This window comes from Microbacterium sp. H37-C3 (genome assembly GCF_027157935.1).
Taxonomy (GTDB): Bacteria; Actinomycetota; Actinomycetes; order Actinomycetales; family Microbacteriaceae; genus Microbacterium; species Microbacterium plantarum.
The window spans coordinates 400,933-509,242 of record NZ_JAPVLR010000001.1 but is presented as its reverse complement, the minus strand read 5'-3'; the positions used below and the strand labels follow the sequence as shown (position 1 = coordinate 509,242).

Genomic DNA, 108,310 nt, shown 5'->3' with positions numbered 1-108,310 from the left:
CGACCGCACCAGCGAGGTGACGGAGTTCATCCTCCAGCAGCAGGAGGAGCTCGGAGAGGACATCGAGTCGTACCTCGTGGACATCTCGGGCGACGTCCACATGGACGTCATCCGGTCGCTGCAGCTGATCAGCATGACGATCCTGGCAGATGAGCACGGGGGATCGGACCCATTCGCGGTGCTCGAGTACGCGCTCGACCCCGATTCCACCGAAGAGGTGCTCCTGGTGAATCTCACGAGCGACGGCAGCATCCAGTCGGTCACCAGCGCCGACTGACGTGCAGACCTTTCTGCCGTATCCCTCGTTCGCCCAGTCGGCGGCGGCCCTCGACACGGCGCGGCTCGGCAAGCAGCGCGTGGAGACGCTGCAGCTGCTCCGGGCCAACACGGTCCCGGGATACGGATGGCGGAACCATCCGGCCGCCAAGATGTGGCGCGGCTATCTGCCCGCTCTCACGGCGTACGGCCTCGCGATGACGGACGCGTGGATCGCCGCCGGTCGCCCGGACACGGTCCGGCCGCAGCTGTTGCAGTTCGCGCCCGATGTCGACGGGATGCCCGAGAGCGAACTCGAGATGCCGCCGTGGCTGGGCGATGAGGCGTTCCACCTGTCTCACCGCTCGAACCTCGTGCGCAAGGATGCCGCGTTCTACCGGCCGCGCTTCGGTGACGTTCCCGACGACCTGCCGTATGTCTGGCCGCCGGACCCGACCGCGTCCTGAGACCTCGCGACCGGGCCGGCACGCCGTCAGACGGCCTGCGCGAATCCGGACTGGGCCGAGTCGGCGAGGTGCGCGAGATGGGGCGGGATCTCCCGGCCCTTGGCAGTCATGGACTGCGCCCACAGGCGCCCGGCCCGATAGGACGACCGCACGAGCGGTCCGGCGAGCACGCCGAGGAAGCCGATGCGTTCCGCTTCCTCACGGAAGCCGACGAACTCCTCCGGCTTGACCCAGCGGTCGACCGGCAGGTGACGAGGCGTGGGACGCAGGTACTGCGTGATCGTGATGATGTCGGTGCCCGCGTCGTGGAGGTCCTGGAGGGCCTGGACGACCTCCTCGGGCGTCTCGCCCATCCCGAGGATGAGGTTCGACTTGGTGATGAGTCCGGCGTCACGGGCGCGCGTGATCACGCCCAGGGAGCGCTCGTAACGGAAGGCTGGCCGGATCCGCTTGAAGATGCGGGGGACCGTCTCGACGTTGTGTGCGAAGACCTCGGGTCGTGACGCGAACACCTCGTCGAGCTGCGCCGCGTCGCCGTTGAAGTCCGTCGCGAGGATCTCCACGCCCGTGCCCGGGTTCTCCGCGTGGATCCGTCGCACCGTCTCCGCGTGGAGCCAGGCTCCGCCATCGGCGAGGTCGTCGCGCGCCACCCCGGTGACCGTCGCGTAGCGCAGCTGCATCCGGCTGACGCTCTCGGCGACGCGGCGCGGCTCGTCGGTGTCGTATTCGGCCGGCTTGCCCGTGTCGATCTGGCAGAAGTCGCACCGACGCGTGCACTGCGAGCCGCCGATGAGGAAGGTCGCCTCCCGGTCCTCCCAGCATTCGTAGATGTTCGGGCATCCCGCTTCCTGGCAGACCGTGTGGAGTCCCTCTTCTTTGACCAGATCATGCAGAGCGCGATACTCCTCGCCCATCCGCGCCTTCGTCTTGATCCACTCCGGCTTGCGTTCGATCGGCGTCTGCGCGTTGCGCACTTCCAGGCGCAGGAGCTTGCGCCCTTCCGGACCACCCGCGGCGGGAGCGGCGGGCACGGCGCAGCCGCCGCTCATGCTGCGGCCGCCGTCTCGAACTCGGCGCGGAACCGACACGCGACGGTGTCCACCACATCCGCGGGGGAGACGCTTCTGCCCAGCACTGTCGAGAGGGAAGCGACGCCGGCATCGGCGATGCCGCACGGGATGATCTGCTGGAACGGGGCGAGGTCGTTGTCGCAGTTGAGGGCGAAGCCGTGCATCGTCACGCCGCGCTGAACCCGCACACCGATGGCCGCGATCTTCGCGTCTCGGCCGTCCTGACTCACCCAGACGCCGCTTCGGCCCGTCACTTGACGGGCCGCGACGCCCAGGTCGGCGACGACGTCGATGAGCATCCGCTCGAGCCGCCGCACGTGCGAGACCACGTCCACCGGCTCCGGCAGAGCCAGAATCGGATACCCCACCAGCTGGCCCGGCCCGTGCCAGGTGATCTTCCCGCCGCGGTCGACGTCGACGACGGCGGTGCCGTCTGTCGGTCGCTCGCCGGGCTCGGTTCGCGCTCCCGCGGTGAACACCGGCTCATGCTCGAGCAGGAGCAGCGTGTCGGGGCCACCGGCGACGACGGCGTCGTGGACACGGCGCTGCAGCTCCCAGCCTTCTGCGTAGGGGACGACGGCGGGGGCGAGCCCCACGACGCGGACATCGAGCACGGTTCCTCCTCGAATACTGGACCGCGTCCAACAATACGACACGCCTAGGCTGTCCTGGTGACGTCCTCCACCCGCGCCGGCCGGCCTCGCGTATCCTCCCGCGAGACCCTCGCGGAGGCCGCCTGCGAGCTCTTCCTCGAGCGCGGTTATGAGGCGACGACGGTCGCCGACATCACCCGACGCGCCGGTGTCAGCCGTTCGAGCTTCTTCAACTACTTCTCGTCGAAGTCGGCCGTCCTGTGGTCCGGACTCGATGAGCGGATCGGCGAGCTCGAGCTCGGTCTGCGGCGCGCCGGCGGTGTCGACGACGTCGCGTCCGCGGTGGCGGAGCTCGCCCGCGGCTTCGCCCCCGACGCGTTGGCGCTCGCGCTCGTCAACGATGTCGCGATGGGGCTGTCCGACGAGCTCGCGCGAGATGCCGCACTGCGGGCCGCCCGCATCGCGAGAGCCGTCGCCGCGGCCCTGCACGGGTCGGGGACGGAACGGCTCGAAGCCGACATCCTCGGTGCCGCCTGGGGCGGTGCCGTGCTCGGAGCCGTCCGCTCCTGGGCGCGCGGGGGAGCGGGTCGGACGGATCTGGCGCACGAGATGGTCCGAGCGATCGCGATCGTCCGGGGGCGCTGACCGGGTCAGCTGCTCGCATAGAATCGAGGGATCATGGCAACTTTCGGCACGCTCTCCGACCGTCTTACCGAGACCTTCCGGAATCTCCGCACCAAGGGAAAGCTCTCGGCGGCTGACGTCGACCAGACCGTCCGTGAGATCCGCCGCGCGCTTCTCGACGCCGACGTCGCCCTCGCGGTGGTCAAAGAGTTCACCGCCAAGGTGCGTGAGCGCGCGCTCGGCGATGAGGTGAACCGTGCGCTGAACCCTGCGCAGCAGGTCGTTCAGATCGTCAACGAGGAGCTCGTGGGCATCCTCGGCGGCGAGCAGCGGCGACTGCAGTTCGCGAAGAACCCGCCCACCGTCATCATGCTCGCGGGCCTCCAGGGCTCGGGTAAGACCACGTTCGCCGGCAAACTCGCGAAGCAGCTCGAGAAGGACGGCCACACCCCCCTTCTCGTCGCGTGCGACCTCCAGCGGCCGAACGCCGTGAACCAGCTCCAGGTCGTGGCCGAGCGTGCCGGCGCCGCCATCTACGCGCCCGAGCCCGGCAACGGAGTCGGCGACCCCGTGCGAGTCGCGCGTGACGGTGTCGAGCACGCACGCCGCCAGCAGCACGATGTCGTCATCATCGACACCGCGGGACGCCTCGGCGTCGATGCGGAGCTCATGAAGCAGGCCGCCTCGATCCGCAAGGCCACCGATCCCGACGAGGTGCTCTTCGTCATCGATGCGATGATCGGGCAGGACGCGGTCAACACCGCGAAGGCGTTCCAGGAAGGCGTCGACTTCACCGGTGTCGTCCTCTCCAAGCTCGATGGCGACGCACGCGGTGGTGCTGCGCTCTCGGTCGCCTCGGTCACCCAACGGCCGATCATCTTCGCGTCCACGGGTGAGGGCCTCGATGACCTCGAGCCCTTCCACCCGGACCGCATGGCCAGCCGCATCCTCGACCTCGGCGACATCCTCACTCTGATCGAGCAGGCACAGCAGGCGTTCGACGAGCAGGAGGCCCTCGCGGTCGCCGAGAAGCTCGCGAAGGAGCAGTTCACGCTCGAGGACTTCCTCGACCAGCTTCAGCAGATGAAGAAGATGGGGTCGATGAAGAAGATGCTCGGCATGCTGCCGGGTATGGGGCAGATGAAGCAGCAGCTCGAGCAGTTCGACGAGCGCGAGATCGACCGCACCGAGGCGATCATCCGGTCGATGACGCCGGCCGAGCGTCGCAACCCGAAGGTCCTCAACGGCTCGCGCCGCCTGCGCATCGCCCGCGGTTCGGGGATGACGGTGACCGATGTCAACCAGCTCGTGCAGCGCTTCGAGCAGGCGGCGAAGATGATGAAGACGGTCGCTCGCGGTGGCGTTCCCAACATCCCCGGCATGGGGCCGATGGGCGGCAAGCCCGGCGCCTCGAGCAAGCGCGGCAAGCAGGCCAAGAACAAGGGCGGTTCACGTTCGGGCAACCCGGCGAAGCGGGCCGCAGAGAACGCCGGCCTCGCGACCGCGACGGCGCCGACCGGTTCGGGTTTCGGTCTCGGAGCCGGCGGTCAGGCTCAGCCGAGCGAGGCCGACCTCGCCGAGATCCAGAAGCTCTTCGGCAAGGGCTGAGTCAGCCGGTCCGAATCAGCGGCCGACTTCCGGCTGCGCCAGGTGCTGGCGCAGCGTGGGGCCGTCGCGGAACTCGCGGATCAGGTGCTGGACGACCTCGCGCAGGTCGCCGTCGGCCGCATCCGCGACGCGCGTCTGCCGGAGGTAGCTCGCCCCTTGATCGAGGATCGTGTTCAGCCCGCGGAACTCGCGTGCGCAGTGCAGCTCCTCGGCGATCGGCTCGAGCTCGGCCATCGTGTCGCGGAGGTGATCGGCGACGTGGCGCTGCGTGCCATCGGCGTCGACGATCAGACGCGCGTCCAACCCGTACCGGGCGGCGCGCCACTTGTTCTCGCGCACGAACCACGGCGGGATCGTGGGGAGCTCGCGCCCCTCGTCGAGCTGGCGTGAGAGGTGCTCGGTGAGCACCTGGACGAGGGATGCCACGGCCGCGAGCTCGGGAAGCGTCGACATCCCGTCGCAGGCGCGGATCTCGATCGTTCCCCACTTCGGCGCGGGGCGGATGTCCCAGCGCACCTCCGACGCGTCCTCCATGACGCCCGTGCGGACCATGCCGTCGAGGTAGTTCTCGAAGTCGCTCCACTGCGTGAAACTCCAGGGCAGGCCGGCGGTGGGCAGCTGCTGGAAGACGAGGGCGCGATTGGATGCGTACCCGGTGCGGTCGCCGGCCCAGAACGGGCTCGACGCCGACAGGGCTTGCAGGTGGGGGAGGTAGAGCGACAGCGCGTTGATGAGCGGGAACACCTTGTTCACGTCCTCGACACCCACATGGATGTGGATGCCCCAGATCATCATGTTCCGGCCCCACCACTGGGTGCGTTCGATGAGCTTGTGATAGCGGGTCTTGTCGGTGATCTGCTGCTCGTACCACCGGGCGAAGGGGTGGCTGCCGGCGCAGAGCATCTCGAGACCGCGCGGTGCGGCGAACTTGCGCACTCGCTGGATCGCGTCGTCGATGTCGTCGACCGCCGCGGCGACGGTGTCGCCGACACCGCTGGTGACCTCGATGGTGTTCGTCAGCAGCTCGCCCGTGATCGTGTAGCGCTCGAGCGCGGAGGATTCCTCGACTTCGGCGAGCACTTCCGGCGCTCGGGGCGCGAGATCCCCGGTGTCGCGGTCGGCGAGCATCAACTCCCACTCGAGCCCCACGGAGGAGCGGGCAGACGTGGCGAAGGGGACCGTCATGGGCTCAGTCTGACACGCGGTGCGGTGCGGTTCGCGACGACCGTCATCATCTGGCAAAATAGACGGTTGGACCGCTCGCTCGACCCTCTATCCGGCGGGAAGGTCCACCCTCAGAGCTCCCGCCGGGTGTGCACCCCACGCTCCAGGCGACGTTCACTTCACATCACACCACTCAGGAGAATTGTGGCTGTCAAGATCCGTCTCAAGCGCCTCGGCAAGATCCGCGCGCCCTACTACCGCATCGTCGTCGCCGACTCGCGCACCAAGCGCGACGGCCGCGTGATCGAGGAGATCGGTCAGTACCACCCGACCGAGGAGCCCTCGATCATCAAGGTCGACTCCGAGCGCGCCCAGTACTGGTTGTCCGTCGGCGCTCAGCCGACCGAGCAGGTCACCGCGCTGCTGAAGCTCACGGGCGACTGGGGCAAGTTCAAGGGCGACAAGAACGCCGTCTCGACCGTTCGCACGGCCGAGGCGAAGGGCGAGTTCGTCGCAGACGCGTCGAAGAAGTCGGTCATCAAGCCGCAGGCCGCCAAGAAGGCCGAGGAGCCCGCCGCTGAGGCTCCCGCCGACGAGGCTCCCGCCGCCGACGCGACCGACGCGGAGTAATCCGTTGCTGTCCGCCGCGCTCGAGCACGTCGTCAAGGGGATCGTCGATCACCCCGACGACGTCGTCATCCGTTCCTCCTCGTCGCCCCGCGGCGAGGTCCTCGAGGTGCGCGTGCACCCCGACGACCGGGGACGGGTGATCGGGCGCGGCGGCCGCACCGCCAAGGCGCTGCGCGCGCTGATCTCCGCGCTTGCCGACGGCACGCGCGTTCGCGTCGACGTCGCGGACGACTGACATGGCCGCCGACCCCGCTCGCACTCAGCTGCGCGTCGGGCGCCTCGTCAAGGCGCACGGCCTCAAGGGCGCACTCAAGCTCGAGCTGTACACCGATGATCCCGACGGCCGCTTCATGCCGGGCGCGACCTTCACGTTGCAGGTCCCCGAGGCGTCTCCCTGGCACGGCAAGTCCGTGACCGTCCGCGAGTTCCGGTGGATGAACTCGCACCCCGTCCTCTTCCTCGAGGACGTCAACGACCGCGATGCCGCCGAGAGCCTGGTCAAGGCCATCCTCTGGGTCGACCAGGACGGCGACGCCACGGTCGAGGACGACGCCTGGTTCGATCACCAGCTCGTCGGCCTCGACGTCGTGCGTGACGGTGAGCGGGTCGGACGCATCGCACGAGTCGATCATCTCCCGGCGCAGGACCTCCTCATCGTCCAGCGCGACGGCGACGACACCGAGATCCTCGTGCCGTTCGTCAAGGCGATCGTGCCCGAGGTGGATGTCGCAGGGGGTCGTGTCATCGTGACTCCGCCGGCGGGACTGTTCGAAGACCTGCCCGCTGAGGAGTCCGACGACTCCGCGGAAGCCGCTTCCGTGGAAGACGGCGACGGCGCCTCCTCCGAGGACTGACGTGCGCGTCGACGTCGTCACGATCTTCCCCGCGTTCTTCGACGTCCTCGAGGTCTCGCTCCTGGGCAAAGCGCGCGGCGCCGGCCTCCTCGATGTCCGCATCCACGATCTGCGGGACTACACCACCGATCGGCACCGCACCGTCGACGACACCCCCTACGGCGGCGGCGCCGGCATGGTGATGAAGCCCGAGCCGTGGGGGCTCGCGCTGGATGCCATCGTCGCGGACGCGGGCGACCGGCCGACGTTCATCTTTCCTTCGCCTGCCGGCGAGCGGTTCTCGCAGAGCACCGCTCGCGAGCTGAGCGAAGCGTCGCACCTCGTCTTCGGCTGTGGCCGCTACGAGGGGATCGACGAGCGCGTCTTCGCATACGCGGCGACGCTCGGCGACGTCCGGCTCATGAGCCTCGGCGACTATGTCCTCAATGGGGGAGAGGTCGCCTCGATGGCGATGATCGAAGCGATCGGCCGCCTCATTCCCGGCGTCGTCGGCAACCCCGAGAGCCTCGTCGAGGAGTCGCACGAAGACGGGCTGCTCGAGTACCCCTCGTACACCAAGCCCGCGTCCTGGCGCGGCCACGAAGTGCCGGACGTCCTGCTCAGCGGGCACCACGGCCGCGTCGCGGAGTGGCGGCACGCCCAGCGGGTCAAGCGGACGCGCGAGCGCCGTCCGGACCTGCTGCCCGGAGACCTCGAGGCCTGAGCCGGCCGCCGACGACGGACCGGCCCAGGGCACACGTCAGTCGACGCCGAGAAACGACCGGTCGGTGAGGATGACCGGACCGTCCGCGGTGATGGCCACGGTGTGTTCGGAGTGCGCACCGCGGGACCCGTCGGCGCTGCGGAGGGTCCATCCGTCGGCATCCGTGACCAGCTTGTCGGTGCTCTGCAGGAACCAGGGCTCGAGCGCGACGACGAGGCCGGCGCGCAGCGGGTAGCCGCGGCCGGGCTTGCCGTCGTTGGGGACGTGCGGGTCGCCGTGCATCTCCCGGCCGACGCCGTGGCCGCCGAAGTCGGTGTTGATCGACAGCCCGTCGGCGCGGGCGACCGTCGCGACGGCGTGCGAGATGTCGCCGATCTTGTTGCCGACCACGGCGGCTCCGATTGCTGCATCGAGAGCGCGCTCGGTGGTGTCGATGAGGGCGAGATCCTCGTCTCGCGGCGTTCCCACGACGAACGACACGGCCGAGTCGGCCACCCAGCCGTCGACCGAGACCGCGAAGTCGAGCGTGACGAGATCGCCGTCGCGCAAGGCGTAGTCGTGGGGGAGCCCGTGCAGGACCGCGTCGTTGATCGACGTGCAGATCACTTTGCCGAACGGGCTGGCTCCGAACGACGGGTGGTAGTCGATGTAGCAGGATTCAGCGCCGGCGCGGCGAATGAGCTCGTGCGCGCGCCGATCGATCGCGAGGAGGTTCGTGCCGACCTTCGTCTCGTCTCGAAGGGTCGCCAGCGTCTCGGCCACGAAGCGTCCCGCGGGACGCATCGCTTCGATCTCGGCAGGGGTGCGCAGCTCGATCATCGTGATCCTCTCTTCAGCTTCTATCCTGCCGGACCGGCGTAGCATCGGGAGCATGTGGCTGCGACGCGCGCTCTTCCATTGGCTCCTTCCCGCGGCCCTGGCGCTGCCGCTGTGGCTCGTCGTGGGCTGGGCGATCTCGGGTGCGAGCGGCTGGGTGTTCCTCTGGGTCCTGTTCATTGCGGTCCCGGCGGTGCTGATCGGTCAGCTCGTGACGACACTGCTGGTGCGGGCACGCGGCACCGTTCGGCACTCGCGGATGCTGTCGTGGTGGGACGTCCTCGTGTTCACGGTGTGGCACGCGCTCATCATCGTCATCGGGTTCTACCCCGAGGGTGCCTTCTGGCCGCTGCTCTTCGCCGCGGTCGCGGCGTTCCTCGCGGTCTTCTGGGTGTCGCTCTGGCAGCTCTTCCGCGAAGCGCGGCCCGTCTCGCTGTTCTCCGTCGCCACAGATCCGGTGTACCTGCGCGAAGCGATGCGACCGACGTCCGAACGACGTGCCGACGAGAAGGTCGTGATCATCGAAGAGGTCCGGCGCAGCGACGGCTGACGTTTTGGTCAGCAGGGCCCGGCATGGCAGAATGAACGCTTGTGCCCTGACAGATCTCTGCCTCAGGGGAGCGGCGCCCGGCGGGCGCCCGGGGCACCGCATCCTTATTCAACTCTCTCGTGGTCGACCTGAGGCGGTCGCAGGAAGAACAGATCATGCAGATCCTCGACTCCGTCGACGCAGCATCGCTGCGCAGCGACATCCCCGCATTCGCCCCCGGCGACACCGTCAAGGTGCACGTCAACATCACCGAGGGCAACCGCTCGCGTATCCAGGTCTTCCAGGGCGTCGTCATCGGCCGCTCGGGCGACGGCGTGCGCGAGACCTTCACCGTCCGGAAGATCAGCTTCCAGGTCGGCGTCGAGCGTACGTTCCCCGTCCACAGCCCCGTGATCGACCACATCGAGGTCGTCACGCGCGGTGACGTCCGTCGCGCGAAGCTGTACTACCTGCGCAACCTGCGCGGCAAGAAGGCGAAGATCAAGGAGAAGCGCGACCGCTGATCGCAGCGACGCATTCTCTGGATGCCCCGGGCTCAGGCTCGGGGCATCCGTCGTCTCCGCTGCGCGGTGACCGGCGATGGTCGCGGAATGTGCGACCCTGGGTAGGGCTCCCCGGCGGGCGAGTCGGATGAGAGGCGATGAATGACCACCGATGACCTTGCCGCGCAGGTGCCGAAGCCCGCGCGTTCACGATCACGTCGCCTCGGCCTGCTTCTTCGCGACATCCTCGTGATCGTCGCCATCGCTCTCACGGTGTCGTTCCTGGTCAAGACGTTCCTCGTCCGTTCGTTCTACATCCCGTCCGGATCCATGGAACGGACGCTGCTGAAGGACGACCGGATCCTCGTCGACCAGCTCACGCCCCGATTCGGCGGCTACGCGCGGGGTGACGTCGTCGTCTTCCGCGATCCCGGAGGGTGGCTGCCTCCCACCGTCCAGCAGGCCCGTCCGCCGCTCGTCGAGGGGATGGACTGGGTGCTCTCCGTCGTCGGACTGTCGGCTCCCGACAGCAAGGACCATCTCATCAAGCGGATCATCGGGATGCCGGGTGACCATGTCGTGTGCTGCAACGCCGTCGGTCAGATCACGGTGAACGACGTTCCCATCGACGAATCCTCGTACGTCTCGCTCGCGGACGGCCAGTCGACCCCGCAAGAGGTTCCGTTCGACGTGACGGTGCCCGAGAACTCGCTCTGGGTGCTCGGCGACAACCGTGATCACTCGCGGGACTCGCGCTACAACCGCGACCAGCCCTCGCAGGGCTTCGTCCCGCTCGACAACGTCGTGGGACGAGCCTTCCTCATCACCTGGCCCCTCGACCGCTTCGGCCTCATCGACTTCCACCACGACGTCTTCGCGGGGGTCCCCGCGCCCGAAGGACGATGACCGTCGTCGCGCCCCGGCTGACCGTCGAACGGCGGCTGCTGCGCGAGTACGAGTTCGTCATCGCTCTCGACGAGGTCGGGCGGGGCGCGTTGGCGGGGCCGGTGTCGGTCGGCGCCGCCGTGCTCGACGCACGCTGCGCGCGCCGTCGCGTTCCCGAAGGGCTTCGTGACTCGAAGCTCGTGACGGAGCTTCGCCGGCCAGAGCTGGCGCTGCGAGCAGCCGACTGGGTCGTGGCCTCGGCGGTGGGGTCGGCCACGCCGGGCGAGATCGACGAGATGGGGATCATGCGGGCGCTCGGCCTGGCCGCGGTTCGCGCGATCCAGGGTCTCGGCGTCGCGGATCCCTTCGCTGCTGAGACGGTCGTCATCCTGGACGGCAATCACGACTATGTCAGTCCGATGGCCGGACCGGGCATGACGGTGCGGACGATCATCAAGGCGGACCGTGACTGCGCCAGTGCCGCGGCGGCGTCGGTCATCGCGAAGGTGGCGCGCGATGCCCACATGACCGCGCTGCACGACGAGACGCCGATGTACGAGTGGGCGCGGAACAAGGGTTACGCCAGCGCTCTCCACCGGGCCGCGATCCGGGAGCACGGGCTGTCTCGTCATCACCGGGCGTCCTGGGCGATCGCCGACGCGCCGACGCTGTTCTGACTTCGGTGCCCGGGGTCGCCGGGACGAGAACGTCGTGCTGCCGCCACCTAGGATGGAAGCACCATGGATGACGAAGTCTTCGAAGACTATGACCGCGAGCTGGAGTTGGCGCTCTACAAGGAGTACCGCGACGTCGTGTCGCAGTTCCAGTACGTGATCGAGACCGAGCGTCGCTTCTACCTCGCGAATGACGTCAACGTCGTTCGGCGCGACACCGAGCACGACTTCTACTTCGAGCTGACGATGAACGACGTGTGGGTCTGGGACATCTATCGCGCCGACCGTTTCGTGAAGTCCGTGCGTGTACTCACGTTCAAGGACGTCAACGTCGAGGAGCTCCAGCGCCGCGACTTCGAGCTCCCCGACGAGCTCTCGCTCGACAGCTGACGTTCCTCCCCAGGACCGTCGTCGAGCCGGTTCTGCACGGCCGCGCAGCCGTGACCCCGGGGCCGCCGGCTGGCGCGCGAGAGTGCTCATATGGCAGCGAAAGACGACCGGGGCCGCGCCGGTGAAGAGCGGGCCGCGCGGCACCTGACCCGCCTCGGGTACGACATCCTGGACCGAAACTGGCGCGATCGGCAGGGCGAGATCGACATCGTCGCCGTATCGCGCGACGAACTCGTCATCGTCGAGGTTAAGACCCGGCGGACCGCGGCGTACGGGCATCCGTTCGAGGCGGTCGACGAACGCAAGAAGGACCGGTTGTGGCGGCTCGCCTGCGCCTGGATCGCCGCGCACCCGGGGGAGGTGCGCGGTCGCCGGATTCGTCTCGACGTCATCGGCATCACCGGCGACGACGTCGATACGGCGGTGCTCGAGCACGTCGAGGACCTGCGGTGAGCCTCGGGCGTACCTGGGCGGTCTCGCTCACGGGGCTGGCGGGCGATCTCGTCGAGGTCGAGGCCGACCTGTCGAACCAGACGCCCGCGTTCCGCATCGTCGGTCTCGCCGACCGGGCCCTCGCCGAGGCGCAGCAGCGCGTGCACAACGCCTGTCAGAACAGCGGGCTGCCGCTGTCACGACGTCGTGTGACGGTCAATCTCTCACCGGCGAGCCTTCCGAAGCAGGGAGCGGGCTTCGATGTCGCCATCGCCGTCGCGGCGCTCGCGACGGAGCTCCCGATGGACCCAACGTCGCTCGCCGACACCGTCCACATCGGCGAGCTGGGCCTCGACGGGCGGCTGCGGCCGGTACCGGGAGTTCTCCCCGCAGTCATCGCCGCAGCGCGCGCGGGGAAGCGGACGGTCATCGTCCCCGAGGCCTGCCGAGCAGAAGCCGCTCTCGTCGACGGGGTCCGCGTCGTCGGATGCCGCACCCTCGCGGGCGTCGCGCGCTGGCACGGGCTCGAGATCGACAGTGATGACGAGGCGGTACCCGAGGTGCCGGTTCCCGCCGATGACGGAGAGCATGACGGCGACGGGCTGCCTGTCGACGATCTCTCGGACATCCGAGGGCAGGAGGAGGCGATCGATGCGCTCGTCGTCGCGGCGGCCGGCGGCCACCATCTGCTCATGAGCGGTCCGCCCGGTGCCGGGAAGACCATGCTTGCACGTCGCCTGCCGGGGATCCTGCCCCCGCTCGACGACGAGACCGCGCTGCAAGTCGCATCGGTTCGCTCGCTGTCGGGCACCGTCGTCGACAGCCTGAGCAGAGTCCCTCCGTTCGAGGCGCCGCATCACAGCGTGAGCGTCGCGGCGCTGGTGGGCGGTGGTAGCAGGTCGCTGCGACCGGGGGCGATCGCTCGGGCGAGCGGGGGCGTCCTGTTTCTCGACGAGGCCGGTGAGTACAGCGCCCACGCGCTGGACTCTCTTCGTCAGCCACTCGAGGCGGGGTCGATCGACATCCACCGGGCGGGATTCCGGGCAACTCTGCCGGCGAGGTTCCAGCTGGTGCTGGCCACGAACCCCTGCCCGTGCGGACAATACGGCGTCCGTGGCGGCAATTGCTCGTGCCCATCCCTCGCGATCCGCCGCTATCTCGGCCGACTCTCGGGCCCGCTGCTGGATCGCATCGACATCGAGCTCTCGCTTTCGCGGGTGTCGCTCGCCGACCTGACGGCGCGCGGTCCTGCGCAGACGACGACGGCGACCGCGCGCGAGCACGTCGCGGCCGCGCGGTCGCGTGCCGCTCTGCGACTGGCTAAGACCCCGTGGCGAACGAATGCCGCTGTCTCAGGCGCGTGGCTGCGGGATGGACCGCTCGCTCCCGAACCGCGCGTTCGTGCTCCGCTCGACGCGGCGCTCCAGCGCGGAGCGCTCACCCTGCGTGGCTACGACCGGGTTTTGCGGGTGGCATGGTCGGTCGCCGACCTCGCGGGTCGCGAGCGGCTGACCGCGGGTGACGTCGGGCGCGCGCTGTTCCTGAAGAAGGGCCTCCAGCAGTGAGCGACGACGAGGTGCGCAGCGCGTTGGCGGGGCTCGTGCCCGCGGACGGCCTCGTAGATCCCGAGAGCGGTCGCGAGCGCTGGGGGCGAGCCCGATGGTCGGTGCTGGCCGAGCCCGGAGACGGTGTCGCCGGGCTCGCGATCCAGCGGCTGGGGGCGTTCCGCGCCCTCGAGTGCGCGCTGCGAGAGGACGCACCTCCGGCGGAGCTCGACCTCGACGTGCGGGACTGGCGCCGCGCCTGTGCCCGGTGGCGTCCGCGGCAGGACGACCACTCCTACGCGATCGAGCGGGCGAAGCGGGTCGGGGTACGGCTCATCGTGCCGGGTGATCCCGCCTGGCCGGAGAGGGTCGAGGAACTCGGCATCCATGCCCCGGTCGCGCTGTGGGCCAGAGGACGGGCAGACGCTCTCGCGGCGCCAGCTGCCGCGGTTGCGCTCGTCGGGGCGCGCGCGGCGACCGCGTACGGTGTGCAGGTCGCGGGAGAGATCGCGGGAGAACTGGGCGTCGCGGGGGTGACGATTGTGTCCGGGGCCGCTGTCGGGATCGACGCTGCGGCGCATCGAGCCTGCCTCGCGGTCGGCGGCAGCACGATCGCCGTGCTCGCGGGCGGCGTTGATAAGGCGTACCCGTCGGGCCATGCCGGCCTGCTGACGGAGGTGTCGCGCCGTGGTGTGGTCGTGAGCGAGGTGCCGTGCGGCACGGCGCCGACAAAGTGGCGTTTTCTGCAGCGCAATCGGGTCATCGCCGCGCTCTCCGATGCCACCGTGGTGGTCGAGGCGGGGTGGCGGTCGGGTTCGTTGAACACCGCGGGGCACGCAGCGGCGCTCGGGCGGGCGCTCGGTGCGGTACCGGGGCCGGTCACCTCTGCGGCGTCGGCGGGATGCCACCGCATTCTCCGCGAGTACGACGGTCGGTGCGTCACGAGCGCAAAAGACGTGCGCGAGTTGCTCGGATGGACGGACGAGCCCGGGCCTGCCGCGGTTATCGACGGCAACGGTCGCACCGACGATGCCACGAGGGTGCTCGACGCGCTGAGCACACGAGCGCCCCGGGATGTCGCAGAGATCGCTCGGCGCTCCGGCGTGGCCGGCGAGGAAGTGAGCGCCTGGCTGGGGCTCCTGGAGCTCGATGGTCGAGTCGTGTCCGACGAACGCGGGTGGCGTCGAGCGGGCAGTTGACGGCTGGCGTCCCGCGAGCCTGGCCCGGCGGCACCGGCGGATCGGTCATGCTGGCTGCATGCTGATCTCGGAGGCGGCGGAGGCGTACGCCGACCATCTGCTGCGCGTCCGGAGGCTTTCGGAGAACACCGTCCGCGCCTACCGCAATGACCTCGCCGATCTGGCTGAGGCGTCGGGCGACATCGAGCTCGCGGAGGTGGACATCGAGGTGCTCCGCGACTGGGTCTGGCGCGCGAGTGAACGGGGCGACGCGCGCTCCACCCTCGCCCGCCGTACCGCGACCGCCCGGGGCTTTTTCGCGTGGGCGGCCGAGCGCGGCGCGATCGCCAGCGACCCCGCCCTCCGCCTGGCGTCACCGAAGCGGGCGCGGACCCTGCCCAAAGTCGCGACCGCTCAGACGATGGCATCCGTCCTCGACGATCTGCGGGCGCGGGCGGCCGACGGGGATCCGGTTCTCCTCCGCGACCACGCGATCCTCGAAACGCTGTACGCGACCGGCATCCGCGTGTCCGAACTATGCGGACTGGACCTCGACGACATCGACAGCGAACGCCGCACGGCACGTGTCACGGGCAAGGGCGATAAGGACCGGGTCGTTCCCGTAGGCGGTCCGGCATTCGACGCCCTGCAGGCTTACCTGGTTCGCGGGCGTCCGGTGCTCGCGGCACGCGCCGCAGGCCGAGCAGAAGCCGCGCGTGCAGTGTTCCTCGGGTCGCGCGGTGGTCGGCTGACGGCGCGTGCCGTGTACGCGACGGTCTCGGAGAAACTCGGCCCCGCGCTGGGTGTCGAGACCGTCGGGCCGCACACCCTGCGGCATTCCGCCGCGACCCATCTGCTGGATGGCGGTGCCGACCTGCGGGCCGTTCAGGAGATCCTCGGGCACGCGAGCCTCGGCACGACGCAGATCTACACGCACGTGTCGGGGGAACGGCTCGCCGCCGTCTATCGACAAGCGCATCCGCGCGCATGATGGTGCGCTGGCCCTCCGCCGTCGTAGCGTTGGGAGAGCACACGGAGGAGCACGAAGAGGGGGCACGCATGAGAAGAGCTGCTGCAGCGATCGGCGCGACTGTGCTCGTCGGGATGCTCGCTTCGTGCGCGCCGGTGGCGTCGAACGAGCCCGACCGGATCGTCCGGCCTACGGCGCCGCAGGCCTCGGCGTCTCCCTCGGCCTCGCCCGCCGCGACGCCGGAAGCATCATCCGACGCGACGGTTCCTGCGATGCCGGGGCCGAACGACCCCGCGTGCATCGACGGCGTCGTCGCGATCCGCGGAACCGACCTCGACCTCGCCTTCGCCGGCGAGTGCGACGTGGTCCGCATCGAGGGTGCTTCGCTCGACGTCGACCTCGAGCGAGCGCGCGTCGGAAACGTCCTCGCGAGTGGTGATCGCATCGAGATCGACCTCGGCTCGGTCGACTCGCTCGAGATCACGGGGCAATCCGCCGATGTGGATGCCGCCAGGGTCGGCGCCCTCACCATCGCGGGAGACCGCAACTCCGTCGACGCCGACGAGGTCGGCACCGTAGCGGTATCGGGCAACGACAACCACGTCGACGCGGATCGCCTGGGAGCGGTCACCCAGAGCGGTGACCGCAACATGATCGGGAACGACTGACCCTCAGCAGCACGGCAACAGGATCGGCCTGGTGAGGCCGCCCATCATCAGGAGCGGGTTGATGTACTCACCGTTACGCCGGACTCCGAAGTGGATCGTGCCGTCGCCCGTATGGCCGCCGGACGCCACGGTTCCCACCAGCTCCCCTTGAACGACCGCCGTCCCGGTCTGCAGGGCCGTGTCGACCGGCTCGAGACTGGTCACCACCCCGTCGCCGTGGTCGATCGTCACGACGGGGCGGCCGGCGACGGGCCCCGCGAACGCGATGACACCGTTCGCCGGCGCGACGACCTCGACCGCGCCCCCGCTGGCGAGGTCGACCCCTCGATGCCCGGGAGCGTACTCATGTGCCGGAGCTTCGAAGCCTCGCGCGACCGCGGCTCCGCGCAGCGGCATGGTCCAGCCGGGTGAGGGACGCGGCTCACCACCTGGCGCGACGGCGTCGGGAAGAAACGTGCTCACGATGAGGAGCGCTGCTGCGAGCAGGGCGGCCGGGGAACGGGTCACGAGTCGAGTCTCGAGTCCCGTTCGTCCGCCGCAGCGACGTCGGCCGCGACACGTGGGCAAACCGTTCGCACGCAGCGTCGGGGAGGAGCGGCTCACTGCTACACTGATCACCGCGCCTCGCTCGTCGAGGTGACTACGCGTGCCCTGAGCGATCGGTTCCCGATCGTGGCGCATCTTCCCCAGGTCTCCCGCTCCGGCGGCGAGCGGAAGTGTGTCGGGCGCCAGGAGTACCGGGCCGTCGGCCCGGCGAATCAACCGAAACAGAAGGAGAACGGCCATGGCCGTCGTCACCATTCGCCAGCTGCTCGACAGCGGCGTCCACTTCGGGCACCAGACCCGCCGCTGGAACCCGAAAGTCAAGCGCTTCATCCTCACCGAGCGCTCGGGCATCCACATCATCGACCTGCAGCAGTCGCTGTCGTACATCGACCGCGCCTACGAGTACGTCAAGGAGACGGTCGCCCACGGTGGCACCATCCTCTTCGTCGGCACCAAGAAGCAGGCGCAGGAGGTCATCGCCGAGCAGGCGACCCGCGTGGGTCAGCCCTACGTGAACCAGCGCTGGCTCGGTGGTCTGCTGACCAACTTCCAGACGGTCTCGAAGCGCCTCGCCCGCATGAAGGAGCTCGAGGAGCTCGACTTCGAGAACCCCGCAGCCAGCGGCTTCACGAAGAAGGAGCTGCTGCTCAAGAAGCGCGAGCTCGACAAGCTGCACAAGTCGCTCGGCGGTATCCGCAACCTGCAGAAGACCCCGTCGGCCATCTGGGTCGTCGACGCCAAGCGCGAGCACCTCGCGATCGATGAGGCCAAGAAGCTCGGCATCCCCGTGATCGGCATCCTCGACACGAACGCCGACCCCGACGAGTTCCAGTACCCCATCCCCGGCAACGACGACGCGATCCGTTCGGTGAGCCTGCTCACGCGCATCGTCGCCGACGCTGCTGCGGAGGGCCTCATCCAGCGCCACCAGCCGTCCGACGAGTCGGCCGAGGCCGAGCCCCTCGCCGACTGGGAGCGCGAGCTGCTCGAGAGCGCTCCTGCAGAGACCGCTACCGCCGAGAACGCCCCGGTCGAGGGCGCTGACGCTGAGGTCGCCGCGACGGAGACGCCCGCCGACGAGGCCGGTGCTGAGGCGCAGGCCGAGGCCGTCGCCGCCGAGGCCACCGAGAAGTAATCAGCGCGTCTTCCTGACCCGCTACGATCGGCGCGGCCGCGGCTGAGCCCGGCCGCGCCGATCGGCATCCACGAGATTTCATACAGACAGAAGGAGCCGCCACTCATGGCAAACTTCACCATCGCCGACATCAAGGCTCTGCGCGAGCAGCTCGGCACCGGAATGGTCGACACCAAGAAGGCCCTCGAAGAGGCCGACGGCGACGTCGAGAAGGCCGTCGAGATCCTCCGCCTCAAGGGTGCGAAGGGCAACGCGAAGCGTGCCGACCGCTCCACGAGCGAGGGCCTCGTCGTCGCGCGTGAGCAGGACGGGAAGGTCACCCTCGTCGAGCTCGCATGCGAGACCGACTTCGTCGCGAAGAACGACCGTTTCATCGCTCTGGCCGACAAGGTCGCAGACGCGGCCGCCGCGGCATCCGCCGACTCGGTCGAGGCTGCCCTCGCCGCAGACGCGTCGGGCCAGACGATCGAGCAGCTCATCAACGATGAGGCCGCCATCATCGGCGAGAAGGTCGAGCTGCGTCGCGTGCGCACGCTGACCGGCGACGCGTTCGAGATCTACCTGCACAAGACGAGCAAGGACCTGCCCCCGCAGATCGGCGTCGTCGTGGCGTACTCGGGCTCGGACGCGGAGACCGCCCGCTCGATCGCGCAGCACATCTCGTTCGCGAACCCCAGCTACCTGTCGCGCGAGGACGTTCCCGAGGCCGACGTCGAGAAGGAGCGCGAGATCGTCACCGAGATCTCCCGCAACGAGGGCAAGCCCGAGGCCGCCCTTCCCAAGATCGTCGAGGGCCGCGTGGGTGCGTTCTTCAAGCAGGTCGCTCTCCTCGACCAGGACTACGCGAAGGACAACAAGCTGTCCGTCGCGCAGGTCGCGAAGGACGCCGGCATCACCATCACCGACTTCGCTCGGTTCAAGGTCGGCGCGTAACAGCCCGAAAGGCCCGCATCTTCGGATGCGGGCCTTTTCCATGCCCATCCGGGCGATACTCTGCAACACAGCGATGAGAGGGACACGATGAACGATGAGAAGACCGGGCGCCGTCGCGTCCTGCTGAAGCTGTCGGGCGAGGCATTCGGTGGCGGCCAGCTGGGCGTGAACCCGGATGTCGTCGGGCAGATCGCCCGCGAGATCGCTGAGGCCGCCGACCGGGTGGAGGTCGCCATCGTCGTCGGCGGCGGGAACTTCTTCCGAGGCGCAGAGCTGAGCCAGCGCGGGATGGACCGCGGTCGCGCCGACTACATGGGCATGCTCGGCACCGTGATGAACGCCCTCGCATTGCAGGACTTCCTCGAGCAGGCCGGCGCCGCAACGCGCGTGCAGTCGGCCATCTCGATGACGCAGGTCGCTGAGCCGTACATTCCCCGTCGCGCGGAGCGCCACATGGAGAAGGGTCGCGTCGTCATCTTCGGCGCCGGCGCCGGTCTGCCCTACTTCTCCACCGACACGGTGGCGGCGCAGCGCGCCCTCGAGATCAAGGCCGATGAGGTCCTGGTGGCCAAGAACGGTGTCGACGCGGTCTACACGGCCGACCCGAAGAAGGACCCCACGGCGGAGAGGATCGAGCAGATCACCTACGGCGAGGCGCTGCAACAGGGGCTCAAGGTCGTGGACTCCACCGCATTCAGCCTGTGCATGGACAATGGCATCGACATGCGCGTCTTCGGCATGGAGCCGGCGGGGAACGTCACGCGCGCACTGCTGGGCGAGCGCATCGGCACGCTCGTCACCGTCTGAGCCCCGCCCGCCTGCAGACTAGACTTGACCGGACGTACCGACGAATGGAGTGACGTGATCCCCGAGATCCTCGCTGACACGAAAGCCCGCATGGAACGCGCCGTCGAGGCGGCCAAGGAGGACTTCTCCACCGTGCGCACGGGGCGCGCCAACACGGCGCTGTTCCAGAAGATCCTCGTCGACTACTACGGGTCGCCGACTCCGCTCGCGCAGCTCGCGTCGCTCAACAACCCCGAGGCCCGCACGATCATCGTCACGCCGTACGACAAGTCGGCGCTCAAGGCGATCGAGCAGGCGATCCGCGACACCCCCAACCTCGGCGTGAACCCGACGAACGACGGCAACATCGTGCGCGTCACCATGCCCGAGCTCACGGAGGAGCGCCGCAAGGAGTACGTCAAGCTCGTCCGTTCGAAGGGCGAGGACCACAAGGTCCACCTGCGCGGCATCCGGCGGAAGTCCAAGGACGAGCTCGATGGTCTCAAGAGCGAGGTCGGCGAGGACGAGCTGGTGCGTGCGGAGAAGGAACTCGACGGTCTGACGCGTGCACACGTCGACCTCATCGACGACGCGCTCAAGCGCAAAGAGGCCGAACTTCTCGAGGTCTGAGACCGATGAGCGCACCCGGCGACGACGCCCCGTCTCGATCCGAGCGGGAGCGGTCCCGTTCGCGCGAGCACGGTGATTCGGCGTTTCAGAATCAGGTGCGTGCCGCGCGAACGGAGTTCGAACAGCACATCGGCCGAGCTCGGGCCGACTTCGAGCAGGCGAACGAGCGCATCAACGCGCGGACCGGACGCAATCTTTTCGTCGCGATCCTGATCGGGGTCGCCATCGGCGTCGTCGTGATCGGGTCGCTCATCTTCGTGAAATGGGTGTTCGTCCTCTTCGCGATCCCCGTCGCGCTGCTCGGCGTCTTCGAGTTCGTCCGAGCCCTGCAGGCCGCGGGACGACGCGTGGACGTCGCTCCACAGCTGGTCGCCGGCGCCGCGGTGCTGGCGGCGGGCTTCCTCCTCGATGCCGGCACGCACTGGGTCGTTGTCTTCGCCGCCGTCGTCACGGTGATCGTCTGGCGGTTGATGGCGCAGATGGTGAGCGGCGAGAGCCGTCGCTACGGCCAGGTGCTCAGCGACGTGCTCATCAGCGGGTTCGTTCAGCTCTACGTCCCGTTCCTCGGAAGCCTGCTGCTCATCCTCCTGCGCGAGGACGGCGGAGAGTTCTGGGTCCTCGCGATGATCGCCGTCGTGGTGGGCGCGGACACCGGCGCCTATGCCGCGGGGCTCGCCTTCGGCAAGCATCCAATGGCCCCGCGAATCAGCCCGAAGAAGACCTGGGAGGGTTTCGCAGGCGCGGGCGTGGTCGCGATGCTCGTCGCTGTCGGGTTCGCCTGGCTGCTTCTCGGACTCCCGGCGTGGACCGGCGTCATCATCGGTATCGTCATCCTCGGTTCCGCCACGGTCGGCGATCTGGCTGAGTCGATGATCAAGCGTGATCTCGGCATCAAAGACATGAGCTCGTGGCTGCCGGGCCACGGGGGAGTGCTCGACCGACTCGACTCGATCCTGCCGTCCACCGTCGTCGCGCTCGTCCTCTTCCACGCTCTGTCCCCTCTGGTGATGTCATGACCTCGACCGATACCTCCCTGTCCGCGAGCCCGTTCCCCGAGGTGCCGGGACGAGCCAAGGGATACGACCAAGCCGCTGTGGATGCCTTCCTGCGGCGCGCTCGCGAAGCGTTCGAGGCGTCCGAGGAGGACGACCTCGACTCCGCCGCGATTCGCGCGACCGCCTTCCCGCTCGTGCGCGGCGGGTATTCCGTCGCCCCCGTCGACGCCGCGATCGGACGGATCGAGGACGCATTCGCGGCGCGCGAGCGGGAACGTGCCCTGTCACGTGCGGGCGCACGCGCCTGGGTCGGCCGCTCACGCAATCTCGCCCAGGAGATCCTCGACCGGCTGTCACGTCCCGAGCGGCGGAGGTTCGATCGCGTGGGTGTGCTGTCGTACGGCTATCGCATGGACGAGGTCGATCTCGTGGCCGACCGCATCGCCCGCTACCTCGAATCGGGTGAACCGCTGACCGTCGAGCAGGTGCGATCGGTCGCGTTCCGCATGCAGCGCGGAGGCTACCGCGAAGCGCAGGTCGATGCCGTTCTCGACGGCGTGGTGTCGGTGATTCTCGCCATTGGGTGAGTCTGATGGAGAGAAGCTGCACGCCTCGCTAAACTCGAGGGCATTGTGACTTCCCGCTCGACTGTCTCCCGGCGCACGTCGCGCGTCCCGGCTCGTCGCCGGAGCACGCCGGTCTCCGCGCGCTGGTCGCGACGTCGCGGTGTGTCCTCCGTCTTCGCCGCGGTCGCTGCGCTCGGTATGGCGGGCGGCGCTCTGGCACCGCTCGGCACCGCACTCGCGGTCGCCCAGGAGAAGCCCGTCGAAGTCGTCTCGCTGTGGGCCGAGTCGCGCGGCGACGCGCAGGCGCTGTCCGGTGACGGAACGGCGACGACGCCCGCTCAGCTCGATCGCAGCGGCTTCACCGTGTACGTCGCTCCCAAGCCGACGCCGACCCCCACCCCGACCCCCACCCCGGTGGAAGGCGAGAGCACCGGGACGTCGCGCGCAGCGCCGGTCCTGTACTCCGGCGGGGGATCTTCCGCCGACTGGCTGAGCGCCGCCGGCATCCCGGAGAGCGACTGGGGCTACGTCGACTACATCGTGTCGCGCGAGAGCAGCTGGAACCCGAACGCGACGAACGCTTCGTCGGGGGCCTGCGGTCTCGTTCAGGCCTATCCCTGCAGCAAGGTGCCGGGCAGTGGGTACGACCCCGTCGACAACCTCACGTGGGCGAACGGCTACGCCGTCGGACGTTACGGCAGCTGGAGCGAGGCGTATGCCTTCTGGTCCAGCAACCACTGGTGGTGACTGCGCCCGTCATGCCCCGTTCCAACAGGCGACGGCCGGAACCGCGCGACGACTCGCTCGAGCGGCTGCTGAGCGGCTGGAAGCGCTCCGAGACGCGACGTGGCGTCGAATGGACCGTGCAGCCGGTGTCAGCGGCGCAAGCGCAGAAGACCTATACGTGTCCGGGCTGCGGGCGTGACATCGCGCCCGCCACGGCGCATGTGGTCGCGTGGCGGGCGGACGGTGTTCTGGGCGACGCCGCGGACCTCGCCGCGCGTCGTCATTGGCATTCGGCATGTTGGAGGATCGCATGAGCTTCGAAATCCGCGGACCCGTTCAGCTCCCCGCACGTCGTGAGGACATCGAGCTCCGCACGCTCGACGAGCTGACCCTGGTCGGCGAGCTCGCGCTGCCACAGGATCGCGAACCGGTAGCGACGCTCGTCACCCTGCATCCGCTTCCGACGGCGGGCGGATTCATGGACTCGCACATCCTGCGCAAGGCGGCCGGGCGCCTCCCCGCCCTCGCCGACCTCGCCGTGCTGCGTTTCAACACCCGAGGAACGACGTCGCCTCGGGGGACCAGCGAGGGGACGTTCGAGGGCGGCGTCGGCGAGGTGTTCGACGTCGCGGCGGCGATGGCGTTCGTGCGCGATCGGGGCCTGCCGCGTCCTTGGCTGGTCGGTTGGTCCTTCGGGACCGAGCTCGCCCTCAAATACGGGCGCGACCACGATATCGAGGGCGTCGTTCTCCTCTCGCCGCCGTTGCACCGGGCCACAGCCGACGAGGTCGCTGCCTGGGCAGGCGACGATCGGCGAGTCGTCATCGTGGTGCCCGAGTTCGACGACTACCTCCGCCCGGACGAGGCGCGTCAGCGCTTCGCCTCGATCCCGCATGCGACGCTCATCGCCGTGGAAGGCGGCAAGCACCTATGGGTGGGGGAGAACCAGACTCGTCGGGTGCTCACCGAGATCGTCGCGGCCGTCAACCCCGACGCGCTGCCGCTCGCCGAAGAGTGGGACGACGATCAGGCCGCGGACGACGCCTCCTGAGCGTCAGCGCTCGTTCTGCCGCGGGATCACGACCTGGCGGTAGATGATCAGGATGCTGGCTGCCACCGGGATCGCCACGAGCGCTCCGAGGAGCTGCCCCAGCGCGGCTCCGGCGAGGGCTGCGATGACCACCACCGCGCCGGGGATCGATACGGCACGGTTCATGATGCGCGGCGAGATGAGGTAGGCCTCGACCTGCATGTATACGAGGTACCAGATCGCCGCCCACAGTGCCGTCTGGGGTTCTGCGAGTCCGGGTATCAGGCAGGTGAGCACGATGATCGCCGACCCGGTGAGGGTTCCCACCAGGGGGATGAGCGAGAAGAAGAAGGCGATGACCGCGAGTACCGCGGGGAAGGGGGCTCCGATCACGCTCAGGAAGATGGCACTGAGCACACCGTTGATGACGCCCAGGGACACCTGGCCCATGACGTAGAAGCCGACGGATGCCGTGATCTGCTCGGCCAGGTCGATGAAGCGCGGCCGTCGCGAAGCCGGCACGAGCTGATAGACCGCAGCCTTCAGGTTCGGGGTCGACGCCGTGAAGTAGATCGTCAGGATGAGCACGATGACCGCGCCGGTGAACCCGCTGATGATGCCACCGCCGATCAGGATGATCGAGCCCGTGATCGACCCGCCGATCGCCCCGATGTCGAGCGAGTTGTACCAGTCGGAGAGGTACTGGAACAGCTCGTCGACGTTCAGCTGCGGGAAGGTGACGGTCAGCCAGTCCTTGACGGCGTTGACCGGGTCCCAGTCGCCGTTGGTGACGAGGTCCTGGATGGCGGCCACGAGCTGCGAGATCTGCGAGACGATGATCGGCACGACCATGAGGATGATGCCGGCGAAGGCCGCGAGCAGTGCTGCGAAGGTGATCAGGAGCGCTGCCCACCGTGGTAGGCGTCGCCGCTCGAGCCACGAGACCACCGGGTCGAGCCCGAGAGCGAGGAAGAGCGCGGTGCCGACATAGAGAAGGATGGTCGAGAGGGTCTGGATGCCCCCGATGATCACGATGCCGACGCCGACGCCGAGCGTGGCGATCAGCGCAGTGCGAAACGGGTTCTGGATCTTCACGAACGCCTCCGGGGTCGAATCACTTCACTTTACGAGCCGCGCGAACTTTCGTTGGGAGGCGCCCCTTTCACGACCCTTTCAGGTCGTTTTGGATACTCTGGAACGTCGATCAAGCGTTCGGTGGTCCCGTTCCGAATGTGGAGAGGTGTTTCTTCGTGCGTTTCGTGTGGGCTGTTGTCGCCTTCGTCCTGGCCACCGTCATGATCGGGGCGGGTATCGCGCAGCGCACGATCCTGCGCGGGCCCGAGACCGTCACCGAGTCGGTGACGGTGACGGGTGACGCCCCCTTCACCCTCATCGACGGCGCCGTGCTCACCTCGCGCCCCGGCGCGCAGGCATTGAGCGTTCAGGGCACCGGGACCGTCTTCGCCGCATACGGCCGCACGTCCGACGTGACCGCGTGGCTCGCGCGCACCGATTACACGCGCCTCGGCGTCGACGCCGAGGGGGCGATCACGACGTCCCAGGTCGCGGCCTCGTCCGCGCCGACGCCGGATGCCGACGGCAACATCCCGGCGATGCCGTCACCGGTCGGGTCGGATCTCTGGCTCGAAGAGTTCCAGCGCGATGACGCGCTGACCACATCCCTGCAGCTGCCGCAGGACATGAGCGTCCTGATCGCATCGGACGGCACCGCGCCCGCGCCCGCCGACATCCAGGTGACGTGGCCGATCGAGTCGAACACGCCCTGGGCCGGCCCGCTGATCGTGGCCGGTGGGATCCTCCTCGCGTTCGGAATCGTCATGTACGCGCTCGGCTGGCGCCATCTGCGTCGCTCGCGCGGTCCGCGACGGAAGGGGCTTCCGATGAGCGCCACTCAGCCCATCGATCTCGCGACGGACGCGGAAGCGAAGGGCGTCATCTCGTCCACGCCGCCGCGACGCCGCCTGACACGCGGGCGTCAGGCTCTCCTGGCACTCCCGCTGGTTTCCCTCGTGGCGCTGACGGGGTGCTCGGCGGACGCCTGGCCCCAGTTGGCCCCGAGCCCGACTCCCTCGCCGACGACGACGGTCGTCGCCGACCCCGATCAGGCGCCGCCGGCGGTGACCCAGCAGCAGGCCGAGCGCATCCTCACGCGTATCGCGGAAGACGTCTCGACCGCCGACGCGAGCGCTGACGCCGCCCTCGCCGGCACGCGGCTCGCGGGGCCGGCGCTCGCGGAGCGCGAGACCAACTACACCCTCCGCTCCAAGATCACCGATCGTGCCCCGCTGCCGCCCATCCCGGCGGAACCCCTCGAGATCCTCTTGCCGGAGACGTTCGAGAAGTGGCCGCGTACCTTCCTCGCGGTCGTCGACGGCGGCGAGGGCGCAGCTGACACGATCATGACGGTCAGTCAGCAGGATCCCTGGTCCAACTACAAGCTCGGCTACATCGCCGAGCTGGCGACCGATTCGTTCCCGGAACTCGCACCGGCGTACCTGGGTGCCGCGCAGGTGGCGCCCGACTCGCCGTTCCTCGTCCTGCCGCCGAAGGACCTCGCGGCCGCATACGCCGACCTGCTGACCAACGGCGACGCGAGTCCGTATGCGGGCTTGTTCGAAGCGGACGGTGACGCCTTCCGCGCGGGCGTCACCTCCAACCGCGAGCAGATCGTCAACGACTTCAACCAGACGGGTGCGGAGACGGGCACGGTCTCGTTCACGACCCAGGCCGGGACGCAGCCGCCGATCGCCCTCCAGACGCTCGAGAGCGGCGCTGTCGTGGCGGTGACCATCACAGAGGACCACACCTTCAAGCCGAGCAATCCGGATGCCGTGATCAACGTGCCCGATACCAACCCGGTCGCGAGCGCGCTGACAGGAGTGTCGCAGTCGTCCACCGGCTTCACCACCACGTACGCGGACCAGCTGTTCTTCTTCGTGCCCGGCGCCGGTTCATCCGAGCCGATCCAGTTCCTCGGCTACCGTTCCAATGTCCTCTCAGCAAAGGTCGTATGAATGAGTGATCCTTCCTCCAACGCCGTGCTCCGTGGCGCGCTCGATCTGTCGTCGCTGCGTAACCGCCCCACGGCTCCGGCGCCCGCGTCATCACCCGCCGGGCAGCCGTCCGAGAGCGCATCGCGCCTGATCTTCGACGTAACCGACCAGACTTTCGGCGAGGTGCTCGAGCTCTCGCGAACGGTACCGGTCGTCGTGGATCTCTGGGCGGAATGGTGCGGCCCGTGCAAGCAGCTGAGCCCCGTGCTCGAGAAGGTCGTCACCGAGCTGGCCGGTCGCGTCGTCCTCGCGAAGGTCGATGTCGACGCCAACCCGCAGCTCGCGCAAGGGTTCCGCGCGCAGTCGATCCCGATGGTGGTCGCGCTGGTGGCAGGGCAGCCCGTGCCGCTGTTCACCGGAGCAGTGCCCGAACAGCAGGTGCGCGAGGTCTTCGCGCAGCTGCTTCAACTCGCGTCTCAGCACGGTGTCACCGGCACCGTTCCCCTGGAAGGGGAGACGGACGCACCGGAAGAGGCCGCCGAGCCGCCGCTGCCCCCGTTGCATGCGGAAGCCTTCGCTGCGATCGAAGCGGGCGACTACCCGCGTGCGATCAGCGCTTACGAGCGGGCGCTCGCGGAGAACCCGCGCGACGCCGACGCTCAGGCGGGTCTCGGACAGGTCAAGCTCCTCGACCGCGTGCAGGGCGTCGACCTCGGTGAGGCCCGCGCCGCAGCCGCAGCCGCGCCGCACGATGTCAGTGCGCAGCTGCGCGTCGCCGACCTCGATGTCGCCGGTGGTCACGTCGACGACGCGTTCGGCCGACTCCTGGATCTGTTCGCCGCGCTCGACGGAGATGCTCGATCGACGGTGCGCGACCGGCTCCTCGAGCTGTTCGGCCTCGTGGGAGACGCCGACCCGCGAGTCGTCAGCGCGCGCCGGCGGCTCACCTCTCTGATGTTCTGAGGCGAACGCCGCGGGCCCGGGGTGACACCGTTGGTGACATACCCCGGGCCCGTGGCGTTCGTTCAGTCTTCCGAGACCCCAGGTGCGGTGTCGGGAGCGTGGTGCAGCCACAACACGCCGAGCGGAGGAATCACCATGGTCGCTCGTCCGTCGGTCGCGTGCACGGTGCCGAAGTTGCCCACGCCGGAACCCCCGTATGCCTCGGCGTCGCTGTTGAGGACCTCGCGCCACGCGCCATCCGCCGGCAATTCGAGCGTGTAGTCGTGCAGCGGTACTCCCGAGAAGTTGCAGATCACCGCGACGGTGTTCCCGTGGTTGTCGCGGCGCGCGAACGCCATGACGTTCGGGTTCCAGTTGGGCGCGCCGAGACGGCTGAAGGCCTCGCCGTCCGAATCGCGGGACCAGAGGGCGGACTGGTCTCGGTACGTGCGATTCATGTCCGCAACGAACGCGTGCAGCCCACGGTGCGCCGGCTGGTCGAGCATCCACCAGTCGAGCTCGCGTGATTCGGACCATTCCGACATCTGCCCGAACTCCTGCCCCATGAACAGCAGCTGCTTGCCCGGATGTCCCCACATGTACGCGAGGTAGGCGCGCATGTTGGCGAGCTTCTGCCAGTGGTCGCCGGGCATCCGGGTGAACAGGCTTCCCTTGCCGTGCACGACCTCGTCGTGGCTGATGGGCAGGACGAAGTTCTCGCTGAACGCGTAGACGAATGAGAACGACAGCTCACCCTCGTGGTGGCCCCGGTACATCGGGTCTCGCTTGATGTACTGCAGCGAGTCGTTCATCCACCCCATGTTCCACTTGAACCCGAAGCCGAGGCCGCCCCACTCCGTCGGTGCGGTCACGCCCGGGAAGCTCGTGGATTCCTCCGCGATCATGGCGATGCCGGGGTAGCGCTTGTACGAGGTCGCGTTGACCTCCTGGAGGAACGAGACGGCCTCGAGGTTTTCACGCCCGCCGTGCACGTTGGGCTCCCACTGCCCCTCCTCGCGGGAGTAGTCGAGGTAGAGCATGGAGGCGACAGCATCGACCCGGAGGCCGTCGACGTGGAACTCCTCGAACCAGTACAGGGCGTTCGCGACGAGGAAGTTGCGCACCTCGTTGCGTCCGTAGTCGAAGATCAGCGTTCCCCAGTCGCGGTGCTCGCCGCGGCGGGGGTCCGGGTGCTCGTACAGCGGCTGCCCGTCGAATCGCGCCAGCGCGAACGAGTCCTTCGGGAAATGCCCGGGGACCCAATCCATGATGACGCCGATGTCCGCCTGGTGAAGCCGGTCGATGAGGTAGCGCAGATCATCGGGTGAGCCGAAGCGGCTGGTCGGGGAGTAGTACCCCGACACCTGGTAACCCCACGAGCCGCCGAACGGGTGCTCGGCCAGCGGCAGGAACTCGACATGGGTGAAGCCCTGTTCGCGAACGTAGTCGATGAGCTGGCCGGCGGCGTCTCGGTAACCGAGTCCAGAACGCCACGACCCGAGGTGCACCTCATAGACCGACATCGGCTGGGAGACGGGCGTCGACGTGCTGCGCCGATCGAGCCACGCGGCATCCTCCCACTCGTAGGAGCTCGCGGCGACGATCGACGCGGTCGCGGGCGGCACCTCCGACTGGCGGGCCATCGGGTCGGCCTTATCGATCCATGCACCGTCGGCCGTGAGGATCTGGAACTTGTAGACAGCGCCGGCGTTCAGCCCCGGAACGAAGAGCTCCCAGACCCCGGACTCGCCCATCGAACGCAGCGCGTGGCCCTGGCCGTCCCAGCCGTTGAACTCACCGATCACCCGGACCGCGCGCGCGTTGGGCGCCCAGACGGTGAACGACACCCCCGGGACGCCGTTGTGCAGGCGGACATGAGCGCCGAGGACGCGCCAGAGCTCTTCATGGCGACCTTCGCGGATGAGGTGCAGGTCGAGCTCGCCGATCGTCGGAAGGTGACGGTACGGGTCATCGGACACCCAGGCTGGCGCTTCATCGTATGTGGCCACGACCCGGTAGGCCTCAGGGCGTTCGTCGAGAGCCGCTTCCCACACGCCGGCGCGGAGGTGGCGGAACGAAGCCTCGGGCTGGTTCGCGAAAACGGCGGTGACCGTGCGAGCCAGCGGGCGGCGCACGCGGATCACCCAGCCGTCCTCGGTCTGGTGCGAGCCGAGCACGTCGTGCGGAGCGTGGTACGAGCCGGTGGCGACCGAGTCGAGGACGTGGTCTGCGGGGGCGTTCATCGGCGTTCCTTCACGTGCAGGATGTGCATGGGCTCGGCGAAGGCGTCGAGCCGCACATAGTTGTGGTCGTTCCAGGTCCAGACGGCGCCGGTGAGCAGATCCTCGACCTCGTACTCGTCGCCGGGGGCGACGCCCCAGACCGACGTGTCGAGGTGGACCGTCGTCTCGCGTGCCGAATGCGGGTCGACGTTGACGACGACGAGGATCGTGTCGTCCCTGCCGTCGGCCGCCAGTGCGCCGGGAAGATGCTTGGAGAAGACCACGATCGCCTCGTCGTCGGACCAGTGGAACGAGAGGTTCCGAAGCTGACGGAGCGCGGGGTGGGTGCGCCGGATCTCGTTGAGGCGCGTGAGGTAGGGAGCGAGCGACTCGCCGCGTGCCTCGGCGCCCGCCCAATCGCGGAACTTGTACTCGTACTTCTCGTTGTCGATGTTCTCTTCCGACCCCGGGCGCGCGACGTTCTCGATGAGCTCGTACCCCGCGTACACGCCATAGGACGCCCCCGCGGTGGCGGCGATCCCGGCGCGGATCTTGTAGGCGGGGCGGCCGCCGTATTGCAGGTACTCGGTGAGGATGTCGGGGGTGTTCACGAAGAGGTTCGGACGCATGAAGTCGGCCGTGTCGTGGGCGACCGAGGTCAGGAACTCCTCGAGCTCCTCCTTGGTGTTCCGCCACGTGAAGTACGAGTAGCTCTGCTGGAACCCGGCCATCGCGAGGCCCTGCATCGGGGCGGGGCGGGTGAACGCCTCCGCCAGGAAGACGACGCCGGGCGTCTCGTCGGCAACGGTCGCGATCAGCCACTCCCAGAACTGCAGAGGCTTGGTGTGCGGGTTGTCGACGCGGAAGATCCGCACGCCCTGCGCGATCCAGTGGCGCACGACCCGCAGCACCTCGGCGCGGATGCCCGCGGGGTCGTTGTCGAAATTGACCGGGTAGATGTCCTGGTACTTCTTCGGCGGGTTCTCGGCGTACGCGATCGAGCCGTCGGGCAGCGTGGTGAACCACTCGGGATGCTCCGCGACCCAGGGGTGGTCGGGGGATGCCTGCAGCGCGAGGTCGAGCGCGACCTCGAGGCCCGCGCCGGAGGCCGCGGCGAGAAAGCCGCGGAAGTCCTCGAGCGTCCCGAGGTCGGGGTGCACCGCGTCGTGACCGCCCTCGGGGCCGCCGATCGCCCAGGGCGAGCCCGGATCATCCGGGCCGGCGGTCAGGGTGTTGTTCGGCCCCTTGCGGTGAGTGCGCCCGATCGGGTGGATGGGTGGCAGGTAGAGGACGTCGAACCCCATGGCGGCGACGGCGGGCAGGCGGTCTCGCGCGGTGACGAACGTGCCGCTGCGGACGGAGCCGTCGGAGAGACGCTCGGCGCCCTCGGAGCGGGGGAAGAACTCGTACCAGGCGCCGACGCCCGCGCGCTCGCGTTCGACGAGCAGCTCGTGCTCGTCGCCGACCGTCACGAGCGACTGGAGCGGGCGATCGGCGAAGACGCGCGCGAGATCAGCGTCGCGGACGACCGCGAGCGCATCGACCGCGTCGACCGCGGCATCCCGAAGTCTCGCGGCGGCCTTCTCGAGGATCTTGCGCTCGGCAGCGGGGCGGGACTTCTCTGCGGCAGCGCGCACGAGCAGGAGGGCGCCAGCCTCGCGCATCAGAGGAACGTCGACGCCGGCGGCGATCTTGATCGCGGCGGCGTGCTGCCAGGTGGCGAAGTCGTCACCGAAAGCCTCGTAGCGGAACCGCCACACGCCCTCGGCGAGCGGGGCGACGAGGACGGACCACCGGTCGAATCCGTCGTTGAGGGGCGTCAGCCGGTGCAACGACTCACGTCCATCGGGCGAGAACAGCCGCAGATGCACACCGATCGCGTCGTGCCCTTCGCGGAACGCCGTGACTCGGAACGGCACGGCTTCGCCGGCGAAGGCGGAGGGACGGAACCGGCCACCCGGAACCGAGGGGGCGGGGCGCTGGAGCGGGATGCGTCCCGTGACCGTGTCGCCGGCCGACGGAAGCGGCGCGGCGGGGCGGCCGGGGATCTCGGCGGTGCTGCGGAACGGGGCGGGTGAGGTCGTGCGCGTCGTTGATGCCACGGCTCGAACCTATCGCGGTGGACGAGTTCGAAAAACGGGCTTGCGCCTCACTCCGCTCTGAGCAAATGCAACGTCGGCCCCGAGAGGGGGAGGCGGTCGCCCGGGGCGAATCGCGCGCCGTTCGCTCGGGGACGCTCGTCGGCGCTCGACCAGAGGGCCACCAGAGATGACGCCGCGCCGACGGGTGGCAGCACGACCTCGGCGTCGTCCTCGCGGCCGTGGATGATGAGGAGCACGCAGTTGGCGGGTTCGTGCGCCGGGGTCGACGTCGCGACGTATTGGAGGGTGCGCTGCTCCGGATCGGTCCATGTCGCCTGCGTCATGGGCTGGCCCTGCGCGTCGAACCACTGGATGACGGATGCCTCGGGCACCTCGTCGTCGGGGGCGGCGTACCGCACGGGGCGCAGGGCCGGGTTCTCGGCGCGCAGCCGCGTGAGTTCCCGCACGTGCGCGAGCAGGTCGACCTGCCAGTCCGCGAGCTGCCAATCGACCCAGGTCAGGGCGCTGTCGTGACAGTAGGCGTTGTTGTTACCGAGTTGTGTGCGGCCCATCTCGTCTCCGGCGGTCAGCATCGGCACTCCGGCAGACAGCAGGAGGGTCCCGACCAGGTTTCGGATCGCGCGATGCCGCGCAGACAGGATGTGCTCGAGCGCAGTGTCGCCCTCGGCGCCGTGGTTGAAGGACCGGTTCGTGTCTGCGCCGTCGCGGCCCTGCTCGCCGTTGGCGTCGTTGTGCTTGACGTCGTAAGAGACCAGGTCGCGCAGGGTGAAGCCGTCGTGCGCGGTGATGAAGTTCACCCCCGCCAGCGGACCGCGCTTCGCGCCGAACAGCGGCGCAGAGCCCGCGAGGTGCGTGGCGAGTCCGCCGACGCCGGCCGGTGAGGTTCCGGCTCGGCGCAGGTAGTCGATGTCGCTGAGCCAGAAGTTGCGGACCCCGTCGCGGTAGCGATCGTTCCACTCCTGCCATCCGTCGCCGAACCCGCCGGTGTGCCAGCCGCCCAGGCCGACGTCCCACGGCTCCGCGATGATCTTGTCGTCGCGCAGGATGGGGTCGTCGGCGATCGCCCGCAGCAACGGGTGGTCCGGATTGAACACGTGCTCGGCGTCACGACCGAGGGTCACAGCCAGGTCGAAGCGGAACCCGTCGATCTGCACCTCCTCGCTCCAATAGCGCACAGAGTCGAGGATCAGTCGTGCGGCGGCGTGGGTCGACGTGTCGACGGAGTTGCCGCACCCGGTCACGTCGATGTAGGCGCCGTCGTCCTGCTGGCGGTAGTAGCCGCGGTTGTCGATGCCTCGGAAGCTCGACCGCGGTCCGCCCAGCTCGAGTTCGGCGGTGTGGTTGTAGACGACGTCCAGGATGACCTCGATGCCGGCGGCGTGAAGAGCGCGCACTGTGCGTTTGAGCTCTTTCAGGACGGCGGTGGGGCCGCTGCGGCGCGCGTCCTGCGTGGCGTAGGCCGCGTGGGGTGCGAAGAACCCGAGCGTGTTGTAGCCCCAGTAGTTGGCCAGCCCCAGAGCGAGCAGCCGCGGCTCGCTCTCGAAGGCGTGGATCGGCAGAAGCTCGACGCTCGTGACGCCGAGCGAGCGGAGATGGTCGATCATCGCCGGGTGACCGAGTCCGGCGTATGTGCCGTGCAACGCCGGGGGGATGTCGGGATGCCGCTTGGTGAGGCCTTTGACGTGCGCTTCGTAGATGACCGTGCGGTCCCGGGGGACCCGCGGTTTACGGATGCCGCCCCAGTCGAAGCCCGAGTCGATCACGACCGAGCGGTGATCACCCGGGGCGCCCGAGACGACGCCGCGAGCGTACGGGTCGAGCAGAAGGGTCTGGGGGTTGAAGACGTTGCCCGCCCCGTGCGGTCCATCCACGCGCAGCGCGTACCGGACTCCGGGCCGCAGCGTCTCGATGTCGGCTGCCCAGATCCCGTCGCCGACGGGCTCGAGCGGTCGCTCGTCGACGGCCCAGTCGAGGTCGTCGTCATCGAACAGCACCACGTCGATCGATGTCGCCCGCTCGGACCAGACCCGAAGGGTGCCGCCGTTCTCGCGGAGCGTGACGCCGAGGTCGGTGAACCGGGGATCGTGCAGTCCGGCTGGGCTGGTGCTGTCGGGCATGCGATCTACAGTAATGAGCGTCGGTGAACGCCCGGGGAGGTCGGATGGTCGTCTATCTCGATCATGCTGCGACGACCGCGCTCCGCCCGGAAGCGCGCGATGCGTGGCTGTCGGCCCACGAGACGCTCGGCAACGCCTCGTCGGTGCACGGCGCGGGACAGGCGGCGCGCCGGCTCCTCGAGGATGCGCGCGATGCGGTCGCGTCGGCGCTCGGCTGCGAGCCCATCGAGGTGATCTTCACGTCCGGCGGGACCGAGGCGATCAACCTGGCCGTCAAGGGGCTCTGGCTCGCCGCCCACGCCGGCGCCGAGTCCTCCGCGACCGGGCCGATCGTGCTGCCTGACGGCGAACACCACGCCACGATCGATGCGGTCGCGTGGCTCGCGTCGCGCTGGGGTGCCGCCGTGCGCCCCGTCGGTCTCGACTCCGTCGGCCGGATCGATCCCGCTCTGTTCGCCGACGCGCTGCCCGGCGCTGCTCTCGCGACCGCGCTCGTCGCCAACAACGAGGTCGGAACGCGCAACGATGCGGCGGCGCTCGCCCGGGCGGCGCGCGACGCGCGGGTGCCGCTGCACCTCGACGCGGTCGCGGCGCTCGGCACCGTCGCCCTCGACTTCGCGGCGTGGCGGGACGGGGGCGCGACGCCCGACGGCCTCGTGGCCATGTCCGTCTCCGGCCACAAGGTCGGCGCCCCAGTGGGCACGGGCGCGCTCGTCGTGTCGCGCCAGGCGCAGCTGACCCCCCTCGCGCACGGCGGTGGCCAGCAGCGGGGGCTTCGCGCAGGTACCCAGGATGTCGCCGGGGCGGCGGCGTTCGCGGCGGCGCTCGACATCGCCGAGGCCGAGCGCGCCCACGAGGCGGTCCGGGTCGAGCGCCTTCGCGGTCGCCTGATCGAGGGCATCCGATCGCTCGTGCCGTCGGCGGTCATCCTGGGCGATCTTCGCGACCGGCTGCCCGGCAACGTCCACGTGCTCTTCCCGGGGACGATCGGCGAGACTCTCCTGTTCCTCTTCGACACGGTCGGGATCGCGGTGTCGACCGGTTCGGCTTGCCAGGCCGGGGTCACGGAGCCCTCGCACGTCGTGCTCGCCCTGGGACGTGACGCCGACGACGCCCGTGCGGTGCTGCGTCTGACCCTCGGGCGCACGAGCACCGACGCCGACGTCGACGCGTTCCTCGCGGCCCTTCCCGAGGTGCACCGGCGTGCGGTCGCCGCCCGCGCCGGTCGTGCAGCCCGCACGTAGACTGGGGCGATGCGAGTACTGGCTGCGATGAGCGGCGGCGTCGACTCGGCGGTCGCCGCGGCCCGAGCCGTCGACGCCGGGCACGACGTCGTCGGCGTACACCTCGCGCTCTCCCGCGCGGGCGGCACGCTGCGGGCCGGCAGCCGCGGCTGCTGCACGATCGAGGATGCGATGGACGCGCGCCGCGCCGCCGACCTCCTCGGTATCCCCTTCTACGTCTGGGACTTCTCCGAGCGCTTCCGCGATGACGTCATCGACGACTTCGTCGCGGAGTACCGCGCCGGCCGGACACCGAACCCGTGCATGCGGTGCAACGAGAAGATCAAGTTCGCGGCGCTCCTCGAGCGCGCGATCGAACTCGGCTTCGACGCTGTGTGCACCGGTCACTACGCCCTCCTGGTCGACGGCCCCGAGGGACGCGAGCTGCACCGCGCGTCGGATGCCGCGAAGGACCAGTCGTACGTCCTCGGCGTGCTCACGGCGGAGCAGCTCGCCCACACCTACTTCCCGCTCGGGTCGACGCCCTCGAAGGCCGAGGTGCGCGCGGAGGCGGCCGAGCGTGGTCTGACGGTCGCGCAGAAGCCCGACAGTCACGACATCTGCTTCATCCCCGACGGCGACACCCGAGGGTGGCTCGCCGAGAAGGTCGGCGCCGAGGCGGGCGAGATCGTCGACCGCACGGGAGCGGTGGTCGGACGTCACGAGGGGGCGCACGCGTTCACCGTGGGTCAGCGCCGAGGCCTCCAGCTGGGCGTTCCGGCGCCGGACGGCAAGCCCCGCTTCGTGCTCGAGGTGCGCCCGGTGGACAACCGTGTCGTGGTGGGTCCGAAGGAGGCGCTGGCGACCGCTGAGATCGCGGGGGGCCGCTTCACGTGGGCCGGGCGGGCGCCGTCCGAGCGCGTCTTCGCCTGCGAAGCGCAGATCCGGGCGCACGCCGATCCTGTCCCGGCCCGAGCCGAGATCACCGAGAACGAGATCGTCGTGACCCCTGACACTGCCTTCGACGGCGTGGCTCCGGGTCAGACGGCCGTGATCTACGACGGCTCGCGCGTTCTCGGACAGTTCACGATCGACCGGACCGTCTCGGCTGTCCCGGTCGACGCCTGATCGAGCCGGCGGCGGCGCGCAGCGCGTCGGCCAGCTCCGTGTAGCGGAACCGGTACCCCGCTTCGAGGAGGCGCTCGGGGACGACCCAACGGCTCTTCAGCACGAGTTCCGGTTCGGTGCGCAGGAGCCACATCGCGGGTTCGAGCATCCACCGCCAGGAGGGAACGCCGAACGGCACCCCGACGGTGGAGCGCAGCTCTCGCATGAGGGTGCGGTTATCCGATGCGTGCGGACTCACGACGTTGACGATTCCCGCCATGTCCTCGTGCGCATCGACCCAGCGCAGCGCGCCCACGACGTCGTCGATGTGCACCCAGCTGAACCGCTGCCGCCCGCGCGTGCGATACCAGGGTGCGGTGCTCCCGGTCGGGTGATCGCCAATGCCGCGATAGCGCCGGTGCGGGATGATCGGACCATCGATCTGCGGGCCGCCGAGGCCGACGCGGGCCAGCGTCAGCAGCATGGCGGTGGCGGGCCCCGGGCCCAGGACGATGGCCATCCGCAGGGCGACGCGGCGCGTCCGCGGGAGCTCGCCGTCGAAGAACGCCGCCTCCCATGCGCGTGCCACGTCGACGGAGAAGCCGCTCCCGAGCTCTCCGTCTGATTCGGAGTTCGGCCGACCGGTCGCGTGACGGTAGATCGTGGCGGTCGACGCGTTGACCCAGAGTCGCGGCGGTTGTGCGGCCCGGCGGACGGCAGCGGAGAGGTCGCGCGTCGTCGCGACCCGCGAGCGCAGGATCTCGTCGCGGTTGCGATCGGTGTAGCGGCAGTCCACCGATTTGCCTGCCAGGTTGACGAGGAGATCCGCGCCGTCGATGAGGCGGGCCACGGCGGCCGCATCGTCCCACGTCCTGCCGGACGCGCGCCCGATCGTGTCGACGGTATAACCGTCGGTCGTGAGCGCGTCGACGATTGCGGTGCCGATGAATCCGGAGGCGCCGGCCACGACGGCGCGGGGGCGGGTGTTACTCATACGGTCATCGTAGTAGTTTCTGAACATGTTCAGTACCGGAGGAAATGGTCCGCACATCGGTCGATATACGAACGCGCGCTCGGGGGGGACCTCTCGCGCATGCCGCCCGTGCTCCGCGTCTACTTCGGCTCGATACCCGCGGGGTGCGTCGGGGTCGGACAGGGCGTCTACGACGAGGCGGGCTACTGCGGTCCCCGCTGGCTGCGACCCATCGTTCGCTTGTTCGCGGGGCGCGGGGTGATGTTCCCCGAACGGGGTGCCGACGTACCGTTCGTGGTCGTGAACACGCCCCGGCGGGACGGTTCTCTCCACGCGGAGCGCGACTTCCTCTTCGCCGGCGCCCGGCGGCGCATGGTCGACGCGATGAGCTGCGTTCGAACCGGCGAGATCGTCGACCGTCTCGGTCGTCGCGGCGGGCTGGAAGTGCGCCTTCGCGCCGAAGCCGACCTCCGCGGGATGCGGATGCGGTCCGTGGGGCTCGCCGTCCGGTTGGGTGCGGCGCGGCTGCCGCTTCCCCCGGTGGCGGGAGTGGCCGTGACCGAGACAGCGGACCACGCGGATGCCGTGGCGCAGCGCGTCGAGGTGAGCGTGCGGGCGTGGCTGGTCGGGGAGCTCTTCCGCTATCACGGCTCGTTCACGTACCGCATCCGGCCGGCCGACGGGAACCCCGTCCGCGGCGTCGTACCCCCTGCCTAGACTGACGAGGTGGCAGACGGAGAACTCCCCGAGATCACCCTCGACGAGGCGCGCGCAGAATCCCGTGACCTGATCGAGCGGATCACCGCGGCGCGCGACGCGTACTACGGTCGCGATGCCGAGGTCGTCGACGATGCGACGTACGACGGGTGGATGCGTCGCCTCGACGAGCTCGAGCGAGTGCATCCCGAGCTGCAGTCGCAGGACTCGCCCACGCAGACGGTCGGCGCCGCCGAGTCGACGCTGTTCGCGCCGGTCACGCACGCCGAACGGATGCTGAGCCTCGACAACGTCTTCTCGCCCGAAGAGCTGACCGATTGGTGCGTCAAGGCAGCGGCGTCCGCCGGCCGTCCTGTCCGTTGGCTCTCCGAACTCAAGATCGACGGACTCGCGATCAGCCTGCGCTACGAGAACGGCGTCCTGACATCTGCCGCGACACGCGGTGACGGACGCGTCGGTGAGGACGTCACCGTGAACGCCCTGCGCGTCAGCGGCATCCCCGAGCGGCTCGCGGGAGAGGGGCACCCGGCCATCGTCGAGGTGCGCGGCGAGATCTTCATCCCCGTCGCCGAGTTCGCCCAACTCAACGGGCTTCAGGCCGAGATGCGCGATCGTGTGGTCGAGGAGGCGCGGTCCCGTTCCCGCTCGTTCGACGAGGAACGCGCGCGCATCAGCGCCGAGCGCCGCTTTCCGGCCTTCGCGAACCCTCGCAACGCCGCGAGCGGGGGCCTGCGGCAGCAGCTCGATAAGAAGACGGGTCTCGAGCTCGAAGCCTCCGAGGCCCGCGTCCGCTCACTCCGGCTCTACGTGCACGGAATCGGCGCGTGGCAGAACCCGCCCGTGTCGTCGCAGAGCGAGATCTATGCGCTCTTGGCCGAATGGGGTCTGCCCATCAGCCCGCACTCGCAGACGCACGAGAGCATCGACGGCGTGCTCGGCTACGTCGCGCACTACGGCGAGAACCGTCACAGCGTCGAGCACGAGCTCGACGGTGTGGTCGTGAAGATCGACGAGCTGGCGCTGCACGACGAGCTGGGCGCGACCAGTCGCGCACCTCGCTGGGCGATCGCCTACAAGTACCCGCCGGAACAGGTCAACACCAAGCTGCTCGACATCGTCGTGTCGGTCGGTCGCACCGGCCGGGCCACGCCCTTCGCCGTGATGGCGCCCGCCCGCGTCGCGGGCAGCGTCGTGCGGCAGGCGACGCTGCACAATCAGGACGTCGTGCGCGCCAAGGGTGTCCTCATCGGCGACACCGTGGTGCTGCGGAAGGCGGGCGACGTCATCCCCGAAGTACTCGGACCCGTGGTCGAGTTGCGCGACGGCACGGAACGCGCGTTCGTCATGCCCACGAACTGCCCCGAGTGCGGGTCGCCGTTGCGCCCCGCCAAGGAGGGCGACATCGACCTCCGCTGCCCGAACGCGCGCTCCTGTCCGGCGCAGGTCCGCGGCCGCGTCGAGCACGTCGGGTCCCGCGGCGCCCTCGACATCGAGGCGCTCGGAGAGGTCACGGCAGCCGCCCTGACGCAGCCGTTGGGCGATGCCAGCCCGCCGCTGGTGACGGAGGCCGCTCTCTTCGAGCTCACCCTCGATCAGCTCGTGCCGATCGAGGTCATCGTCCGCGACTCCGAGACGGGCGAGCCCCGTGTGGACGAGAAGACGGGCGAACCCGCGCGGCGTGCTCCCTTCCGGCGCAACCCCTCGGCTGCGGAGAAGAAGGATGGGCTGACCGGACCGCAACCGTCGGCGCAGGCATTGAAGCTGCTCGACGAGCTCGAGAAGGCGAAGACGAAGGAGCTGTGGCGGTTCCTCGTCGCGCTCAGCATCCGCCACGTCGGTCCGGTCGCGGCGCGTGCCCTCGCGCAGTGGTTCGGCTCGATCGCCGCGATCCGTGCGGCGACGCGGGACGAACTGGCGGCCGTCGAGGGCGTGGGCGGCATCATCGCGGATTCTCTGATCGACTGGTTCGAGGTCGACTGGCACAGCGAGATCGTCGAGCGATGGGAAGCCGCCGGGGCGCGGCTCGAGGTACCGGGTCACCCCGGACCGGGCGCAGCCGTGGTCGAGGGCGGAGTTCTCGAGGGCATCACCGTCGTGGCGACGGGATCGCTCGAGGGCTACACCCGCGAAGGCGCCCAGGAGGCGATCCTCGCCGCCGGTGGAAAGGCCGGCTCGTCCGTCTCGAAGAAGACCGACTTCGTCGCGGCGGGGCCGGGCGCAGGATCCAAGCTGGCCAAGGCAGAACAGCTCGGTGTGCGGATCATCGATGCCGCCCAGTTCCGCCTCCTCGTCGAGCAGGGGCCAGCGGCCCTCGATTCCTGAACAAGGGATGACGCGAGACCGGTGTCTGCGGCTCGACCTAGAGTGACGACGATCACAAGGAGGCCGCATGTCAGATCCGCTCACCCCGCAGGAGATCGCCTGGCTCGACCAGGAGCACCGCCGCGTCACCGAGACCATTCGCCGTTACGGTGTGGCGGCCGAGTATGTCATCGGCGACCCGCCGCGCCGCCAGCCGAGCTTCGCCTACTCGATCGGCTTGTTCGGCCTCGGTCATCCCGAGGTCCTCGTCTTCGGATTGAATGACGCGAACGCGGGTGCTCTCATCAACGACGTTGCGGCGCGTGTGCGGGCCGGGTCGGATCTCACGGTCGGCGAGGTGCTGTCATTCCCCGGCTGGGCGCATCGCGTGAGCGTGGCGGAGGTTCCGAACCCCGGCGAGGTGCTGTTCTCGGCCAACTCGTACTACGACCGGCCGCCGTTCGCCTCGGTCCCGGCCCTCCAGCTGATCTACGACGATATCGAGGGTCGCTTCCCCTGGGATGAGGGATACAGCAGGCCGCGCTGGCTGCAGCCGGAGCCGGGTGCCTTCCGCGCCTGAGCGAAGGGCCGGGATCAGCCCGCGAGGAGCTGATCGCGGACTTGGCGACGCAAGACCTTGCCGATCATCGACTTCGGCAGCTCGTCGACGACGACCACCCGACGCGGCACCTTGTAGGGCGTCAGGATGCCGCGGCAGAAGTCCCGCACGTCGGCCTCGTCGATGGTCGCCCCGGGGGCGGCGACCACGGCGGCCACGACATCCTCGCCGGAATGCTCGCTGGGCAGCCCGACGACGGCGGCGTCGGCGATCTGCGGGTGCTGACGCAGCGCGATCTCGACCTCGGTTGGTGCGACGTTGAAGCCGCCGGTGATGATGAGTTCCTTGATCCGGTCGACGATCCGCACGAATCCCGCCTCGTCGATCGTCACGATGTCGCCCGTGCGGAACCAGCCGTCGACGAAGACCTTCTCGGTTTCCTCGGGCTTGCCGTAGTAACCGGTGAACACCTGGGGGCCGCGGACCAGCAGCTCGCCCCGCCCGCCGGGCTCGACGTCCCGTGTCGGTTCGTCCGGGTCCACGACGCGGCACTCGGTGCCAGGAAGCGGCAGACCGACGGTGCCGGGGACACGGTTCTCGGCCACGGGATTGGCCATCAGGACGGGGGAGCATTCCGACAGCCCGTATCCCTCGACGAGGTATCCGCCCGTCGACGCCTCGAACGGCACGACGAGCTCGTGGGGGAGCGCCATCGCGCCGGAGATCGCGACTCGCGTGCCCGCGAGCGACACCCCCGCGGCATCGGCTGCCGCCAGCAGGCGCTCGGCGATCGGCGGAACCAGGGGCAGGAGAGTGGCCGGGTGACGCTTGTGGACCGCGAGCACCAGGGCCGGATCGAACTTCGGGAAGAGGACGAGCCGCGCACCCATCGACATCGCGAAGGTGAGGCAGAGGGTCAGGCCGTACGCGTGGAACATTGGCAGCACCGCGTAGACGACGCAGCCCGCGCCGCGCTCGATCGTCGGGGTCCACGCCTGCGCCTGGGCCGCGTTCGCCAGGAGGTTGCGATGCGTGAGCGCCGCGCCCTTGGGGTTGCCCGTCGTGCCGCTGGTGTACTGAATCAGAGCGAGATCGCCCGTGGTCGGACCCACGTGGCTCGCCGGCAGGGGATCGTGGCGTTCGGCATCCGACCAGAACCCGTGCACGCGATTGCGGGCCACGGGAGAGGTGAGTGCCTCACGCGACTCGCGCGCCTTGGCGATGGGCAGGCGGAGCGCCGCCCGCATGTGGAACGGCATGGCCGTGGTGATGTCGACGGCGATCACGGCGTTGAGGGCCAGATCGTCGGGGAAGTCGAGCAGCACCGAGACGAGCTTGCTCCAGACGATGGCGACCTTCGCGCCGTGGTCCTCGAACTGCTTGCGCATCTCACGCGGCGTGTAGAGCGGGTTGTGCTCGATGACGACGGCCCCCAGGCGCAGAACGGCGTAGAAGGCCACGATGTGCTGGGGGCAGTTGGGCAGCACGATAGCCACCCGGTCGCCGCGGCGCACACCGGCATCCCGCAGGTACGCGGCGGCTCGTTCGATACGCTCCTGCAGCTGCTGGTACGAGACCGTGCGGCCGAAGAACTCCAGGGCGGGGGCGTCGGGATGCTCCCGTGCCGACGTCGCCACGATGTCGACGAGCGAGCCCTCCATGGGCGGGAGGTCCTCCGGCACCCCGTCGGCGTAGCTGGCGATCCAGGGACGTGGCGGGTCGTAGGTCGTCACGCTGACACCCTACGGGTCTCGCGGGCGATCGGGCCCCAACTAGAATCGTCGGGTGTCTGAAATCACCCCCGATCTCGTGCGCCACCTCGGCGTGCTCGCCCGGATCCAGCTGAACGCCGAGGAGGTCGAGCGTCTCACGGGACAGCTCGACGCGATCGTCGACAACATCGCGAAGGTGTCGGAGGTGGCGACGCCGGATGTGCCGGCGACGAGCCACCCGATCGCCCTCGAGAACGTCTTCCGCGAGGACGTCCCCGGCGACATGCTCACGCTCGACCAGGTGCTCCAGAACGCACCCGAACGAGCGGACGACCGTTTCCGCGTGACCGCGATCCTGGGGGAGGAGCAGTGAGCGACATGATCCGTTCCAGCGCGGCCGAGCTCGCCGCGCGTCTGGCCGACGGCAGCATCAGCAGCGTCGAGGTGACTCAGGCTCACCTCGACCGCATCGCCGCCGTCGATGGCGACGTCCACGCGTTCCTGCACGTCTCCGACCACGCCCTGCAGGTGGCGGGCGAGATCGACGCGCGCCGCGCTGCCGGTGAGGAGCTCGGCGAGCTGGCGGGCGTCCCCCTCGCGATCAAGGACGTGCTCGTCACCACGGACATGCCGTCGACGAGCGGGTCGAGGATCCTCGAGGGCTTCATGTCGCCGTACGACGCGACAGTCGTCGCGCGCGCCCGTGCCGCGGGACTGGTTCCGCTCGGCAAGACGAACATGGACGAGTTCGCGATGGGCTCCTCGACGGAGCACTCCGCGTACGGGCCGACCCGCAACCCGTGGGACCTCGACCGCATCCCCGGCGGCTCCGGGGGCGGTTCCGCCGCCGCCGTCGCCGCGTTCGAGGCGCCGCTCGCCCTCGGATCCGACACCGGCGGCTCGATCCGTCAGCCCGCGCACGTCACGGGCACGGTCGGAGTGAAGCCGACGTACGGTGGCGTCAGCCGCTACGGCTCCATCGCGCTCGCCTCGAGTCTCGACCAGGTCGGTCCCGTCTCGCGCACCGTTCTCGACTCGGCTCTGCTGCACGACGTCATCGGCGGCCACGACCCGCACGACTCGACGTCGCTCGCGGACCAGTGGCCGTCCTTCGCCGAGGCAGCGCGCGAGGGTGCGCGGGGCGATGTGCTGCGCGGACTCAAGGTCGGCGTCATCCGCGAGCTCGCCGATGTCGGCTTCCAGCCCGGCGTCAGCGCGTCGTTCCGCGCATCGTTGGCGGCGATGGAGGCGCAGGGCGCGGAGATCGTCGAGATCAGTGCACCCCACTTCGAGTACGGGGTCGCCGCGTACTACCTGATCCTCCCGGCCGAGGCGTCGAGCAACCTCGCGAAATTCGACTCGGTCCGCTTCGGACTGCGCGTCGACGTGCCGGGCGGCACCGTCGAGGACGTCATGTCGGCGACCCGCGAAGCCGGTTTCGGCGACGAGGTCAAGCGCCGCATCATCCTCGGCACCTACGCCCTGTCGGCCGGCTACTACGACGCCTACTACGGCAGCGCTCAGAAGGTGCGGACGCTCATCCAGCGCGATTTCGACGAAGCGTTCGCGCAGGTCGATGTCATCGCGACTCCGTCCGCACCCACGACCGCGTTCCGTCTCGGCGAGCAGATCGACGATCCGCTGCAGATGTACCTGAACGACGTGACGACCATCCCGGTCAATCTCGCCGGCGTTCCGGGGATCTCCATTCCGTCGGGGCTGTCGGATGATGATGGTCTGCCGGTCGGTATCCAGTTCATCGCTCCGGCGCGCCAGGACGCACAGCTGTATCGGGTGGGCGCCGCGCTCGAGTCTCTGCTCGTCGACAGCTGGGGCGGCCCGCTGCTCGACCGCGCACCGATCCTGGGAGGGGCACGCTGATGGCTGCCAAGGTCGCACTGATGGACTTCGACAAGGCACTGGAGCTCTTCGAGCCCGTGCTCGGCTTCGAGGTGCACGTCGAGCTCAACACGCGCACGAAGATGTTCTCGCCGGCTGCGAACCCGGCTCACCCCGACAACCACGGCGCAGCTCCGAACACCCTCGTCGCGCCGGTCGACATGGGTCTGCCCGGGGCGCTCCCTGTCGTGAACGAGACGGCGATCCGGTCGTCGATCAGCCTGGGTCTCGCGCTCGGCTGCTCGATCGCACCCTCGAGCCGCTTCGCGCGGAAGAACTACTTCTACCCGGACCTCGGCAAGAACTACCAGATCTCGCAGTACGACGAGCCGATCGCGTTCGAGGGCGCGGTCGAGGTGGAGCTGTCCGACGGCACCACCGTCACCGTCGACATCGAGCGGGCCCACATGGAGGAGGATGCCGGCAAGCTCACGCACATGGGCGGCGCCGCGGGTCGTATCCAGGGCGCCGAGTTCTCGCTCGTCGACTACAACCGAGCCGGAGTGCCGCTCGTCGAGATCGTGACCAAGCCGATCTTCGGTGCCGAGCACCGCGCGCCGGAGATCGCGAAGGCCTACGTCCGCACGATCCGCGACATCGTCATCGGCCTGGGCATCTCGGAGGCGCGCCTCGAGCGGGGGAACCTGCGGTGCGACGCGAACGTGTCGCTGCGCCCCCGGGGCCAGGAGAAGCTCGGCACGCGTACCGAGACGAAGAACGTCAACTCGATGCGCTCCGTCGAGCGTGCGGTGCGCTACGAGATCCAGCGTCAGGCCGCCATCCTCGCCGAGGGCGGCACCATCACGCAGGAGACTCGGCACTGGCATGAGGACACCGGCACGACCTCGCCGGGGCGTCCGAAGTCGGATGCCGACGACTACCGGTACTTCCCCGAGCCCGATCTGCTGCCGGTCGCACCGTCGCCGCAGCTGATCGACGAGCTCCGCGCGGCCCTTCCCGAGCCGCCGGCTGCCCGACGCCGCCGGCTGCAGGGCGAATGGGGCTTCACCGACCTCGAGTTCCAAGACGTCGTCAACGGCGGCCTGCTCGCCGAGGTCGACGCGACGGTCGCGGCGGGGGCGTCGCCCGCTTCGGCCCGCAAGTGGTGGACCGGCGAGATCACGCGCGTCGCGAACGCGCGTGGGGCCGAGCCGCAGGCGCTCGTCTCGCCGGCCGACGTGGCGGCGCTGCAGAAGCTGGTGGATGCCGGAACCCTGACCGACAAGCTGGCGCGCCAGGTGCTCGAGGGCGTGATCGACGGCGAAGGCTCGCCCCAGGAGGTCGTGGATTCCCGCGGCCTGGCCGTGGTGTCGGACGACGGCGCCCTGATCGCTGCGATCGACGACGCCCTCGCCGCGCAACCGGACGTCCTGGCGAAGATCAAGGACGGCAAGGTTCAGGCCGCGGGAGCCGTGATCGGCGCGGTCATGAAGGCCATGAAGGGCCAGGCCGACGCAGCACGCGTGCGCGAGCTGATCCTCGAGCGCGCCGCCCAGTAGGCGCAGCCTCGCCCTACGGCCGCGTCGTCGTCCGACGGCGCGGCCGTTGTCGGCGGTACCCGCGACAATAGAAGCATGGGACGCGGCGACGGCACGGGGCGCATCGTGTCGCCGCCGGATGCGGACGACACCGGCACCCGCATCCTCCACGTCGACATGGACGCCTTCTACGCGGCCGTCGCGGTGCTGGACGACCCCTCCCTCGCGGGCAAGCCCATCATCGTCGGCGGCGTGGAGCGCCGCGGCGTCGTCTCGAGCGCCTCGTACGAAGCGCGGCGCTTCGGCGTCCGGTCGGCGATGCCGGTCGCGCGCGCCCTGCAGCTGTGCCCGCAGGCCGTCGTGGTCCCGACGACGTTCGAGCGCTACACCGAGCTCTCTCGACGCGTGATGGAGATCTTCCGGTCGATCACGCCACTGGTCGAGCCGCTTTCGATCGACGAGGCGTTCCTCGACGTGAGCGGCGCCCGTCGGCTCTGGGGGAGCCCGCGCGAGATCGCGCAGCTCATTCGACGGCGCGTGCTGAGCGAGACCGGCCTCACCTGCAGCGTGGGGGTCGCGGCGACGAAGCACGTCGCCAAGATGGCGTCGACGATCTCCAAGCCTGACGGGCTCCTCGTCGTCGCCGAGCACCAGACGCTCCGCTTCCTCGGAGGTCGCCCGGTCGGTGCTCTGTGGGGCGTGGGCCCCAAAGCCGCCGAGGCCCTCCTCACGCGCGGCATCCGGACGGTGGCCGACGTGTGGGACACCCCGCGCTCCGTCCTCGACCGTGCGCTCGGTCCGGCGATGGGCGAGCGCGTGTGGCATCTCTCGCGCGGTCACGACGCTCGTCAGGTGCAGACCGAGCGGGCCGAGAAGAGCATCTCGCACGAGGAGACGTTCTCCCACGACGTCACCGACCTCACGGTGCTCCGTTCCGAGCTCAGGCGTCTGGCCGACCGGGTGGGCGCGCGACTGCGCGCTGGCGGCTGGGAGGCCGGGACGGTGTCGATCAAGGTGCGACTGAGCGACTTCTCGACGTACTCCCGCTCGCAGACTCTGCCCCTGGCGACGAACGTCGGGCAGCGCATCGGCTCAGCGGCGATCGAGTTGCTTTCGTCGGTGGAGCTCTCGCAACCGGTGCGACTCATCGGCGTCCGAGCCGAGAAGCTGCGTCCGGACGGCACGGGAGGCCTCACGCTCTGGGACGACGATGAGGAATGGCGCCGCGTCGACGACGCCCTCGACGGGGCCCGCGCCCGCTTCGGCCGGGGGGCGGTCACTCGGGCGAGCGTGCTCGGACCTCGTCGCGACGTCGGCGCCATGCCGACCAACCCGCGCCCCGACCACGAACATTGACACCTGTACCGCGGCACCCGGGGGAGGGTACGGTGGGTCCATGCCCAACCTCGCACTCGAACTCGGCAAGCAGACCGCGAATCTCGGCGTCACCAGCGTCTACGGCGAACAGCAGGATGTCGACGGCATCACGCTCATTCCGGTCGCGCTGACGTGGAGCGGCTTCGGGGCCGGCGAGGACAATGAGGGAAACAGCGGCGGCGGGGGCGGCGGCTACGCCATCCCCGTCGGGGCGTACGTGCGCAAGGGCGATGATCTGCGTTTCGAGCCGAACCTCGTGTCGCTGGTCGCCGTCGGCATTCCCTTCGTCTGGGTCGTGGGCCGCGCTCTCAGCCGTGTCATCCGCGCCCTCAAGAAGTAGGGCCGTCGCGCGCCTGACCTCGGCGGCGCTCGTCCGCACCGTCCTCGACGAGGTCTCGCCGGGCGACGTCGTGATCATCGATGGGCGCAGCGGCGCGGGAAAGTCCACGCTGGCGCGCGAGCTCCAGCGACAGTGGGACGGCGCGCAGCCGCCGCAGTTGGTCGCGCTCGATGAGCTGTATCCCGGATGGGACGGCCTCGCTGCGGGTGCCGAGTACGCCGTCGCGCGCGTGCTCGCCCCGCGTCGCACAGGCGCGCCCGCGCGCTGGCAGCAGTGGGATTGGGCGGCGGACCGCTATGGCCAGGATCGCGCGCTGAAGGGCGACGAGTCGGTCATCCTGGAGGGCAGCGGTGCGCTGACTGCTGCGGCCGCAGCCTTCGCGACCGTACGGATCTGGTTGGACGCGCCGAGTGATGTGCGCAAGCGGCGTGCCCTGGACCGCGACGGTGACACCTATCGGCCGCACTGGGAGCGCTGGGCGGCGCAGGAGCAGGACCACATCGCTCGGAACGATCCCCGCCGCCTCGCGACGCACGTCGTCGAACTGGTCTGATCACCCGTCGAGTGCTTGCAGCAGCATCTCCTGCCGGTACCCGAGCCACTCGTAGACGTCGAAGCGGGGATCCCCCACCGGCATGATGCTCTCGTCGGTGATGCCGATGCGCTCCGCAAGCACCAGACGGAGCCCAGCGAGCGTCCTCAGCCACGCCGTCTGCTCGTGCGGATCGAGCGTGAGTCCCTCGCCGGATGCCGTATGGGTGGAGCGATCGCGGGAGCCTCTCGCGAGGGTGGCCAGCACCAGGCGCGCATCCGCGGCGCGTGTCGCAGCGACATCGTCTCGTGTGAGGGCGCGGAACTCCGTCGCGGCAGCCGGGTCGTCCGGGTATGCGTCGGGGGAGAGCCGGCGGGCTGCCGGATCCCGAGGATCGTCGGGGGTTTCGACGAGCTCGAGGTACTGATCGACGAGTTCGCGGAGATAGTCCGCCTCGGCCGCGGGCAGCGCGAAAACGATGGTCGTGGTCATTCGTTCGCCCGTCTGACCGTCGCCCAGAGGCCGAATTCGTGCATCGCGCGCGTGTGCGCCTCCATCGCTTCGCGCGGACCCTCGGCGACGATCGCGTGCCCCTCGTGATGGACGGAGAGCATGAGCTGCGTCGCGCGGTCGCGCGAGTACCCGAAGTAGGTCCGGAAGACGTGGACCACATACGACATGAGGTTCACCGGGTCGTTCCACACGACGGTCTGCCATGGTTCGTCGGGCGCAGCACGGAGGTCGGTCTCGATGTCGAGGTCGGGGAGAGCGGTGCTCATCAGGCCCATCCGAGCTCGTGCAAGCGGTCGTCGTCGATGCCGTAGAAGTGGGCGATCTCGTGGACCAGCGTGGTGTGGACCTCGTCGCGAAGGCCGGCGACGTCGTCGCACGCGTGAAGATGCGGTTCGCGGTAGACGATGATGCGGTCGGGGAGCTCACCCTGCCCGTAGCGCTCGCGCTCTGTGAGGGCGTAGCCGTCGTAGAGGCCGAGCAGGTCGAGGCTGCCGTCTTCCGGGCGGTCTTCGACGACGAAGATGACGTTGTCGAGTCCGTCGACCATGTCGTCGGGGAGGCGATCCAGCTCGTCGGTGACGAGGAGCTCGAACTCCTCGACATCCATCTCGATCATGTGCACTCCCGGACCGGGGTGTTTACGTGGGGTGGCTAACGGGACTTGAAAAAGTACCGCACACACCGCCCCACACCCGGTTTTTCCGCGTAATCACGCGGTTCTAGCCCTGCCTGACATGTTCTTCCACACGACCCGAAACGGGCCGAAAACAACCCAAAATGTAGCCTCGCCTACATCGGGTCAGCCGGCGGCGCGTCCTCGTGGACGTCCGCCGATTCGAGCCCGCGATGGCGCTTCGACGCCTCCCACACGTCGTCGAGCCCTCCCGTCCCGAAGTGCGCCTGCAGGTGCTCGGTGATCTGCAGGACGAGGTCGAGGGCGACCGTCGCGGTGCGGTCCTTCCCCTCCACCGTGAGGTTCCGATAGAGCGTCTTGTACGGGATGCCCATGGCCTTCGCCGCGACATCGAGGGTGCCGTAGGCCACCCGGAGACGGACCGCTAGCTCGTAGCGGATCGCGTCGGAACTGCTCATTCGCATGAGGCGAGCCTATACCCGTAACCGGGAAATGACTTCACGAAAAGCGACATTCTCGCCAAGTTCGACATCCGTTGTGGGGAGCCCACAACGATCGTCGTGAGATGCCGAGGAATGCACGAATCTGGCACATCAGTTCCCACATCCGGGCATACGGTTGCTCACATGGCACCCCGAACCACAGCGACCGACGCGAAGCAGTCGCTCACCGCAGCTCGACGCGAGCGAGGTCGATCCGTCCTCTGGCTCTCACGCCAGACCGGCATCGCCTACAAGCGGCTGCTCGGCGAGCTCGACCCGCGCAGCACCCGCGTCCTCTCCCTCGAAACCACCGTCGCCGTCGCCGGCGCGCTCGACATGGAACTCCCCGAAGCGATCGGAGCGACCCGATGACCGTCGTCGCCCCCGCCGACGAGGAAGCGCGCGTCACCGCGCACACCATCGCCCGCCTGCTCTCGTGCTCCATCGAAAAGGTCTACCGCATGGCCCGCGACGGCGAGATCCCGTCCGAGCGCGTCGGCCGCGCATGGCGGTTCAAGCAGTCCGCCGTCCTCGAAGCCCTCAACACCGCGCAGCCCGCGCTCCGCTTCCAGCAGTCCAACGTCTCCGCCAAGCGCCGCCGGCGGCTCCGATGAACGCCCTCGGCATCTTCGGCCTCGCCCTCGTCGTCATCGGACTGCTCAACCAGGGCGCGTCGGTCAACGGTGCGACCGCCCTCTGGATCATCGGCCTCATCATCGCGTTCCGCGCGACCTACCCGAAGCACCACACCCGCGCCTGACCGGCGCCGCGCTCGAGCCGCTCGTACCGGCCCGTGCGCACGACCGCGGCCCCGAAGCCGCGGACCCCTCCCGTAGCCGCGCCTCGGCGCGCACGGACGCACCTTCACAACTCCACACGTGAGACACGCAGATATGCGTTCCCCGGCTCCGTCGTCGACATGTCCGATCGAGCACCCCCGGTATGTCCCGGGGGACACGCCACCGGGGGAGCGCGACACCGGGACGAATGGACCGCACGGCCAGGCAGGCCGAGGCCCCCGAGGAAACAGCGAGTGACCGACGTCGTATGCGGTCGAAACGGAACGCGTCATCCGGCGCGCCATGGTCGGGCACCGAACACACGGGGTGCTGAACGAACCATCGCGAGCGAAGACGCACACAGCGCACGGACGGACCGGCCGCACGAACCCCCACAGGGTCGGGTCGGTGAACGCGCGCATTGCATGGGCGTGAGCGGCGGACGCAGTTGTCAGGCGTCCGATACTCCGGGGTTCGAGTCCCCGGCACGCACAAGGGGCGGCGCGCCCCCTCTCGACCCGACGCCCCCTCGTCGGACCGCGCCGCCCCTCTTCACCTCGACCCAATGGAGGACCGATGAGCGATACCCCCACCACCGACACCGTCGACGTCGACGTCATCGTCGAAGCGCCCGAGCCCGTCACAGCGGCATCCGCCGTCGTGGGCTACCCGCACGTCATGCCCGCCGCCGAGTACCGCGCCAACCTCGCCTTCCGCACCGCTGGCATCGTCCTCATCGTGCTGGGGCTCACAAACGCCGGATGGCTCGCGTGGGCGATCACCGCGGGAGCGCTGTGATGCGGAAGCAGACGGCAGTTCTCGCGAAGTGGGCGAAGGCCCACGGCTGCACGTACGACGGCGTGACGCCCTCGGGCCACGTGCGGATCATCCTTCCCGACGGCGCCATGATGGTCACCCGCGCGACTCCGAACGACCGCGCGTCGCTGCACCAGGCGCAGCGCGACATCGCGCGCCGCCTCGGCATCCCCGTCCCCGCCAAGCCCGCCGCCCGCTACAAGAAGGGCACCGGGCACCGCGGGTTCTCGATGCGCGCGGCGCTCGACAACCAGCGTCCCGATCGCTCCGGTGTGTTCACCGTCGGCGACATCAAGCCCGCAGGCACCGCAGGAGAGCCTGCAGGGCTCGTCGCGCTGCGTGCGCAAGAACAGAGCCTCGCGGCGTCCTACGCCGCGGCCCCCACCGGCGCGCTCGAGGTGCAGCTGCGGAACGTCCGCGCCCGCATCCGTGCGCGCATCTACTGAGACACGAGGAAGCCCCGTGGCAACGCGCACCATCGTCAAGGCGACCACCGTCGTCGATCAGCCCGTCGGATACCGGATGCCGGTCGTACCGTGGAACGGACTCACCGTCACTGACCTCTTCTGCGGCGCCGGCGGCTCCTCATCGGGGCTCGTCGAGGCCGGATACCGGGTCATCATCGCCGCGAACCACTGGGAGCGCGCGATCGCGTCGCACCAGCTGAACCACCCCGACACGGACCACTCCCAGGCCGACATCTCCCAGGTCGACCCGCGCTACTTCCCACGCACCGACGTGCTCTGGGCGTCGCCCGAGTGCACGAATCACTCCATCGCGAAGGGCGTGAAGCGTCAGCAGGCGCTCAACGAAGCCCTGTTCGAGCTCGACGGCACCCGCCCGCTCGACGACGCGGCCGCGAACCGATCCCGGGCGACCATGTGGGACGTCCCCCGGTTCGCTGAGGTGCACAGGTACCGCGCGATCATCATCGAGAACGTCGTCGACGCGTACCGGTGGATCATGTTCCCGGCCTGGCTGCAGGCGATGGAACTGCTCGGCTACCGGCACGAGATCGTGTGGCTCAACAGCATGCACGCGCAGGAGGGCGGGCTCCCGGCGCCGCAGTCCCGCGACCGGATGTACGTCGTCTTCTGGCGGAAGAGCATGAAGGGTCGGCCTCCGCTCGAGCGGTGGACGCAGCCGAAGGCGCTGTGCATGGAGCACGGCGAGGTTCGGGCGTCGCGGTCGTTCAAGAAGGAAGAGCGGTGGGGCCGCTACCGCGCGCAGTACGTCTACCGGTGCCCGAAGTGCGGCATCCAGGTCGAGCCGGGCTGGCTGCCGGCGGCGTCGATCATCGACTGGTCGATCCCGGCGCAGCGCATCGGCGACCGGAAGAAGCCCCTCGCCGAGAAGACGCGCGAGCGCATCCGGAAGGGCATCGAGCGGCATTGGGCGCCGCTCGTCGTCGAGGCCGCGGGGAACGCGTATGACTCGACCGATCCGAAGCACCCGCAGCACGGGACGGAGGGCGGCTACGTCCGCGCGTGGCCGGCTGATGACCCGCTGCGCACGCTGCACGGCACCGCGACGAAGGGCGTCGCGCTCCCGCTCGTGATGACGAACAACCACGAGAACCACGCGAAAACCGTCGGCGAGCCCCTTCCCACCGCGACGACGGCGACGACGCAGGCGCTCATCGTGCGCGGCGAGGGGAACACGGTTCCGGCCCGGCCTGCGTCAGACCCGCTCGGCGCGCTGACCGCATCCGGATCGATGTTCGTCGCTCAACCGATGCTCGTGCCCTACTTCTCGAAGGGCGTCGCCCGCTCGACCAGCGAGCCCATGGGCACCGTCACCACCGTCGAGCGCGACGCGCTGCTCGTTCCCGCCGGCGGCACATGGCGCTCCGACGCGGTCTCCGCGCGCGGACCGCTCCCAGCCGTCACGACGCGCGAGGCAGACGGGCTCGTCGTACCGCTGCGGAATCACGGCGTCGCGAAGCCGACCTCGGAGCCAATCGACACCGTGAGCGCTGAGGGCAACCACCACGCGCTGCTCATGCGGAACAACCACGGTGGCGCCGAGATGACGACGCCCGTCGACGAGCCGATGCGCACGCTCACCACGGGCGGGCACCAGTCGCTGCTCGAGGCGCTCCCGCCGATCAGCCTCGACGTCGACGACGCCGGTTTCCGGATGCTCGAACCGCACGAGATCCAGCGCGGCATGGGCTTCGCCGCCGACTACGTCCTGCTCGGCACGAAGCGCGAGCAGGTCAAGCAGGCCGGGAACGCCGTCACACCACCAGTCGCGCGCGACGTCGGCCACGCCGTCGCCGCGTTCCTCAACGAGATGGAGCTCGCAGCATGAGCGAGAACACACCGATGTCCGATGACGACAGGCGCTGGCTCGACTGGCAGCGCGGCGATGTCCGTCGGAAGCTCAGGGAGCGCGGTTGGGATGAGTCCGAGGTCGAGGCGTTGATGAGCGCGATGACCGACGAAGCGTTCCAGGTCATCCGCGCACAGGCGGTGGAAGAGCTCGCCGAGCACTACATCCTCGGCATGCGCCTCACCGTCCGCATCCGGGAAGTACTCGCGTACGCCGCCGGCATGCGCCCGAGCCGCACCGAGCGCTCGGATGAAGCACACCGTCGCCGGAACGCGGGGCTGCTCGCGCTCTCGCGACGGGACCGCCCCCGCGTCCCGGAGCAACGGGACAGGAGCGATCGATGACCCTCACGACCATCGAGACCACGACGCCCGGCGCGAAGTACACCCTTTTCGAGACCAGCGGCGTCCTCACCGTTCACCTCGCCGGACCAGGGAAGACCGGGGGAACGGGCGCGATCCTCTGTGGCTTTGACCGCTTCCAGCGCGACGAGAACGGGCGGTGGATGATCGGCTTCTCAGTGGGGGGTGGCACCACCGGTCCCGGAACTCACCACCGGGTTTGCAAGGCGTGCGCGGAGCGAGCGGGTGAAGAGACCATCCGCGGTACACACCAGGGACTCTTCCAGTACGCGCTCTACCCGCTCCGTGACCGTCACGGCGATGTCTGGATGCTGGGCGATGACGGGCTTCTGCACACGCGTGAGACCGCGCCGTTCAGCCGCGACCACGTCGAGCGGAAGTGGGGACCGCTTCACCCGGATCACACGGATGGGGGCCAGTGATGGACAACGGCGAGACGATCGGCCTTGTGACGTGCCCCTGCGGGTGGTCGAAGCGAGGCTACTTCCGCGACCTGCACGATCACCAGGACGATCACCGCCGGCACCGAGACCAGGAGGAACGACTCGCGATCATCCGGGCCGCGGTGCGCGCGATCGAGCCGAACGTGCAGAACGAGACAGCCGCCTGGAACACGTGGAACAACCTCGCGAGCAGCGATGAGTTCCGGCGCGCCATCGTGATGATCGACCGCGAACGGCGATGGAACGAGCACGAATCGACCGGGGAGGAGCGAAGATGAGCGCCGTACGAGGAGCGCTGCGGGCGGACCTGCAGCGGAATCACGTCAATCTCGACAAGCTCGGCGACCGCGCAGTCATCGTGGACGCGTATGGCGACGCGTGGCAGAAAAGCCAATATCTCGACACCTGGTACCGGGCGTTCGATGGGGACGGCGTCTCGTCGTTCGAGCTCGCACAGAACAGCGCTGGCATGCGGGTAATGGACTCCGGTTCGTCCGCGACGACGCCACATGTCGAGCATCATGATGAGCACGGATCGACCGATTCGAGCAGCGGTGGGTGAGCGAGCACAGCCGAACCGTTGGCGTTGCTTGGTCGCCGGATGCAACCCGGTCCTGATCGGTGCGCCCGCTGCGACCGAGCATCGCGGCGCAACGGGACACCGGGTCGCGAAGTGGCCGCAGCGCAGCGCCGCCGGGCAGCGTGCCGCGGCCAAGCGGAACCGGACCGGTTACTACGACCAGTACAACGTCGGGGAGAAGTCAGCCGAGGCGCGCGCGCTCCGCGCCGCCGGGCGGGACCGGTCGGCAAGAGGCCCGGGCGTGCCGCTGACCGGTGACGACTTCTCCATCGACAACGCCGGCCCGTTCGGAGGTTGACCCGTGACCGTCACCGACTGCGGCCACCGCCGCTCCCAGCACTGCACCTGCCCGCCGTGCGTCACCGCATGCGCGGAACGGCAGGCCGAAGACCTCATCCCGATCGTCTGGCCGGCGCCTCGCGCCGCCGTCGACGACACGACCACGTAGGAGACACCATGCCCACCATCCGCCCGCGCCGCCCCGACCGTGAGCCGCGCACGAACAAGAAGGACATCGCGATCGTCGTGGCCGCCGGCGTCGTCGCCGCCGGGCTGATCGCCCTCGCGATCGGCTACTTCGCGTCGGTCCGCACGCTCGACGACTGCGAAGTCACCGCGAAGGACCGCAGCGTGAGCGTCTCGAGCGACAGCAACGGGAACGTGAAGAGCACGACCGATCAGCGGGTCTACACCAGCTGCGGCGTCTTCACCGTCACGGACAACCCGCTCCTGCTGCGCTTCAACAGCGCCGACACCTACGGTGCGCTCGTCGAGGGCCAGACGTTCGACCTCGAAGTGATCGGGTGGCGTGTCGGGCTGCTGTCGTGGTTCCCGAATGTCCTCAGCGTCTACAAGACCCCGGCGCCGTGAGCATCGCGTCACGGCAGGTCGAGGACGAGGTTCGCGACTCACTGCTGCAGATCGAAGAGTTCGTCAACGCGGTCGGGCTGTCGTGGGAACGCGACGCGCTCATCGTCGTGAAGCGCGCGGTACTGGCCGCGATCGAGGGCTCGTGCCTTGCGTGCGAAGCGCGCCCCGGCGACCCCGGCCTGTGCACGGCCGATGCATCCGCCCACGTGTGGGCGAGGAACACGGCCCCGTAATCGATCGGGGCGTCCTCTAGATCGAAAGAGACACCATGAACAACAGCACACACGCCCCCGCCGGGGGCACCCTGTGACGCTGCAGACCCCCGACCTCGCGCACGTCAACGACCCGACGGTGTCGACCGCGGCCGCGGCGTCGCTCGACCCGACGGCGACCGAGAACGTCATGCACGCGATTGTGACGCTGATCGACGAGTACGGGCCGATGGCGCCGTGGGAGCTCGAGCAGCGCTACCACGCGCAGCGCACGCGCCGGGACTGGCCGCGCGTGGCCGCGTACAGCGTCCACCGGCGCGCGTCCCAGGTGAAGAAGCAGGTGCAGGTGCTCGCCGGCAACGGTGACCGCGTTCGGCCGCCGGGCGGGAAGCCCGCGGAGCGCCTGGCACTGACCGTCGAGGCGACCGCGGCGCACGCCGCGATCCGCCGCTACATGCGAGGAGAGCAGTGAGCATTCTCAGCACTCACGGCGGCGACGTGCTCGCCGTCAGCGACGACCACGTCGGCATCGTCCCGAACCTCCGCGAGAAGCTGTACCACTCGCACCCGGCGCTCTCGTCGACGGGCGCCCGGCAGCTGCTGGACTCGCCGGCGCGGTTCCAGTACGAGCGGAACAATCCGCGGGCGGACACGAAGGCGTTCGACGTCGGCACCGCGGCGCACTCGAAGGTGCTCGGCGTCGGCGCCGGGATCGCGGTCTACCCCGACGGGAAGGGCGACCACGTGTGGGTCGACCCGGAGACGCAGGAAGAGCACGTGAACGTGCTCGGGTCGAACGGGGCCGCGAACACGGCGATCGCGAAGCGGTTCGAGAAGCTGACCCGCGAGGCGGGGCTCATTCCCGTGAAGCGGGCCGAGTCCGACGCCGTCGACCGGATGGCCGAGGGTGTGCTCGCGAGCTCGAAGGCGCGCCTGCTGCTCGAGCAGGAAGGCATCGCGGAAGCGTCTGTGTTCGCCACCGATCCGGAGACGGGGGTGAACGTCCGGTGCCGGTTCGACTTCCTCGGGCGCGGGCCGCGGCGTCGCGTCGCCGTCGACATCAAGACGATCGGGCGCCGCGCGACGCCGATCTCGTTCGCGAAGGCCGTCGCCGAGCACGAGTACGAGGTGCAGGAGGCGCACTACGGCGACACGCTCCGGTTCGCCGGCGAAGAGTACGACGCGTTCTGCTTCATCGTCGTCGAGAAGGATGCCCCGCACCTCGCCCGCGTCTTCGCGCTCAGCGAGCGGTTCCGCGACATGGGCCGCACGAAGGCGGCGCACGCGCGCCGCCTGTTCGCGCAGTACAGCGAATCGGGGGAGTGGCCCGGCTACCCCGACACCATCGGCCTCATCGAACCCCCGATGTACGCCGTCTACGACTTCCAAGACCGATTCGAGAACGGATTCGCAGCATGACCACCACCACCGAGCCCACCAGCGACGTCGCCCCCGACCTCATGGAGCAGCTGGACATCCCGCAGTCGTCGCCGCAGCGCGGCCGAGCACGGACGCCGGAGCCCGCCGCCGGCGACGCGACGGACGACATCGTCACCGCTGATCAGCGGATCAAGAAGTTCCGCACGAAGTACCCCGACGGCGTCATCGCGACGTCGGTCGAAAGCGATGCGCAGGGCACGTTCACGGCGCGGGCTGAGGTCTGGAAGACCTCGCCGACTATTGGCGTCGGCGGCACCCGCTACACCCGGCACCCCGACGCCACGGCGACGGCGACGCGATCGCGCGACGACGAGCCGAGCGTCGGGTCGCTCTACCCGCAGGAGTCCGCCGAGACAGCCGCGATCGGCCGCGCACTGCGGTTCCTCGGCATCGAGCCGACGAAGCCGCGGAAGAAGAGCACCGACTGATGTCGGCCGCGGCGCCCACGATCGACGAGACTGTCGTCGTGGATCTCGACGCGATGCTCGCAGCGCAGGTGCCGTGCGTCGCGTCGACGAACGGCTGCGAGCGGCCCGCGACGTGGCACGTCCGCTGCGTCACCCCGGGCTGCGCGAACACTGCCACGCTGTGCGCGCCGCACTGGGAGCGGCTGCGCAGTCTGCATCCGGCGAACACGATGCTCGCGTGCCCCGCGTGCGGCGCCTCTGGCGTCTTCACCGCGCTCTACGCGGCACGCACCCTGTAGCCCGTCACGCGCCCACGGCGCGCGACCGGCATCCACCACACGGCCGGGCGCGCGCCCTCTTCGCGCGCGCCCGGCGACAGGAGAAAGACCCGAACCATGCCCGAACGCCACCGCCTCGACTGGCAGCAGATCGGCCACCTCATCCACACCCCCGCGATCGCCACCGACGTCGGCTTCCACTGCGCAGACGGCACCGAAGTCTTCGTGACCGAGCTCGAGCTCGTCGAGCACCACCCCGAACACGGCGACCCCGACACCCCGATCTTCGTCACCCGGCCGGGCGAGCTCTCCGTCAGATTCGCTGTGACGAACCTCATGTCGGCCGGAGTGTTCGAGCTCCTGACGGGCATCCCGCAGGCGCCGATCTACGAACGCCTCGCCCGAGAAAGGGGCTTCTCACTGTGAGGATCATCACCGTCCGGCAGCCATTCGCCGACGCGATCATCTTCGCCGGCAAGGACGTCGAGAACCGGCCCCGGAACATCGCCGGCGAGTACCGGGGCCCCGTCCTCATCCACGCCGGCCTGCACCAGCCATCGCAGGCCGAGATCGACGCGTTCTTCGCCGCGCACACGGTCCCCGGCGTCTTCATGGCGCAGCGCGCGCCCGTCGACCGCCCCGCGCGAGGTGTCATCCTCGGCGTCGTCGACGTCGTCGACGTCCACCCGTGGACGCTCGCCGAGGGCATCTTCGACGAGACCGGCCATCATCCGTCGGCTGGCTGCTCCCGGTGGGCGTACCCCGACGGCTGGCACCTCAAGCTCGCGAACCCGCGTGCCCTCGCCGAGCCGATCCCGTTCACCGGCGCGCTCGGCATGCGGCGGGCGCCGTTCGAGCTCGCGGGGGACTGGATCATGCGAAAGCTGCACCACTGCACGTGCCCCGCCGGCGCGAGCCTCGGCAAGACGATCGGCCACGCGCCAGGGTGCGGGCTCGAACAGGCAGGGCACCTGGTGCCCGCGGAGAGGTTCGTCGGCGGTGCCTCGGGATAAGCGGCTCTACATCACCCTGCCGGTCGACATCCACCGGCATCCGAAGTTCCGCCGCGCGTCGACCGAAGCGAAGTGGGCGTTCGTCGAGATGAACATCGAGGCGAAGATCGCGGACAACGACGGCGTCTTCCCCGCGGAAGAGGCCGAGTGGCACTGGCCGAAGACGGTGCTCGACGAGCTCGTCAACTCGCATCCCACCCGGCCGGTCGTCGCGCGCGTGGACGACACATACGTCATCCGTGAGTACGACGAGCACCAGGAGTCGCGTGCACGCCGAGAGGAACGGCGCGCGACGAACGTCGCGAACGGGAAGAAGGGCGGTCGCCCGAAGAAGAACCCGAACGAAACCGACTCGGTTTCCGGTGGGTTAGGGCAGGAACCGAACCGAACCCAACCGAAAGCAGAGTCCAGAGTCCAGAGTCCAGAGCACAGAGATACTACTCACCTATCTGAGTCCAGTCCCGTTACTGATCGCGCGCGTCAGCGGACGGACGAAGAGAAACGTTCCGATGAGTTGGCGAGGTCGGCCCTCGCTGAGGGGATGCAGATCGACCCCGATCGTCTGCTCGTTCACATCCGGCAGCGGACCGCCCGCGAGCTCTTCCCGGGCGAGGCCATGCGCGTTGCGATGTGGCTGCTCGACAAGGGCACGGACGTGAAGACCCCGCAGCGGTACGTCCTCCGCTGCATCACCCAGTCGTGGGCCGAGGTGCAGCAGTACATCGACACCCACGTCCTGCCCGCCTGACGGGCACCCACCGGCTCGCGCCGCCCGGCGCACAGCCATGTCTACCCAATGCACAGAAAAGGGAATTCATGAACACCTTCCTGATCGTTCTCGCCGTCGTCTTCCTGATCATCGCCCTGCTGCTGTCGGGGCTCGGGACGATCTCGACGTTCGAGAAGAACCCGACCGCCGCGAGCGTCTGGAGCGCCGTCTTCCGGTGGGCGCTGGCCGCCCTCACGGCCCTCGCGATCGCTGCCCTCGTCCTCGAACGGATGCCGCAGTGAGCGCCTCGAGCGTCGGCGAACTCATCGTGCAGATTCGATCCGACCCGGTGCGGATGCGGCAGGCGCTGACTGAGGCCACGGTCCCGATCGTCGTCACCGCATCCGTTCCGGTCGAGCGGCCGACGCGCAGCCGTCCGATCCTCCGGGTGGTCGGCAGGTGAGCCGGGTGAAGGGCTCGGCGCGCGCGCATCGGTGCCCGACCGATCACTCGCACGGCACCAACTGCTACGACCACCACGGATGCGGGTGCGAATCGTGCATCGTCGCCCACCGCGTAGACGCCGCCGCGTTCCGGAGGCGTCGCGCCTACGGACATGTGACGCCGCCGGTCGACGCCACTGCGGCTCGTGCCCGCATCGTCGAGCTCCTATCGGCCAAATGGACGCAGCGCCAGATCGCCCAGGCGGCCGGCGTCTCGGTGAGCACCGTGAAGCGCGTGCTCGCCGGCTTCCCGAAAGTCGCACCCGAGGTCGAGAAGCGCCTGCTCGCCGACCTGCAGCGTCCGCGCCCGGTCGCGAAAGCCAACGTCGACGCGACCGGAACGAAGCGGCGCTTGCAGGCGCTGATGGCGCACGGATGGACGTTCCGGGAACTCGCTTCCCGGATCGGCGTCGACGAGCGGCAGATCACATGGACGATGCATGCCCACACGGTGACCCGCGGGCGTGCCGATGCGGTCGCCAGCCTGTACCGGGCGCTGTGGGATCAGCCGGCGCCAGAGCGAACGCGCGATCGCACGCGACGAATCGCGGCACGCCGAGGGTGGGTCGGAGCGCTCGCGTGGGAGAACATCGACGACCCCGACGAGCAGCCGGACACCGCAGGCGCTGCACTCGAGCCCGGATGGAAGCTCCGCGAGGTCGAACACCTCCGGGCGCTGGGCGAATCTCCCGCACGCGCGCTCGAAGCGCTCGGCACCACACCGGACGCCGTCGAACGGATGGCCCGGAATCACCACCGCCCCGACCTCGCCCGATGGGCGTCGTCGGCACGCTCACAGCAAGGAACCACCGCCGCATGACAGATCACGAATGGGTCATCCCGCTCGACTTCGCGAAGCCGCCGCCCGGGATGTCCGCGAACCACCGCGTGCACTGGCGAGTAGCGAATAACAGCACGAAGCTCGTGCGAACGCTCGTGCTCGCGGAGGCACGCAGGCAGCGCATCCCCGTCTCGGCGCACCTCGAGGTGCGGCTCGTGTGGGTCGTGAAGGACCGGCAGAAGCGGGACGACGACAACCTGCAGCCGTTTGCGAAGGCGTGCTGGGACGGCCTCGCCGCGAGCAAGGGCATCTCCGCTCACCTCGTCCCCGACGACTCACCCGAGTACGTCACGAAGCATCACCCGCGGATCGAGTACCAGAAGGGTGCGACGCCGCACTTCGAGATCCGTCTCACAACGAAAGAGAGCACCCCGTAATGGCGAGAGGCATCGTCGACGGCACCGTCACCAAGATCATCCGCTCCGGAGGCGGTGCGATGATCCGCGAGACGTGGCAGAACCGCAACGGCGTCACGAAGTCCCGGAACTGGACAGCATGGGCGCCCGACGGGAAGTCCGTTCCCGTCCGTGTCGGCGACCTCGTCACCGTCACCGGGCGACTGGGCGTGAAGGTGTCGCCCCGCGACAACCGCTACATCGACACGTCGCTGCAGGCCGCGACGTTCACCCTCATCGAAGCCGCGGACGAGGGGGAGGTGCAGGTCGCAGTCCTCGACGTGTCACAGCTTGCCCCCGCACTGGGTGACGTGCTCGACATCTCGGCGAACGGCGCGATCACCCTCGCCGCCGGGAGCGCCGAGTGAGCGCGAACGGGCCGAGGCTGCGACCGGTCACGTTCGACGAGTCGGCATTCGCCGCACTGCTGGGCCCGGTCCCCGGCCCGCGGTGCTGCTCACGGTGCCGGCGCGGCGTCGTGCCTGGACAGTTCCCGTGCGGCAACGACACGTGCGCATGTCACGGAGGCGCATCATGATCGACCGGCCCTGCATCACGTTCGAGCTCCAAGGGCTCCACCGCCACGACCGGCCCCGCGCGTGCCACCGCCGCGGCCAGACGCGCGACGGGCGCCGCATCCCCGAGGGGCACTACGCGGCGTGCGACGACGAGCACTGCCGCGGGTGCGTGCCACGCTCGGCGCGACACGGGCTGCTGTGCGACGTCTGCTGGATGAAGGCGCGCGACGCGATCGACCGCGCGTACTACCTGATCCTCCATCTCCGGTCGATCGAGTCCGGAGCGCAGAACGCGGGGGAGCGGGTCGACACGTCACGGCGTCCGCAGCTGATCGTCCCGGAGACGTGGATGGCGGCCGACGACCTGCTCGAAGCGCTCGGCGCCCGCCCGTTCCCGTCGACCATGGGCATCGACGCGGCATTCGAGTACGTCGACGACGTGCTCTGGCCGTGGCATTCGGACCTCGAGGGAAAGGCGAACACGGTCGCCGGCGCGTCCGCGCTCGTGCGGCTCACATTGCGGATGCAGACCGCCCTCCACCGGTGGCCCGCAGCGGAAGCCGAGCACCGATCGATCCCGTTCGTGCTCTGCCCGCAGTGCGGACACAAAGACCTGTTCAGGCGGGGCCCGCTCGAGTACCTCGACGACATCCTCATCGAATGCGGGTCGTGTGACTACAAGCGGGACTGGTTCGAGTGGTCGGAGCACTACGCGCCGATCCTGGCGGGCATGTTCAAGGAGATGGACGCCGCCGAACGGAAGGAGCGCGCCGAGCGGCGCGCTGCACGACGGAAGGAGCTCATCAGTGCATCCCGATAAGCGGCGCATCGGCCGCGCGATCCGCAAGGCGCGACGCGAAGAGCAGGGGCGGGCGCGACACGCCGACGAGGTAGGCGCTTTCCGAAGAATGTCGGAGGCTATCGGCAGTGTCGTACATATGTTCGAGCAGTTCGTGGCGGCGGTGGCCGCTGCGGGAAGGGCGTTCGCGGATGCCTGGCTCATAGCGGACACCGATCAGAACTCCCGATCCCGGGAACTGGGAGACCGCTGACGGGTATTGGAGACCCGGAATCGGGAACGTAAAGTGCTCGCAGTGCAGTCGAGAGCACGCCTAGATCAGAGAGAGCACTTCGCGATGAACCGAAGCCAGGCCACCCCCTCAGCGCGCCTCGACACGACGGCGACCGCCCCCATCCACACGGGCCAGCGGTCGCCGTCGCGGCGCCCATCGAACGCCGGTGCCCGCCCGGCCTTCCCCCACACCCACCCGTTCGCGTGAGCGACACGGGCAGGCGCTGCGCCAGCAGCGAGATCGTCGGACGCGGTTACTGCGGGCGACGGAACACCACCACAACCCGAAAGCCCGACGACGTGACGTGCGCAGACTGCCACGCCGCGAGACGAGCGGATGAGCACCACCACCGAAAGAGCACCCGATGAACGACTCACAGCACCCCGCGCACGCCCCCACCTTCGACGTCTTCTCCCTCACGATCAACGAGCGCATCGACCTCGCCGTCGCCCGCACGATGAAGCGCGACGGCATCAGCGCAGGCGACATCGCCGAACGAGTCGGCGTTCACCGGAACACGCTCTCAGCGTGGCGTCACACCGACGAGCGTCCACGGGCTCGCCACCTCGAGGCGATCGCGGAGGTGACCGGCTACCCGCTCGGGTGGCTTGAGCACGGCAACCGCACCGGCGAGGCCAACACGGAGCAGTGGATGGCGAGCACCCGCGAGAGCGTCCGGCTGCAGCTGATCGACCGCATGGGCTTCCGCCCCGACCAGGCGAAGCAGATCGCCGAGGCCATCCCGACCGTGGCGTATTCGATCGCTCACGCGAACGCGGTCAACGAGCTCGCCGAGTGCTACGGCACCAACGGCCGCGGCACGGCGATCGATCGTTTCTCCGACAGCGGGAAGGGCTGACGTGTTGTCATCCGGACAGCTGTACCGTCACGACTCCTGGCGCGCGTCCGAGGGTGAGAGCGCGTACGGTCGGCACCTTCGTGCGGGCGACATTATCGCGATCGACCATCCGGGAATGCGTCATCAGCCATGGGCGGTTCACGAGGTCACCCCGCACGAGGAAGACTGGCGACTCATTCTGCGACCGTACGGCGCCGAGTTCGACTTCGCCCAGCACAACCGGCCCATGCGTCTGAGAAAGCACGGCAGAGTGTTCGTTCTCCCTGAACACTTCTCGCGATGCTCGCGATGCAACGAACTCCCACCGTGTTCAGAGGTGTGGACCGCCACTGTCTCGTCGGCTCACGCCGAGAGAGCCGCGCGCTACGAGGTCGAGGGTGTCTGCCCGGCATGCCAGAAACCCGTAACCCACCGACAGCGCTCCCACCGCTTCGACGAAAACCTGTTCGTACCGCTGGGACCGCCGGTCGTGTTCCACGCCCGAGCGTCCTGTCTCGCCTCCGCGGTCGATTACGACGCACAGCTCGCGCGCGCACACGACCGCGAGCCGACGCTGTCGTGCTCGGGCATGCACGTCCAGCACAACGACGGGCACCACGAGTGCACCAACATCACCTGCCCGGGCTTCCACGCCCGGCACCGTACATTCGCGTGCTGCTACGTGCTGCGCGAGCGCTGCAACCGCCCCGAATGCTGGGAGCGCAGCGGCTGAGAGGAAACCATGGCCCGCCTGGCGATCGCTGACCCGCCCTACCCGCCTCTGTTCGCAGAGCGACGCGATCGCCCGGGCGGGCCTCTGCGTGTCACCTCCCGGTCTCGCGCGCTGCGCTGGTACGGCGACGGCCCCCGCTCCGCATCTGACTCGCCGGCCGCGGACTACCACCCGGAAGCCGCCGTCTGGGACGACCTCACAGAACACCGCCGGCTGCTCGAGCGGCTCGTCGACGAGTACGACGGATGGGCGATCGCCACGACCCCCGACGGTCTCGGCGCCTACCACCCGCTCCCGATCTCCGCGCGCGTCATGGCCTGGCACCGGCCGACAGCGATCCCTGGCGGCGGGCGCATCATCTCGCGGTGGGAGCCCGTGATCGTCTTCCCGCCCGAGGGGCGCCGCGGCCGAGACGGCGTCCGCGTCTCCGACGTGCTCGTCGCGAACCCACCCCAAGCCGGCTTCGTCGGATCGAAGCCGCCCGAATGGACCCGCTGGGTGCTCGCTGCGCTCGGCTACGACCCCGCCACCGACGACGTCGTCGACCTGTTCCCTGGCTCCGGGGGAGTCGCGCGGGCCGCCGACGGCATGCTCCCGCTCGCCCTCGACTGAGAGAAGAACGACATGGCACGCGAACTGCGCCCGCCGATCCCGGCCAGCATCCGGCAACAGCTGAACACGGATCTCCGAGACAGCGCCCTCGCGGCGCTCGACGACAACGGACGATACGTCGTCCGCCGCATCGTCGCCCAGGTCTACGGGGAGGGCTTCAACGACGGCTACATCGCCGGCGGTGACGATGCCCACTACGACCGCCGGATCGAGCAGGACAAGACCCAGAAGGAGACCCGATGACCCTCACCGACGACCGCGTCGACGAGAAGACGACGACCGCGCACGACGAGCCCGGCGACCACGACCTGTTCTCGCACTACGCCCGCAAGACCGACATCGAGCGGTCGATGTTCGAGGGCGTGGACATCACCGCGCTCTGCGGCAAGCAGTGGCGCCCCTCGCGGGACTTCACGAAGTTCCCCGTCTGCCCGACCTGCAAGGACATCTACGAAGGGATGCAGGACTGATGCCGATCGCGAACTACACCACCGAGCAGGCCGTCGAGAAGACGATGGGCGAGGTGATCGCTGCGCTGCGCCGGCGGGGCGTCGTGCGCATCTCGACGATCTACGACACCGACGACACCGCGGCCGGCCTCGAGTTCTCTATGCGGACCGAGTACGGCGTCCGCCACTTCGCGCTCCCCGTGCGCACTGAGGGCGTGCTGAAAGCGCTCAGCGCCGACCCGAAGGTCACCCCGGCGCGCCGGACCCCTGAGCACGCTGCTCGGGTCGCGTGGGCGATCGCGCGCGACTGGCTGCGTGCACAGTCCGGCCTCATCGATGCGGGCCTCGCGACGCTCGACGAGGTCATGTTCCCGTGGATGCTCGGAGGCACCACCGATCAGACCGCATTCGAGACGTTCCGGTCGCAGCAGAAGGCGATCGAAGGGTGACGGCCGCCGAGATCGTCGCGGCGCTCGACGGCATCCGCCCGACCTACGTGTCCGAGACGGACCTGCACGCGGAACTCGCCGACGCACTCACCGCCGTCGGCCACCACGTGCGCCGGGAGGTCCGTCTCTCAGACGGCGCGAGCCGGATCGACCTGCTCGTCGACCGAGTCGGCATCGAGGTCAAGGTCGACGGCACATGGAAGGCGGTCGCCTGGCAGCTGCTGCGCTACGCGAAGTGCGACGAGATCGACGAACTCGTGCTCGTGACCACGCGCGCCTCGCACCGCGTCACCTACAGCCACGTCGTGCACAAGCCCGTGCACGTCGTCGTCGTCACCGGAGGAAGTCTGTGACCGACCGCACGTACGGCACCTACGCCTACCACCCGCCCACCGCAGGCACGCGTCGCGGCGAATGGCACCTCTCCCTCGAGCCCGCGACGGCTGTGCGCTTGAAGCGCGTCTTCGCCCGCGCGCGGTCGAGCACCCGCGGCTCCATCGTCCTCGCCGACACGATCGAGGTCGCGCGCGACATCGAGTGGGCGCTGCAGCGCTGGCCACTCGTCGCGGCCGACGACGTGAGCGCGCAACGACTCCGCGGTCAGGCGGACGCCCACGTCCACCGGGAACGCACCCTCGCGAGCATCACGGCCGGCGCGTTCGATCGCCTGGCGCTGCCGGTCGCGCCGGCGCGGGAGCCGCGCGACTACCAGCTGACCGCGATCGACGTGCTGCGGACGTCGAAGCGTCTCATGCTCACCGACGCGCTCGGGCTCGGCAAGACGTTCACGGCGCTGCTCGGGCTCGTGCACGCCGACGCCCTGCCTGCGCTGATCGTCACACCGACGCACCTGCCGTCCCGGTGGGTCACCGAGCTGAACGAGTCGTTCCCGTCGCTCAGCTTCGAGGTCGCGAAGAACACGAAGCCCTCCGCGACGTTCGAGGCCGGGCAGCGCCCCGACGTGCTGATCGTCCCGTACTCCCGGCTCGCCGGATGGCAGCACCACCTCGCCGGATGGCCGCGAACGGTGATCTTCGACGAGGTGCAAGACCTCCGGAAAGGCATCGGGACGCAGAAGGGCTCGGCGGCGAAGAACATCTCCGACGAGGCGGAGTACGTGCTCGGGCTCACCGCAACGCCCGTGTACAACTACGGCGACGAGGTGTGGGAGCTCTTCAACATCATCGCCCCCGGTTACCTCGGCTCCCGCGACGAGTTCCTGCGCGAATGGGGCGGGTGGTCGCACGGCAACCACGTCGGCGTCGCCGACCCCGCGGCGCTCGGCTCGTACCTTCGCGAGCAGGGCCTCATGCTCGGCAGGACGCGCGCCGACGTCGGCCGCGAGCTCCCCGCGACGATCAAGGTGCCCTACGAGATCGAGGCGGACCCCGCGGCGATCGAGAAGGTGAAGGGCGACGCCCGCGCGATGGCGCAGCTGATCCTCAGCACATCCTCGACCCGCGACGAGCGGTTCCGCGCCGCCGGCAACCTCGACTGGAAACTTCGCGAAGCGACCGGCATCGCGAAGGCGCCGTTCGTCGCCGAGTTCTGCCGGATGATCCTCGAATCCGAGCAGAAGCTCGTGCTCTTCGGCTGGCACCGCGCCGTCTACGACATCTGGCTCGAGGCGCTCAAGACGTACAACCCGGTGCTGTACACGGGCAGCGAGTCGCCGAAGCAGAAGGACGCCGCGGCCGAGCGGTTCATCAACGGGGACTCTCGCATCCTCATCATGTCGCTGCGCTCTGGCGCAGGCGTCGACGGACTGCAACTGGCGACCCGCGTCGCCGTGTTCGGCGAACTCGACTGGTCACCGCAGGTGCACGAGCAGGGTATCGGCCGACTCCGACGCGACGGCATGGGCGACGAGCCGCCCATCGCCTACTACCTGAACGCGATCGAGGGCTCCGACCCGGTGCTCATGGAGACGCTGCAGGTCAAGCGCAACCAGGCCGAACCGCTCATCTCCCCAGACGGGCGGCTGCTCACCAACTCGACGCAAGACATCAACCGATCCCGCGCCCTCGCCGAGTACGTCCTCGGCGGGAGCCCGACCCGGAAGGACAGCACGATATGACCAAGGGAACCGACGCGATCGCTGCCGAGCGTGAGCGGCAGATCGTCGCGGAAGGCTACGACGCCGAGCACGACGCGGGACGCGCGCACGGTCTGATCCGCGCTGCGCGGAGCTACGCCTACGTGGCGCGCATCGGCGTCGTAGCAGCGGCTCGGGGAAACGCCTACGCGCCCGACGGCCACCCCGGCGAATGGCCGTGGGCCGAGCGGTACTGGAAGCCGACCGGCGACCCCATTCGGGATCTTGTGAAGGCCGGAGCGCTGATTGCCGCGGCTATCGACTCGCTCACGGACCACGCGCACAAAGATGCGGCAGCCGAGTCGCGTGCCGACGGCCGATTCGAATGGATGGTCGTCACCACCGTCGCGAGCGGGCCGACTCAAGGGCGCACGATCGCGACGGACCCGCTGGACGAAGAGACCGCGCGATGGCTCATGGCCGACAACGACGGGCACTTCACTCGCGTGCTTCACCGCCGTATCGCGGCCGGCCCGTGGGAACCGGTTCACACGGATCGGAGCGCGACGTGACCGTCTACGTCGACGACATGTTCAAGAAGGCGACCGTCCCGAACGGCGCGCGAACCGTCACTGGCGAGTGGTGCCACATGCAGGCCGACACCCGCGAGGAACTGGACGCGATGGCCGACAAGATCGGTCTGCGCCGCTCCTGGATTCAGTATCCCGACGACGACGTGAAGCGGCACTACGACGTGACGCGGCCCCGCCGCGCCGCCGCCGTCGCGGCGGGCGCAGTCGAAGTCGGGATGCTCGAACTCGCGCGGATGAGAGCGAAGTGGCGTGCCGCTCGTCGCGCTACCCAATCGATCGGGGATGAGCAGCGATGAGCGATGCACCCATGACCGCGCAGGAAGTCCGTGCCCTCGCCGATGGGACGCGGATCATCGTGCTCTGGTCCGGCGGCAACGGGCCTCACGAATACCGCCTGGTCCAAGGAGCGTTCGGCATGCAGTACGCCTGCCCGCCTGCTCACGTCGACCGGCCGCACCTGCGTGAACGAAACCCCCTCGAGTTCATCGGCTCGGAGCAGTGGCAAACGAAAGTCTGGCTCGCGGGCTCCAGTCCGACCGGAGAGGAGCAGCGATGAGCGACGACGTCATGGGCGCCCTGGCGGCACGTCTGCACCAGATCAGGGACGAGCAACGCGCCCGCGACAACGAACCGTGCGCGAAGTGCGGCGGCGATCGCTTGCGCAACGACTTCACCGGTAGCGGGCGGTGCCATGCGGCGCGCGCACACACAGGTTCGACCGAACAGGACACCCAATGAGCGGCAAGATCGACATCCAGATCATCACCGAACGCAAGATCATCTACGTCGTGCCCGGATACACACGCGGGTCGGCCGACCGTATCGAGGTCGACGTCTGCAAGACGTGCGCTGCGGTCGTCTTCGACCCCATCGCGCACTACACCTGGCACCGCGAGCAGGCACAGGTCGCATCCGAGAGGGAGGCCGCAACTCGCGCCGAGGTGGTGGCGGCGATCGACGTGCAGCTACAGCGGGAGACTATCTTCGATGACCCGTACCGAGGGCGCGTCCTGTCGGATGAACAGCGACAGTACGGCGATGGCTTTCTCTCCGGCAGGACCGACGCATTCACCCGGTTCCGCGAGATCTCGCGACGGCACGCCGACGACATGGCCGTCGACATCGCTGCGCAACGGATCATCGATGCCGAAGCGCAAGAATCGGCCACCCGCAGTGACTCCGGGGAGGCCGGCCGATGACCGCGTGGCCGCAACCGACCGGCCTGTCATCCCAAGCAATCGCGGGGCGCGGCATCGACCACCCCTGGGACCCGTCCGACCTGCTCCGGTGCATGCGGTACTGCGACGCGGCCGGCATCACGACGGAGCAGCTGCGCACGCGGATGGCCGGCCGATCTCTGCAATGGGATCGGCTGCTCCCCGAATGGGACCGGCTCGTGGCGCTACTGCAACACGAGATAGACACGGCAACTGACGGCCGCGCGCCACGCACCTACCGGGAGATGAAGCGGGTGCTCGCCGGGGGCGTGGAATGCGCAACTTGCTCGGGCACCGGCCGAGGCGCAATCTGCGGGAAGTGCAAAGGCACCGGCCGGCGCTCCGGCGGCAGATGCCGCGCGGACGGATGCTTCCGCGGCGCGGGCCTGTGCGCACCGTGCCACGGACGCGGCTACACAGTCCCGGCGGCACCGTGACGAGCTCGGAGCGCCTCGAGGACGCAATGATCCCCCTCGACACACTCCCGGCACGGTTCGGGGTGTCACGCGCAACTATCGCCCGATGGCTCACCGCCGACGGCATCCGCACCCACGCAATCCCCGGGGCCCGCAACAACGAACGCGCAATCAGGTGGGGCGACATCCCCACCCCGAACGCAACTTCGACACGATGGCGCGTTCCCACATGAGACAACCGAATGCCCTATTGTGGGTACTGTTGGGCAACGCCCGCACCCGCCCCGGACCATACCGGGGCCCACACCGTGACTGGCCGGGTATCTGACACCCGGCCATTGTCATGCGCCCCCCGACGCGTTCGGGTCGCAATGGGGGAGAGCGCAACACGTGCCCGTGAGCAGCCGAGGGACGCATATCGGCGGCAATCTTCCCGCAGCCGAAGGGGCGACGACCATGCAGCGCAATACAGAAGCCGCGCAGGCGTCGCCCCTCGTCTTCGTCTGCACCGACTGCGGCCGCGAGCACGACCACGAGATAGCCCTCGTGTTCTGCTGCAATCAGGCCGCACTCAACCGCAGCAACCACCGATGGACCGACGCGCCCGCGCGCGCCCCGCGATGGGCCGACGACGAATGAGCCCCCGCCCCGCCTGGCACGGCTCAACCCGCAAAGACACGTTGCCCCCGGACTGGCCGCAACGCCGCGAGCGCCGCCTACGCGCCGACGGCTACCATTGCCAGCACGTCCGCGAGGACACCGAGCAAAAATGCGGCGCGCACGCGAACCAGGTCGACCACACCGGCGACCGCAACGACCACCGCCACGAGATGCTGCAATCACTCTGCGAGTACCACCATCAGCAGAAGTCCAGCGCTCAGGGCGGCGACGCCGCCGCAGCCCGACGACGCGCCGCGCGCCGCCGTCACCCCGGCATCACCCGCTGACCGCAGGTGCAACAGGCCGTCAGCGACTGCCAGCCCACCGGCCCGACCCGGGCCGCGACTCGACCCACGCGTCGATGGACGCCGGGAGCCACCCCTGCACGTCGCCGATCGTCGCATCCGGCGTCGGAAGCATGCCCTTCGTCCGGTAGCTCTTCACCGTGTTCACGGACAGGCCCACCCGCTCGGCAACTTCCGTGACGCTCAGGTACTGCACCGTCTTGCGCTTGCGCGTTCCCACGTTCTCCACTCCCAATCTCACCGGCCCGGCCGGTATAGTCTGCAATGCCTTTCGATCTAGGCACCCGCGCCCCTGGCAGTCTCGACAACAGCCAGGGGCGCATCTCTGTCTACGCCCATGCAATCCCGCGTCAGCGCGCCAGCAGCGCCGCCGCAAGCTCGTGCGCTTCCCGGCGCGTCAGCAGCAGCGACCCGGCCCGCTCGCCGAACGTGAACGGCACGTTCACCCACGGCTCCCCGTCGTCGTCGACGTGCTCGACGCCGCCGAGGTCGTGGCCGGTGAGCGCAATCGGCTCGGACTGCTCCCGCAATGCAACGTGCCCGAGCAGCTGCGTCAGCGCGTTGTTCAGGCGCCGGCGTGCCCGCTGCGTGTCGGCAATCGCCGACCGCTGCGACAGCGTCGGCTCACCGTCCGCCCACGCCTCAGCCTCGGACGCGGCGATGTCCGCGTCAGCTTTCGCAATGGCGGTGCGCAGTTCGGCAATCCGCTCGGCATCCGTCTTCGGCATGTCAGTTCCCTTCTCCCGCCGCGCACCCGCGCGGCTCCCATTCCTGCAAAGCGCCGGCGTCGTCGACATCGAACAGGGCAACAGCGCCCGCGCCCGGGTCGATCGGCTCGGCGATAGGTTCACGGTCCGCCGGCGGCGTCCACACTGCGAACAGCGGGACCGCGCCGGCGCGCTCGGCTCGGCGCGCCACCTCAGAACACTTCCTCAAGACGGCCGTCAATCTCGACGAGCTCCCCGACGATGACATCGTCGGCGAACCCGGACAGCTGCAACGCGACCGGCTCGACCGCGGCACCGTCGGCGGCTTCCGCGTCCGCGATGATCGCGTGCACCTGCTGCCGTGAGATCCCTATCGCGTTCGCGATCGCAACCTTCGATGCGCCCTTCCGCGCCGCGTCGACGATGACGGCGTCACGCTCGGCGAGAATCCGCCGCATCTCGACAAGACGGTCCAGCGCCCTATCCGCGCTGTCGAAGTAGGCCACCTCGACACGCTCGGCACGCAGCTTCGCGGCGTAGTCCGTGAGCGTCAGCCGCTCGGACGCCTCGAATTCCTCCACCCACTGCCGGAATTCCGTCGTGACGTGCTTCCGCACGATGTGCCACGGACCCGTATAGGCGTACTCATCCGTGCTGCCCGCGCGCCGGCGTGCGAGGAAACGCAGCGACTCCGGCCGATCCGACCACAGCTGACCCGTGCCGCCCGTGTGCTCGGCATATCGCGCGAGGTCAAGCCGCACGTATTCCTGCCAGGCCAGGACTGTTGCATGAGCGATCATGTTCCTGCCCCTTCCGATCCTCGGGTGTCTCGACTAACCCGATACCTACACAGTACACCCGAACGGGCTTACTGTCTACTTCTCGTCATCCCCCCGCGCGTCGGACGCGTCGTCATCCTCGACAACGAACCGCACCGCACCCGCCGCGCCCGCGCCGGCGCCGTCAACCTCCACGACCGCGCCCCGCAGCAACGCCACCCGCGCCACGCGGGCATCCGCGCGCATCTGCGCCCGCTCGGCGCGTTCCATCGCCCGCACGGCGCGCCCGTGAGCGCGCAGCGTCGCGCTGTCGTGCCACGCGTACGCCACCGCGAACCCGAGCCACACCAGCCCGCCGAGCCACACCAGCGACGCCCACCCGACGCCATCCGTCAAGCCCTGCCCGACGAGCCCCACAGCCACGACGACGGCCGCGCAACGCATGTTCTGTACCTGAGCACCCACGGGGCACCCCCTTCCGATCTGTCGGGCGTCTCGACGTGCCCGATCGTGCCCCGCCCGGTCGCGAACCGGGAGCCGCCTACGCGGACGGGGCGCCCTCTCTCACTGCCGGACGATGGTGCCGCGCGACGTGAACACGTGCCCGCACACGATGTCGAGCGTGTCCATCGTCGAGACGGCGTCTCGCGCCGTTTCCGCTTCCTCGAGCGTCGCGAACGGCCCTGCCTCGCGACCTGAGTTGATCCCGCGCCGGTACACGTAGTACCCGGTCACGTAGCCGCGCCCGTCGCGCATCGGGAACGCCCGCGCGATGGATTCGAGCTCTTCCGTCGGCGTCGCACCCGCGGTCATCGCTGGACCGCCCGACCTGCCACGGCCTGAGCCCGGGCGGCGAAGTCCGCAGCCATCGCGGCATCCTGCGCCGGCGTCGGCTGGTGCATCGACTCGCGAGCGATCGTCTCGACCCGCTCAAGCGCGTCACCGTAGACAGCTTTGAGGACGTAGTCGACGGACACAGAGTTGTCCGAGTGAGTAAGCGTCTGACGCTCGACCCAATACGCGCCGAAGTCTTCCGGCTTCCGGGTCGCGTATGCGACGTGCTCAGCCGGCTTCCCGATGAGGGTTGCGCCAAACGCCCGCATCTCGGCCCGGCCGAAGTGTCGGCCGTCGTACCCGGCGGCTTCCTGCGCCTTGTGGATGCTGTCGATGAGGCGCTGCCACTGGGGCATGCGCCGGACCTGGGAGAGCGTGCGACGTGTGGTGTCAAGGGTAGGCATGATGCCCCTTCTTTCGATCTAGGTGGGGGAGCGTCTCGACTCGCTCCCGATGATTCGACAATACACCCATCGGGACGTATTTACAAACGGGGATGACGACCGCGTGTCGCACACCCGACGGAAGGGCACACGCATGGGCAACGCAGCACGGAAAGCACGCAAGCGCGCCGGCATCCCACACACCCGGAAGCGCAAGCAACCCACGCGCGCCTACTCGACCGGGCGCCCCGTCGGCCTCGGACTCGTGACGCCCGCCGAGGTCATGGCCGCGGTCCTCGTCCGAGGGCTCGCGTAACCACACACGGATACCCGCCGACCGGCACCCACGCAGACACCCGCCGCCTGTCGCCCCACACGACACCCGGCCCCTGTCTCACGACCGGACACCCGGCACCTGTCCCACGGGCAGACACAGCGCACCAGTCGCACGACACGACACCCGGGCACTGTCACCCCACCCGACAGCCCGCATCCGTCACCGCACGAGACAGCGGGCAGCTGCACGCCGGTAGACAGCCGCCACCTGTCAGCCCACCTGACACCCGGCACCCGTCGCCCCACACGACAGCCGGCACCTGTCCGCGCCCCTGACACCCTGCACCCTTCCCGCAGACCAGTAGGCAGACACCCGCCGCCCGTCGCCTGACACGACACCCGCCCCCCGTCGCCCGACCCGACGCGCCCACGCCACTCCGACTGTCACGTCACACGACACCCGCCCCTTGTCGCCCCACCTGACACACGCCGACTGTCGCCCCACACGACAGCGCCGACCGTCGCCCCACACGACACCCCCGCCCCGATGGGGGCCGGACCCCGTCCCCCCGGTCGCGCCCCGCCCGCAAGCGTTCTGCCCCTCGCGGTGCGCGCGGGTCTGGGGGGTATTGACCCCGGCCCCGGCGCGCGCTGCGCCGAATCGCGAGCGCTCATCGTGGCGCGCCCGCCCCTCATGCTTCCCGAGCGCCGATCGCTCGGGTTGGGTAACCACCGCGTCAACGCTCGAGGGAGCACGCCATGTCCACAGCCCCAGCCGCAGCCGTCGGCCGCATCGTCCACTACAAGCTCTCCGAGCAGGACGCCGAAGCGATCAACCGACGGCGCTCCGACCGGCTCGCCTACCAGTCGAACCCCTACAACGACCCGCGCGTCGCGTACAAGCCGACCGGCTTCCAGGTGCACCACGGCAACCCGGCTGCCGCAGGCGACGTGCTTCCGATGCTCATCGTGCGCGTCTGGAATGACGAAGTCGTCAACGGCCAGGTCTTCCTGGATGGCAACGACTCCCTTTGGGTCACGTCGGTTCCGTCGGGCGACGGCCAGCGTCGATGGACGTGGCCTCCCCGCGTCTGATTCATCCCCGAGCGGCGTGCCCGAATCCACGGGCGCGCCGCCTCAACCAAAGGAGGCCAACGTGAGCGCAGCCAGCCTGCAGGCGATCGAGGACGCGATTCTCGCGCACCACCGTGAGACGTGCGACCCGGAGCAGCCGGAACGTGCTTCCGCGGTCCTCACGGCGTGGGTTGTCTCGTACGAGATCGCGAACGTGGTCGATGTCGGCCCTGGGCACGGCGGGTCCGTGCTGGGCTACGCCAACAGCTACGTGACGTCGGACTGCTCGCCCAACACGCTCGCGCACCTGGCGCACTGGGCCGGCGACGTGATCGACGACAGCATTCCCGGCCCTGACGACGACTGATGGGCAAGAAGAGCATCACGATCACGGTCGAGGGCTACGGCACGATCAAGGTCCGCCGACCGAGACATGTCGACGAGGCCGTCGACGCGGTGGCGGACGCCGTCGCGCAGACGATGCAGCTCGTCGACCCGCGCACGCAGGGCGAGCGCTTCCACCCGGTGCTCGGGCGAAGCGGTCACCTATGACCGGGGCTGCGTCGAATCAGCCGATGGGTGCGCCTGGCTATCCGTTGTCGGTTCATTGGTGCGGGTAAGGAGCTCGTCAGCGAGTTCATCCATGGCGAGCGCGATGCCCACGTATCGGCGTGCGAAGTCATGGTCCGGGTTGATGTCGCCCGACAGCACCTGGCGGCGTAGGTCATTGAGCCCGGTCACTGCCTCAATGAAGCTGTCCGGAACATCCGGAGATTCGGCGAGGTCGTCGATTATCAGGCTGGTGGGCCGAGCGCGCGGAACGCTCCCATTTAGGTGCCCGTCGAGTGCGACGAGTTTTCCGCGGATTGCGGCCCACGCGGAGCTCACCGAGGCGCGAGGCTCGTTGTTCGCCAGCAGGGCGAAGTACCGAGAACGTCGGAAGCCGGCCGGACGCTGGCCCACAACTGAGCCCGCCCTCAACGCGTCTTCCTTGGCTTGTTGCGCCATCGTGCTCCACGTGGTGCCGGTGCCGCTCTCGGAGGACTTGGTCTCCGCGGTGGGCGTCTCCGTTGCAGTAGGAGAGTTATCTACGGCCTGGCTCACCGCGCTCAGAGCGCTTTGGGCCACTGCATCAAGCTGAACCTCGCCGCCGAAGCCCTTCGCCATCCGAATCCTCTCGAGCAAGCTTCGAATGGGCTTCAGCAGAAGCCACACGATCCCGAATGCGACGACCGGCCACGAAAGCACGTGACCGATTAACGTCCCGAGGTACGCCAACGTTTCTCGGTAGACGGTTACTCCAAGCTCGATCCACCCCATGCATGAAGCATGGCAGACCCCGATCCCGGGTAGCTCAGTTGGTAGAGCACCTGCCTGTTAAGCAGGCACGCGCGGGTTCGAGTCCTGCCCCGGGAGCCACCTCATCCGCCCTTCCGGTGCCGTTCCGGTGCCGGCTTCCGTTCCGGAGGACACCGACATGGCAGGACACGGCCCACCGCCGTCGCTGACACGCTCCCGCGATCGCGACAACGTCGATCGCGACATGATCCGTTCGGACGGCAAGCGGAGTGGCTACGACCTGCCCGACGACGTGCTCCCGATGAAGTCCAACGACCCCGAGAGCCCCGACTACGAGGTGCGCGAAGACTGGCACCCCCAGACGGTGCGCTGGTGGAACAACTGGCGTGAATCGCCGCAGGCATCTCGGATGCTGACGCTCGTCGACTGGGACTACATGCTCGACACGGCCCTGCTGCATCACCAGATGTGGCAGTCCGGCGGGAAGAACAGCGAGCGGGCCGCGGAGATCCGGATGCGCGTCGCCGCGTTCGGCGCGACGCTCGCGGACCGGCTGCGGTTGAAGCAGGAGATCGAGGTGCCACCCGAGGAATACCCGGCGGGCGCACCGGGCGTGAACGCCCGGGTGGTCTCGCTCGACGCGCGCCGAGCGGCGCTGGGAGGCTGACATGCCCCGGCGTCTCATCACCGCGAAGGAGCATGACCGGAAGCGGTCGCTCGGCTGGCTCGCCGTGTGGTGGATCGAGACGTTCGTCGTTCACGGCCGTGGCGGCATCCAAGGTCAGCCGGTCGAATACGGGCCCGAGTACACCGGGTTCATCGTCGACTGCTACGGGCACGACGCGAAGGGCCGGCGGCTCTACGACAGCGCATTCTTCTCGCGCCCGAAGGGCACCGACAAGTCCGGCCTCGCCGGAGCGCTGGTGCTGTTCGAGGCGTTCGGCCCTGCCCGGTTCGCCGGATGGGCGAAGGGCGGCGAGACGTACACCTTCCTCGGGGAGACGTACGTCTACCGCGAGGGCGAGCCGATGGGCCGCGAGGTCACCAACCCCGTCATCAAGATCATGGCGACGGAAGAGGGCCAGACCGGCAACGTCTACGACAACGTCTACTACAACCTCAACACCGAGGGCACCCCGCTCTTCCAGCTGAAAGCGGCCTACGGGCTCGACGTCGGGAAGACGCGCATCATCCTCGCCTCGGGCGGGCAGATCACGCCGTCGACCGCGGGTGCCGCGTCGAAGGACGGCGGGCTCGAGACGTTCGCCGTCTTCGACGAGACCCACCTGTACTGCACCGACACGCTGCGTGCGATGTACTCGACCGTCACCCGAAACCTGCAGAAGCGCAGGAAGGAGGGCACCTGGTACATCGAGACGACGACGATGTACGAGCCCGGCGCCGAGTCGATCGCCGAGGACACCTACTTCTACGCCGACATGGTGCAGGAGGGGAAGGCGCGCCGCTCGCGTCTGCTGTTCGATCACCGGTGGGCCGACATCACCTCGCTCGAGAAGATCAAGGTGCCCGATCCGATGGCGCGCGGCGGGAAGCGGCTCGAGACCGAAGCGGAGTACCTGAAACGGCTCCGCGACGGGTTCATCGAGGCGTTCGGCGACGCGATCGCGTGGAACGACCCCGACGACATGCTCGACGGACTCTTCGACCCGCGAAACACCGAATCCGACACCCGCCGGTACTTCTACAACGCCGTCGTCGAAGGCAAGAACGCGTGGCTGCTGACCGCCGAGTGGCTGAACATCGGCCTGGCGGCGCTGCGCGAGCGCGCCGCGGCCGCGGGGGAGAAGCTGCGCGTGCTCCCGCCCATGAAGGGCGAGAAGATCGCGCTCGGCTTCGACGGTGGCCTCACGGACGACGCGACGGTGCTCATCGGGTGCCGGATCAGCGACGGCTACATCTTCCCGATCGGAATTTGGGAAGCGCCGGACTCGAAAGAGGCCAAGAACTGGCAGGTGAACCACAGCCTCGTCGACGCGAAGGTCCGCGAGACATTCAAGAAGTTCCAGGTCGTCGCGTTTCTCGCCGACCCGCCGCACTGGCGGGACTACGTCGAGAACTGGGAGCGGGACTTCGGTGCTGACCTGTTCATCAAGGCGACCGAAGAGAAGCCGATCGCGTTCGAGACATCACGGCACGTGGAGATGGCTCGCGTCGTCGAGCGCACCGAGACGGCGATCAAGTCGGGTCACCTGCGGCACGGCAACCACATGGCGCTCACCCGGCACGTCCGGAACGCGCACAAGTGGATGCGGTCGGCCGGCCACGTCATCGGCAAGGAGCGGAAGGGCTCGCCGAAGAAGATGGACGGCGCTGTCGGGATGTGCCTCGCCGTCGAGGGGCGAGCTCGCTACCTCAAGAAGTTCAAGCAGGAGACCACGTCGGTGCCGGTGCGCGCGCGATAACCACACACGAAGGAGGCACGACGTGCTCACTGAATCTCACATCGCTGGCTCCGACGACTGGTGGATGCTGCGCCTGTGCCATGCCCTCGGCGACGGCCTCCCGCGGATGAAGAAGCTCACGTCATACCGCGACGGCGACGCGCTGCTCCCCGAGACGGAGTGGGACTTCGGCACCCGGCAGGCGTACTTCCGCTTCATGAAGCGGTCGCGGCTGCACAGCGTCGAGACCATCCGGAACGCGCGCACCGACCGGCAGCACGTCATCGGGTTCCGCACCGGCGCCGCCGGCGACGAGAGCGGCGACCTCGCGGCGTGGAAGCACTGGGCTCGCAACCGCATGAAGGTGCAGGAGCGGACCATGTTCAACGACGCCGGCGACTACGGCCGGGTGAACCTGCTCACCATCCCCGACGAGCGCGGACCGCTGTTCCTCATCCGGAACGAGTGGACGAGCATCGTCGAGATGAACACGCTGCGGCCGTACCTCGCCGACGCCGGCATCCTCGTCGGCTACGACCACGTGCTCGGCGTCGAGGTCGTCACCCTGTTCCGCCCGGGCTACTACCGCGTCGCGTTCCGCCGCACGCGCGTACCCACGCTCCCGCAGGACGGCTCCACCTGGCACCCGTCGAGCGACTGGGAGTGGGCCGGCGAGGCGATCCGCACGCCCTACACGCAGGACGCGCTCATCCACCAGTACAAGACCGTCGACGGCTTCGGCGTCTACGAGAAGCACCTGGACTCGGTCGACCGTGTAAACGAGCTCACCCTGAACGCGCTGACGGTCATCGTCATGCAGTCGTTCCGGCAGCGCGCGGTGAAGGGCAACCTGCCCGAGTTCTACCCGCAGGATCACCCGCGCGCCGGCGAGCGAGTCGACTACGACGAGATCTTCAAGGCCGGTCCCGCCGCGCTGTGGATGCTCCCGATGGACGCGGACATCTGGGAGTCGACGTTCACCGACGTCACGCCGGTCTACAACGCCCGCAAGGAGGAACTGCGGGCCCTGTTCTCGCTGACGCAGACCCCGCTCGACATGCTCGGCGGCGAGTCGGAGAACCAGTCCGCTCTTGGCGCGCAGACCGGCCGTGAGCCGCTGCAGCACGCGGTGAAGGGCATGAACGAGCAGGCCGAGATGTCGATCGCCCAGCAGATGGCGCTCGCGTTCCTCATGGAAGGCGACACCGAGCGTGGCGACATCACCGAGCTCGAGGTCATGTTCGACAAGATCACGCCGGAAACCCTCGCCGAGAAGGCCGAAGCCGCGCCGAAGTTCAAGGCCGGCGGCGCCTCGCAGCGGTACATCGACGAGGTCGTGTTCGGTATGACCCCGCAGCAGCGGCGCGACGCCGAGCAGGACCGGCAGAACGAGGCGCTCGAGGCCGCACTGAACGCGGGCATCGGCAACGCGCTCGCCACGGGCAACCCGGCGCCGCAGACGGGAGTGCCCGTTGGAGCCTGACCTCGCCGCGACCCGCGCGCTCGTGCGCACGGCCGCGGCGCAGCAGGCGACGCTCGCGGACCTTCTCGTGCGGGCGCTGCTCGCGCTGTGGTTCCCGTTCCTGTGGCCGGGTCGCCCCGACATGGTGAACGCGCTCGCGGCGCGCTCGGCGGTCATCGTCGACGTCGCGCACGCGCAGGCGCGCCGCCGGCAGCGGGCGGTCATGCTCGCGCAGCTGCGCGCGCTCGACGCGATCCCGCGCACCCTGCCGCCGGTCGAAGACCTGTACCCCCGAAGCGACGTTCCGATCGTGGAGGTGTACAAGCGGCCGGCGCGCGCCTACGAGCAGGCGATCCGGACGGGGAAGACGCCGGAAGAAGCCGAGCAGGTCATGCGCACCCGTCTCGAGACGATCGCGGAGACCGACCTCGCCGCGGCCATCCGAGATGAGGCGAAGCGCACGTTCAAGGCAGCACCGAAGGTCGTCGGCTTCCGACGGGTGATCCACCCGGAGATGTCGAAGACCGGCACGTGCGGCCTGTGCATCGTCGCCGCCGACCGGTTCTACACGGTCGAAGACCTGCTCGAGCTTCACGACGGCTGTCACTGCACGGTCGCGCCCATCACGTCGGATGCCGACCCCGGGCTGCGCCTGAACCGTGACGACCTCGACGCGCTCTACGCCGCCGCGGGCTCCACGTTCGCCGACGACCTCAAGCGCATCCGCGTCACCTCTGTCGAGCACGGCGAGCTCGGCCCCATCCTCATCCGCGACGGCGATTCGTTCCGAGGCGTCGACGCGGTGAACCGCGCCACGAAGCGAGGCCGGAAGACCACGCCGTACTCGGAACCGACCAAGCAGTCGAACGCCTGGTCGTGGGAATCGAACCGGCGCTCGTCGGAGAAAGCCATCGAGACGCTCGAGGCGGCGCGCGCTGCCGGGACGAACCTCGTCGACCTGTCCGGCAGCGGCCGGCCGACGGCGGTGCGTGACCTCGACGTCGCGATCGCCTATCACCGGTCGCTCATCTCGCGCGCCGACGCCCACCTCGCCGCGGCCTGACCGCGGCGCCCCATCGTCCCCACGTTTCGCGCGTGGGGCACCCCGTCGCGGTCCGTGGCGGGGAGTCCACTTCCGATCCGGAGGCCACCCCGCCATGTTCATCACCCACCCCTGCTCCTACCCGCTGATCCCGGGCAAGCCGTTCCTGCGATTCTTCGCGCCGCCCGCCGACACGGGCACCGGGACCGGCGACCCCGCGGCGCAGCCGAACCCCGACGAGTTCCTGCCCGGCGACGCGCAGCTCGACGACGCGGCGTTCGCGGCGAAGCGCGGGTTCCCGCGCGCGACCCCGCGCGACACCATGACGCCCGAGCAGCAGATCGCGTACTACCGGTACGAGTCGAAGAAGCAGCAGCACCTCGCCGAGAAGGCCACCCGGGAAAACGCCGAGTGGGCCCGGCTCGGCAAGCGCGAGGACATCGCTGCATCGCTGTCGAAGCAGGAGCAGGACCGTATCGCCGCGCTCGGCGATAACGAGCGCGCGATCGAGACGGCGAAGGTCGAGGCGCGCGCCGAGGGCGTCAAGGCGGGCCGCGACCTGTACCTCGCCGCCGCCGTGGAAGGCCAGATTCTGGCCGTCGCACGCGGCGCTGATGAGGCGCCGGACGCCGCGCTCGCCCGCATCCGCTCGGCGCTCGAGTTCGTCGACTCGACGAAGTTCCTCGACGCCGACGGTGCGCTCGACGTCGCGCGGCTGCAGTCCTACGCCGCCACGCTCGCGCCGGCCGCGGGTTCCGCGCCGGCGCAGCAGAACACCGACCCGCTCTCGACCATGCTCAACCGCCAGTCGGCGCCCACGCCCGGTTCGGGCGGCTCCATGGCGGACCTCGAGGCCGCGGCCTACGAGAAGCGCAAGCCGGCGGGTCAGTAGCAGTTCATCCATCCAGATCAGTCACGAACCAGGAGGAATCCCATGACTGACATCAACGATTTCACCACCCGCACGTTCGTCACCGAGCTCCCCGTGAGCACCGCGTGGCGCACGTCCAAGCACGGCCAGGACACCGGCCGACCGATGCAGCTGGACGCCGCGGCGTTCACCGGCGACGCGATCGCGAAGTACGACATGGAGAACGGTCCCGTGACCGTCATCAAGTCGGGCGTCGCGGTGGCCGAGAAGGGCGACCTGTACGTCCCGTGGGCGCCCGAGGCGACCGACGGCACCGAAGTGCTCGCCGGCTTCATCAACAACAACCAGGGCGTCATCGTCCGCGGCGACGGCGCCGGCGCGAAGCCGACGGCGTCGCTGCTCATCCACGGCATCGTCGACGCGACCCGCGTCCCGGTGCCGGCGCAGCGCGACGCACTGCTCGCGCGCGACTTCAAGACCACCGCCAGCATCACGATCGTGGAGGGCTGATCCCATGGCCGGATACACCAAGAACCACCGCACCCCCCTGCAGCTGACCGCCGTCGCACGCGCGTCGTTCCGGGCGACGCTCGACGCGTACCCCAACCTGCGGGCGCTGTTCCCCGTGGTGCCGAACTTCACGCTGGACTACGAGTTCAACGCGGGCGCGTCGTTCCTGCCCGCCGCGGCGTCGTTCCGCTCGTTCGACACCGAGTCGCAGGTCGGGCAGACCGGCAGCGCGCAGACGTCGAAGGGCAAGCTCCCCCCGACGTCGATCCGCCTGCACGTCGACGAGGTGCAGCAGCTGCAGATGTACGGCCAGAACGAGGCCATCGGCCAGAAGTTCGAGGACCACGCCGACCAGAACGCACGCTCGATCGCGTACCGCGCGATCCTCGGCGCCGGTGAGGCGCTGTCCGCCGGCAAGGTGTCGATCGACGAGCGGAACATCCGTCTCGATGTCGACTTCGGTCGTCCCGCTCGCCTCGACGTCGTCGCCGCAGGCGGCTGGTGGACGGCCGCGGGCTCGTCGCCGCTCGCCGACCTCGACGCGCTGCGCCTGGCTCTCGGCAAGCGCGTCGCGCAGACGACGCTCTCGCGCAAGCACATGAACGCCCTGCAGCGGAACGCCGAGATGATCTCGTTCATCGCCCCCGGCGTCTCCGGTGCAACGCGTGTGAGCGCGCAGGACGTCATCGACTTCCTCGCCTCGGAGGGCTACGGCCGCATCGTCATCGACGAGACGGTCGTCCCGAACAAGCAAGGCGTCGAGGTGCCCGTCTTCGACGAGAAGAAGGTCATCATGACGGCCGGCGGCACCGTCGGAACCATCGACCTCGGCGTCACGGCCGAGTCGATCCAGCCCGTCAACGGCATCTCGACGAGCGACGCCCCGGGCCTGTTCTCGGGCGCGATCGAGACGACCGACCCCGAGGGCTACGACGTCCTCGTCGCGGCCATCCTGCTCCCGGTGCTGCGCGCGCCGCTGAGCACCGCGACGCTCAAGGCGCTGGCCTGAGCACGATCCGATGAACGGGTGAGGGGCGGCTTCGGTCGCCCCTCACCCGTTCTCACAACCCGGAAAGGGCGCAGGACATGGCGAAAGTCATCACCAACGGGTGCGTCAACGTCACCCACCCCGAAACGTACGACCTTCACACCTTCGGCAAGGGCGACCGCCTGCCCGCATGGGCCGAGAAGCTGGTCACCAACCCCGTGCTGTTCGAGAAGATCGCCGGCGACGCGTCGACGACCGACGACGGGCACGACGACGGCGCCACCGGCGCGCAGGCGCCCGCAGCGCCGCAGGGCGGGACGACCGGCAGTGAGCCGGCCGCGTTCGTCATCGCGGACAACGTCGCTGATCTCAAGAAGCAGGCGAAGGGGCTCGGCGTCGCGCAGACCGGCTCCAAGGCCGACCTCATCGCGCGTATCGAGGCGAAGGTCGCCGAGAACGCGGCGGCCTCGGCGCAGGCGGCGGGGGAGCAGGGCCGACAGAGCGCCGATCCCGGCGCTGAGAGCGGTGCTGACGGCTCCGACGACGCATCCGCGTCCGGTGACGACGGCGGGACCGATCGCGCGTCCCTGGTGGCGCGTCTGCAGGAGCTCGGCATCGAGCACGACCCCGAGCACAGCGACGAAGAGATCGTCGCGCTCATCGAAGCCGCACAGGAGTGAGGTAACCATGTCGACGACTCTCCCCGAGGTCACCCACGACGAGATTCCGAAGTATTGGCACGGCGACGTCGACGACCTCTCGCCGGACTATCTCGACGGGAAGCTCGGGGAGGTCGTCGACATCATCGCGTCGCGCTACGGCGCGCAGGTGCTCGAGCGGCTCCGCAGCGGCAAGCTCACCGACCGGCTGTACCGCGCGACCGTCGTCCGCGTCGCCGCGCGCGTGTGGGCGAATCTCGACGGCTTCCGCAAGGAGAACGAAGGCACCTACGGATACGAGATCAACCCGGCCGTGGGCTCGGGCACGATCTGGTTCACCGACGGCGACATCGAAGACCTCACCGGACGGAACCCGAAGGCGAAGGGCGCCGAGGGCCGCATCGGAACGATCACCGTAGGCCGTCACCGGCCCGCCGGGCGGTTCTGATGAGCCTGCTCGACCGGAACGCCGCACACGTCGTGCTCGTCCAGCTGCAGAAGAGCGAGCGCGACGAGCGCGGCCGTCGCATCATGCGCCCCTACGGCAAGCGCATCCGCGTGCGCTGCAGCCGAGAGCCCGTCCGCGACTGGTCGAGCGCCGAAGAGACCACCAGCGGCGGTCTGCAGGTGCTCGACCTCACCATCATCAAGACCCGCCGGTGGCCGGGCGACATCCACTCCCTCGTCTTCTGGAACGGCCAGATGCACGAGACGGTCGGTGTCCCGCAGGACTTCTCGCGCGGGAAGCGCACGAAGCACTGGCGCATCACCGTGAAGTGGGTAGGCGAAGACCCCGATCCGGACGCCCAGGTCGAGCCCGATCCCGAGTTCGATCGCACGCCGCCGGCAGAAACGGAGCCGACCCCGTGAGCAACGTTCAGATCAGTTCGCGCGCGCAGCTGATCGCCGCGCAGATCGCCGGTAACAGTGCCGAGATGGATGCAGTCGCGAACCGTGGCCTCGGGATCGCGAAGTCGGTCGCCGCGAGCTCGCGGCTCACCGGTGCCTACATCTCGAAGCTCGGCGTCGTCACGGTGCGAGGTGAGCGCGGGTCCGGGCGGACGGTAAACGACCGTCTCATCGTCGCCGACGACGAAGGTGCCGCGGCCATCGAGTGGGGGCGCATCTACCGCTACAAGGGCTCGCGGCGGGTCCGGTGGGAGCCCGGCAAGAAGATCATGACGACGACGAAGAACCTGATGGGGGCCGGCTGATGGGCGACCTTCTTGACGTCGACCTGCTTATCAACACCCTGCTCGTGCGGGCGTCTCGCGAGACCGAGAATCCGGAGCACCGGTGGGAGACCGCCGGAGACCTCGACGTGGACTCGTTCGACCTCGTGCCGTTCGTGACGCACTCGTCGGTCATCGCGCAGGACCGCAACGGCCGCGGCGCGTGGACGGTGAACCTCACCGTGAGCGCCTACCTCGAGGGCGACAACGCCCAAGCGATCCTCACCCGGCTCTACAGGGTGATCCACCAGTGGGCCGAATCCATGGCCCGTGTCGACGGCGTCGGCGGCATCCTGCGCGTCGACGACCTACAGGCGTTCGCCGCGCAGAGCGGCGAGGTGCCGATGCAGAACAAGCTCGTGCGTCACTACGCCGGCCAGTTCACGCTGCTCGCGCAGTACCTACCCCCATCCGCCTGACCGCGATCCACCCGCGCCCCGCACTGGCATCTGCCTGCGGGGCGCGGCTGCATTCCCCTTCCAAACCGCGCCCCGACGGCATCCGCTGTCGGGGCGGGTCTGCATCCACCTCTCGAACGAAAGGCTCACCATGGGCGCCGACTCTCAGACCCTCATGATTCCCGCGCGCGGAACGATCTTCACGTCCGCGCCCAACCTCAAGCCGCCGGTGAACCCGCTCGCCGGGGACAGCTTCGACATCACGAAGAACGGCCCGACCGGCTGGACGAACCTCGGTCACACCTCGAAGGAGAACCTGATCGGGTTCACCAAGGAGGGCGGCGAGCGGGAATCGCTCGGCACCTTCCTCGCCGAGTCCGTCCGCACCACGCAGTCCGATGTCTCGTGGGGCATCACGGTCAACTCGCTGCAGATCACGAAGGAAACGCTCGACCTCGCCTTCGCGGGCGAGTTCGACCCGAAGACCGGCGGCTACACCGTCGCCGGCGGCGGATCGAAGAACGTCGGCGCGTTCATCGTGTTCCAGGACGTCACCGCCAAGCTCGCGTTCTGGCTCCCGAGCATCGACATGTCGCTCGGCGACGCGCCTTCGCTCGACACCGCGAACTTCTTCGAGTTCCCCCTGTCGGCGTCGATCCTCTCCGTCGAGAACACCGTCATCCCCGCCGTGAACGGCCGCGCCGGTCTGTTCCAGATCTTCAGCACGAGCTTCCCGGCCGTCACCGCCTGACCCCCATACCGGGGCGTCCGCGCGCACCGCAGACCCGCGCGGGCGCCCCCACATCCATCCATCCGGTCTGCGATCCATCCGAAAGAGGTCTGCACCTTGGCTACCACCACCACCCCGAAGAAGACCACCACCCGCCGTCCCGCCGCCTCCAAGCCGAAGACTGAGCCGGCGCCCGAGCCCGAAGAGGTGCTCGAAGCCGAGCTCGTCGACGAGCCTGGCGTGGACTCGGCCGACGAGATGACGGCGTCCGAGCGCGCCGAGGCGATCGCAGCGCAGCAGGAACTGTACGAGGAACTGCTGGGCGACATGCCGCCCCTGCGGGCCCCTGAGCGCTTCCGGTTCAGCCACCGCACCGCATTCACCAAGCTCATGACGGGCGCCATCTCGTCCGGCGTCTTCGAGGGCGACGGGCGCCTTGAGTTCGACCTCGAGGACCCCGCCGACGCCCGGCGGTACGAAGCGTTCCTCGATTTCGTCTCCTCGATCGACGAGTGGGCAGAGTCGATCGCTGAGGACCCGGAGTCCTACGCCGAGTGGTCCGTGGGCAAGACCGCCGACCACTTCATGACCCTCTTCACGCACTACCGGGACGCCCTGGGGGAATCGCGGCGCTCCGAGAGCTGATCGATCGCTTCGACGCTGACGGAGCGCTACGCGCAGACCTCGCGCAGTTCTACAGCGGTCTGAACATCGACGACGTGTGGGCCGGGAAAGTCTCGGCCCGCCACATCGTCGTGCTCACGGGCCAGCTGACTGCCAACCCGCACTCGCGCGTCTTCGCGCTGGCGGGGAAGAACCCCGAGCTACAGGGCTGGGACACCGCGACAGCGATCGCGGCCCGGACCCACAACCTCATCGCCGGTCTCCTGGCCGGGCTCGCGAAGGGCGTCGACCTCGACGCGGTGCTCATTACCTACCCGTCGGCCGATGAGCCCGACGCGGAACCGACGCAGCAGTCGCTCGCGGACTTCATCCGCACACACATCGACGGGGGAGTCCTCGAGGACTTCTTCACCCCGTAGAAGGGAACGGCCCGCATGGCATTCAACCCAGGACGCAACGCCGGACGCGTGTCCATCCGGGTCGTTCCCGACACCAAGCTCTTCCGCGCCGACACGAAGCGGCAGCTGGAACGCGCCACCCGCGACCTCAAGGTCAAGATCGAGATCGACGGTGTGGTCCTCGACCGCCGGAAGGTCCGTGAAGACCTGCAGCGTCAGATCGAAACGCTCGGCGGCGTGAAGGTCGACGTCGACGCGATCGTCACCGTCGACAAGGCGAAGCTCCACAAGACGAAGCTCCGCGCGTCGATCCAGCGGCAGTTCGACGAGTTCGACGACGTCCGCGTCAAGATCGCCGCATCGATCGCGAACAAGGAGCACTTCGAGCACGAAGTGAAGCACCTCGTCGACAAGGCGTCGCGCAACGAGGTGAAGATCGACGTCGCGGCGCACACGCTCCCGGCAGCCGCCGGCCTCAAGTGGCTCGCCCGCGACCGACTGGTCAATGTGTTCGTGAACGTCAACAAGGCGTCGTTCGCGAGCGCCATGACCACGCTCTCGGCGCTGTCGGGTGCGCGCCTCGCGGGCAGCTGGCTCGACGACATCCGCGACTTCGGCGAGAACCTGGACAAGAACCTCCCGAAGATTCTCAAGTGGACCTCCGGCCTCACGGCGCTGACCTCCGCGCTCTTCGCCGGCACCGCTGAGATCGTCGCGTTCGGTCAGGGCTTCGTCGCCATGACGCCGGGGCTGCTCGTCGTCCCCGGCATGCTCATGAACGCAGTCGGGTCGCTGACGGCGTTCGTCGTCGCGATGCGCGACGCGAAGGAGCAGCTGTCGCCGCTCAAGGACGACATGTCCGAGCTCGCCGACATCATCACCGGCACCTACTGGGACCGCGCCCGGCAGCCCATCCTCAACCTCGTCGATGGGCTCATGCCGCAGCTGCGGAATTCGTTCACCGACCTGTCGGCTGGCATCGGCGACTTCACGTCGGCGCTGTCGAACGAGCTCGCGAACGACCTCGCGAACGGACGCCTCGAGAGCATCTTCAAGGGCGTCGCCGACGGCTGGCGAGTGCTCGCCGACGGCGCCGACGGCATCGCCGGTGCCCTCGTGTCGCTCTCCCAGATCGGCGCGACCTACACACCGCGCCTCGCCGCATGGTTCACACGTCAGGCCAAGACCTTCTCGAACTGGCTCGAAGCGATCGCGAACGACGGTCGACTCGATCAGTGGATGGAAGGCGCCATCGACTCGATGTACGACTTCTGGGACGCCACGAAGGGCGTCGCGGGCGTCTTCGAGGGCCTGTACACCGCGGCGGACAAGGCCGGCGCGGGCGGACTCCGCGGGTTCGCGGACCTCATGCTCCGCTGGGAGCGGAACGTGAAATCCGACGGCGTCCAGCGGGGTCTCGCGACCCTGTTCTCCGGGGCGAAGGACGCGATGTCGGAGCTCGGCGACGGCATCAACCGCTTCATGGGCATGACGGGGCAGCTGGCGCCGCAGATCGCCGGCCTCATGCGCTCCACGGCGACGTTCGCCGGTGGGATCATCGGCGGGTTCTCCGACGCGATGAAGTCCACTGCGTGGGTCTCGGGGCTCGACAAGCTGAACGATGACCTGATCATCGCGCTCGAGCGCATCGAGCCCAGCATGAAGCCGATCGCGGACACCTTCGGCAACCTCGTCGGCCTCGTCGGCGAGATGTCGAAAACCGCGCTCCCCGCGGCGGCCACCGTGATCGCGGAGCTCACCCCCGCGCTCGACGGCATCATCAGCGCCGTGTCGGACGTCCTCCCGGACCTCTCCGACACGGTCACCAGCATCGCGCAGACCCTCGGCCCCCCGCTCGGAGACTTCGTCAAGAACGCGGCCCCCGCGCTCGGCGAGGCACTGCGCGGCGTGGCATCGATCCTCGAGACGATTGCGCCGGTGCTCGGCGAAGTGCTCAAGGGCATCCAGCAGGTCACCGGCCTCGACAAGATCGACCTGAACCGTAAGGCCGACTTCGACCGTTCTGGGCTCGCGCCCGACCCGAAGTCGTTCAAGGGCGACGTTTTCGACTACTGGGAGGCGTACGTCGACGCGGCCCAGAAGTGGGCCGACGACAACCCCGTCTACATCAGCGGTGCAGTGAAGCCGCCGAGCTCGAAAGAGCAGGAGATGGTGAAGACCTGGACCGAGGGTGTGCGGGGCGAGTTCGAGAAGGGCGGCCTCGGTGCCGCTCAGTCCTTCTGGGACAAGTACAAGCTCGGCAGTGCCGCGCCTGGGGTTCGTGACGAGGTGCTGCGCCAGCTGCGCGAGTTCGGGATCAACATCAACACCGAGCTCGGCAATGCGGCTGGTGGCGGCGCGGGCGGCGGGCTCTCGCTGTTCCTGACCAGAGGCATCGACGGCGCCATCCCGAGCGTCCAGAACGGCATCGCGCGTATGCGCGGCGCAGTGACGGAGGGAATGCGTGGGTCCGAGTCGTGGCTCACGGGCGCCGGCTCCGGCGTCGTCGGCGGGTTCCTCACCGGCGCGAGCGGCCAGTTCCCCGGCGTGTCCGGCGCGATCGCGGGCGGCCTCGCCGGTCAGCTGCGAACCGGAACCGCAGGGAGCAGCACGTGGCTCAGTCCTGCCGGTATCGCGTCGGTCAGCGGGTTCCTCACCGGAGCCCGCGGCCAGATCGGCGGGGCAGCGGGCGCGATCTCCGGAGGGCTCAACGGCGGCATCGTCGGCAGCATGAACGGCGCCGGGAACTGGCTCGACCCATCGGGCCGGTCGGTCGTCTCTGGCTTCCGGTACGGAGCGGACCAGACGATCCCGCAGATGCTGCGCATCTTCACGGGCATCAGCGGCGCGATCCTCTACCAGATGGGGAACATGGGGAACCTGCTCTACGGGGTGGGCCGCAACCTGATGTTCGGGATGTCGTCGGGTATCAACTCGGCCGTCGGAAACGTCGCTGCTGCTGCGGCCGGCGCGGCCGGCGCCGCTCTCAACGCGGCGAAGCGGCGGCTGGACATCCACTCGCCGTCGCGCGCGGCCCGTCGAGAGGTCGGCCAGATGTGGGGCAAGGGCCTCGCATTGGGTATCACCGACAGCACGCGGGAGATCCGTCGCGCCGCGACCGAGGCTTCCGGCATCTCGTACGTCCCGGGCGGGCCGTCGCGAGTCGTCGCAGACGCCGAGCGCGGACCGAAGCGCGAGGTCAACCTGCACATTCATCACCCGGTCGTGCGCGACCTCACCCGCGAAGCGTGGGAGGCGGCACAGATGGTCGGAGAAGGGGTCTGATCGGTGTTCACGATCAACGGAGTACCGCTGGACAACACCGCCTACGGGTGGCTGTTCCGCAAGGGCTCGCAGCCGTTCATCACCCTCGAGGCTCAGGTCGGGCAGGTCACGGTCGTCGGTCAGCGTGGAATCACGCAGTACCAGACGGGCGTGACCGCCGGCCTGTGGCCGTGCATCATCTACACGCCGGACGCGCACCGGGAGACGCTGAACGCCCTGTTCGGGGCGCCGAAGCTGCTCCTGTCACCCATGGCGAAACCGGACCGTGTCGCCGAGGTGCAGTTCATGGCCTCCGAGGTCGATCGCATCTTCCCGAGAGGGGAGTTCGTCGACATGCGGTACACGCTCGCGCTGCTCGACGCGGCCTGGCGCGATCGCGATGAGGTCACGACTGCGTTCGCCTCGCTCGCGGCCGCAGCGTCCGTCACCGTGCGCGACCTGCTTCCGGGCGGGTCGGCGCCGGTCCAGGACGCCGTAATCCGCGTCCGGGGCAACGCGAGCGGTCTGCAGGTGACCGACCCCGCGACCGGGGCGTGGTTCGCGTTCAGCGAGCCCATCCCCGCGGGCTCGTACCTCCGGTTCGAGGCGAAGACCGGCCGCGCGTGGCTGACGACGACGGACACGTGGACCGGCGGCACGGAAGTATCCGGGTCGATCGACACCAGCGACCCGTACGGCGGATTCGAGATCACGCCGACGTTCGCCGGCCAGAACGCCCACCAGCGCTCGGCGAGCCTCGTCGTCTCGACGGGGACACGGGGAACAACAACAGCAGTCCAGGTGCGCGCGCGGCGCGCGTACATCGCATAGCGGCGGTCCGCGTCGGGCCCGCACCTCAGCACCCGGGAGGGCCCACATGACCTTCGACGTTCGCCTTCGACTTCTCTCCGACAGCGGCGCGAAGCAGCGCATACTCAAGACGCAGACGCTCACCGTCACGCAGACCGATTCGAGCTCGCCGACTGTCGAATTCACGGTGTCGCGCCGGGTCGCCGGGAACCTCGAGACCCCGATGGTCGTCGGAATTGAATACCTCGGCTCGGACGGGAAGTGGCGATCGCCGCGGAACGACCTGCTCATCATCGACGCCGACGAGGCGGATGCGCTCGACCCGACGAAGACCGTGCGCTTCTCCGGGCAGGGGATCATTCCCTGGCTCATGCAGCGGATGCCGCTGTGGTGGGGGATCGCCGGCGACGGCGGGAACGAGCGTACCTACACAAACGTCACCGCTGGTCACCTCATGCGCACGATCATTCAGCGCGCGCAGCGTGAGTATTGGTGGGGTCCGCACGTCCGCCTCGACTTCGACGACAACCGTGACTCGGCTGGGAACGCGTGGGACTCGCGGATCACCCAGACGTACCCCTTCTTCACCACGGCGCTCTCGACGGTCCTCAATGGGATCAGCGAGCAGGGCTACGCCGAGTGGTGGACCGAGGGTTGGCTGCTCCGGCTTAACAACGCTGGCACGGGCGCGGACCGCCGCGACGTCGTGCTCGGAGGTCGCGGCTTCACGCGCGCTCCCGCCCGGTCGAAGTTCGACCCGGTGGCCGTCGTGCTCGTGCAGTACGACGAGGGCTGGACCCACTTCACCAACTCCGGTTACGACGGCCGCTTCGGGCAGACGTCGAAGGTCATGACGCAGTCGGGCGTGAAGGATCGCGCCACGGCGGAGAAGAACGTGCAGCCGACGCTCACCGCGGGCCGCACGATGGCGCGCGAGCTCTCCTACGAGTGGACGCCGGCACCGGGCATGCCCGCACCGTGGGAGTCGTTCGACATCGGCGACCTTGTGACGGCTCGAACCGCGAAGGGCCGCGAGGTGCAGCGCGCCGTCGGGTTCGTCGTGACGAAGACAGAGAGCGCGGTGACCATCACGGCGGTCGTCGGCTCGCGGATGCTCTCTCACGCCGCGAAGATGGCGCGCCGCACCAGTGCCGCCACCACCGGCACGGTCATCGGCGGAAGCGGTGCCGCCGTCCCATCGACGCCCGTGCCCGCCGGCGCGGCGCCCGCCGCACCCTCCGGGGTGCGCGTGAACTCGAGCACCTCCGAGTGGGGCGCGGATGGCTCCGCGCAGACAGCAGTGAGCATCGGGTGGAACGAGGTGACGCAGGACGTCGCCGGGAACCGCATCGACGTCGTCCGATACGCGGTGTCTACTCGCATCGCCTCCGCGCCGCTCGCCGTCGCCGCGACCGTCGACGACACCGAAGCGTCATTCACCGGTCTGGCCGCCGGGGTGGCGCGCTACATCGCCGTGCGGGCTCAGTCTCGCGCCGGTGTGTGGTCGGCTTGGTCGGATGAGATCTCGGTGACGCCCGCCGTCCCGACAAGCATCGTCCCGAAGGCGCCGGAGGGCGTCAGCGTGGCTTCCAACGCCGCCGAGTTCGGAATCGACGGCCTCGCCACCGCGCGGGTACGGCTCGTGTGGGACGCGGTCGATGAAGCGACCGATGGCACGGCTGTCGAGGTCGATACCTACCAGGTCGAGATCGAGGACGGCGAAGTCTGGTCGCCGCTCGCCGAGCTCGGCGCCACGGAGGCGACGTTCACGATCCCGACCGGCGTCACGCGGCGAGCACGGGTGCGTGCACGGTCGCGTCGCAACGCATGGGGCGATCCGTCGACACCGGTCACCGTGACCGGCGCCGCACCCGAGCACGTGCGCACCGCGCTCGCGCCGCCGACCCTGACGACCGCTCAAGGTCTCGTGCACATCTCGTCGAACGGGAAGCTCTCGTCCGGCGCGGCGGTGCCGGCATCGTTCCAGCTGACCTACGCGGAAACGGCGCCCGCAGCGACAGGCCCGTGGACGCGTGTGGGCGTCCCGGCCCGCGCGGCCGGTCAGGTCGCGACCGTGCGCGGAACGGCTGGATCGACGATGTTCGCCCGGCTCGTGTGGGTTGACACCCTCGGACGCGCCGCGAACCCCTCGGCTGCCTCGTCGATTGTCGTGAAGGCGATCGTCGCGGGCGATATCGACAAGGCGATCACCGACTCGATCGAGAAAGCCGCGAAGGACGCCGACGACGCACGCGCCGAGGTCGGCCGAGCGATCCGCTCGAGCCTCGACGAGTACGTGGTGTCGGACTCGGCTTCCACCGCACCGCCCGCGGACGCCGCGTGGAGCTCGGACACCCCCGACTGGCAACCCGGGCAGTACGTCTGGCGGCGCACGAAGAACACCCACATCGACGACTCGGTGACGTACTCGGCACCGGTCGTCATCACGGGCGCCGACGGTACGCCGGGCGAAGACGCGGTGCTCCTGCGCGTCTTCTCGTCCCGCGGCACTTCGTTCAAGAACAACGCGATCTCGACCGTCCTGTCGGTGGTCGTGTTCCGCGGCGCGCAGCAGATCACCAACGTGACCGACCTGCACGCCGCGTTCGGGACGGGCGCCTTCATCGAGTGGTGGTGGCGCCGCTTCGACGACTCCGACTTCGGGGTCATCTCGTCCGCGGACTCGAGGCTCTCGCAGGCCGGGTTCGCGCTCACCGTTTCCCCGGCCGACGTCGACGAGCAGACCGTCTTCCAGGCCATCTTGCACACCTAACCGAACAGGAACCCCCATGGCGCAGCGAGCAGCCGACCAGATCACCCTCACCGACCTGACTGACGGCGTCTCGGTGGTGATGTCGAGCGAGTCCTACAACTTCCCTGGCACCACCGCCGCCGCCATCGCGGGGTCGACCTCCACCAAAATCCAGGCGCTCATGGGCGGCGATTACGTCGCGGCGTCCGTGAACGTCGCCAACGTGGTGAAGCCCGCCGGCGTGACCGTCACATCCGACAACCACGCCACCGCTCCGACGCTGACGATCTCGGTCACGACGGCGGTCACCGCTGGCGGCGAGGTCATCATCCCCGTCGTCGTCGAGGGCCTGACCATCGAGAAGCGGTTCTCGTTCGGCATCGCCTTCAAGGGCGAGACCGGGCCGGGCGGCGCGAAGGGCGACACGGGTCCGACCGGGCCGACCGGCCCCGCCGGCGCCGCGGCCACGCTCGTGGGGCTCAAGAACGAAGCCCACATGGTCGTCACCAACGCCTCGGGCGCGACGGTGGCCGCCACCACCGTCCAGGTCGACTTCTTCGGCTACGTCGGTGCGAACCGTGCAGCCGTCACCGCCGCGGTCGGCACGCTGCCGTCGGGTGTCACCGTCGCGACGAACACCGCAGGCACGGCTTCGGCCGACGGCGTGCTGACGCTGTCGATCGCGGCCGGCGCGAACCTCGGCGGAACCGATCAGGGCACCATCCCGATCACGCTGACCTGCAATGGGGTCGCACGCACCGCGATCTTCTCCTGGTCGAAGGCCAAGCAGGGAGCGACCGGCGGAAAGGGCGACACCGGCGCCGCGGGTGCTGCCGCGGTCACCGTCGAGGTGTCGTCATCGAACGGGCTCATCTTCAAGAACACCCAGATCGCGACCGTCCTCACCGCCCGCGTCTACCAGGGCGGCGTCGAAGTCACCGGATCGGCACTGACCGCGCTGGGAACCGTCCGCTGGTACAAGGACGGCGGCACGACCGCTGTCGGCACCGGCACCACCCTCACCGTCTCGGCGGGCGACGTCGCAGACCGAGCCACGTTCGAGGCCCGATTGGAGTTCTGAGCTATGGCAGTACGCGCCTCCGACCGGGTCACCCTCGCGGTGCTCCCCGCGCCGACCTACGTGCGGACGTACTACCTGCTGCAGTCGTCATCGCTGACCGCGCCGGCGGCGCCGACGACGAACCCGCCGGCGGCGCCGTGGACGACGACCGAGCCGGGGTACACCGCGGGGGACACGAACACGCTTTACACCGTGCAGCTGGTCGCCTACGGCTCGGCGGCGTTCGAGTACGGCGAGGTTCAGAAGTCGTCGGCATACGAGGCGGCGAAGCAGGCGTACAACCTCGCGACCCAGGCGAAGGACGCCGCGGTCACCGCGGATGGCCGGCTCGCCGTCTCATCCTCGGCACCCACCGCCGCCGACGCCGTCGGGAAGCCGAACGGTGCAGTGTGGTTCCGCCGCGACGCATCCAACCGCTTCAACGGCGCGTGGGAGCTCGTCAACGGCGCATGGGTCGCGCGAACGATCGAGAACGCGATGATCGCGACCCTCGACGCCGCGAAGATCAACACCGGCTACCTCGACGTCGCCAACCGTGTCCGCGCGAACGCGATCAGTGTGCAGCAGCTGCTCGTCGGCTCCCTCACGAACATGCTCGAAGACCCGAGCTTCGACATCGACGTGCCCACGAACGCGCCGCTGACGACCGCGTGGGCGAGCATCCACGCGAACGTCACCCGCGTGACGGCGGGAGCCCGCAGCGGCCCCGGCGCGCTGCGTATGAAAGCCGGCACCGCCGCGTACGACGGCATCCGGCAGAAGAACGCGATCCACGTCGAACCGGGCGAGGAATACCGGTTCGGGGGATGGGTGCGACGCGAGTCCGCGGCCTCGGTCACCGGCGCGATCGAGTTCAGCATCATGTACGGCGCGACCGACGCCACGACGACCACCGTCACTGCCGTCGCGGCCTCTCCGGCGGGCCTCGGGGAGACGTACGTCCGTGTCGCGGGAACGTGGAAGGTGCCCGCCGGCGTCTACTTCGCCCGCCCGCGGCTGGTCATGCGCGCCGACACCGGCAACACGAACACCTACCTCGTGGATGACGCATTCTTCCAGCGCCGCATGGAAGGCGAGCTCATCGTCGACGGTGTCATCACGACGCCGAAGCTCGACGTCGCGGAGATCTGGGGCAACGAGGCGTGGCTGAATGTGCTGCGCGCCGGGCTCATCGAGACCTCGATGCTGTCGGCGGGATTCGGGCAGAACCTCGACATCTCAGCCAACGGCGCGATCACCCTGATCGCCGGTCAGGTTTCGGATCAGGCGGCGGAGCTTTCGACTCAACGGTCCGATATCGACGGCGTCACCGATCAGGTGTCGTCCTTGGGTGGGCAGGTCGGCGAGGTTCGCTCGTCGGCGTCCGCCGCGGCCGTCGCGGCGGCAGCTGCCCAGGCGGCTGCGCGCGAGGCGCAGGACAAGGCCGACGGTCTTGCGGCGTACGTGCGGATCACGGGCGAGGGGCTCGAGGTCGGGTCGCCGGGCGCGGCGACGGCGGTGAAGATCACGCCCTCGAACATGACGTTCAACGTGAACGGTGTGCCGGGGGCATATCTCGACGCGGGGCAGTTCATCGCGCCTCGGTTCGTGGGTGAGGAGGTCGACTTGGCGAACGTCAAGATTCAGAAGCAGGGCACCCGCACCGTGGTGAAGGCGATCTGATGGCGACGGGCAAGTTCTCCCGCCGGCCGAACATCGTCCTCGAGGTCACGATGGGGACGCGGTCCACGAGCATCCCGAACAACGATTCGTGGAACGCCGGCGAGCTGTGGCTCGTCAACACGAGCTCGTACTCGTACTGGGGCGACGTCTCGTGGACCGTGAGCGTCGACGGCCAGGAGCGCTCGGGGTCCAGCCGCTACGACATCGGCCCGAACGGGCGGCAACGTCTGTGGGCCGACGGCTTCGCAGTCCGTCACAACGATGACGGCTCGAAGCATGTCGGGTACTCGGCGTCTGCGAGCGGCTCGGACCTCGGCAGCGCCTCCGCGGGCGATGCGTACTGGGCGCCGCAGATTCCGCGGGTGTCGAGCATCACCATCCTCCCGTCGATGCACGATGTGCGGCCGGATCAGGTCACAACCCTGGTGATGAATCGCGCGTCGGACACGTTCCAGCACGACATCTACATGGACTGGGCGGGCCAGCGCGTCGGCCTTCGCGGCGGTGTCGCTGACCGGTGGGACTGGACGCCGGCATGGTCGATGCTCGAGGCGATCCCCAACGACACCACCGCGGTGAGCACCCTCACGGCCTTCACGCTGGATGCGAACCGGAACCAGATCGGGTCAACGCAGCACAACTTCCGGCTGAACGTCCCGGCCTCGGTCGTCCCCACGGTGGGGACGATCACGGTGCAGGACGCGAACCCGGATGTGGTCGCGGCGGTCGGAGCGTTCGTGCAGGGCGAGTCCCTGCTGCGGGCCACCATCGATGGTCAAGGGGTCTACGGGTCGACGATCCGGGCACGGCAGTTCACCGTCGATGGCGTCACGGCGGCATCCGGCGGCACGGTCCCGCTGCCAGCATCCGGCGATCGCGCGGTCGGCGCGGCGGTGACCGACTCCCGCGGCCGCGTGGGAACGAAGACGGCGCTGGTGAAGGTGCTGCCCTACGCGCCCCCGCAGGTCGACGGCACGATCCGCCGCGCCACCTCCACCGGCACGCCGGATGAGGACGCCGGCGCGTACCTGCGCATCGACCTCGCCGCCGCGGCGCAGTCCCTCAAGCCCGCGACAGTGGAGAAGAACGGCCTCACCATCCGAGTGTGGTCTCGCGAGCGTGGCGCGCAGACGTGGACAGAGCGGAACGTGATCACCCCGACCGGGCTCACGTACAACTCGTTCTTCCTCATCTCCGGTGGCGCCGTGTTCGACATCACGAAGGCGTACGACGTGCGCGTGACGGTGACGGACAAGCTCCGCACGGTCACATGGGAGAAGACGGTCGCGACCGCGGACATCCTCATGGACTGGACGCGCGACGGCGTCGGCGTCAAGAAGTACCGCAACCGAGGTGCTCTCGACGTCGGCGGCGACGGCTACTTCGACGGCGACCTGTTCTCGGGCGTCGGCGGGACCGTCGTTGCGCCGATCGGCTCGACCCAGATATGGCCCGGGAAGGTACTGCCCGGCCCCGGCTGGGCGTGGGCCGACGGGGCGGCGATCTCGCGTGCACAGTACCCCGCGTTGTTCGCGCTCATCGGCACCGACTACGGCGCCGGAAACGGGTCGACGACGTTCAACCTGCCGAACTCCAACGGTCGGGTGGTCGTCGGGTTCGACGCGGCACAGACCGAGTTCAACACGGTCGGCAAGACCGGCGGCGCCAAGACCGTCACCCTCACCCAAGCGCAGATGCCCGCGCACTCGCACGGACAGGTCGTCACCGCCAACAGCGGCGGCAACGGTATCCGGCAGGACTACTACGGCGACCGTTCCGGCCTCGCCTCCTACCCGCAAGGTGCCGACACGATGTCCGCCGGTGGCGGGCAAGCGCACGAAAACATGCCGCCGTACGTCGTGCAGCGGTACATCATCCGAATCGCATAGGAGCACCATGAGCGACCCCATCATCCGAGCGATGCTCGAGGAACAGGCCGCGTCGCTGCGCGCGTCGGCGGCACAGTTCGACATGAACCGTGCCGCCGCGCTCGCCTCGGCGCAGGACTACGCAGTGCAGGCCGGCGGCGCCCGCACTCAGGCCGCGAAGATCGAGGCATCCCTCGCGGCCTACGACGACGCCTTCCCGCCGCCCCCGGAGGAAGAGATCGACCCGGAGGCCGGGTCATGACGACACCGCACGAGATCCGTGTGTTCGTCGGTTCGACCCGGCCGAAGAACTGGTACGGGCTCTGCGCGGGCCTCACATATCGCACTATCGCCGACTGCGGGGGATACGCCCCGGACATCTACGGGTCGGCGTTTGCCGCCTACCTGGCCACAACCATCGAGTCCCGCAACCCGCGCGACGCCCCGCCCGGAGCAATCCACTACTGGGACTACACCGGCACCGACGACCGCGGCCGCGTCGCTCGCTGGGGGCACGTCGCGCTCGACATCTACGGCGGGGGACACCACGTCCTCTCGGCGACGAGCTACGCGCACGAGGAATGGGGCGTGAAGGCCGGCCTCATCACCGTCGAGGCGCAGACCGCGCGGCGCATGCCTTACCTCGGATGGTCGCGCACGTACGGGCGACGCAACCGCCTCACCATCACCAACCCCGCGACCGCAGGAAGCGGCGCGGCACCCCTACCGATCCCGGCTACACCGAAGGAGTTCGACGAGATGGCATCGAAGCAGGAAATCAAGGACGCAGTCGCCGAGGTCGTCGGTGGCGTGAAGACGAACGAGCACTTCATCGTCTCGTACGCATCGAACACGCACCGCAACGGCATCGTGCTCGCCGGGTTCGGGTACTGGCACCCTCTGTCATTCGAGAAGTTCGATCACTTCAGCTGGGAGGGCAGCCGTAGCGCGCAGGGCCGTGGCCTGTTCTCCGGCCTCGAGGTGTTCACCCCGATCAATGATCGGGCGTGGGACATCCTGCGCGAGATCTGCCTGCAGGACGGTGACGCCGAGTACGTGCCGATCAGCTACGACAAGATCGCCGAGCTCGTCACGAAGGTCGACGTCGACGAGGCCGCGCTCGTCTCCCAGATCACGCCGGTGATCGCTGAGGCGATCAAGGGCAGCGTCGGCACGCTCAACGACGCGACGATCAAGGTGCTCGTGAAGGCGCTGCTCGACGAGCAGTCCAAGCGCCTCGCGAGCTAATGGCGGAAGCCGAGTCCATCGAGATCAAGCTCGCGCGCCTCGATGAACGAACTCAGAGCACAGCCGATGACGTATCCGAGATCAAGCGGAACATGGCGACGCGGGCTGACCAAGGGCGGGTCGACGAACGCATCCGTGACCTGACCGGCGCTCTCGAGCGGGAACGAGCGGAACGGGTCGCCGCGGTCCAAGCGGAAAAGGCCGAACGCATCGCAGCTGACGAGAAGGAAGCTGACGAGCGGAAGGTGGTCGCCGCGCGGCTGCAGACGGTCGAGGACCGTATGGAGGCGCGGAAGTACAACACCGCGATCGCCATCCTCATCTCGGTTCTCGGGAGCGTGCTCGGTGTGCTCTCGCTCGTGTACAAACCGCTGCTGGGAGGCTGACATGACACGCGCACGTCGTTCACGCATCATCTTCGTTTCCCTCGTCGTCGTGCTCGTCACGGCGCTCGTGGCGCTCGCCACCTTCACGATCAGCAACCTCGCTGTGCGTGTGAGCGCAGCCAACGACCGCAACGCGGCGCAGGCCGAGCAGATCGGCGGTCTGCTCGACGACCTGCACGCGTCGCAGGAGAACGCGCAGCGTCTCTACGACCAGCTGCTCGAGCTCGGGGCACCTCCCGATGGCACCGCCCCGCAGGACGTCGTGCCCGGCCCGCGCGGGCCATCAGGCACGCAGGGCCTGCGCGGTGAACGCGGGACCGCGGGGGAGCCGGGCGAAGCCGGTCCACCAGGAGCGGCAGGCGCGCCGGGCATCGACGGCGCCGACGGCGCGCCCGGCTCGGACGGAGAGCCGGGACCGGCCGGGCCGCAGGGCGAGCCGGGACCGTCCGGAGCCCAGGGCCCACCCGGCGCGACGGGACCGACCGGCCCGTCCTGTCCCGAGGGATTCGCCCTCGCCTCGGCCGACGTGCTGATCGTCGCGGCCGACGGCAGCACCACACCGCAACGGGTCGTCATCTGCATGCCGACGCCCGCCACACCACCTACCCAGGAAGAAGGAACCCCATGAACCTCATGTCCGCGTTCAAGGCGGCGTTCGACTCGCTCGTGCGCTCATACTCGCCGATGCTCGTCGGCCTGATCGTCGGCGCGCTCGCGGCCGTGCTCGGCATCCCCGTCCCCGACGAGGTGCACGACTTCGTCGTGCTGCTCGTCGCGTTCGGGTTCGCCGCGCTCTGGTACGGCACGCTGCGCGTGGTCGAGCTCGTCCGCGGCAAGACCTCGAAGTGGCTGCTCGGCCTCGGTCTCGTCGCGAGCCAGCCGCTCTACGGCACGCCGGCGACCGACCACAATGTCACCGTGAACCCGACCGTGGCCGCCGGCGCCGTCGATGAGGCGATCCGCTCCCGCCAGCACGACATCCGCGACACTGGCGTCTGACACACCACGCACACGAAAGCCCCCTCCCTGACCGTCCGGTCGGGGAGGGGGCGATTCGTCGTTTCTACGAGGTCAGGAACACGACGCCGAGCAGCACCGCGACGCCGGACGTAAGCGTCCCGGCCCACGCAGCCCAGGTGTGCCGCCGCGCCGTTGCGATGCCGAGCACGGACAGCACGAGCGCGACCACCGCGAGGGCAAGGGCGAATGACGCGTACATCGCGATCGTCGTCAGCGTCAGGGTGAGCGCCCCGGCGCCGAGAGCGCACGCCACCAGGTTGAACGAGTCGGCCGGCTTCGCGGCCACAGGCGTCTCTGCGCCTGCGACGGTGATGATGGGACCGGTCGTGACGTCGTCGTGCATGGCTTCACGATATCCGCTCGGCGCCGGAGCGGACGAGTGCAGCACGCTCACCGTCGCGGCGCCCCGTGCGTTGGGAGCCCGCGGCGATGCCGGCCGACCTCGGCCCACGGCGCCGTGCCCTCGATCGCGAGCAGCGCCGTGACGAGGGGCCGCGTCTCTGCCGAGTCGAAGTAGCCAGCCCACGTGCCGGCGACACGCGCGAGGACATCCGTCCGGACGCCGGCGGCGCGTCGAAGCTCGTCGACGATGCGAGCGGGGTCGGCGGTGTAGCGGTTCCGGCCGCAGATCGCGGACAGTTCGACGTCCAGCTGCGTTTCGGGGTCGAGTTCGCTGCGCATGGCCGGATGCTACGCCTAACCCGCGACTTCGAGCTCGAGCACCGCATCGGCGGCGTCGGTCTGCGCGTCCCGGAGCTCATACACCGTCACAGGGCTGTGATCGAGCGTGTTCTCGATCGCGGTCGCCATCATCTCGTGAGCCTCTGGCACGAGGTGCCCGTACGTGTTCACGGTCGTCGTGATCGACTCGTGGCCGAGGCGGGCCTGAATGTAGGGGAGCGGGATGCCGGCTGCGATCATCCACGACGCGTGCGTGTGGCGAAGGTCATGCACATTCGGCGCCGTGGTGACCGGCTCGAGCCCGAGCGAGGCGCAGAGTTCCCGGTCCATCGCCTTCGCCACTGCTTTCAGCCACGTCGACTCCCGGAAACGGGCGTAATGCAGGCGTCCGTTCGATCGCTTGCCCTTGAACACAAGCTCGTCCCCCGGCCCACGGTCGCCGAGCTTCGTCACCAGCGCCGGATAGAGCGAGATCGTACGTCGCGACTTCTTCGTCTTCGGCACTGACAGCACGGGCCCGCCGGGAGCCTTCTTCCACGCCTCGTCGATGCGCGCGGTCGGCGTCTTTCCGTGGGTCACGATGTCGTTCCACTTGAGCGCGGTCGCCTCGCCCCATCGCGTGCCGGTGCCAGCCATGAACTCGACGAGCGGTTTGTAGTAGGGCGGGATGAAGTGCAGCACCGTCTTGAACTGAGCGGGGGACAGGAACACAGCCTCGCGGGAGGTGCCCGCGGAAAGGCGGATGCCGTGCGCCGGATTCTTCGCGATGAGGCCGGCGTCGACGGCTGCGGCCATGATCGTCGAGAGTAGACCCTGGTAGTTCCTGATCGTCTTCGCGGCGATCTTCTGGCCGGGGCGTCGCGTGGACGGCTGCTCTTCCTGCCAGGCGACCCAGCGGCCGACATCCGTCCGGGTGATGGTGTCGACGGGGTAGTCGCCGAGGAACCGCAGGAACGAGATATCCGCTGCCGTGGCGTAGCCCGCGCGAGTGCCGTCCTCGATACCGGTCAGCATGCCCGACTCGCGGTCGAGGTAGCGAGCAGTGAACTCCCTCAGCGACTCGACGCGGTGGACGTTCCCGCGCCGACGCTCGAGCATCTCGCGCGCGGCGCTGCCGCCGAGCCGGTCGACCTGAGCCGCGAACAGGTCGGCGTCCGCGGGGTCGGGGAACGTCTCGGACGTCATCCGTCCGTCGATACGGAACTGGACACGGTAGGAGACGACCCCCGTGCGCGGTGAACGACGTGCGCTAACACTCGCCATGATCCCTGCTTTCCGCCCGAATCTCGGGCCTGTAGCTCGGCTACACCCTCCCAATGTAGGTGAGAGATGTAGGTGAGCGGTTCCAGGGCTTCGGAGATCCGCGGAATTCCGGGGCAAAACGTGGGGTGGCTAACGGGACTTGAACCCGCGACCCCCGCGACCACAACGCGGTGCTCTACCAACTGAGCTATAGCCACCATGTCTCCCGGTGAAACCGGGCAACCAGACGATTGTATTACACGGATGGGGCATACGACGACACGGCGGCCTCAGCGGCTGCCCGAGCCTCGTCGCTCGTGGGTCCGGGCGCCGGCACGAACACGGCGGAACGGTAGTAGGCGAGCTCGCGGATCGACTCTCGGATGTCGGCCAGCGCCCGGTGTCCGCCGTCCTTGGCCGGTGCCTGGAAGTAGGCGCGGGGGAACCAGCGCCGCGAGAGCTCCTTGATGCTCGAGACGTCGACGTTGCGGTAATGCAGCCAGGAGTCGACCCGGGGCATGTACTTCGCGAGGAACATCCGGTCGGTGCCGATCGTGTTGCCGGCCAGGGCTGCCTTGCCTTCGGGCACGAAGCGCTGGATGTACTTGAGCACCGCCGCTTCAGCGTCGACGAGGGGGACGCCCGAGTCGAGCTCGGAAAGCAGGCCCGACGTCTCGTGCATCGCGGTGACGAAGTCGCCCATGTTCGCTCGCGCCGCCTCGCTCGGACGGATCACGAGCTGGAAGCCCGGGTCGAGCTGCCGCAGCTCGTAGTCGGTGACGATGACCGCCACCTCGACGAGCTCGTCGACGCTGAGATCCAGCCCCGTCATCTCGCAATCGATCCATACGAGACGATCGTTCTCGGCTGTTCCCACCATGTCGCCCATCCTAGTGACCGGTCGCGACACGGTCGTTTTAGAAAACTGTTGACCGCGCGCGGCAGATGCCACCATCATGACTACTACGTCGTAGTAATACGTAGTAGAAGTGCGAGGAAGCATGTTCAGAATCGGCATCATCGGCACGGGCGGCATAGCGAGTGCCCACATCGGCGGGTACCTCGCGTTCCCTGGGGAGTGCGAGATCGTCGCCCTTGCCGACGTCATGCCGGGAAAGGCGGCGCAGAAGGCCGAGGAGTTCGGCCTGAGGGATGCCGCCGGCTACGACGACCCGCTCCGGATGATCGCGGAGGCCGATCTGGACCTCGTCAGCATCTCGACTCCGCCGTCGACGCACGCGGCCCTCTCGATCGCGGCGTTGGACGGCGGTGTGAATGTGCTGGTCGAGAAGCCGATGGCGCCGTCCCTCGAAGAGTGCGACGCGATGCTGGCCGCCCAGGAGCGCTCAGGCAAGGTGCTCTCGGTTGTCGCACAGAACCGGTTCCGCGACGACCTGGCGACGCTCAAAACCGTCGTCGACTCGGGGCTTCTCGGTCCGATCTCCTTCGTGCGGGTGGATTCGGCATGGTGGCGCGGGCTGCCGTACTACGACCTCTGGTGGCGTGGCACCTGGGAGAAGGAGGGCGGCGGTTGCACCCTCAACCACGCGATTCACCACATCGACCTGCTGCTGTGGCTCCTCGGCCGCCCGATGGAGGTGACCGCGATGCTCGCCAACGCGCAGCACGACAACAGCGAGGTCGAGGATCTCTCCGTCGCGGTCCTCCGCTACGAACGCGGGCTCGCCCAGCTCACCAGTTCCGTGGTCCATCACGGGGAAGAGCAGGAGATCGTCATCCAGGGGGCTAATGCCCGCGTGTCGCAGCCGTGGCGGGTGATCGCCGAGCGCGCCGATGGCGGCGGATTCCCCGCGCAGGGCGGTGATCCCGAGCTGGTGGCGGCGATCGAGGCGGTCGTCACTGCCCGGGAACCTCTCGCGCACACCGGGCACGCGGGGCAGATCGGAGACCTGCTCGCCGCCATCCGGGAGGGGCGCGCTCCGGTCGCGGACGGGCGGGACGGCCGCAACGCGATCGAGGTCGTCTCGGCCATCTACAAGGCGGGCATCGAGCGTACCTTCGTCGACCTCCCGATCCCCGCCGACGACCCCTACTACCGCGCCGGCCAGCTCGTCGAGCGCGCACCCCGCTTCTACGAGAAGCAGCGCTCACTCATCGAGGCGGCATCGTGACCGGCCCCTCGTTCCCCGGCGGCACCTCGCTGTCGCACCTCGACATCTACCACGACGCCGCCCCGGACGGCATCTGCGGCGGCAGTCCGCACATCCACCTCGTCTCGACGGAGGCTTACCTCGTCGTCGAGGGTCGTGGCGCCCTTCAGACGATCGACGGCGAGGGGTTCCGGGAGACCGACCTGGAGGCCGGATCGGTCGTCTGGTTCACGCCGGGAACGATCCACCGTGCGGTCAACCGCGGCGGGCTGAAGGTGCTGGTGCTGATGAGCAACGCGGGACTGCCGGAGGCCGGCGATGCCGTGATGACCTTCCCCCCGCATATCGTCGGCGACCCGGCGGCGTACGCCGAGGCGGCAGCACTGGGCGAGGGGGAGGAGCGGGCCGCGCGCGCCGCTCGCCGTCGGGACCTGGCCGTGACGGGGTTCCAGGCCTTGCGCGATGCGGTCGTCGCCGGCGATCGGGCTCCGCTCGACGACTTCTACGCAAGCGCCGGCGCGCTCGTCCGCGACCGGGCGGCCGCCTGGAGCGAGCTCGTCCGCGCCGGCGCGCTTGCTCAGGCGCAGACCTCGCTCACGTTCACCGAGGCCACCGCGCGTGGCGACGTCGCCCATCTGCGCGATGCCCGAGCCCGTGTGGCTCCCGCGCCATCCGGGGAACGCGCCTTCGGCATGTGCGGACGGATCCGTGCCTACGACCTGACAGACCAGGAGAACACCCGATGACCGATTCATACACTTTCAACCCCCTCCCGCGCCCCGTCGTCGCTCCGGGCGAGTTCGCCTTCGCGGCGGTCGGTCTCGACCACGGCCACATCTTCGGCATGACCGACGGTCTGATCGGCGCCGGGGCGACGGTGACCTGGGTGTTCGACGAGGATCCCGCACGCGCCGCCGCGTTCGCGAAGCAGTATCCGACGGCACGCATCGCCTCGAGCGAGCAGGAGGTCCTGAACGACCCCGCGGTTCGGCTGGTCGCGACCGCCGCGATTCCGTCGCAGCGTGCGCCCATCGGACTGCGGGCGATCGAGGCAGGGAAGCACGCTTTCGTCGACAAGGCGCCCCTGACGACCTTCGCGCAACTGGATGCCGTCCGGGAGGCGACCGCACGGACGGGTCTGCTCTATGCGGTGTACTACGGCGAGCGCGTGCACTCGGAGGCGGCGATCCTCGCAGATCAGCTCGTTCAGCGGGGCGCGATCGGCAGGGTCGTGCAGGTCGTGTGCTTCGGTCCGCATCGCATCGGCGGGGGACGCCCCGATTGGTTCTACGACCCCGCGCAGTACGGCGGAATCCTCTGTGACATCGGCAGCCACAACTTCGACCAGATCCTCCATTACACGGGTGCGACGACCGGTCGGGTGTCGACCTCGACCATCGCGAACTACGCGCATCCGGAGACTCCCGGCCTGCAGGACTTCGGCGACGCGCACGTCGTCCTCGACAACGGTGCGACGGGATACGTCCGC

The 108,310-nt window shown here is 69.0% G+C and carries 141 protein-coding genes and 2 tRNA genes (2 of these 143 running past the window's edge); 116 read left to right on the top strand and 27 right to left on the bottom strand.

Features of this window, described 5'->3' with window-relative positions; translation table 11 throughout:
* A protein-coding gene (locus tag O1W71_RS02545) for a DUF2004 domain-containing protein (protein WP_023950989.1) crosses the window boundary here: on the top strand, positions 1-277 show its 3' portion. Its footprint begins 224 nt before the window's first position; 277 of the gene's 501 nt are visible here — the last part of the coding sequence; its start codon lies beyond the left edge, outside the window; its stop codon occupies positions 275-277.
* 1 nt (position 278) lies between these two features.
* Entirely contained in the window at positions 279-722 is a 444-nt protein-coding gene (locus O1W71_RS02540; protein ID WP_112614476.1) for an MSMEG_6728 family protein, read from the top strand.
* Between the two features lie 26 nt (positions 723-748).
* Here O1W71_RS02540 and lipA read toward each other — a convergent pair whose 3' ends face one another.
* A complete protein-coding gene (lipA, locus tag O1W71_RS02535) occupies positions 749-1,771 on the bottom strand; it encodes a lipoyl synthase (RefSeq protein WP_114589333.1) in 1,023 nt (340 codons plus the stop codon).
* Positions 1,768-2,406, bottom strand: coding sequence for a lipoyl(octanoyl) transferase LipB (gene lipB / locus O1W71_RS02530; protein WP_269266416.1), 639 nt, complete (start codon positions 2,404-2,406; stop codon positions 1,768-1,770). The genes lipA and lipB overlap by 4 nt, the downstream gene beginning before the upstream one ends.
* 57 nt (positions 2,407-2,463) lie before the next feature.
* On the opposite strand from lipB, the gene O1W71_RS02525 reads away from it, so the two are divergent.
* The gene (locus O1W71_RS02525; RefSeq protein WP_269266415.1) at positions 2,464-3,030 is read left to right on the top strand and encodes a TetR/AcrR family transcriptional regulator; all 567 of its coding nucleotides are present in this window, start codon (positions 2,464-2,466) and stop codon (positions 3,028-3,030) included.
* A gap of 33 nt (positions 3,031-3,063) precedes the next feature.
* Positions 3,064-4,617, top strand: a complete 1,554-nt coding sequence (gene ffh / locus O1W71_RS02520; RefSeq protein WP_094261654.1) for a signal recognition particle protein — start codon at positions 3,064-3,066, stop codon at positions 4,615-4,617.
* Between the two features lie 15 nt (positions 4,618-4,632).
* On the opposite strand, the gene O1W71_RS02515 is transcribed toward ffh, so the two are convergent.
* Positions 4,633-5,802 (bottom strand): glutamate--cysteine ligase, encoded by a 1,170-nt coding sequence (locus tag O1W71_RS02515; protein WP_269266414.1) that lies wholly within the window; start codon positions 5,800-5,802, stop codon positions 4,633-4,635.
* Between the two features lie 183 nt (positions 5,803-5,985).
* Between O1W71_RS02515 and rpsP the strand changes: the two genes are divergently transcribed.
* From rpsP to trmD, 4 genes are read left to right on the top strand one after another with little or no spacing between them, the layout of a single operon-like run.
* Entirely contained in the window at positions 5,986-6,411 is a 426-nt protein-coding gene (gene rpsP / locus O1W71_RS02510) for a 30S ribosomal protein S16 (RefSeq protein WP_269266413.1), read from the top strand.
* A 4-nt stretch (positions 6,412-6,415) separates the two neighbouring features.
* Positions 6,416-6,646 (top strand): RNA-binding protein, encoded by a 231-nt coding sequence (locus O1W71_RS02505; protein ID WP_023950977.1) that lies wholly within the window; start codon positions 6,416-6,418, stop codon positions 6,644-6,646.
* A gap of 1 nt (position 6,647) precedes the next feature.
* The gene (gene rimM, locus O1W71_RS02500) at positions 6,648-7,265 is read left to right on the top strand and encodes a ribosome maturation factor RimM (protein WP_269266412.1); all 618 of its coding nucleotides are present in this window, start codon (positions 6,648-6,650) and stop codon (positions 7,263-7,265) included.
* A 1-nt stretch (position 7,266) separates the two neighbouring features.
* A complete protein-coding gene (gene trmD / locus O1W71_RS02495) occupies positions 7,267-7,968 on the top strand; it encodes a tRNA (guanosine(37)-N1)-methyltransferase TrmD (RefSeq protein WP_269266411.1) in 702 nt (233 codons plus the stop codon).
* Between the two features lie 36 nt (positions 7,969-8,004).
* Here the strand turns inward: trmD and map are convergent, their stop codons facing one another.
* Complete coding sequence (map, locus tag O1W71_RS02490) at positions 8,005-8,787, bottom strand: type I methionyl aminopeptidase (RefSeq protein WP_112614490.1); 783 nt, start codon at positions 8,785-8,787, stop codon at positions 8,005-8,007.
* 52 nt (positions 8,788-8,839) lie between these two features.
* On the opposite strand from map, the gene O1W71_RS02485 reads away from it, so the two are divergent.
* From O1W71_RS02485 to O1W71_RS02440, 10 genes are all read left to right on the top strand, one after another.
* The gene (locus O1W71_RS02485; RefSeq protein ID WP_269266410.1) at positions 8,840-9,334 is read left to right on the top strand and encodes an MFS transporter permease; all 495 of its coding nucleotides are present in this window, start codon (positions 8,840-8,842) and stop codon (positions 9,332-9,334) included.
* 155 nt (positions 9,335-9,489) lie between these two features.
* Positions 9,490-9,837, top strand: a complete 348-nt coding sequence (gene rplS, locus O1W71_RS02480) for a 50S ribosomal protein L19 (RefSeq protein ID WP_023950969.1) — start codon at positions 9,490-9,492, stop codon at positions 9,835-9,837.
* Positions 9,838-9,978: 141 nt separating this feature from the next.
* Positions 9,979-10,722, top strand: a complete 744-nt coding sequence (lepB, locus tag O1W71_RS02475; RefSeq protein WP_269266409.1) for a signal peptidase I — start codon at positions 9,979-9,981, stop codon at positions 10,720-10,722.
* The gene (locus O1W71_RS02470) at positions 10,719-11,378 is read left to right on the top strand and encodes a ribonuclease HII (RefSeq protein WP_269266408.1); all 660 of its coding nucleotides are present in this window, start codon (positions 10,719-10,721) and stop codon (positions 11,376-11,378) included. The genes lepB and O1W71_RS02470 overlap by 4 nt, the downstream gene beginning before the upstream one ends.
* A 63-nt stretch (positions 11,379-11,441) precedes the next feature.
* Positions 11,442-11,765, top strand: coding sequence for a DUF2469 family protein (locus O1W71_RS02465; protein ID WP_023950963.1), 324 nt, complete (start codon positions 11,442-11,444; stop codon positions 11,763-11,765).
* A gap of 90 nt (positions 11,766-11,855) precedes the next feature.
* The gene (locus O1W71_RS02460) at positions 11,856-12,218 is read left to right on the top strand and encodes a YraN family protein (RefSeq protein WP_269266407.1); all 363 of its coding nucleotides are present in this window, start codon (positions 11,856-11,858) and stop codon (positions 12,216-12,218) included.
* Positions 12,215-13,762: a YifB family Mg chelatase-like AAA ATPase gene (locus O1W71_RS02455; RefSeq protein WP_269266406.1), complete on the top strand. Its 1,548-nt coding sequence runs from the start codon at positions 12,215-12,217 to the stop codon at positions 13,760-13,762. The genes O1W71_RS02460 and O1W71_RS02455 overlap by 4 nt, the downstream gene beginning before the upstream one ends.
* Complete coding sequence (dprA, locus tag O1W71_RS02450) at positions 13,759-14,940, top strand: DNA-processing protein DprA (protein ID WP_269266405.1); 1,182 nt, start codon at positions 13,759-13,761, stop codon at positions 14,938-14,940. Before O1W71_RS02455 ends, dprA begins: the two co-directional genes overlap by 4 nt.
* 58 nt (positions 14,941-14,998) lie before the next feature.
* The gene (locus O1W71_RS02445; RefSeq protein WP_269266404.1) at positions 14,999-15,910 is read left to right on the top strand and encodes a tyrosine recombinase; all 912 of its coding nucleotides are present in this window, start codon (positions 14,999-15,001) and stop codon (positions 15,908-15,910) included.
* A gap of 68 nt (positions 15,911-15,978) precedes the next feature.
* Complete coding sequence (locus O1W71_RS02440; protein WP_269266403.1) at positions 15,979-16,557, top strand: hypothetical protein; 579 nt, start codon at positions 15,979-15,981, stop codon at positions 16,555-16,557.
* 3 nt (positions 16,558-16,560) lie between these two features.
* On the opposite strand, the gene O1W71_RS02435 is transcribed toward O1W71_RS02440, so the two are convergent.
* Entirely contained in the window at positions 16,561-17,064 is a 504-nt protein-coding gene (locus O1W71_RS02435; RefSeq protein ID WP_269266402.1) for a murein hydrolase activator EnvC family protein, read from the bottom strand.
* A gap of 277 nt (positions 17,065-17,341) precedes the next feature.
* Between O1W71_RS02435 and rpsB the strand changes: the two genes are divergently transcribed.
* The 9 genes from rpsB to O1W71_RS02390 all read left to right on the top strand — a co-directional run bounded on the left by rpsB (position 17,342) and on the right by O1W71_RS02390 (position 23,925).
* Entirely contained in the window at positions 17,342-18,238 is an 897-nt protein-coding gene (rpsB, locus tag O1W71_RS02430; protein ID WP_269266401.1) for a 30S ribosomal protein S2, read from the top strand.
* Positions 18,239-18,343: 105 nt separating this feature from the next.
* Positions 18,344-19,171: a translation elongation factor Ts gene (gene tsf, locus O1W71_RS02425; RefSeq protein WP_023950948.1), complete on the top strand. Its 828-nt coding sequence runs from the start codon at positions 18,344-18,346 to the stop codon at positions 19,169-19,171.
* An 87-nt stretch (positions 19,172-19,258) separates the two neighbouring features.
* A complete protein-coding gene (pyrH, locus tag O1W71_RS02420; RefSeq protein WP_114589348.1) occupies positions 19,259-19,978 on the top strand; it encodes a UMP kinase in 720 nt (239 codons plus the stop codon).
* 54 nt (positions 19,979-20,032) lie between these two features.
* Entirely contained in the window at positions 20,033-20,587 is a 555-nt protein-coding gene (gene frr / locus O1W71_RS02415; RefSeq protein ID WP_112614568.1) for a ribosome recycling factor, read from the top strand.
* Positions 20,588-20,682: 95 nt separating this feature from the next.
* Complete coding sequence (locus O1W71_RS02410; RefSeq protein WP_240309839.1) at positions 20,683-21,603, top strand: phosphatidate cytidylyltransferase; 921 nt, start codon at positions 20,683-20,685, stop codon at positions 21,601-21,603.
* Complete coding sequence (locus O1W71_RS02405; protein ID WP_269266400.1) at positions 21,600-22,169, top strand: DivIVA domain-containing protein; 570 nt, start codon at positions 21,600-21,602, stop codon at positions 22,167-22,169. The genes O1W71_RS02410 and O1W71_RS02405 overlap by 4 nt, the downstream gene beginning before the upstream one ends.
* 141 nt (positions 22,170-22,310) lie before the next feature.
* Positions 22,311-22,895 (top strand): transglycosylase SLT domain-containing protein, encoded by a 585-nt coding sequence (locus tag O1W71_RS02400; protein ID WP_240309840.1) that lies wholly within the window; start codon positions 22,311-22,313, stop codon positions 22,893-22,895.
* An 11-nt stretch (positions 22,896-22,906) separates the two neighbouring features.
* Positions 22,907-23,188, top strand: a complete 282-nt coding sequence (locus O1W71_RS02395) for a hypothetical protein (protein WP_114589594.1) — start codon at positions 22,907-22,909, stop codon at positions 23,186-23,188.
* Positions 23,185-23,925, top strand: a complete 741-nt coding sequence (locus O1W71_RS02390; protein WP_114589350.1) for an alpha/beta hydrolase — start codon at positions 23,185-23,187, stop codon at positions 23,923-23,925. The genes O1W71_RS02395 and O1W71_RS02390 overlap by 4 nt, the downstream gene beginning before the upstream one ends.
* A gap of 3 nt (positions 23,926-23,928) precedes the next feature.
* On the opposite strand, the gene O1W71_RS02385 is transcribed toward O1W71_RS02390, so the two are convergent.
* Positions 23,929-24,999: an AI-2E family transporter gene (locus O1W71_RS02385; RefSeq protein WP_114589351.1), complete on the bottom strand. Its 1,071-nt coding sequence runs from the start codon at positions 24,997-24,999 to the stop codon at positions 23,929-23,931.
* A gap of 155 nt (positions 25,000-25,154) precedes the next feature.
* On the opposite strand from O1W71_RS02385, the gene O1W71_RS02380 reads away from it, so the two are divergent.
* Positions 25,155-26,939 (top strand): glycosyl transferase, encoded by a 1,785-nt coding sequence (locus O1W71_RS02380; RefSeq protein WP_269266399.1) that lies wholly within the window; start codon positions 25,155-25,157, stop codon positions 26,937-26,939.
* Entirely contained in the window at positions 26,940-27,881 is a 942-nt protein-coding gene (locus O1W71_RS02375) for a tetratricopeptide repeat protein (RefSeq protein WP_269266398.1), read from the top strand. It abuts the gene before it with no gap.
* A 62-nt stretch (positions 27,882-27,943) separates the two neighbouring features.
* On the opposite strand, the gene glgB is transcribed toward O1W71_RS02375, so the two are convergent.
* The 3 genes from glgB to glgX are packed head-to-tail and all read right to left on the bottom strand — an operon-like array spanning position 27,944 to position 34,301.
* Positions 27,944-30,103, bottom strand: coding sequence for a 1,4-alpha-glucan branching protein GlgB (gene glgB / locus O1W71_RS02370; protein WP_269266397.1), 2,160 nt, complete (start codon positions 30,101-30,103; stop codon positions 27,944-27,946).
* A complete protein-coding gene (locus O1W71_RS02365; protein WP_269266396.1) occupies positions 30,100-32,184 on the bottom strand; it encodes an alpha-1,4-glucan--maltose-1-phosphate maltosyltransferase in 2,085 nt (694 codons plus the stop codon). The genes glgB and O1W71_RS02365 overlap by 4 nt, the downstream gene beginning before the upstream one ends.
* A 47-nt stretch (positions 32,185-32,231) precedes the next feature.
* Positions 32,232-34,301, bottom strand: coding sequence for a glycogen debranching protein GlgX (glgX, locus tag O1W71_RS02360; protein WP_269266395.1), 2,070 nt, complete (start codon positions 34,299-34,301; stop codon positions 32,232-32,234).
* Positions 34,302-34,345: 44 nt separating this feature from the next.
* On the opposite strand from glgX, the gene O1W71_RS02355 reads away from it, so the two are divergent.
* The gene (locus O1W71_RS02355) at positions 34,346-35,545 is read left to right on the top strand and encodes a cysteine desulfurase family protein (protein WP_269266767.1); all 1,200 of its coding nucleotides are present in this window, start codon (positions 34,346-34,348) and stop codon (positions 35,543-35,545) included.
* 9 nt (positions 35,546-35,554) lie between these two features.
* On the top strand, positions 35,555-36,652 hold the full coding sequence (gene mnmA, locus O1W71_RS02350) for a tRNA 2-thiouridine(34) synthase MnmA (RefSeq protein WP_114589358.1): 1,098 nt from the start codon (positions 35,555-35,557) through the stop codon (positions 36,650-36,652).
* On the opposite strand, the gene O1W71_RS02345 is transcribed toward mnmA, so the two are convergent.
* Positions 36,609-37,625, bottom strand: coding sequence for an epimerase (locus O1W71_RS02345; protein WP_269266394.1), 1,017 nt, complete (start codon positions 37,623-37,625; stop codon positions 36,609-36,611). The genes mnmA and O1W71_RS02345 overlap by 44 nt on opposite strands.
* A 99-nt stretch (positions 37,626-37,724) precedes the next feature.
* Between O1W71_RS02345 and O1W71_RS02340 the strand changes: the two genes are divergently transcribed.
* The 3 genes from O1W71_RS02340 to O1W71_RS02330 all read left to right on the top strand — a co-directional run bounded on the left by O1W71_RS02340 (position 37,725) and on the right by O1W71_RS02330 (position 41,202).
* Positions 37,725-38,321 (top strand): DUF4166 domain-containing protein, encoded by a 597-nt coding sequence (locus O1W71_RS02340; protein ID WP_269266393.1) that lies wholly within the window; start codon positions 37,725-37,727, stop codon positions 38,319-38,321.
* A 9-nt stretch (positions 38,322-38,330) separates the two neighbouring features.
* Positions 38,331-40,643 carry an NAD-dependent DNA ligase LigA gene (gene ligA / locus O1W71_RS02335; RefSeq protein WP_269266392.1) on the top strand — a complete coding sequence of 771 codons (2,313 nt, stop codon included), beginning with the start codon at positions 38,331-38,333 and terminating at the stop codon, positions 40,641-40,643.
* 67 nt (positions 40,644-40,710) lie between these two features.
* A complete protein-coding gene (locus O1W71_RS02330) occupies positions 40,711-41,202 on the top strand; it encodes a DUF4262 domain-containing protein (protein ID WP_269266391.1) in 492 nt (163 codons plus the stop codon).
* Positions 41,203-41,216: 14 nt separating this feature from the next.
* Here the strand turns inward: O1W71_RS02330 and O1W71_RS02325 are convergent, their stop codons facing one another.
* Positions 41,217-42,914, bottom strand: a complete 1,698-nt coding sequence (locus O1W71_RS02325; RefSeq protein ID WP_269266390.1) for a long-chain-fatty-acid--CoA ligase — start codon at positions 42,912-42,914, stop codon at positions 41,217-41,219.
* Between the two features lie 52 nt (positions 42,915-42,966).
* Between O1W71_RS02325 and gatC the strand changes: the two genes are divergently transcribed.
* The 6 genes from gatC to O1W71_RS02295 all read left to right on the top strand — a co-directional run bounded on the left by gatC (position 42,967) and on the right by O1W71_RS02295 (position 48,540).
* A complete protein-coding gene (gene gatC, locus O1W71_RS02320) occupies positions 42,967-43,266 on the top strand; it encodes an Asp-tRNA(Asn)/Glu-tRNA(Gln) amidotransferase subunit GatC (protein ID WP_269266389.1) in 300 nt (99 codons plus the stop codon).
* A gap of 5 nt (positions 43,267-43,271) precedes the next feature.
* Positions 43,272-44,774, top strand: a complete 1,503-nt coding sequence (gene gatA, locus O1W71_RS02315; protein WP_442923630.1) for an Asp-tRNA(Asn)/Glu-tRNA(Gln) amidotransferase subunit GatA — start codon at positions 43,272-43,274, stop codon at positions 44,772-44,774.
* A complete protein-coding gene (gatB, locus tag O1W71_RS02310; RefSeq protein ID WP_269266387.1) occupies positions 44,774-46,291 on the top strand; it encodes an Asp-tRNA(Asn)/Glu-tRNA(Gln) amidotransferase subunit GatB in 1,518 nt (505 codons plus the stop codon). The genes gatA and gatB overlap by 1 nt, the downstream gene beginning before the upstream one ends.
* A gap of 75 nt (positions 46,292-46,366) precedes the next feature.
* Positions 46,367-47,626, top strand: coding sequence for a DNA polymerase IV (dinB, locus tag O1W71_RS02305; protein ID WP_269266386.1), 1,260 nt, complete (start codon positions 46,367-46,369; stop codon positions 47,624-47,626).
* Positions 47,627-47,666: 40 nt separating this feature from the next.
* The gene (locus O1W71_RS02300; RefSeq protein ID WP_112614608.1) at positions 47,667-47,987 is read left to right on the top strand and encodes a hypothetical protein; all 321 of its coding nucleotides are present in this window, start codon (positions 47,667-47,669) and stop codon (positions 47,985-47,987) included.
* On the top strand, positions 47,962-48,540 hold the full coding sequence (locus tag O1W71_RS02295; protein WP_269266385.1) for a hypothetical protein: 579 nt from the start codon (positions 47,962-47,964) through the stop codon (positions 48,538-48,540). Before O1W71_RS02300 ends, O1W71_RS02295 begins: the two co-directional genes overlap by 26 nt.
* On the opposite strand, the gene O1W71_RS02290 is transcribed toward O1W71_RS02295, so the two are convergent.
* From O1W71_RS02290 to O1W71_RS02275, 4 genes are all read right to left on the bottom strand, one after another.
* Positions 48,541-49,011, bottom strand: a complete 471-nt coding sequence (locus O1W71_RS02290; RefSeq protein WP_269266384.1) for a DUF2017 family protein — start codon at positions 49,009-49,011, stop codon at positions 48,541-48,543.
* Entirely contained in the window at positions 49,008-49,307 is a 300-nt protein-coding gene (gene clpS, locus O1W71_RS02285; RefSeq protein ID WP_112614614.1) for an ATP-dependent Clp protease adapter ClpS, read from the bottom strand. Before clpS ends, O1W71_RS02290 begins: the two co-directional genes overlap by 4 nt.
* Complete coding sequence (locus tag O1W71_RS02280) at positions 49,298-49,648, bottom strand: metallopeptidase family protein (RefSeq protein ID WP_269266383.1); 351 nt, start codon at positions 49,646-49,648, stop codon at positions 49,298-49,300. Before O1W71_RS02280 ends, clpS begins: the two co-directional genes overlap by 10 nt.
* 173 nt (positions 49,649-49,821) lie before the next feature.
* Positions 49,822-50,124, bottom strand: coding sequence for a hypothetical protein (locus O1W71_RS02275; RefSeq protein ID WP_269266382.1), 303 nt, complete (start codon positions 50,122-50,124; stop codon positions 49,822-49,824).
* A 168-nt stretch (positions 50,125-50,292) separates the two neighbouring features.
* Here O1W71_RS02275 and O1W71_RS02270 point away from each other — a divergent pair, with 168 nt between their 5' ends.
* From O1W71_RS02270 to O1W71_RS02065, 42 genes are all read left to right on the top strand, one after another.
* Positions 50,293-50,520: a hypothetical protein gene (locus O1W71_RS02270; RefSeq protein WP_162815515.1), complete on the top strand. Its 228-nt coding sequence runs from the start codon at positions 50,293-50,295 to the stop codon at positions 50,518-50,520.
* Complete coding sequence (locus O1W71_RS02265; protein ID WP_269266381.1) at positions 50,517-50,762, top strand: helix-turn-helix domain-containing protein; 246 nt, start codon at positions 50,517-50,519, stop codon at positions 50,760-50,762. The genes O1W71_RS02270 and O1W71_RS02265 overlap by 4 nt, the downstream gene beginning before the upstream one ends.
* The gene (locus O1W71_RS02260; protein ID WP_269266380.1) at positions 50,759-50,908 is read left to right on the top strand and encodes a hypothetical protein; all 150 of its coding nucleotides are present in this window, start codon (positions 50,759-50,761) and stop codon (positions 50,906-50,908) included. The genes O1W71_RS02265 and O1W71_RS02260 overlap by 4 nt, the downstream gene beginning before the upstream one ends.
* A gap of 595 nt (positions 50,909-51,503) precedes the next feature.
* Positions 51,504-51,725: a hypothetical protein gene (locus tag O1W71_RS02255; protein ID WP_269266379.1), complete on the top strand. Its 222-nt coding sequence runs from the start codon at positions 51,504-51,506 to the stop codon at positions 51,723-51,725.
* A complete protein-coding gene (locus tag O1W71_RS02250) occupies positions 51,725-52,189 on the top strand; it encodes a hypothetical protein (RefSeq protein WP_269266378.1) in 465 nt (154 codons plus the stop codon). Before O1W71_RS02255 ends, O1W71_RS02250 begins: the two co-directional genes overlap by 1 nt.
* 16 nt (positions 52,190-52,205) lie before the next feature.
* On the top strand, positions 52,206-54,056 hold the full coding sequence (locus tag O1W71_RS02245; protein ID WP_269266377.1) for a DNA cytosine methyltransferase: 1,851 nt from the start codon (positions 52,206-52,208) through the stop codon (positions 54,054-54,056).
* A 14-nt stretch (positions 54,057-54,070) separates the two neighbouring features.
* Complete coding sequence (locus tag O1W71_RS02240; protein ID WP_269266376.1) at positions 54,071-54,421, top strand: hypothetical protein; 351 nt, start codon at positions 54,071-54,073, stop codon at positions 54,419-54,421.
* The gene (locus O1W71_RS02235; RefSeq protein WP_269266375.1) at positions 54,418-54,861 is read left to right on the top strand and encodes a hypothetical protein; all 444 of its coding nucleotides are present in this window, start codon (positions 54,418-54,420) and stop codon (positions 54,859-54,861) included. The genes O1W71_RS02240 and O1W71_RS02235 overlap by 4 nt, the downstream gene beginning before the upstream one ends.
* Positions 54,858-55,160, top strand: coding sequence for a hypothetical protein (locus O1W71_RS02230; RefSeq protein ID WP_269266374.1), 303 nt, complete (start codon positions 54,858-54,860; stop codon positions 55,158-55,160). Before O1W71_RS02235 ends, O1W71_RS02230 begins: the two co-directional genes overlap by 4 nt.
* Positions 55,157-55,444, top strand: a complete 288-nt coding sequence (locus O1W71_RS02225; protein WP_269266373.1) for a hypothetical protein — start codon at positions 55,157-55,159, stop codon at positions 55,442-55,444. Before O1W71_RS02230 ends, O1W71_RS02225 begins: the two co-directional genes overlap by 4 nt.
* Positions 55,445-55,472: 28 nt before the next feature.
* Positions 55,473-55,760, top strand: a complete 288-nt coding sequence (locus tag O1W71_RS02220; protein ID WP_269266372.1) for a hypothetical protein — start codon at positions 55,473-55,475, stop codon at positions 55,758-55,760.
* A gap of 3 nt (positions 55,761-55,763) precedes the next feature.
* Positions 55,764-55,910: a hypothetical protein gene (locus tag O1W71_RS02215; RefSeq protein WP_269266371.1), complete on the top strand. Its 147-nt coding sequence runs from the start codon at positions 55,764-55,766 to the stop codon at positions 55,908-55,910.
* Positions 55,911-55,918: 8 nt separating this feature from the next.
* Positions 55,919-56,332 carry a hypothetical protein gene (locus O1W71_RS02210; protein WP_269266370.1) on the top strand — a complete coding sequence of 138 codons (414 nt, stop codon included), beginning with the start codon at positions 55,919-55,921 and terminating at the stop codon, positions 56,330-56,332.
* Positions 56,329-56,565, top strand: coding sequence for a hypothetical protein (locus tag O1W71_RS02205; protein WP_269266369.1), 237 nt, complete (start codon positions 56,329-56,331; stop codon positions 56,563-56,565). The genes O1W71_RS02210 and O1W71_RS02205 overlap by 4 nt, the downstream gene beginning before the upstream one ends.
* A gap of 73 nt (positions 56,566-56,638) precedes the next feature.
* A complete protein-coding gene (locus tag O1W71_RS02200; protein WP_269266368.1) occupies positions 56,639-57,016 on the top strand; it encodes a hypothetical protein in 378 nt (125 codons plus the stop codon).
* Positions 57,013-57,963: a PD-(D/E)XK nuclease-like domain-containing protein gene (locus tag O1W71_RS02195; protein ID WP_269266367.1), complete on the top strand. Its 951-nt coding sequence runs from the start codon at positions 57,013-57,015 to the stop codon at positions 57,961-57,963. Before O1W71_RS02200 ends, O1W71_RS02195 begins: the two co-directional genes overlap by 4 nt.
* The gene (locus O1W71_RS02190) at positions 57,960-58,412 is read left to right on the top strand and encodes a hypothetical protein (RefSeq protein WP_269266366.1); all 453 of its coding nucleotides are present in this window, start codon (positions 57,960-57,962) and stop codon (positions 58,410-58,412) included. Before O1W71_RS02195 ends, O1W71_RS02190 begins: the two co-directional genes overlap by 4 nt.
* Positions 58,412-58,690 (top strand): hypothetical protein, encoded by a 279-nt coding sequence (locus O1W71_RS02185; RefSeq protein WP_269266365.1) that lies wholly within the window; start codon positions 58,412-58,414, stop codon positions 58,688-58,690. Before O1W71_RS02190 ends, O1W71_RS02185 begins: the two co-directional genes overlap by 1 nt.
* Before the next feature lie 96 nt (positions 58,691-58,786).
* Complete coding sequence (locus O1W71_RS02180) at positions 58,787-59,095, top strand: hypothetical protein (protein ID WP_269266364.1); 309 nt, start codon at positions 58,787-58,789, stop codon at positions 59,093-59,095.
* On the top strand, positions 59,092-59,682 hold the full coding sequence (locus tag O1W71_RS02175) for a hypothetical protein (protein WP_269266363.1): 591 nt from the start codon (positions 59,092-59,094) through the stop codon (positions 59,680-59,682). The genes O1W71_RS02180 and O1W71_RS02175 overlap by 4 nt, the downstream gene beginning before the upstream one ends.
* A complete protein-coding gene (locus tag O1W71_RS02170; RefSeq protein ID WP_269266362.1) occupies positions 59,669-60,430 on the top strand; it encodes a hypothetical protein in 762 nt (253 codons plus the stop codon). The genes O1W71_RS02175 and O1W71_RS02170 overlap by 14 nt, the downstream gene beginning before the upstream one ends.
* Before the next feature lie 68 nt (positions 60,431-60,498).
* Positions 60,499-60,693 carry a hypothetical protein gene (locus tag O1W71_RS02165; protein ID WP_269266361.1) on the top strand — a complete coding sequence of 65 codons (195 nt, stop codon included), beginning with the start codon at positions 60,499-60,501 and terminating at the stop codon, positions 60,691-60,693.
* Positions 60,690-60,854, top strand: a complete 165-nt coding sequence (locus tag O1W71_RS02160; protein WP_162815522.1) for a hypothetical protein — start codon at positions 60,690-60,692, stop codon at positions 60,852-60,854. Before O1W71_RS02165 ends, O1W71_RS02160 begins: the two co-directional genes overlap by 4 nt.
* 155 nt (positions 60,855-61,009) lie before the next feature.
* Positions 61,010-61,714, top strand: a complete 705-nt coding sequence (locus O1W71_RS02155; RefSeq protein ID WP_269266359.1) for a helix-turn-helix domain-containing protein — start codon at positions 61,010-61,012, stop codon at positions 61,712-61,714.
* On the top strand, positions 61,711-62,112 hold the full coding sequence (locus tag O1W71_RS02150; RefSeq protein WP_269266357.1) for a hypothetical protein: 402 nt from the start codon (positions 61,711-61,713) through the stop codon (positions 62,110-62,112). The genes O1W71_RS02155 and O1W71_RS02150 overlap by 4 nt, the downstream gene beginning before the upstream one ends.
* Positions 62,112-62,498 (top strand): hypothetical protein, encoded by a 387-nt coding sequence (locus O1W71_RS02145; RefSeq protein ID WP_269266355.1) that lies wholly within the window; start codon positions 62,112-62,114, stop codon positions 62,496-62,498. The genes O1W71_RS02150 and O1W71_RS02145 overlap by 1 nt, the downstream gene beginning before the upstream one ends.
* A 166-nt stretch (positions 62,499-62,664) precedes the next feature.
* Positions 62,665-63,468, top strand: a complete 804-nt coding sequence (locus tag O1W71_RS02140) for a hypothetical protein (protein ID WP_269266354.1) — start codon at positions 62,665-62,667, stop codon at positions 63,466-63,468.
* 617 nt (positions 63,469-64,085) lie between these two features.
* Positions 64,086-64,580: a helix-turn-helix domain-containing protein gene (locus O1W71_RS02135; protein WP_269266352.1), complete on the top strand. Its 495-nt coding sequence runs from the start codon at positions 64,086-64,088 to the stop codon at positions 64,578-64,580.
* A gap of 1 nt (position 64,581) precedes the next feature.
* The gene (locus tag O1W71_RS02130; RefSeq protein ID WP_269266350.1) at positions 64,582-65,292 is read left to right on the top strand and encodes a hypothetical protein; all 711 of its coding nucleotides are present in this window, start codon (positions 64,582-64,584) and stop codon (positions 65,290-65,292) included.
* A gap of 9 nt (positions 65,293-65,301) precedes the next feature.
* Complete coding sequence (locus O1W71_RS02125) at positions 65,302-65,904, top strand: hypothetical protein (RefSeq protein WP_269266348.1); 603 nt, start codon at positions 65,302-65,304, stop codon at positions 65,902-65,904.
* Positions 65,905-65,916: 12 nt separating this feature from the next.
* Positions 65,917-66,147 (top strand): hypothetical protein, encoded by a 231-nt coding sequence (locus O1W71_RS02120; RefSeq protein ID WP_269266346.1) that lies wholly within the window; start codon positions 65,917-65,919, stop codon positions 66,145-66,147.
* Positions 66,144-66,374, top strand: coding sequence for a DUF3039 domain-containing protein (locus O1W71_RS02115; RefSeq protein ID WP_269266344.1), 231 nt, complete (start codon positions 66,144-66,146; stop codon positions 66,372-66,374). Before O1W71_RS02120 ends, O1W71_RS02115 begins: the two co-directional genes overlap by 4 nt.
* Positions 66,374-66,802, top strand: coding sequence for a hypothetical protein (locus tag O1W71_RS02110; RefSeq protein ID WP_269266343.1), 429 nt, complete (start codon positions 66,374-66,376; stop codon positions 66,800-66,802). The genes O1W71_RS02115 and O1W71_RS02110 overlap by 1 nt, the downstream gene beginning before the upstream one ends.
* Positions 66,799-67,155 (top strand): hypothetical protein, encoded by a 357-nt coding sequence (locus O1W71_RS02105; protein WP_269266341.1) that lies wholly within the window; start codon positions 66,799-66,801, stop codon positions 67,153-67,155. The genes O1W71_RS02110 and O1W71_RS02105 overlap by 4 nt, the downstream gene beginning before the upstream one ends.
* Positions 67,152-68,879, top strand: a complete 1,728-nt coding sequence (locus tag O1W71_RS02100) for an SNF2-related protein (protein ID WP_269266340.1) — start codon at positions 67,152-67,154, stop codon at positions 68,877-68,879. The genes O1W71_RS02105 and O1W71_RS02100 overlap by 4 nt, the downstream gene beginning before the upstream one ends.
* Positions 68,876-69,409 (top strand): hypothetical protein, encoded by a 534-nt coding sequence (locus O1W71_RS02095; protein ID WP_269266337.1) that lies wholly within the window; start codon positions 68,876-68,878, stop codon positions 69,407-69,409. Before O1W71_RS02100 ends, O1W71_RS02095 begins: the two co-directional genes overlap by 4 nt.
* Positions 69,406-69,726: a DUF4031 domain-containing protein gene (locus tag O1W71_RS02090; RefSeq protein ID WP_269266336.1), complete on the top strand. Its 321-nt coding sequence runs from the start codon at positions 69,406-69,408 to the stop codon at positions 69,724-69,726. The genes O1W71_RS02095 and O1W71_RS02090 overlap by 4 nt, the downstream gene beginning before the upstream one ends.
* Positions 69,723-69,986: a hypothetical protein gene (locus O1W71_RS02085; protein WP_269266334.1), complete on the top strand. Its 264-nt coding sequence runs from the start codon at positions 69,723-69,725 to the stop codon at positions 69,984-69,986. Before O1W71_RS02090 ends, O1W71_RS02085 begins: the two co-directional genes overlap by 4 nt.
* Entirely contained in the window at positions 69,983-70,168 is a 186-nt protein-coding gene (locus O1W71_RS02080; RefSeq protein WP_269266332.1) for a hypothetical protein, read from the top strand. The genes O1W71_RS02085 and O1W71_RS02080 overlap by 4 nt, the downstream gene beginning before the upstream one ends.
* Positions 70,165-70,629: a hypothetical protein gene (locus O1W71_RS02075; protein WP_269266330.1), complete on the top strand. Its 465-nt coding sequence runs from the start codon at positions 70,165-70,167 to the stop codon at positions 70,627-70,629. Before O1W71_RS02080 ends, O1W71_RS02075 begins: the two co-directional genes overlap by 4 nt.
* 890 nt (positions 70,630-71,519) lie before the next feature.
* Positions 71,520-71,702, top strand: a complete 183-nt coding sequence (locus O1W71_RS02070) for a hypothetical protein (RefSeq protein ID WP_269266328.1) — start codon at positions 71,520-71,522, stop codon at positions 71,700-71,702.
* Positions 71,699-72,010: a hypothetical protein gene (locus O1W71_RS02065; RefSeq protein ID WP_269266327.1), complete on the top strand. Its 312-nt coding sequence runs from the start codon at positions 71,699-71,701 to the stop codon at positions 72,008-72,010. The genes O1W71_RS02070 and O1W71_RS02065 overlap by 4 nt, the downstream gene beginning before the upstream one ends.
* A gap of 19 nt (positions 72,011-72,029) precedes the next feature.
* On the opposite strand, the gene O1W71_RS02060 is transcribed toward O1W71_RS02065, so the two are convergent.
* The 6 genes from O1W71_RS02060 to O1W71_RS02035 all read right to left on the bottom strand — a co-directional run bounded on the left by O1W71_RS02060 (position 72,030) and on the right by O1W71_RS02035 (position 74,752).
* On the bottom strand, positions 72,030-72,248 hold the full coding sequence (locus O1W71_RS02060) for a helix-turn-helix transcriptional regulator (RefSeq protein WP_269266326.1): 219 nt from the start codon (positions 72,246-72,248) through the stop codon (positions 72,030-72,032).
* A 130-nt stretch (positions 72,249-72,378) separates the two neighbouring features.
* Positions 72,379-72,756, bottom strand: coding sequence for a hypothetical protein (locus tag O1W71_RS02055; protein ID WP_269266324.1), 378 nt, complete (start codon positions 72,754-72,756; stop codon positions 72,379-72,381).
* 191 nt (positions 72,757-72,947) lie between these two features.
* A complete protein-coding gene (locus O1W71_RS02050) occupies positions 72,948-73,535 on the bottom strand; it encodes a hypothetical protein (RefSeq protein ID WP_269266323.1) in 588 nt (195 codons plus the stop codon).
* Between the two features lie 75 nt (positions 73,536-73,610).
* Positions 73,611-73,979, bottom strand: coding sequence for a hypothetical protein (locus O1W71_RS02045; RefSeq protein ID WP_269266321.1), 369 nt, complete (start codon positions 73,977-73,979; stop codon positions 73,611-73,613).
* Positions 73,980-74,078: 99 nt separating this feature from the next.
* A complete protein-coding gene (locus O1W71_RS02040; RefSeq protein ID WP_269266320.1) occupies positions 74,079-74,327 on the bottom strand; it encodes a hypothetical protein in 249 nt (82 codons plus the stop codon).
* Entirely contained in the window at positions 74,324-74,752 is a 429-nt protein-coding gene (locus tag O1W71_RS02035) for a hypothetical protein (RefSeq protein ID WP_269266318.1), read from the bottom strand. Before O1W71_RS02035 ends, O1W71_RS02040 begins: the two co-directional genes overlap by 4 nt.
* Before the next feature lie 133 nt (positions 74,753-74,885).
* Between O1W71_RS02035 and O1W71_RS02030 the strand changes: the two genes are divergently transcribed.
* From O1W71_RS02030 to O1W71_RS02015, 4 genes are all read left to right on the top strand, one after another.
* Positions 74,886-75,047: a hypothetical protein gene (locus O1W71_RS02030; RefSeq protein WP_269266317.1), complete on the top strand. Its 162-nt coding sequence runs from the start codon at positions 74,886-74,888 to the stop codon at positions 75,045-75,047.
* Positions 75,048-75,766: 719 nt separating this feature from the next.
* Positions 75,767-76,102 carry a hypothetical protein gene (locus O1W71_RS02025; protein WP_269266316.1) on the top strand — a complete coding sequence of 112 codons (336 nt, stop codon included), beginning with the start codon at positions 75,767-75,769 and terminating at the stop codon, positions 76,100-76,102.
* Between the two features lie 61 nt (positions 76,103-76,163).
* Positions 76,164-76,448, top strand: coding sequence for a hypothetical protein (locus O1W71_RS02020; RefSeq protein ID WP_269266315.1), 285 nt, complete (start codon positions 76,164-76,166; stop codon positions 76,446-76,448).
* Positions 76,448-76,633, top strand: coding sequence for a hypothetical protein (locus O1W71_RS02015; RefSeq protein ID WP_269266314.1), 186 nt, complete (start codon positions 76,448-76,450; stop codon positions 76,631-76,633). Before O1W71_RS02020 ends, O1W71_RS02015 begins: the two co-directional genes overlap by 1 nt.
* On the opposite strand, the gene O1W71_RS02010 is transcribed toward O1W71_RS02015, so the two are convergent.
* Complete coding sequence (locus O1W71_RS02010; protein WP_269266313.1) at positions 76,628-77,248, bottom strand: hypothetical protein; 621 nt, start codon at positions 77,246-77,248, stop codon at positions 76,628-76,630. The genes O1W71_RS02015 and O1W71_RS02010 overlap by 6 nt on opposite strands.
* A 176-nt stretch (positions 77,249-77,424) precedes the next feature.
* Between O1W71_RS02010 and O1W71_RS02005 the strand changes: the two genes are divergently transcribed.
* The 27 genes from O1W71_RS02005 to O1W71_RS01875 all read left to right on the top strand — a co-directional run bounded on the left by O1W71_RS02005 (position 77,425) and on the right by O1W71_RS01875 (position 102,766).
* Positions 77,425-77,500: transfer RNA gene (locus O1W71_RS02005), tRNA-Asn, on the top strand.
* Positions 77,501-77,558: 58 nt separating this feature from the next.
* The gene (locus O1W71_RS02000) at positions 77,559-78,047 is read left to right on the top strand and encodes a phage terminase small subunit (protein ID WP_269266312.1); all 489 of its coding nucleotides are present in this window, start codon (positions 77,559-77,561) and stop codon (positions 78,045-78,047) included.
* Between the two features lies 1 nt (position 78,048).
* On the top strand, positions 78,049-79,803 hold the full coding sequence (locus O1W71_RS01995; RefSeq protein ID WP_269266310.1) for a terminase large subunit domain-containing protein: 1,755 nt from the start codon (positions 78,049-78,051) through the stop codon (positions 79,801-79,803).
* 22 nt (positions 79,804-79,825) lie between these two features.
* Entirely contained in the window at positions 79,826-81,265 is a 1,440-nt protein-coding gene (locus O1W71_RS01990) for a hypothetical protein (protein WP_269266309.1), read from the top strand.
* Entirely contained in the window at positions 81,255-82,307 is a 1,053-nt protein-coding gene (locus tag O1W71_RS01985) for a hypothetical protein (RefSeq protein WP_269266308.1), read from the top strand. Before O1W71_RS01990 ends, O1W71_RS01985 begins: the two co-directional genes overlap by 11 nt.
* Before the next feature lie 94 nt (positions 82,308-82,401).
* Complete coding sequence (locus tag O1W71_RS01980; protein WP_269266307.1) at positions 82,402-83,178, top strand: hypothetical protein; 777 nt, start codon at positions 82,402-82,404, stop codon at positions 83,176-83,178.
* A 42-nt stretch (positions 83,179-83,220) separates the two neighbouring features.
* Positions 83,221-83,667, top strand: coding sequence for a hypothetical protein (locus O1W71_RS01975; protein WP_269266305.1), 447 nt, complete (start codon positions 83,221-83,223; stop codon positions 83,665-83,667).
* 4 nt (positions 83,668-83,671) lie between these two features.
* A complete protein-coding gene (locus tag O1W71_RS01970) occupies positions 83,672-84,676 on the top strand; it encodes a major capsid protein (RefSeq protein WP_269266304.1) in 1,005 nt (334 codons plus the stop codon).
* Positions 84,677-84,753: 77 nt separating this feature from the next.
* A complete protein-coding gene (locus tag O1W71_RS01965) occupies positions 84,754-85,335 on the top strand; it encodes an SAP domain-containing protein (protein ID WP_269266302.1) in 582 nt (193 codons plus the stop codon).
* A gap of 7 nt (positions 85,336-85,342) precedes the next feature.
* Positions 85,343-85,762 carry a hypothetical protein gene (locus O1W71_RS01960; RefSeq protein ID WP_269266300.1) on the top strand — a complete coding sequence of 140 codons (420 nt, stop codon included), beginning with the start codon at positions 85,343-85,345 and terminating at the stop codon, positions 85,760-85,762.
* Positions 85,762-86,184, top strand: a complete 423-nt coding sequence (locus O1W71_RS01955) for a hypothetical protein (RefSeq protein WP_269266298.1) — start codon at positions 85,762-85,764, stop codon at positions 86,182-86,184. Before O1W71_RS01960 ends, O1W71_RS01955 begins: the two co-directional genes overlap by 1 nt.
* Positions 86,181-86,528 (top strand): hypothetical protein, encoded by a 348-nt coding sequence (locus tag O1W71_RS01950; protein ID WP_114589423.1) that lies wholly within the window; start codon positions 86,181-86,183, stop codon positions 86,526-86,528. Before O1W71_RS01955 ends, O1W71_RS01950 begins: the two co-directional genes overlap by 4 nt.
* Entirely contained in the window at positions 86,528-86,965 is a 438-nt protein-coding gene (locus O1W71_RS01945) for a hypothetical protein (protein WP_269266297.1), read from the top strand. Before O1W71_RS01950 ends, O1W71_RS01945 begins: the two co-directional genes overlap by 1 nt.
* Before the next feature lie 130 nt (positions 86,966-87,095).
* Complete coding sequence (locus O1W71_RS01940) at positions 87,096-87,695, top strand: phage tail tube protein (protein ID WP_269266295.1); 600 nt, start codon at positions 87,096-87,098, stop codon at positions 87,693-87,695.
* A gap of 96 nt (positions 87,696-87,791) precedes the next feature.
* Positions 87,792-88,319 carry a hypothetical protein gene (locus O1W71_RS01935; protein WP_269266294.1) on the top strand — a complete coding sequence of 176 codons (528 nt, stop codon included), beginning with the start codon at positions 87,792-87,794 and terminating at the stop codon, positions 88,317-88,319.
* Between the two features lie 74 nt (positions 88,320-88,393).
* Positions 88,394-88,717: a hypothetical protein gene (locus O1W71_RS01930; protein WP_114589427.1), complete on the top strand. Its 324-nt coding sequence runs from the start codon at positions 88,394-88,396 to the stop codon at positions 88,715-88,717.
* Positions 88,718-88,732: 15 nt separating this feature from the next.
* Positions 88,733-91,981, top strand: coding sequence for a hypothetical protein (locus O1W71_RS01925; protein WP_269266291.1), 3,249 nt, complete (start codon positions 88,733-88,735; stop codon positions 91,979-91,981).
* 3 nt (positions 91,982-91,984) lie between these two features.
* The gene (locus tag O1W71_RS01920) at positions 91,985-92,791 is read left to right on the top strand and encodes a hypothetical protein (RefSeq protein ID WP_269266290.1); all 807 of its coding nucleotides are present in this window, start codon (positions 91,985-91,987) and stop codon (positions 92,789-92,791) included.
* A 46-nt stretch (positions 92,792-92,837) separates the two neighbouring features.
* Positions 92,838-95,543 carry a hypothetical protein gene (locus tag O1W71_RS01915; protein WP_269266289.1) on the top strand — a complete coding sequence of 902 codons (2,706 nt, stop codon included), beginning with the start codon at positions 92,838-92,840 and terminating at the stop codon, positions 95,541-95,543.
* Between the two features lie 16 nt (positions 95,544-95,559).
* Positions 95,560-96,603 (top strand): collagen-like triple helix repeat-containing protein, encoded by a 1,044-nt coding sequence (locus tag O1W71_RS01910; RefSeq protein ID WP_269266288.1) that lies wholly within the window; start codon positions 95,560-95,562, stop codon positions 96,601-96,603.
* A gap of 3 nt (positions 96,604-96,606) precedes the next feature.
* Positions 96,607-98,265: a carbohydrate binding domain-containing protein gene (locus O1W71_RS01905; protein WP_269266287.1), complete on the top strand. Its 1,659-nt coding sequence runs from the start codon at positions 96,607-96,609 to the stop codon at positions 98,263-98,265.
* Positions 98,265-100,154: a DUF859 family phage minor structural protein gene (locus tag O1W71_RS01900; protein ID WP_269266286.1), complete on the top strand. Its 1,890-nt coding sequence runs from the start codon at positions 98,265-98,267 to the stop codon at positions 100,152-100,154. Before O1W71_RS01905 ends, O1W71_RS01900 begins: the two co-directional genes overlap by 1 nt.
* A gap of 7 nt (positions 100,155-100,161) precedes the next feature.
* Positions 100,162-100,395: a hypothetical protein gene (locus O1W71_RS01895; RefSeq protein WP_269266285.1), complete on the top strand. Its 234-nt coding sequence runs from the start codon at positions 100,162-100,164 to the stop codon at positions 100,393-100,395.
* Complete coding sequence (locus O1W71_RS01890) at positions 100,392-101,381, top strand: hypothetical protein (protein ID WP_269266284.1); 990 nt, start codon at positions 100,392-100,394, stop codon at positions 101,379-101,381. The genes O1W71_RS01895 and O1W71_RS01890 overlap by 4 nt, the downstream gene beginning before the upstream one ends.
* Positions 101,381-101,767: a hypothetical protein gene (locus O1W71_RS01885; protein WP_269266283.1), complete on the top strand. Its 387-nt coding sequence runs from the start codon at positions 101,381-101,383 to the stop codon at positions 101,765-101,767. Before O1W71_RS01890 ends, O1W71_RS01885 begins: the two co-directional genes overlap by 1 nt.
* Position 101,768: 1 nt before the next feature.
* On the top strand, positions 101,769-102,395 hold the full coding sequence (locus O1W71_RS01880) for a hypothetical protein (RefSeq protein WP_269266282.1): 627 nt from the start codon (positions 101,769-101,771) through the stop codon (positions 102,393-102,395).
* Positions 102,392-102,766 carry a hypothetical protein gene (locus tag O1W71_RS01875; RefSeq protein WP_269266281.1) on the top strand — a complete coding sequence of 125 codons (375 nt, stop codon included), beginning with the start codon at positions 102,392-102,394 and terminating at the stop codon, positions 102,764-102,766. Before O1W71_RS01880 ends, O1W71_RS01875 begins: the two co-directional genes overlap by 4 nt.
* A 64-nt stretch (positions 102,767-102,830) precedes the next feature.
* Here O1W71_RS01875 and O1W71_RS01870 read toward each other — a convergent pair whose 3' ends face one another.
* From O1W71_RS01870 to orn, 5 genes are all read right to left on the bottom strand, one after another.
* The gene (locus O1W71_RS01870; protein ID WP_269266280.1) at positions 102,831-103,130 is read right to left on the bottom strand and encodes a hypothetical protein; all 300 of its coding nucleotides are present in this window, start codon (positions 103,128-103,130) and stop codon (positions 102,831-102,833) included.
* Positions 103,131-103,177: 47 nt separating this feature from the next.
* Positions 103,178-103,468, bottom strand: coding sequence for a hypothetical protein (locus O1W71_RS01865; RefSeq protein WP_114589440.1), 291 nt, complete (start codon positions 103,466-103,468; stop codon positions 103,178-103,180).
* A 15-nt stretch (positions 103,469-103,483) separates the two neighbouring features.
* Positions 103,484-104,653 (bottom strand): tyrosine-type recombinase/integrase, encoded by a 1,170-nt coding sequence (locus tag O1W71_RS01860; protein ID WP_269266279.1) that lies wholly within the window; start codon positions 104,651-104,653, stop codon positions 103,484-103,486.
* A 199-nt stretch (positions 104,654-104,852) separates the two neighbouring features.
* Positions 104,853-104,928: transfer RNA gene (locus O1W71_RS01855), tRNA-His, on the bottom strand.
* Between the two features lie 38 nt (positions 104,929-104,966).
* Entirely contained in the window at positions 104,967-105,590 is a 624-nt protein-coding gene (gene orn, locus O1W71_RS01850) for an oligoribonuclease (RefSeq protein ID WP_269266278.1), read from the bottom strand.
* Positions 105,591-105,711: 121 nt separating this feature from the next.
* Here orn and O1W71_RS01845 point away from each other — a divergent pair, with 121 nt between their 5' ends.
* The 3 genes in view from O1W71_RS01845 to O1W71_RS01835 are tightly spaced (each overlapping or abutting the next) and all read left to right on the top strand, a layout consistent with a single transcriptional unit that may run on beyond the window.
* Positions 105,712-106,842 (top strand): Gfo/Idh/MocA family protein, encoded by a 1,131-nt coding sequence (locus O1W71_RS01845; protein WP_269266277.1) that lies wholly within the window; start codon positions 105,712-105,714, stop codon positions 106,840-106,842.
* The gene (locus tag O1W71_RS01840; RefSeq protein WP_269266276.1) at positions 106,839-107,567 is read left to right on the top strand and encodes a cupin domain-containing protein; all 729 of its coding nucleotides are present in this window, start codon (positions 106,839-106,841) and stop codon (positions 107,565-107,567) included. Before O1W71_RS01845 ends, O1W71_RS01840 begins: the two co-directional genes overlap by 4 nt.
* Positions 107,564-108,310 carry the 5' portion of a Gfo/Idh/MocA family protein gene (locus O1W71_RS01835; protein ID WP_269266275.1) on the top strand. The gene runs 342 nt beyond the window's last position, so only the first 747 of its 1,089 coding nucleotides appear in the window; the start codon lies at positions 107,564-107,566; the stop codon falls past the right edge of the window. Before O1W71_RS01840 ends, O1W71_RS01835 begins: the two co-directional genes overlap by 4 nt.

What these genes read in the sequence shown, in the direction of transcription:
- rpsB (WP_269266401.1), top strand. Translation starts at nt 17,342, where the DNA reads ATGGCCGTCGTCACCATTCGCCAGCTGCTCGACAGCGGCGTCCACTTC.
- O1W71_RS01955 (WP_269266298.1), top strand. Translation starts at nt 85,762, where the DNA reads ATGAGCCTGCTCGACCGGAACGCCGCACACGTCGTGCTCGTCCAGCTG.
- O1W71_RS01880 (WP_269266282.1), top strand. Translation starts at nt 101,769, where the DNA reads ATGACACGCGCACGTCGTTCACGCATCATCTTCGTTTCCCTCGTCGTC.
- O1W71_RS02440 (WP_269266403.1), top strand. Translation starts at nt 15,979, where the DNA reads ATGAGAAGAGCTGCTGCAGCGATCGGCGCGACTGTGCTCGTCGGGATG.
- O1W71_RS02075 (WP_269266330.1), top strand. Translation starts at nt 70,165, where the DNA reads ATGAGCGGCAAGATCGACATCCAGATCATCACCGAACGCAAGATCATC.
- O1W71_RS02345 (WP_269266394.1), bottom strand. Translation starts at nt 37,625, where the DNA reads ATGAGTAACACCCGCCCCCGCGCCGTCGTGGCCGGCGCCTCCGGATTC.
- O1W71_RS02355 (WP_269266767.1), top strand. Translation starts at nt 34,346, where the DNA reads ATGGTCGTCTATCTCGATCATGCTGCGACGACCGCGCTCCGCCCGGAA.
- O1W71_RS02035 (WP_269266318.1), bottom strand. Translation starts at nt 74,752, where the DNA reads ATGCCTACCCTTGACACCACACGTCGCACGCTCTCCCAGGTCCGGCGC.
- O1W71_RS02470 (WP_269266408.1), top strand. Translation starts at nt 10,719, where the DNA reads ATGACCGTCGTCGCGCCCCGGCTGACCGTCGAACGGCGGCTGCTGCGC.
- glgX (WP_269266395.1), bottom strand. Translation starts at nt 34,301, where the DNA reads ATGCCCGACAGCACCAGCCCAGCCGGACTGCACGATCCCCGGTTCACC.
- lipA (WP_114589333.1), bottom strand. Translation starts at nt 1,771, where the DNA reads ATGAGCGGCGGCTGCGCCGTGCCCGCCGCTCCCGCCGCGGGTGGTCCG.
- mnmA (WP_114589358.1), top strand. Translation starts at nt 35,555, where the DNA reads ATGCGAGTACTGGCTGCGATGAGCGGCGGCGTCGACTCGGCGGTCGCC.
- O1W71_RS02485 (WP_269266410.1), top strand. Translation starts at nt 8,840, where the DNA reads ATGTGGCTGCGACGCGCGCTCTTCCATTGGCTCCTTCCCGCGGCCCTG.
- O1W71_RS02185 (WP_269266365.1), top strand. Translation starts at nt 58,412, where the DNA reads ATGTCGGCCGCGGCGCCCACGATCGACGAGACTGTCGTCGTGGATCTC.
- lepB (WP_269266409.1), top strand. Translation starts at nt 9,979, where the DNA reads ATGACCACCGATGACCTTGCCGCGCAGGTGCCGAAGCCCGCGCGTTCA.
- O1W71_RS02255 (WP_269266379.1), top strand. Translation starts at nt 51,504, where the DNA reads ATGAGCGATACCCCCACCACCGACACCGTCGACGTCGACGTCATCGTC.
- O1W71_RS02115 (WP_269266344.1), top strand. Translation starts at nt 66,144, where the DNA reads ATGACCCTCACCGACGACCGCGTCGACGAGAAGACGACGACCGCGCAC.
- O1W71_RS02330 (WP_269266391.1), top strand. Translation starts at nt 40,711, where the DNA reads ATGTCAGATCCGCTCACCCCGCAGGAGATCGCCTGGCTCGACCAGGAG.
- O1W71_RS02290 (WP_269266384.1), bottom strand. Translation starts at nt 49,011, where the DNA reads ATGACCACGACCATCGTTTTCGCGCTGCCCGCGGCCGAGGCGGACTAT.
- O1W71_RS02135 (WP_269266352.1), top strand. Translation starts at nt 64,086, where the DNA reads ATGAACGACTCACAGCACCCCGCGCACGCCCCCACCTTCGACGTCTTC.
- O1W71_RS02210 (WP_269266370.1), top strand. Translation starts at nt 55,919, where the DNA reads ATGCCCACCATCCGCCCGCGCCGCCCCGACCGTGAGCCGCGCACGAAC.
- O1W71_RS01975 (WP_269266305.1), top strand. Translation starts at nt 83,221, where the DNA reads ATGACTGACATCAACGATTTCACCACCCGCACGTTCGTCACCGAGCTC.
- O1W71_RS02235 (WP_269266375.1), top strand. Translation starts at nt 54,418, where the DNA reads ATGACCCTCACGACCATCGAGACCACGACGCCCGGCGCGAAGTACACC.
- O1W71_RS02085 (WP_269266334.1), top strand. Translation starts at nt 69,723, where the DNA reads ATGAGCGATGCACCCATGACCGCGCAGGAAGTCCGTGCCCTCGCCGAT.
- O1W71_RS02340 (WP_269266393.1), top strand. Translation starts at nt 37,725, where the DNA reads ATGCCGCCCGTGCTCCGCGTCTACTTCGGCTCGATACCCGCGGGGTGC.
- O1W71_RS02190 (WP_269266366.1), top strand. Translation starts at nt 57,960, where the DNA reads ATGACCACCACCACCGAGCCCACCAGCGACGTCGCCCCCGACCTCATG.
- O1W71_RS02050 (WP_269266323.1), bottom strand. Translation starts at nt 73,535, where the DNA reads ATGATCGCTCATGCAACAGTCCTGGCCTGGCAGGAATACGTGCGGCTT.
- O1W71_RS02165 (WP_269266361.1), top strand. Translation starts at nt 60,499, where the DNA reads ATGAACACCTTCCTGATCGTTCTCGCCGTCGTCTTCCTGATCATCGCC.
- O1W71_RS02110 (WP_269266343.1), top strand. Translation starts at nt 66,374, where the DNA reads ATGCCGATCGCGAACTACACCACCGAGCAGGCCGTCGAGAAGACGATG.
- O1W71_RS01915 (WP_269266289.1), top strand. Translation starts at nt 92,838, where the DNA reads ATGACCTTCGACGTTCGCCTTCGACTTCTCTCCGACAGCGGCGCGAAG.
- glgB (WP_269266397.1), bottom strand. Translation starts at nt 30,103, where the DNA reads ATGAACGCCCCCGCAGACCACGTCCTCGACTCGGTCGCCACCGGCTCG.
- O1W71_RS02270 (WP_162815515.1), top strand. Translation starts at nt 50,293, where the DNA reads ATGGCACCCCGAACCACAGCGACCGACGCGAAGCAGTCGCTCACCGCA.
- map (WP_112614490.1), bottom strand. Translation starts at nt 8,787, where the DNA reads ATGATCGAGCTGCGCACCCCTGCCGAGATCGAAGCGATGCGTCCCGCG.
- O1W71_RS01895 (WP_269266285.1), top strand. Translation starts at nt 100,162, where the DNA reads ATGAGCGACCCCATCATCCGAGCGATGCTCGAGGAACAGGCCGCGTCG.
- tsf (WP_023950948.1), top strand. Translation starts at nt 18,344, where the DNA reads ATGGCAAACTTCACCATCGCCGACATCAAGGCTCTGCGCGAGCAGCTC.
- O1W71_RS02120 (WP_269266346.1), top strand. Translation starts at nt 65,917, where the DNA reads ATGGCACGCGAACTGCGCCCGCCGATCCCGGCCAGCATCCGGCAACAG.
- O1W71_RS02445 (WP_269266404.1), top strand. Translation starts at nt 14,999, where the DNA reads ATGCTGATCTCGGAGGCGGCGGAGGCGTACGCCGACCATCTGCTGCGC.
- O1W71_RS02010 (WP_269266313.1), bottom strand. Translation starts at nt 77,248, where the DNA reads ATGGCGAAGGGCTTCGGCGGCGAGGTTCAGCTTGATGCAGTGGCCCAA.
- O1W71_RS02140 (WP_269266354.1), top strand. Translation starts at nt 62,665, where the DNA reads ATGATCGACCGGCCCTGCATCACGTTCGAGCTCCAAGGGCTCCACCGC.
- O1W71_RS02040 (WP_269266320.1), bottom strand. Translation starts at nt 74,327, where the DNA reads ATGACCGCGGGTGCGACGCCGACGGAAGAGCTCGAATCCATCGCGCGG.
- O1W71_RS02180 (WP_269266364.1), top strand. Translation starts at nt 58,787, where the DNA reads ATGCCCGAACGCCACCGCCTCGACTGGCAGCAGATCGGCCACCTCATC.
- O1W71_RS01940 (WP_269266295.1), top strand. Translation starts at nt 87,096, where the DNA reads ATGGGCGCCGACTCTCAGACCCTCATGATTCCCGCGCGCGGAACGATC.
- O1W71_RS02260 (WP_269266380.1), top strand. Translation starts at nt 50,759, where the DNA reads ATGAACGCCCTCGGCATCTTCGGCCTCGCCCTCGTCGTCATCGGACTG.
- O1W71_RS01865 (WP_114589440.1), bottom strand. Translation starts at nt 103,468, where the DNA reads ATGCGCAGCGAACTCGACCCCGAAACGCAGCTGGACGTCGAACTGTCC.
- O1W71_RS01890 (WP_269266284.1), top strand. Translation starts at nt 100,392, where the DNA reads ATGACGACACCGCACGAGATCCGTGTGTTCGTCGGTTCGACCCGGCCG.
- O1W71_RS02240 (WP_269266376.1), top strand. Translation starts at nt 54,071, where the DNA reads ATGTCCGATGACGACAGGCGCTGGCTCGACTGGCAGCGCGGCGATGTC.
- O1W71_RS02025 (WP_269266316.1), top strand. Translation starts at nt 75,767, where the DNA reads ATGTCCACAGCCCCAGCCGCAGCCGTCGGCCGCATCGTCCACTACAAG.
- O1W71_RS01980 (WP_269266307.1), top strand. Translation starts at nt 82,402, where the DNA reads ATGTTCATCACCCACCCCTGCTCCTACCCGCTGATCCCGGGCAAGCCG.
- O1W71_RS02405 (WP_269266400.1), top strand. Translation starts at nt 21,600, where the DNA reads ATGACCTCGACCGATACCTCCCTGTCCGCGAGCCCGTTCCCCGAGGTG.
- rimM (WP_269266412.1), top strand. Translation starts at nt 6,648, where the DNA reads ATGGCCGCCGACCCCGCTCGCACTCAGCTGCGCGTCGGGCGCCTCGTC.
- rplS (WP_023950969.1), top strand. Translation starts at nt 9,490, where the DNA reads ATGCAGATCCTCGACTCCGTCGACGCAGCATCGCTGCGCAGCGACATC.
- O1W71_RS01860 (WP_269266279.1), bottom strand. Translation starts at nt 104,653, where the DNA reads ATGACGTCCGAGACGTTCCCCGACCCCGCGGACGCCGACCTGTTCGCG.
- O1W71_RS02030 (WP_269266317.1), top strand. Translation starts at nt 74,886, where the DNA reads ATGGGCAACGCAGCACGGAAAGCACGCAAGCGCGCCGGCATCCCACAC.
- O1W71_RS02515 (WP_269266414.1), bottom strand. Translation starts at nt 5,802, where the DNA reads ATGACGGTCCCCTTCGCCACGTCTGCCCGCTCCTCCGTGGGGCTCGAG.
- O1W71_RS02000 (WP_269266312.1), top strand. Translation starts at nt 77,559, where the DNA reads ATGGCAGGACACGGCCCACCGCCGTCGCTGACACGCTCCCGCGATCGC.
- O1W71_RS01970 (WP_269266304.1), top strand. Translation starts at nt 83,672, where the DNA reads ATGGCCGGATACACCAAGAACCACCGCACCCCCCTGCAGCTGACCGCC.
- O1W71_RS02390 (WP_114589350.1), top strand. Translation starts at nt 23,185, where the DNA reads ATGAGCTTCGAAATCCGCGGACCCGTTCAGCTCCCCGCACGTCGTGAG.
- O1W71_RS01870 (WP_269266280.1), bottom strand. Translation starts at nt 103,130, where the DNA reads ATGCACGACGACGTCACGACCGGTCCCATCATCACCGTCGCAGGCGCA.
- O1W71_RS01875 (WP_269266281.1), top strand. Translation starts at nt 102,392, where the DNA reads ATGAACCTCATGTCCGCGTTCAAGGCGGCGTTCGACTCGCTCGTGCGC.
- orn (WP_269266278.1), bottom strand. Translation starts at nt 105,590, where the DNA reads ATGGTGGGAACAGCCGAGAACGATCGTCTCGTATGGATCGATTGCGAG.
- O1W71_RS02265 (WP_269266381.1), top strand. Translation starts at nt 50,517, where the DNA reads ATGACCGTCGTCGCCCCCGCCGACGAGGAAGCGCGCGTCACCGCGCAC.
- O1W71_RS02080 (WP_269266332.1), top strand. Translation starts at nt 69,983, where the DNA reads ATGAGCGACGACGTCATGGGCGCCCTGGCGGCACGTCTGCACCAGATC.
- O1W71_RS02065 (WP_269266327.1), top strand. Translation starts at nt 71,699, where the DNA reads ATGAGCCCCCGCCCCGCCTGGCACGGCTCAACCCGCAAAGACACGTTG.
- gatA (WP_442923630.1), top strand. Translation starts at nt 43,272, where the DNA reads ATGATCCGTTCCAGCGCGGCCGAGCTCGCCGCGCGTCTGGCCGACGGC.
- O1W71_RS02300 (WP_112614608.1), top strand. Translation starts at nt 47,667, where the DNA reads ATGCCCAACCTCGCACTCGAACTCGGCAAGCAGACCGCGAATCTCGGC.
- gatB (WP_269266387.1), top strand. Translation starts at nt 44,774, where the DNA reads ATGGCTGCCAAGGTCGCACTGATGGACTTCGACAAGGCACTGGAGCTC.
- O1W71_RS01965 (WP_269266302.1), top strand. Translation starts at nt 84,754, where the DNA reads ATGGCGAAAGTCATCACCAACGGGTGCGTCAACGTCACCCACCCCGAA.
- O1W71_RS01960 (WP_269266300.1), top strand. Translation starts at nt 85,343, where the DNA reads ATGTCGACGACTCTCCCCGAGGTCACCCACGACGAGATTCCGAAGTAT.
- O1W71_RS02070 (WP_269266328.1), top strand. Translation starts at nt 71,520, where the DNA reads ATGCAGCGCAATACAGAAGCCGCGCAGGCGTCGCCCCTCGTCTTCGTC.
- O1W71_RS02250 (WP_269266378.1), top strand. Translation starts at nt 51,725, where the DNA reads ATGCGGAAGCAGACGGCAGTTCTCGCGAAGTGGGCGAAGGCCCACGGC.
- O1W71_RS02095 (WP_269266337.1), top strand. Translation starts at nt 68,876, where the DNA reads ATGACCAAGGGAACCGACGCGATCGCTGCCGAGCGTGAGCGGCAGATC.
- O1W71_RS01845 (WP_269266277.1), top strand. Translation starts at nt 105,712, where the DNA reads ATGTTCAGAATCGGCATCATCGGCACGGGCGGCATAGCGAGTGCCCAC.
- O1W71_RS01900 (WP_269266286.1), top strand. Translation starts at nt 98,265, where the DNA reads ATGGCGACGGGCAAGTTCTCCCGCCGGCCGAACATCGTCCTCGAGGTC.
- pyrH (WP_114589348.1), top strand. Translation starts at nt 19,259, where the DNA reads ATGAACGATGAGAAGACCGGGCGCCGTCGCGTCCTGCTGAAGCTGTCG.
- O1W71_RS01885 (WP_269266283.1), top strand. Translation starts at nt 101,381, where the DNA reads ATGGCGGAAGCCGAGTCCATCGAGATCAAGCTCGCGCGCCTCGATGAA.
- O1W71_RS01945 (WP_269266297.1), top strand. Translation starts at nt 86,528, where the DNA reads ATGGGCGACCTTCTTGACGTCGACCTGCTTATCAACACCCTGCTCGTG.
- O1W71_RS01995 (WP_269266310.1), top strand. Translation starts at nt 78,049, where the DNA reads ATGCCCCGGCGTCTCATCACCGCGAAGGAGCATGACCGGAAGCGGTCG.
- O1W71_RS02225 (WP_269266373.1), top strand. Translation starts at nt 55,157, where the DNA reads ATGAGCGCCGTACGAGGAGCGCTGCGGGCGGACCTGCAGCGGAATCAC.
- O1W71_RS02015 (WP_269266314.1), top strand. Translation starts at nt 76,448, where the DNA reads ATGGGCAAGAAGAGCATCACGATCACGGTCGAGGGCTACGGCACGATC.
- O1W71_RS02395 (WP_114589594.1), top strand. Translation starts at nt 22,907, where the DNA reads ATGCCCCGTTCCAACAGGCGACGGCCGGAACCGCGCGACGACTCGCTC.
- dinB (WP_269266386.1), top strand. Translation starts at nt 46,367, where the DNA reads ATGGGACGCGGCGACGGCACGGGGCGCATCGTGTCGCCGCCGGATGCG.
- O1W71_RS02125 (WP_269266348.1), top strand. Translation starts at nt 65,302, where the DNA reads ATGGCCCGCCTGGCGATCGCTGACCCGCCCTACCCGCCTCTGTTCGCA.
- ffh (WP_094261654.1), top strand. Translation starts at nt 3,064, where the DNA reads ATGGCAACTTTCGGCACGCTCTCCGACCGTCTTACCGAGACCTTCCGG.
- O1W71_RS02275 (WP_269266382.1), bottom strand. Translation starts at nt 50,124, where the DNA reads ATGAGCAGTTCCGACGCGATCCGCTACGAGCTAGCGGTCCGTCTCCGG.
- O1W71_RS02465 (WP_023950963.1), top strand. Translation starts at nt 11,442, where the DNA reads ATGGATGACGAAGTCTTCGAAGACTATGACCGCGAGCTGGAGTTGGCG.
- O1W71_RS02145 (WP_269266355.1), top strand. Translation starts at nt 62,112, where the DNA reads ATGGCGAGAGGCATCGTCGACGGCACCGTCACCAAGATCATCCGCTCC.
- O1W71_RS02150 (WP_269266357.1), top strand. Translation starts at nt 61,711, where the DNA reads ATGACAGATCACGAATGGGTCATCCCGCTCGACTTCGCGAAGCCGCCG.
- O1W71_RS02460 (WP_269266407.1), top strand. Translation starts at nt 11,856, where the DNA reads ATGGCAGCGAAAGACGACCGGGGCCGCGCCGGTGAAGAGCGGGCCGCG.
- O1W71_RS02280 (WP_269266383.1), bottom strand. Translation starts at nt 49,648, where the DNA reads ATGATCGAGATGGATGTCGAGGAGTTCGAGCTCCTCGTCACCGACGAG.
- clpS (WP_112614614.1), bottom strand. Translation starts at nt 49,307, where the DNA reads ATGGGCCTGATGAGCACCGCTCTCCCCGACCTCGACATCGAGACCGAC.
- O1W71_RS01910 (WP_269266288.1), top strand. Translation starts at nt 95,560, where the DNA reads ATGGCGCAGCGAGCAGCCGACCAGATCACCCTCACCGACCTGACTGAC.
- O1W71_RS01925 (WP_269266291.1), top strand. Translation starts at nt 88,733, where the DNA reads ATGGCATTCAACCCAGGACGCAACGCCGGACGCGTGTCCATCCGGGTC.
- O1W71_RS01905 (WP_269266287.1), top strand. Translation starts at nt 96,607, where the DNA reads ATGGCAGTACGCGCCTCCGACCGGGTCACCCTCGCGGTGCTCCCCGCG.
- O1W71_RS02055 (WP_269266324.1), bottom strand. Translation starts at nt 72,756, where the DNA reads ATGCCGAAGACGGATGCCGAGCGGATTGCCGAACTGCGCACCGCCATT.
- O1W71_RS02375 (WP_269266398.1), top strand. Translation starts at nt 26,940, where the DNA reads ATGAGTGATCCTTCCTCCAACGCCGTGCTCCGTGGCGCGCTCGATCTG.